This window comes from Burkholderia sp. PAMC 26561 (genome assembly GCF_001557535.2).
Lineage (GTDB): Bacteria > Pseudomonadota > Gammaproteobacteria > Burkholderiales > Burkholderiaceae > Caballeronia.
The window spans coordinates 519041-634383 of the sequence record NZ_CP014308.1 but is presented as its reverse complement, the minus strand read 5'-3'; the positions used below and the strand labels follow the sequence as shown (position 1 = coordinate 634383).

Annotated in this window: 100 protein-coding genes and 9 pseudogenes (1 of these 109 cut by a window edge); 50 read left to right on the top strand and 59 right to left on the bottom strand. The window is 55.3% G+C overall.

The genetic code is table 11. The annotated features are described in order from the left end of the window. The 7 genes from AXG89_RS25850 to AXG89_RS43330 all read left to right on the top strand — a co-directional run. Nucleotides 1–306 carry the final stretch of an ABC transporter ATP-binding protein gene (locus AXG89_RS25850; RefSeq protein ID WP_062173785.1) on the top strand. The gene continues 834 nt to the left of window position 1, outside the view, so only the last 306 of its 1140 coding nucleotides appear in the window; its start codon lies beyond the left edge, outside the window; the stop codon is at nucleotides 304–306. Nucleotides 307–400: 94 nt separating this feature from the next. Next, complete coding sequence (locus AXG89_RS25845; protein WP_062173783.1) at nucleotides 401–1666, top strand: ABC transporter substrate-binding protein; 1266 nt, start codon at nucleotides 401–403, stop codon at nucleotides 1664–1666. 64 nt (nucleotides 1667–1730) lie between these two features. Further along, nucleotides 1731–2636, top strand: a complete 906-nt coding sequence (locus AXG89_RS25840) for a carbohydrate ABC transporter permease (protein WP_062173781.1) — start codon at nucleotides 1731–1733, stop codon at nucleotides 2634–2636. A 16-nt stretch (nucleotides 2637–2652) separates the two neighbouring features. Then, complete coding sequence (locus AXG89_RS25835) at nucleotides 2653–3504, top strand: carbohydrate ABC transporter permease (RefSeq protein WP_062173779.1); 852 nt, start codon at nucleotides 2653–2655, stop codon at nucleotides 3502–3504. 34 nt (nucleotides 3505–3538) lie between these two features. Further along, nucleotides 3539–5512 carry a beta-galactosidase gene (locus AXG89_RS25830; RefSeq protein WP_062173777.1) on the top strand — a complete coding sequence of 658 codons (1974 nt, stop codon included), beginning with the start codon at nucleotides 3539–3541 and terminating at the stop codon, nucleotides 5510–5512. A gap of 92 nt (nucleotides 5513–5604) precedes the next feature. After that, a complete protein-coding gene (locus AXG89_RS25825; protein ID WP_236873510.1) occupies nucleotides 5605–7977 on the top strand; it encodes a beta-galactosidase in 2373 nt (790 codons plus the stop codon). Nucleotides 7978–8306: 329 nt separating this feature from the next. Further along, nucleotides 8307–8492, top strand: a complete 186-nt coding sequence (locus AXG89_RS43330) for a hypothetical protein (RefSeq protein WP_082771636.1) — start codon at nucleotides 8307–8309, stop codon at nucleotides 8490–8492. A gap of 117 nt (nucleotides 8493–8609) precedes the next feature. On the opposite strand, the gene AXG89_RS25815 is transcribed toward AXG89_RS43330, so the two are convergent. From AXG89_RS25815 to AXG89_RS25805, 3 genes are all read right to left on the bottom strand, one after another. Further along, a complete protein-coding gene (locus AXG89_RS25815; RefSeq protein WP_236873509.1) occupies nucleotides 8610–9134 on the bottom strand; it encodes a hypothetical protein in 525 nt (174 codons plus the stop codon). 799 nt (nucleotides 9135–9933) lie between these two features. Then, nucleotides 9934–10179, bottom strand: coding sequence for a hypothetical protein (locus AXG89_RS25810; RefSeq protein ID WP_062173773.1), 246 nt, complete (start codon nucleotides 10177–10179; stop codon nucleotides 9934–9936). A 69-nt stretch (nucleotides 10180–10248) separates the two neighbouring features. Beyond that, nucleotides 10249–11145 carry a hypothetical protein gene (locus AXG89_RS25805; protein ID WP_062174123.1) on the bottom strand — a complete coding sequence of 299 codons (897 nt, stop codon included), beginning with the start codon at nucleotides 11143–11145 and terminating at the stop codon, nucleotides 10249–10251. A 608-nt stretch (nucleotides 11146–11753) separates the two neighbouring features. Between AXG89_RS25805 and AXG89_RS25795 the strand changes: the two genes are divergently transcribed. Further along, nucleotides 11754–12194: an SET domain-containing protein gene (locus AXG89_RS25795; protein WP_062173771.1), complete on the top strand. Its 441-nt coding sequence runs from the start codon at nucleotides 11754–11756 to the stop codon at nucleotides 12192–12194. Here AXG89_RS25795 and AXG89_RS44840 read toward each other — a convergent pair. The 8 genes from AXG89_RS44840 to AXG89_RS44830 form a co-directional block, all read right to left on the bottom strand. Continuing rightward, nucleotides 12157–12396, bottom strand: a complete 240-nt coding sequence (locus AXG89_RS44840) for an EAL domain-containing protein (protein WP_373408597.1) — start codon at nucleotides 12394–12396, stop codon at nucleotides 12157–12159. The genes AXG89_RS25795 and AXG89_RS44840 overlap by 38 nt on opposite strands. Before the next feature lie 1400 nt (nucleotides 12397–13796). Further along, on the bottom strand, nucleotides 13797–14096 hold the full coding sequence (locus AXG89_RS25775; RefSeq protein ID WP_062173765.1) for a hypothetical protein: 300 nt from the start codon (nucleotides 14094–14096) through the stop codon (nucleotides 13797–13799). Then, nucleotides 14093–14467: a phage holin family protein gene (locus tag AXG89_RS25770; RefSeq protein ID WP_062173764.1), complete on the bottom strand. Its 375-nt coding sequence runs from the start codon at nucleotides 14465–14467 to the stop codon at nucleotides 14093–14095. Before AXG89_RS25770 ends, AXG89_RS25775 begins: the two co-directional genes overlap by 4 nt. A gap of 93 nt (nucleotides 14468–14560) precedes the next feature. Then, complete coding sequence (locus AXG89_RS25765; protein ID WP_062174121.1) at nucleotides 14561–14866, bottom strand: CsbD family protein; 306 nt, start codon at nucleotides 14864–14866, stop codon at nucleotides 14561–14563. Nucleotides 14867–14964: 98 nt separating this feature from the next. Next, a complete protein-coding gene (locus AXG89_RS25760; RefSeq protein WP_062173762.1) occupies nucleotides 14965–15888 on the bottom strand; it encodes a YsnF/AvaK domain-containing protein in 924 nt (307 codons plus the stop codon). A 76-nt stretch (nucleotides 15889–15964) separates the two neighbouring features. Beyond that, on the bottom strand, nucleotides 15965–16213 hold the full coding sequence (locus AXG89_RS25755) for a DUF2382 domain-containing protein (RefSeq protein ID WP_162916135.1): 249 nt from the start codon (nucleotides 16211–16213) through the stop codon (nucleotides 15965–15967). Then, nucleotides 16167–16445, bottom strand: coding sequence for a DUF2382 domain-containing protein (locus AXG89_RS44835; RefSeq protein WP_162916134.1), 279 nt, complete (start codon nucleotides 16443–16445; stop codon nucleotides 16167–16169). Before AXG89_RS44835 ends, AXG89_RS25755 begins: the two co-directional genes overlap by 47 nt. Nucleotides 16446–16899: 454 nt before the next feature. Then, nucleotides 16900–17226 carry a hypothetical protein gene (locus tag AXG89_RS44830; protein WP_442861755.1) on the bottom strand — a complete coding sequence of 109 codons (327 nt, stop codon included), beginning with the start codon at nucleotides 17224–17226 and terminating at the stop codon, nucleotides 16900–16902. A gap of 206 nt (nucleotides 17227–17432) precedes the next feature. On the opposite strand from AXG89_RS44830, the gene AXG89_RS25740 reads away from it, so the two are divergent. Then, nucleotides 17433–18020 (top strand): DUF1003 domain-containing protein, encoded by a 588-nt coding sequence (locus AXG89_RS25740; protein WP_162916133.1) that lies wholly within the window; start codon nucleotides 17433–17435, stop codon nucleotides 18018–18020. 1210 nt (nucleotides 18021–19230) lie between these two features. Here AXG89_RS25740 and AXG89_RS25730 read toward each other — a convergent pair. Next, complete coding sequence (locus AXG89_RS25730; protein WP_062173756.1) at nucleotides 19231–21354, bottom strand: hybrid sensor histidine kinase/response regulator; 2124 nt, start codon at nucleotides 21352–21354, stop codon at nucleotides 19231–19233. Between the two features lie 833 nt (nucleotides 21355–22187). Between AXG89_RS25730 and AXG89_RS25725 the strand changes: the two genes are divergently transcribed. From AXG89_RS25725 to AXG89_RS25720, 3 genes and pseudogenes are all read left to right on the top strand, one after another. Beyond that, on the top strand, nucleotides 22188–22676 hold the full coding sequence (locus tag AXG89_RS25725; protein WP_062173754.1) for an RsbRD N-terminal domain-containing protein: 489 nt from the start codon (nucleotides 22188–22190) through the stop codon (nucleotides 22674–22676). Then, nucleotides 22603–22776: pseudogene (locus AXG89_RS44825) on the top strand (sensor histidine kinase); the annotation flags it as partial. The gene AXG89_RS25725 and the pseudogene AXG89_RS44825, both read left to right, overlap by 74 nt. A gap of 24 nt (nucleotides 22777–22800) precedes the next feature. Then, nucleotides 22801–23313 carry a sensor histidine kinase gene (locus AXG89_RS25720; RefSeq protein WP_162916132.1) on the top strand — a complete coding sequence of 171 codons (513 nt, stop codon included), beginning with the start codon at nucleotides 22801–22803 and terminating at the stop codon, nucleotides 23311–23313. 58 nt (nucleotides 23314–23371) lie between these two features. Here the strand turns inward: AXG89_RS25720 and AXG89_RS44400 are convergent, their stop codons facing one another. From AXG89_RS44400 to AXG89_RS25705, 3 genes are all read right to left on the bottom strand, one after another. Further along, on the bottom strand, nucleotides 23372–23872 hold the full coding sequence (locus tag AXG89_RS44400; protein WP_306299791.1) for a sensor histidine kinase: 501 nt from the start codon (nucleotides 23870–23872) through the stop codon (nucleotides 23372–23374). A gap of 11 nt (nucleotides 23873–23883) precedes the next feature. Then, entirely contained in the window at nucleotides 23884–24507 is a 624-nt protein-coding gene (locus tag AXG89_RS44395) for a hypothetical protein (RefSeq protein WP_306299790.1), read from the bottom strand. A gap of 1026 nt (nucleotides 24508–25533) precedes the next feature. Continuing rightward, nucleotides 25534–26139, bottom strand: coding sequence for a chemotaxis protein CheB (locus AXG89_RS25705; protein ID WP_062173748.1), 606 nt, complete (start codon nucleotides 26137–26139; stop codon nucleotides 25534–25536). A 78-nt stretch (nucleotides 26140–26217) separates the two neighbouring features. Between AXG89_RS25705 and AXG89_RS25700 the strand changes: the two genes are divergently transcribed. The 3 genes from AXG89_RS25700 (at nucleotide 26218) to AXG89_RS25685 (ending at nucleotide 28777) form a co-directional block, all read left to right on the top strand. After that, entirely contained in the window at nucleotides 26218–26484 is a 267-nt protein-coding gene (locus tag AXG89_RS25700) for a hypothetical protein (protein WP_062173746.1), read from the top strand. 330 nt (nucleotides 26485–26814) lie between these two features. Beyond that, the gene (locus AXG89_RS25695) at nucleotides 26815–28158 is read left to right on the top strand and encodes a PQQ-dependent sugar dehydrogenase (protein ID WP_062173745.1); all 1344 of its coding nucleotides are present in this window, start codon (nucleotides 26815–26817) and stop codon (nucleotides 28156–28158) included. Between the two features lie 409 nt (nucleotides 28159–28567). Then, the gene (locus tag AXG89_RS25685) at nucleotides 28568–28777 is read left to right on the top strand and encodes a hypothetical protein (protein WP_236873508.1); all 210 of its coding nucleotides are present in this window, start codon (nucleotides 28568–28570) and stop codon (nucleotides 28775–28777) included. 5 nt (nucleotides 28778–28782) lie between these two features. Here the strand turns inward: AXG89_RS25685 and AXG89_RS25680 are convergent, their stop codons facing one another. The 5 genes from AXG89_RS25680 to AXG89_RS25665 all read right to left on the bottom strand — a co-directional run bounded on the left by AXG89_RS25680 (nucleotide 28783) and on the right by AXG89_RS25665 (nucleotide 36344). After that, nucleotides 28783–29676: a DUF748 domain-containing protein gene (locus tag AXG89_RS25680; RefSeq protein WP_062173741.1), complete on the bottom strand. Its 894-nt coding sequence runs from the start codon at nucleotides 29674–29676 to the stop codon at nucleotides 28783–28785. 413 nt (nucleotides 29677–30089) lie between these two features. Then, on the bottom strand, nucleotides 30090–30740 hold the full coding sequence (locus AXG89_RS25675) for an RNA polymerase sigma factor (RefSeq protein WP_062173740.1): 651 nt from the start codon (nucleotides 30738–30740) through the stop codon (nucleotides 30090–30092). Nucleotides 30741–30907: 167 nt separating this feature from the next. Continuing rightward, nucleotides 30908–31975 (bottom strand): hypothetical protein, encoded by a 1068-nt coding sequence (locus tag AXG89_RS25670; RefSeq protein WP_144029374.1) that lies wholly within the window; start codon nucleotides 31973–31975, stop codon nucleotides 30908–30910. Nucleotides 31976–32043: 68 nt separating this feature from the next. Next, nucleotides 32044–32556 (bottom strand): hypothetical protein, encoded by a 513-nt coding sequence (locus tag AXG89_RS42345; protein WP_144029373.1) that lies wholly within the window; start codon nucleotides 32554–32556, stop codon nucleotides 32044–32046. 662 nt (nucleotides 32557–33218) lie between these two features. Next, nucleotides 33219–36344 carry an acetoacetate--CoA ligase gene (locus AXG89_RS25665; RefSeq protein ID WP_236873507.1) on the bottom strand — a complete coding sequence of 1042 codons (3126 nt, stop codon included), beginning with the start codon at nucleotides 36342–36344 and terminating at the stop codon, nucleotides 33219–33221. A gap of 619 nt (nucleotides 36345–36963) precedes the next feature. On the opposite strand from AXG89_RS25665, the gene AXG89_RS25660 reads away from it, so the two are divergent. Then, nucleotides 36964–37248 (top strand): hypothetical protein, encoded by a 285-nt coding sequence (locus AXG89_RS25660; protein ID WP_062173733.1) that lies wholly within the window; start codon nucleotides 36964–36966, stop codon nucleotides 37246–37248. Nucleotides 37249–37366: 118 nt separating this feature from the next. Here AXG89_RS25660 and AXG89_RS25655 read toward each other — a convergent pair whose 3' ends face one another. Further along, the gene (locus AXG89_RS25655) at nucleotides 37367–38956 is read right to left on the bottom strand and encodes a hybrid sensor histidine kinase/response regulator (protein WP_162916131.1); all 1590 of its coding nucleotides are present in this window, start codon (nucleotides 38954–38956) and stop codon (nucleotides 37367–37369) included. A gap of 252 nt (nucleotides 38957–39208) precedes the next feature. Continuing rightward, a complete protein-coding gene (locus AXG89_RS25650) occupies nucleotides 39209–39712 on the bottom strand; it encodes a hypothetical protein (RefSeq protein WP_162916130.1) in 504 nt (167 codons plus the stop codon). A 747-nt stretch (nucleotides 39713–40459) separates the two neighbouring features. On the opposite strand from AXG89_RS25650, the gene AXG89_RS25645 reads away from it, so the two are divergent. Genes AXG89_RS25645 through AXG89_RS43305 form a run of 3 tightly spaced genes read left to right on the top strand, consistent with a single transcriptional unit; the run spans nucleotide 40460 to nucleotide 42724 of the window. Next, nucleotides 40460–40837 carry a hypothetical protein gene (locus AXG89_RS25645; protein WP_062173727.1) on the top strand — a complete coding sequence of 126 codons (378 nt, stop codon included), beginning with the start codon at nucleotides 40460–40462 and terminating at the stop codon, nucleotides 40835–40837. Continuing rightward, nucleotides 40830–41489, top strand: a complete 660-nt coding sequence (locus AXG89_RS43310) for a phage integrase family protein (protein WP_236873506.1) — start codon at nucleotides 40830–40832, stop codon at nucleotides 41487–41489. Before AXG89_RS25645 ends, AXG89_RS43310 begins: the two co-directional genes overlap by 8 nt. Before the next feature lie 20 nt (nucleotides 41490–41509). Then, entirely contained in the window at nucleotides 41510–42724 is a 1215-nt protein-coding gene (locus AXG89_RS43305; protein ID WP_236873505.1) for a tyrosine-type recombinase/integrase, read from the top strand. 398 nt (nucleotides 42725–43122) lie between these two features. Here the strand turns inward: AXG89_RS43305 and AXG89_RS44820 are convergent, their stop codons facing one another. Next, a complete protein-coding gene (locus tag AXG89_RS44820) occupies nucleotides 43123–43392 on the bottom strand; it encodes a DUF3471 domain-containing protein (RefSeq protein WP_442861761.1) in 270 nt (89 codons plus the stop codon). On the opposite strand from AXG89_RS44820, the gene AXG89_RS43300 reads away from it, so the two are divergent. Next, the gene (locus AXG89_RS43300; protein ID WP_062173725.1) at nucleotides 43300–43581 is read left to right on the top strand and encodes a hypothetical protein; all 282 of its coding nucleotides are present in this window, start codon (nucleotides 43300–43302) and stop codon (nucleotides 43579–43581) included. The genes AXG89_RS44820 and AXG89_RS43300 overlap by 93 nt on opposite strands. A 289-nt stretch (nucleotides 43582–43870) precedes the next feature. On the opposite strand, the gene AXG89_RS43295 is transcribed toward AXG89_RS43300, so the two are convergent. From AXG89_RS43295 to tnpA, 6 genes are all read right to left on the bottom strand, one after another. Further along, on the bottom strand, nucleotides 43871–44578 hold the full coding sequence (locus AXG89_RS43295; protein WP_062173724.1) for a serine hydrolase domain-containing protein: 708 nt from the start codon (nucleotides 44576–44578) through the stop codon (nucleotides 43871–43873). 296 nt (nucleotides 44579–44874) lie between these two features. Next, nucleotides 44875–45891 (bottom strand): serine hydrolase domain-containing protein, encoded by a 1017-nt coding sequence (locus AXG89_RS25625; protein ID WP_062173722.1) that lies wholly within the window; start codon nucleotides 45889–45891, stop codon nucleotides 44875–44877. A 130-nt stretch (nucleotides 45892–46021) separates the two neighbouring features. Continuing rightward, the gene (locus tag AXG89_RS25620; RefSeq protein ID WP_236873504.1) at nucleotides 46022–46435 is read right to left on the bottom strand and encodes a GNAT family N-acetyltransferase; all 414 of its coding nucleotides are present in this window, start codon (nucleotides 46433–46435) and stop codon (nucleotides 46022–46024) included. A gap of 655 nt (nucleotides 46436–47090) precedes the next feature. Beyond that, the gene (tnpC, locus tag AXG89_RS25615) at nucleotides 47091–48635 is read right to left on the bottom strand and encodes an IS66 family transposase (protein WP_062173720.1); all 1545 of its coding nucleotides are present in this window, start codon (nucleotides 48633–48635) and stop codon (nucleotides 47091–47093) included. Nucleotides 48636–48674: 39 nt separating this feature from the next. Further along, nucleotides 48675–49019: an IS66 family insertion sequence element accessory protein TnpB gene (tnpB, locus tag AXG89_RS25610; protein WP_062173719.1), complete on the bottom strand. Its 345-nt coding sequence runs from the start codon at nucleotides 49017–49019 to the stop codon at nucleotides 48675–48677. Next, on the bottom strand, nucleotides 49016–49423 hold the full coding sequence (gene tnpA / locus AXG89_RS44200; RefSeq protein ID WP_119024704.1) for an IS66-like element accessory protein TnpA: 408 nt from the start codon (nucleotides 49421–49423) through the stop codon (nucleotides 49016–49018). Before tnpA ends, tnpB begins: the two co-directional genes overlap by 4 nt. A 153-nt stretch (nucleotides 49424–49576) precedes the next feature. Between tnpA and AXG89_RS25600 the strand changes: the two genes are divergently transcribed. Beyond that, complete coding sequence (locus tag AXG89_RS25600) at nucleotides 49577–49963, top strand: hypothetical protein (protein ID WP_162916129.1); 387 nt, start codon at nucleotides 49577–49579, stop codon at nucleotides 49961–49963. A 1128-nt stretch (nucleotides 49964–51091) separates the two neighbouring features. Here AXG89_RS25600 and AXG89_RS25595 read toward each other — a convergent pair. From AXG89_RS25595 to AXG89_RS25570, 6 genes are all read right to left on the bottom strand, one after another. After that, a complete protein-coding gene (locus tag AXG89_RS25595; protein WP_062173715.1) occupies nucleotides 51092–51598 on the bottom strand; it encodes a GNAT family N-acetyltransferase in 507 nt (168 codons plus the stop codon). A 215-nt stretch (nucleotides 51599–51813) separates the two neighbouring features. Continuing rightward, nucleotides 51814–52212, bottom strand: coding sequence for a TIGR02594 family protein (locus AXG89_RS25590; protein WP_335671971.1), 399 nt, complete (start codon nucleotides 52210–52212; stop codon nucleotides 51814–51816). Continuing rightward, nucleotides 52163–52960, bottom strand: coding sequence for a M15 family metallopeptidase (locus AXG89_RS25585; protein WP_069638444.1), 798 nt, complete (start codon nucleotides 52958–52960; stop codon nucleotides 52163–52165). The genes AXG89_RS25590 and AXG89_RS25585 overlap by 50 nt, the downstream gene beginning before the upstream one ends. A 109-nt stretch (nucleotides 52961–53069) precedes the next feature. Beyond that, a complete protein-coding gene (locus tag AXG89_RS25580; RefSeq protein WP_062173713.1) occupies nucleotides 53070–54029 on the bottom strand; it encodes a tyrosine-type recombinase/integrase in 960 nt (319 codons plus the stop codon). Nucleotides 54030–54041: 12 nt separating this feature from the next. Continuing rightward, nucleotides 54042–54407 carry a hypothetical protein gene (locus AXG89_RS25575; protein WP_062173711.1) on the bottom strand — a complete coding sequence of 122 codons (366 nt, stop codon included), beginning with the start codon at nucleotides 54405–54407 and terminating at the stop codon, nucleotides 54042–54044. 68 nt (nucleotides 54408–54475) lie between these two features. After that, complete coding sequence (locus tag AXG89_RS25570) at nucleotides 54476–54763, bottom strand: hypothetical protein (protein ID WP_062173709.1); 288 nt, start codon at nucleotides 54761–54763, stop codon at nucleotides 54476–54478. A 115-nt stretch (nucleotides 54764–54878) separates the two neighbouring features. Here AXG89_RS25570 and AXG89_RS25565 point away from each other — a divergent pair, with 115 nt between their 5' ends. After that, the gene (locus AXG89_RS25565) at nucleotides 54879–55310 is read left to right on the top strand and encodes a response regulator (RefSeq protein ID WP_062173707.1); all 432 of its coding nucleotides are present in this window, start codon (nucleotides 54879–54881) and stop codon (nucleotides 55308–55310) included. 297 nt (nucleotides 55311–55607) lie between these two features. Further along, the gene (locus AXG89_RS25555; protein ID WP_062173703.1) at nucleotides 55608–55856 is read left to right on the top strand and encodes a hypothetical protein; all 249 of its coding nucleotides are present in this window, start codon (nucleotides 55608–55610) and stop codon (nucleotides 55854–55856) included. On the opposite strand, the gene AXG89_RS25550 is transcribed toward AXG89_RS25555, so the two are convergent. The 3 genes from AXG89_RS25550 to AXG89_RS25540 all read right to left on the bottom strand — a co-directional run bounded on the left by AXG89_RS25550 (nucleotide 55851) and on the right by AXG89_RS25540 (nucleotide 59820). Next, nucleotides 55851–56984, bottom strand: coding sequence for a sensor histidine kinase (locus tag AXG89_RS25550; protein ID WP_205583089.1), 1134 nt, complete (start codon nucleotides 56982–56984; stop codon nucleotides 55851–55853). The genes AXG89_RS25555 and AXG89_RS25550 overlap by 6 nt on opposite strands. A gap of 475 nt (nucleotides 56985–57459) precedes the next feature. Further along, nucleotides 57460–59004 carry a hybrid sensor histidine kinase/response regulator gene (locus tag AXG89_RS25545; RefSeq protein ID WP_062173700.1) on the bottom strand — a complete coding sequence of 515 codons (1545 nt, stop codon included), beginning with the start codon at nucleotides 59002–59004 and terminating at the stop codon, nucleotides 57460–57462. A 12-nt stretch (nucleotides 59005–59016) separates the two neighbouring features. Then, complete coding sequence (locus AXG89_RS25540) at nucleotides 59017–59820, bottom strand: alpha/beta fold hydrolase (RefSeq protein ID WP_062173698.1); 804 nt, start codon at nucleotides 59818–59820, stop codon at nucleotides 59017–59019. A 217-nt stretch (nucleotides 59821–60037) separates the two neighbouring features. Here AXG89_RS25540 and AXG89_RS25535 point away from each other — a divergent pair, with 217 nt between their 5' ends. Then, entirely contained in the window at nucleotides 60038–60472 is a 435-nt protein-coding gene (locus AXG89_RS25535; protein WP_062173696.1) for a response regulator, read from the top strand. Between the two features lie 598 nt (nucleotides 60473–61070). Here AXG89_RS25535 and AXG89_RS25525 read toward each other — a convergent pair. After that, nucleotides 61071–61301 carry a hypothetical protein gene (locus tag AXG89_RS25525; RefSeq protein WP_236873503.1) on the bottom strand — a complete coding sequence of 77 codons (231 nt, stop codon included), beginning with the start codon at nucleotides 61299–61301 and terminating at the stop codon, nucleotides 61071–61073. Between the two features lie 89 nt (nucleotides 61302–61390). Between AXG89_RS25525 and AXG89_RS25520 the strand changes: the two genes are divergently transcribed. From AXG89_RS25520 to AXG89_RS25510, 4 genes and pseudogenes are all read left to right on the top strand, one after another. After that, on the top strand, nucleotides 61391–61834 hold the full coding sequence (locus AXG89_RS25520; RefSeq protein ID WP_062173693.1) for a LexA family protein: 444 nt from the start codon (nucleotides 61391–61393) through the stop codon (nucleotides 61832–61834). Further along, nucleotides 61831–62340, top strand: coding sequence for a Y-family DNA polymerase (locus tag AXG89_RS44390; protein ID WP_335671970.1), 510 nt, complete (start codon nucleotides 61831–61833; stop codon nucleotides 62338–62340). The genes AXG89_RS25520 and AXG89_RS44390 overlap by 4 nt, the downstream gene beginning before the upstream one ends. Then, nucleotides 62310–63101, top strand: coding sequence for a DinB/UmuC family translesion DNA polymerase (locus tag AXG89_RS44385; RefSeq protein WP_335671969.1), 792 nt, complete (start codon nucleotides 62310–62312; stop codon nucleotides 63099–63101). The genes AXG89_RS44390 and AXG89_RS44385 overlap by 31 nt, the downstream gene beginning before the upstream one ends. Before the next feature lie 92 nt (nucleotides 63102–63193). Beyond that, nucleotides 63194–64149 (top strand): annotated as a pseudogene (locus AXG89_RS25510) (SOS response-associated peptidase family protein). Between the two features lie 123 nt (nucleotides 64150–64272). Here AXG89_RS25510 and AXG89_RS44195 read toward each other — a convergent pair. Next, entirely contained in the window at nucleotides 64273–64404 is a 132-nt protein-coding gene (locus AXG89_RS44195) for a hypothetical protein (protein WP_257792712.1), read from the bottom strand. Nucleotides 64405–65045: 641 nt separating this feature from the next. Between AXG89_RS44195 and AXG89_RS44815 the strand changes: the two are divergent. Continuing rightward, nucleotides 65046–65159 (top strand): annotated as a pseudogene (locus AXG89_RS44815) (H-NS family nucleoid-associated regulatory protein); the annotation flags it as partial. 293 nt (nucleotides 65160–65452) lie between these two features. Here AXG89_RS44815 and imuA read toward each other — a convergent pair. Further along, nucleotides 65453–66163 carry a translesion DNA synthesis-associated protein ImuA gene (imuA, locus tag AXG89_RS25500; protein WP_062173689.1) on the bottom strand — a complete coding sequence of 237 codons (711 nt, stop codon included), beginning with the start codon at nucleotides 66161–66163 and terminating at the stop codon, nucleotides 65453–65455. 283 nt (nucleotides 66164–66446) lie between these two features. Here imuA and AXG89_RS25495 point away from each other — a divergent pair, with 283 nt between their 5' ends. Then, complete coding sequence (locus AXG89_RS25495) at nucleotides 66447–66845, top strand: response regulator (RefSeq protein ID WP_062173687.1); 399 nt, start codon at nucleotides 66447–66449, stop codon at nucleotides 66843–66845. A 280-nt stretch (nucleotides 66846–67125) separates the two neighbouring features. On the opposite strand, the gene AXG89_RS25490 is transcribed toward AXG89_RS25495, so the two are convergent. Beyond that, on the bottom strand, nucleotides 67126–67374 hold the full coding sequence (locus AXG89_RS25490; RefSeq protein ID WP_062173685.1) for a hypothetical protein: 249 nt from the start codon (nucleotides 67372–67374) through the stop codon (nucleotides 67126–67128). 2 nt (nucleotides 67375–67376) lie between these two features. After that, nucleotides 67377–67508: pseudogene (locus tag AXG89_RS44810) on the bottom strand (DUF3717 domain-containing protein); the annotation flags it as partial. A 570-nt stretch (nucleotides 67509–68078) separates the two neighbouring features. On the opposite strand from AXG89_RS44810, the gene AXG89_RS25480 reads away from it, so the two are divergent. Then, nucleotides 68079–68375 (top strand): type II toxin-antitoxin system MqsR family toxin, encoded by a 297-nt coding sequence (locus AXG89_RS25480; protein ID WP_062173683.1) that lies wholly within the window; start codon nucleotides 68079–68081, stop codon nucleotides 68373–68375. Nucleotides 68376–68377: 2 nt separating this feature from the next. Further along, complete coding sequence (locus AXG89_RS25475) at nucleotides 68378–68779, top strand: type II toxin-antitoxin system MqsA family antitoxin (protein ID WP_062173681.1); 402 nt, start codon at nucleotides 68378–68380, stop codon at nucleotides 68777–68779. 27 nt (nucleotides 68780–68806) lie between these two features. Here AXG89_RS25475 and AXG89_RS25470 read toward each other — a convergent pair whose 3' ends face one another. Continuing rightward, the gene (locus tag AXG89_RS25470) at nucleotides 68807–69298 is read right to left on the bottom strand and encodes a hypothetical protein (RefSeq protein ID WP_062173679.1); all 492 of its coding nucleotides are present in this window, start codon (nucleotides 69296–69298) and stop codon (nucleotides 68807–68809) included. A gap of 734 nt (nucleotides 69299–70032) precedes the next feature. On the opposite strand from AXG89_RS25470, the gene AXG89_RS25465 reads away from it, so the two are divergent. Further along, nucleotides 70033–70956, top strand: a complete 924-nt coding sequence (locus AXG89_RS25465) for a DMT family transporter (protein WP_373408605.1) — start codon at nucleotides 70033–70035, stop codon at nucleotides 70954–70956. Nucleotides 70957–72339: 1383 nt separating this feature from the next. Here the strand turns inward: AXG89_RS25465 and AXG89_RS25450 are convergent. From AXG89_RS25450 to AXG89_RS44190, 8 genes are all read right to left on the bottom strand, one after another. After that, nucleotides 72340–73758 (bottom strand): inorganic phosphate transporter, encoded by a 1419-nt coding sequence (locus tag AXG89_RS25450; protein WP_062173676.1) that lies wholly within the window; start codon nucleotides 73756–73758, stop codon nucleotides 72340–72342. A 141-nt stretch (nucleotides 73759–73899) separates the two neighbouring features. After that, entirely contained in the window at nucleotides 73900–74163 is a 264-nt protein-coding gene (locus AXG89_RS25445; RefSeq protein WP_062174114.1) for a hypothetical protein, read from the bottom strand. Nucleotides 74164–74251: 88 nt separating this feature from the next. Then, the gene (locus AXG89_RS25440) at nucleotides 74252–76045 is read right to left on the bottom strand and encodes a phospholipase D-like domain-containing protein (RefSeq protein ID WP_062173674.1); all 1794 of its coding nucleotides are present in this window, start codon (nucleotides 76043–76045) and stop codon (nucleotides 74252–74254) included. A 172-nt stretch (nucleotides 76046–76217) separates the two neighbouring features. Next, entirely contained in the window at nucleotides 76218–76757 is a 540-nt protein-coding gene (locus AXG89_RS44380) for a GGDEF domain-containing protein (RefSeq protein ID WP_306299808.1), read from the bottom strand. A gap of 38 nt (nucleotides 76758–76795) precedes the next feature. Further along, entirely contained in the window at nucleotides 76796–78025 is a 1230-nt protein-coding gene (locus AXG89_RS25435) for an EAL domain-containing protein (RefSeq protein WP_306299807.1), read from the bottom strand. Between the two features lie 188 nt (nucleotides 78026–78213). After that, complete coding sequence (locus tag AXG89_RS25430; protein ID WP_082771623.1) at nucleotides 78214–79815, bottom strand: methyl-accepting chemotaxis protein; 1602 nt, start codon at nucleotides 79813–79815, stop codon at nucleotides 78214–78216. 104 nt (nucleotides 79816–79919) lie between these two features. After that, nucleotides 79920–80138 (bottom strand): hypothetical protein, encoded by a 219-nt coding sequence (locus AXG89_RS25425; protein ID WP_062173672.1) that lies wholly within the window; start codon nucleotides 80136–80138, stop codon nucleotides 79920–79922. Between the two features lie 108 nt (nucleotides 80139–80246). Further along, complete coding sequence (locus AXG89_RS44190; protein WP_256936025.1) at nucleotides 80247–80369, bottom strand: hypothetical protein; 123 nt, start codon at nucleotides 80367–80369, stop codon at nucleotides 80247–80249. A gap of 84 nt (nucleotides 80370–80453) precedes the next feature. Here AXG89_RS44190 and AXG89_RS44805 point away from each other — a divergent pair. Then, nucleotides 80454–82000, top strand: a pseudogene (locus AXG89_RS44805) (methyl-accepting chemotaxis protein). Between the two features lie 78 nt (nucleotides 82001–82078). Here the strand turns inward: AXG89_RS44805 and AXG89_RS25415 are convergent. Continuing rightward, entirely contained in the window at nucleotides 82079–82447 is a 369-nt protein-coding gene (locus AXG89_RS25415) for an NUDIX hydrolase (RefSeq protein WP_062173671.1), read from the bottom strand. 239 nt (nucleotides 82448–82686) lie between these two features. Between AXG89_RS25415 and AXG89_RS25410 the strand changes: the two genes are divergently transcribed. The 5 genes from AXG89_RS25410 to AXG89_RS25385 all read left to right on the top strand — a co-directional run bounded on the left by AXG89_RS25410 (nucleotide 82687) and on the right by AXG89_RS25385 (nucleotide 89613). Continuing rightward, a complete protein-coding gene (locus tag AXG89_RS25410; protein ID WP_162916127.1) occupies nucleotides 82687–83601 on the top strand; it encodes a CHAD domain-containing protein in 915 nt (304 codons plus the stop codon). 158 nt (nucleotides 83602–83759) lie between these two features. After that, complete coding sequence (locus tag AXG89_RS25405) at nucleotides 83760–84707, top strand: phosphodiester glycosidase family protein (RefSeq protein ID WP_062173667.1); 948 nt, start codon at nucleotides 83760–83762, stop codon at nucleotides 84705–84707. Nucleotides 84708–86199: 1492 nt separating this feature from the next. Beyond that, entirely contained in the window at nucleotides 86200–87801 is a 1602-nt protein-coding gene (locus AXG89_RS25395; RefSeq protein ID WP_069638443.1) for a recombinase family protein, read from the top strand. Continuing rightward, nucleotides 87761–88651 carry a ParB/RepB/Spo0J family partition protein gene (locus tag AXG89_RS25390; RefSeq protein WP_062173662.1) on the top strand — a complete coding sequence of 297 codons (891 nt, stop codon included), beginning with the start codon at nucleotides 87761–87763 and terminating at the stop codon, nucleotides 88649–88651. The genes AXG89_RS25395 and AXG89_RS25390 overlap by 41 nt, the downstream gene beginning before the upstream one ends. Further along, the gene (locus AXG89_RS25385) at nucleotides 88648–89613 is read left to right on the top strand and encodes a plasmid partitioning protein RepB C-terminal domain-containing protein (RefSeq protein WP_062173660.1); all 966 of its coding nucleotides are present in this window, start codon (nucleotides 88648–88650) and stop codon (nucleotides 89611–89613) included. The genes AXG89_RS25390 and AXG89_RS25385 overlap by 4 nt, the downstream gene beginning before the upstream one ends. 753 nt (nucleotides 89614–90366) lie before the next feature. Here the strand turns inward: AXG89_RS25385 and AXG89_RS25375 are convergent. Next, a pseudogene (locus AXG89_RS25375) lies at nucleotides 90367–90981 on the bottom strand (TOPRIM nucleotidyl transferase/hydrolase domain-containing protein); the annotation flags it as partial. 66 nt (nucleotides 90982–91047) lie between these two features. Here AXG89_RS25375 and AXG89_RS25370 point away from each other — a divergent pair. From AXG89_RS25370 to AXG89_RS25330, 8 genes and pseudogenes are all read left to right on the top strand, one after another. Next, a protein-coding gene (locus AXG89_RS25370) for an IS3 family transposase (RefSeq protein WP_236873502.1) occupies nucleotides 91048–92624 on the top strand; the annotation gives its coding sequence in 2 pieces (ribosomal slippage) (nucleotides 91048–91507 and nucleotides 91507–92624; 1578 coding nt in all). Between the two features lie 36 nt (nucleotides 92625–92660). Beyond that, a pseudogene (locus AXG89_RS25365) lies at nucleotides 92661–93374 on the top strand (IS630 family transposase); the annotation flags it as partial. Nucleotides 93375–94002: 628 nt separating this feature from the next. Continuing rightward, a complete protein-coding gene (locus tag AXG89_RS25355; protein ID WP_062173655.1) occupies nucleotides 94003–94443 on the top strand; it encodes an SET domain-containing protein in 441 nt (146 codons plus the stop codon). Between the two features lie 565 nt (nucleotides 94444–95008). After that, the gene (locus AXG89_RS25350) at nucleotides 95009–95227 is read left to right on the top strand and encodes a hypothetical protein (protein ID WP_062173653.1); all 219 of its coding nucleotides are present in this window, start codon (nucleotides 95009–95011) and stop codon (nucleotides 95225–95227) included. Nucleotides 95228–96059: 832 nt separating this feature from the next. Next, nucleotides 96060–97628: a methyl-accepting chemotaxis protein gene (locus tag AXG89_RS44270; RefSeq protein WP_162916126.1), complete on the top strand. Its 1569-nt coding sequence runs from the start codon at nucleotides 96060–96062 to the stop codon at nucleotides 97626–97628. A gap of 1851 nt (nucleotides 97629–99479) precedes the next feature. Beyond that, on the top strand, nucleotides 99480–100907 hold the full coding sequence (locus AXG89_RS25340) for an HD domain-containing phosphohydrolase (RefSeq protein ID WP_082771621.1): 1428 nt from the start codon (nucleotides 99480–99482) through the stop codon (nucleotides 100905–100907). 93 nt (nucleotides 100908–101000) lie between these two features. Next, nucleotides 101001–102815 carry a putative bifunctional diguanylate cyclase/phosphodiesterase gene (locus AXG89_RS25335; protein WP_062173647.1) on the top strand — a complete coding sequence of 605 codons (1815 nt, stop codon included), beginning with the start codon at nucleotides 101001–101003 and terminating at the stop codon, nucleotides 102813–102815. A gap of 162 nt (nucleotides 102816–102977) precedes the next feature. Next, nucleotides 102978–104852, top strand: coding sequence for an ATP-binding protein (locus AXG89_RS25330; protein WP_069638442.1), 1875 nt, complete (start codon nucleotides 102978–102980; stop codon nucleotides 104850–104852). A 372-nt stretch (nucleotides 104853–105224) separates the two neighbouring features. Here the strand turns inward: AXG89_RS25330 and AXG89_RS43270 are convergent. The 4 genes and pseudogenes from AXG89_RS43270 to AXG89_RS25310 form a co-directional block, all read right to left on the bottom strand. Continuing rightward, nucleotides 105225–105350, bottom strand: a pseudogene (locus tag AXG89_RS43270) (IS6 family transposase); the annotation flags it as partial. Between the two features lie 185 nt (nucleotides 105351–105535). Beyond that, nucleotides 105536–106924, bottom strand: a complete 1389-nt coding sequence (locus AXG89_RS25320; protein ID WP_062173644.1) for a sigma-54 dependent transcriptional regulator — start codon at nucleotides 106922–106924, stop codon at nucleotides 105536–105538. A gap of 157 nt (nucleotides 106925–107081) precedes the next feature. Further along, nucleotides 107082–108224, bottom strand: coding sequence for a sensor histidine kinase (locus AXG89_RS25315; RefSeq protein ID WP_179197489.1), 1143 nt, complete (start codon nucleotides 108222–108224; stop codon nucleotides 107082–107084). 402 nt (nucleotides 108225–108626) lie between these two features. Next, nucleotides 108627–111035, bottom strand: coding sequence for a PAS domain-containing hybrid sensor histidine kinase/response regulator (locus AXG89_RS25310; RefSeq protein ID WP_062173642.1), 2409 nt, complete (start codon nucleotides 111033–111035; stop codon nucleotides 108627–108629). A 2031-nt stretch (nucleotides 111036–113066) separates the two neighbouring features. Between AXG89_RS25310 and AXG89_RS44800 the strand changes: the two genes are divergently transcribed. After that, entirely contained in the window at nucleotides 113067–113393 is a 327-nt protein-coding gene (locus AXG89_RS44800) for a flagellar transcriptional regulator FlhD (RefSeq protein ID WP_062173640.1), read from the top strand. A gap of 30 nt (nucleotides 113394–113423) precedes the next feature. Further along, entirely contained in the window at nucleotides 113424–113645 is a 222-nt protein-coding gene (locus tag AXG89_RS25300) for a hypothetical protein (RefSeq protein ID WP_144029438.1), read from the top strand. Nucleotides 113646–113918: 273 nt separating this feature from the next. On the opposite strand, the pseudogene AXG89_RS25295 reads toward AXG89_RS25300, so the two are convergent. Next, nucleotides 113919–114101 (bottom strand): annotated as a pseudogene (locus AXG89_RS25295) (IS66 family transposase); the annotation flags it as partial. A 77-nt stretch (nucleotides 114102–114178) separates the two neighbouring features. On the opposite strand from AXG89_RS25295, the gene AXG89_RS25290 reads away from it, so the two are divergent. Continuing rightward, the gene (locus tag AXG89_RS25290) at nucleotides 114179–115198 is read left to right on the top strand and encodes an IS110 family transposase (RefSeq protein WP_062173634.1); all 1020 of its coding nucleotides are present in this window, start codon (nucleotides 114179–114181) and stop codon (nucleotides 115196–115198) included. Nucleotides 115199–115343: the final 145 nt, after the last annotated feature.

The window sequence follows — 115343 nt, the reverse complement described above, 5'->3', positions numbered from 1 at the left end:
AATGGCGAGCACCTGCGCCGCGGACAGGCTGTCACGCTCGGCGTGCGGCCCGAGCACCTGCGCCTTGAGGGAGATGACCCGTTTATCAACACTACCGCTGCGCTGACTGAGCGTCTCGGCGAACACAGCTACATTCACGCCGAGCATGCGAACGGCCTTTTAATTACAAAGGCACCAGGAGATACATCTGTGCGTGCGGGCGAGCGCATGGCCATTCACGTGCCGCCACAAGCATGCCATTTGTTTGACGCCGACGGTGTGGCGCTCGCGCGCGCGTTGCGCACCCCAGCTCTCATTGCAGCCTAAACGCAAACCAAGTTGTCAGCTATCCGCCATAGAGCGGGTTCACCTGCCGCGTGCATTCGCAACCGGCAAACAAAGTAGTCCAGGAGACAAAAAGATGATTGCAGACCGGATCGCAGCCCGTTTTCGTCGCTTTGCCGTTGCGTCGGCCGCAGCGACTGTCCTCGCAGGCCTTGCGCCCATAGCGTCGGTCGACGCTGCGACACTGACAGTTAACGTATCGGCACGGGGAAATCAGCGCTCGACATGGCAGGACGCTTTCGACAAATTCAAGAAAGCCAATCCCGATGTTGATCTTAAAGTGACCTACATCGCCGAGGAAGCATACAAGGTGCAGATGGGCGGTTGGCTCGCTACCGATCCCCCGGACGTGGTTTCATGGCACGACGGCGAACGCATGGCGTATTACGCACAACGTGGCCTGCTCGAAGATCTGACTCCGGACTGGAATAAAGGCGGGTGGTCCGAGCAGTACAAATCAGTCAAAGAGGCATCGACATACAAAGGTAAGCAATACGCAGCTCCCCTTGGTTACGATGCTTACGGGTTCTTCTATCGAAAGGACTTGTTCGAGAAGGCAGGCGTCAAAAGCGAGCCGAAAACCTGGGACGAGTTTCTCGATGCTTGCAAGAAGCTAAAAGCGAGCGGTGTAGCACCGATCGCCGTCGCCGCGCGCGACAGTTGGACCCTCGCCGCATGGTTTGACTACCTCGACCTACGCATCAACGGCAATGCGTTTCACCAGCAACTCATGGCGGGGGAGATCCCGTACACAGACGCGCGCGTGAAAAAAGTCTACACCGTCTGGAAGACGCTCATTGAGGACCACTACTTCATCGATAATGCGCTCGCCTTCGACCTGGACGCCATCGCGCCCTTCCTCGCCAATGGCAAGGCGTCCATGATGTTGATGGGCACCTTCTTCTCGGCGAGTGTTCCGGCTTCGGTCAAGTCGCAGACTGGATTCTTCCGCTTCCCCGTGATTGACACGAAAGTACCGATGGCGGAAGACGGTCCGGTCAACGTCTTATTGATTCCCGCTAAAGCCAAAAATAAGGCCGACGCACACAAGCTTTTAGCATTCATGGAGCAGCCCGAGATTAACGCCGGCCTCGCTCAGGGATGGGGGCAGTTACCGTCGAACAGTAAAGCGGCGGCGCCAGACGATGCGATCTCCCGCGTGGGCTTCCAAATCTTATCAAGCACGCTGGGTGGCATCGCACAATTTTATGACCGCGACATGACGAAAGAGATGGCTGACGAGGGCATGAAGGCGATGCAGCAGTTCTACAGCGATCCGTCGCAACTTGACAGCGTGCTCGGCCGGCTTGAACAGACCCGCAAGCGCATTTACAAGAAGTAGCTCTAAGCGCCGCGGGTGTCGTGACGATACTCGCGTTCGTTTTTATCTCCAGCGAGGCAAATCTATGTCTGCACCCATAGCCGCCCGGCTGCCGGCGCAACAGCGCCCCCGCACGTCCAGTACGCGGCGACGCCAGCACCGTGCCGCGTTCTTATTCTTGTTGCCTGGCTGCGTGTTGTTTAGCTTGTGCGTGATCTATCCGATTGTGAGCAGCATTTCGCTCAGTTTTTATAACTGGGACGGCATGACGCCGAAGAGTTTCGTCGGTTTCGACAACTACATTGAGCTGTTTCATTCAGACACGTTTTACACGGCGCTCAAAAACAACCTCATCTGGCTTGCGTTCTTTTTGCTCGCACCCCCGCTCGGGCTGATGTTCGCGCTGTACTTGAATCAACAGATGCGTGGGATGCGCCTCGTGAAATCGCTGTTCTTCGCGCCCTTTGTGCTTTCGGGCGTGGTGGTCGGGCTGGTGTTCAGTTGGTTTTACGATCCCGCCTTCGGGCTGTTGCGCTTGTTCGTAGGGCATGGAATTCCAGTGCTTGGCGACCCTCACACAGTCACCTTTGGCATCATCTTCGCCGCGCTTTGGCCGCAGACACCTTTTTGCATGGTGCTGTATTTGACGGGCCTTACGTCGATCAATCCTGAAGTCGTGGAGGCGGCCCGGATGGAGGGCGCGCGAGGATTGCGCCTCCTCTGGCACGTGATTTTGCCGCAGCTGCGCCCGGCTACATTCATGGCTGTGGTGTTGACCGTGATCGGTGCGCTGCGCAGTTTCGACCTGATTGCCGTGATGAGTGGCGGCGGTCCATTCGACAGTTCCACCGTACTTGCTTATTACATGTATGACCAAGCTATCAAGTACTACCGAGAAGGCTTTTCAGCCGCAATCGCTGTCGTGCTGTTCGCCATCATGCTTGTCTACATCGTGTTCCACCTACGCCGCATGCTGCGCGAAGAACGTTGATTAATGGAGTTACCCTATGTATCCACTTCCCGTCGAACGTTGGAAACCGATCAACCGCACGCTCTACAAGGTGTCGCTTCCGATCGCGCTCGTGATTTGGCTGCTGCCCATGCTTGCCGTGCTGGTGACGTCTATCCGTTCGAGCGAAGAGTTAACCCAGGGCGACTACTGGGGTTGGCCCAAGCACTTTGCACTATTCGAAAATTACGGGACAGCCCTGGCGCAGACCCCAATGCTGCATTACTTCGCAAATAGCGTGTTGATCACCGTGCCGTCGGTGATCGGCGCGATAGTGCTGGCCTCTATGGCAGGTTTTGCGCTTGCAACGTACCGCTTTCCTGGCAACACCGCGGTGCTATTCGCGTTCGTTGCTGGGAACTTTGTTCCTATTCAGATCCTGATGATCCCGGTGCGCGACATGGCGCTGAAAGCAGGCCTCTTCAACACGGTATGGGCCCTTGTAATTTTCCATGTCTCGTTCCAGACGGGCTTTTGCACGCTCTTCCTGCGTAACTTCATTAAGCAGTTGCCATTCGAGTTGATCGAGGCGGCACGTGTAGAAGGTGCGAGCGAGTGGACGGTGTACGCGCGCATTGTGCTGCCTTTGATCCGGCCCGCACTTGCTGCGCTTGGCATCCTGGTGTTCACATTCGTGTGGAACGACTACTTTTGGGCGTTGTGTCTCACGCAAGGTGATGAGGCCGCGCCGATTACGGTCGGGGTGGTCGCGCTCAAGGGTCAGTGGACTACAGCATGGAATCTTGTCGCCGCGGGCTCCGTGCTCGCTGCGCTGCCTTCGGTACTGATGTTCTTTGCAATGCAAAAGCACTTTGTTGCCGGGCTGACATTCGGTGCGAGCAAGGGTTAGAGGCCAGTTTTTTCAATTACCTGTGAGACTTTTTATGCAACTCGGAGTGTGCTACTACCCGGAACAATGGCCCCGCTCAATGTGGGCCGACGATGCAAAACGGATGGCCGAAATCGGCATCACTCATGTTCGGATCGCAGAATTCGCATGGAGCCGGATGGAGCCGAAACTAGGTGAGTACATATGGGCCTGGCTTGATGAAGCCGTCGAGACGCTTGCCGCAGCCGGCCTTAAAATTGTGCTCGGCACACCAACCGCATCACCGCCAAAATGGTTGATCGACGCGTATCCGGACGTCCTGCCGGTTCGTGCCGATGGTACAACCTGGAACTTCGGCTCGCGCCGTCATTACGACATCACAAGTGCAAGTTACCGGCGTGAATGCTTGCGCATTGTCACGGAGATGGCAGGACGTTATGGCAAGCATCCAGCAGTCGTCGCTTGGCAAACGGATAACGAACTCGGCTGTCACGAGACGGTGCCGAGCTATTCACGACAGGCGCTCACGCGCTTTCAGGCGTGGCTAGAACAACGCTATGTGCGCATTGAGAAATTGAACGAGGATTGGGGTAACGTGTTTTGGAGCATGGAATACCCGAGCTTCGGCGCGATCGGCTTACCAACCCTCACGCCGACTGATGCCAATCCTATTCACCTGCTCGATTTTCGCCGCTTTATGTCGGCCGAGGTAGCGAGCTTTCACCGGGAGCAGGTCGATGTGTTGCGGCGGCTCGCACCGACAGCGGATGTGCTGCACAATTTCATGGGTTTTTTTACTACGTTCGATCACTACGAGTTCGTCAAAGACAAAGCGATCGACGTGGCCGCCTGGGACAGCTACCCGATTGCGCGCACCGAATCAATCGGCTTGCCTGAAGAGCAGAAGGCGCTTTACGCTCGCACCTCACACCCCGATGTCTCGGCTTTTGACCATGATCGTTACCGCTCGATTGGCGGTGGACGATTCTGGATCATGGAGCAGCAGGCGGGACCGGTGAATTGGGCGCCGTGGAACCCTGTACCCGCGAAAGGCATGGTGCGGTTGTGGGCCCTTGAGGCGTTCGCTCATGGCGCGGAACTCGTGTCGTATTTCCGATGGCGGCAATGCCCCTATGCGCAGGAGCAGATGCATTCGGGCCTTAATTTGCCGAACAACGAGCTTTCCCCGGGCGGATTGGAAGTCCAGGAGGTGGCGCGCGAGATCGCGGCGTCTAGCGTACTGTCGCGCCTTGCTGCAACGACACCCGCGGACGTCGCATTGATCTTTGATTACGAAACGCAGTGGATATTTGAGATACAACGTCACGGCAAAACTTTCGACTATCAAATGTTGGCCTTCGACTACTACGAGGCACTGCGCGAAATGGGACTCGACGTCGACATCGTTTCGGCACAGGCAGACCTCTCGGCGTACCGCATGGTGGTCGTGCCGAGCATTGCCGTTATCGACGATGCGCTCATCGAGCAGATTGAACGCAGCTCCGCACAATGGGTGTTCGGTCCACGCAGCGGCTCGAAGACGCCGCAGTTCGCTATTCCTGCCAGTCTGGCGCCTGGTGTCTTGCAGCGCGTGCTACCCATGCAGGTACTTGAAGTTGAGTCGCTACGTGCGAGTCTCGCGCCTACAACGTCGATTGGCGCGACGAATGGCACTGCGGTGCATTGGCGCGAACATGTGAGGGCCAATTCGGACAGCGTAGTGGAAACACGTTTTGGTGACGAGTGGCCGGCAGTCATTGCGAAAGGACGGGTTCGCTACGTGGCCGGTTGGCTCTCCCACGCGCTGCATCGCGCCTTGCTGGAACAGGTGGCGAATACGGCGGGGCTACATGTCACCGTGCTGCCCGAGGGCGTGCGCATCCGTCGACGTGGACCCCTTACTTTTGCGTTCAATTTTGGCGCGAATACGGTGTTATCGCCAGCGCCGGAGGGAGCGCACTTCGTGCTCGGCACAAATCGCCTCGGCACCGGAGACGTGTGCGTTTGGGAAAGCGGGTCCGCAACGTGACTGCAAGCCGAGCACGACCTTCCCTGTGTGCGCCTGTTGATGCTTACTCGCTGCCGACGTCCTCCGACGTGCAAACGCTTTTTACGATAGACGTGAGTGCGCCAATCGATCCACCGCGCGCCGGGCTGCTTCGGCTGGGAACGAACCGGGCGCCGGGTGGTGCAACGATCGATATCAACAATCGGTACATTCTTCGTGACGGCAAGCCGTGGCTCCCCGTGATGGGCGAGTTTCACTATTCGCGGGTGCCCGAACATTTATGGGATGGCGCACTGGCGAAAATGAAGGCCGCAGGCATCGACATTGTCGCAAGCTATGTCGTCTGGAACCATCACGAGTCTGAGCCGGGCCGCTTCGACTGGCGCGGGCGACGTGATTTGCGGCGCTTTGTAGCGGCATGCGCGCGGCATGCCTTGCTGATGTTTGCACGCATTGGGCCATGGGCGCATGGAGAAGTGCGTTTTGGCGGGATACCGGGATGGGTTGTTGACCAAACGCCCACCCGATCAAACGACTCGCTCTATCTTGGGTTGGTTGAGCGTTTTTACCAGCAGATTGCGGAGCAGTTGCACGGTGAACTGTGGAAGGACGGCGGACCGGTAATCGGCGTACAGATCGAGAACGAGTACAACTTGACTGGCCCGGGGCAAGGTTCCGCACACATTGCCAAGCTAAAAAGCCTCGCGCTTGCTGCTGGACTCGATACACCGCTCTATACCGTAACGGGTTGGGACCAGGCGGTATTTCCACACGGCGAGGTGACTCCCGTCTTCGGCGGGTATCCCGATGTTCCCTGGGGCATTTCGCCAACTATGTCGGCTCCCAATGAGGTTTATGCTTTCCGATTCACGAGCCGCGTGGGCGGGGACCTGGGCGCGCAGACGCAAGGTGCAGGCGAAGGCGACGCCGACAAAGTCGTCAACGACACGCCGTTCCTTGGCGCTGAATACGGGGGAGGCGTGCCGACGATGTACCGGCGGCGCCCGGTTATCGATGCGGACGACATCGCTGCGATGCTGCCAGTTCAACTTGGGTCGGGGGTGAATCTCTACGGCTATTACATGTTTCACGGTGGTCGCAACCCGCCGGGTGAGCGTGAAGGCCAAGAGTCCACTGCAACTGGCGGATGGAACGATCTGCCAATCATTAACTATGACTTTCAGGCGCCATACGGCGCAAATGGCGAAGCACATCCGGTGCTCGGCAAGTTGCGTCCGATGCATGCGTTTTTGCATGAATGGGGCGAAATGCTCGCAACCTACGCAGTTCAAGCGCCCACTAAGCAGCCAAAAGGGGCCAATGACCTTGAGACACTACGGTTCTCGGCGCGCTCCGATGGCAAGCGCGGGTTCCTTTTTGTGAACAATCACGTGCGGCAGTACGCGATGCCGACTCAACAGGGCGTGCGCTTCTCGGTACGGCTGAAAAACCGCACAGTGTTATTACCGAGTTGCCGCGTCGACGTCAGATCGGGTGTCTACTTTGTATGGCCTGTCGCATTTCAGATGATCGACGCAGAGCTACGCTATGCGACCGCGCAGCCCATGACTCGCCTTGCCACACCGGAGGGCGATATTTTTGTGTTTAGGGCGGTCGAGGGAATTCCGGCTGAATTCGCTTTCGAGCCTGAGACGTTGCGCGAGTTGTTACCGGATTCGGAGTTGCGGCTTTTTGATGGCGCTCTAGTCGTGACCCTGATACCGGGTGCTCGCATCAAGGTCATCACGGCGCACGGTCACACCCTTACGTTGCTTCTTCTTTCAGCGCACGATGCCGAGCGCACATCTGTATTGCCTTTTCAAGGCATGCGGCGGCTCGTGCGAACAAACGCCGAAGCGTTCGTGTTGAACAATCAGATCGTGCTTCGCACGACGAATACGGCGCTGCAAGTCGACTTTTATCCGCCGCTACAGGTCATACCACCCGCAACGCTTCCGCTTACGCGTGAGGCAACTGGCGACGGGTTCGATAGTTACGCAGCGCAATTCAACTTGAGGTCGTTTGATGTTCAAACGATTGGGCTCCGGCAGGCGCAGAACGTGCCGCCAATAAAGAAGGGTGGCCCAGCGAACGCGAGTGTTGAACCTGCGCCCGAAGCTTTCGGCAGATCGGCGGCATGGCAGATCAATCTGCCCCGGAACGCGCTTGATGGCTTGAGCAACGTTTATTTGTCGATCCAGTATCGAGGTGACGTTGGACGCCTGTTCGCAGGCACTACGCTCATTGACGACCATTTCTTTAACGGATTGCCGTGGCGGATTTCGCTTTCAGATATTCCGAATGACGCGTTGTCCGTACCGCTCATGGTGACGATCCTGCCGCTGCGCACAGACGCGCCGATCTATCTCGACGCGCGTTACGATCCTCGTCCCGAGGCAAAACGTGAAGGAGCCTTACAAACGGTGGCACTTGACGACGTATGCCTTGAGCCGGAATACGAACTCCTTATCGGCTCACCTATATAGCGCTTGTCTTGCACTACCTGAGATGTTATGACCGGCAGGCGAACTCAGGAAGGGTGCCACGGCTGCAATGTCATCGACGGTCGCCGTGCGTCGCAGGGAAATCTCGCTTAGATATTCGTCTATCGTGCCATAAGTAGTACTTCGGTCGATTCGGCGCGAGTCGCAATTGTCGAACGAAGAAAAAGTTGACGAGTTATAAACGATGTATTGTCCCGGAAAGAATCGCGTTGACCGTGACCGTGTTCACCTATCCTGCCCTGGTCGTTGACCGCTTTGCAGCGGGTATTCTTCTTGCGACAATCAGGAAAACCTAACGAACGGAGGATGTTATGGCCACTAGCACACGCGACGCAGACCCGGGGCGACCGCCGACGGAAGTGTCCAAACCTGTCGGTGACGCCATTCCAAGTCCTGTGGAGCCCGGCCTAGATCAACCTCTGCCGCCAAAAGAGCGTGACGAAAATCCGAAGGGCGAGTTGGGGCCAATTCTTGGCGCTCCTCGTCAACCTGATTGAGACCTAAACCGATCCAGCGCATCAGCAGTAAGTCATTCGTCTCGCTAGCGCGGCCAACACGTTTAGTATGCGGCATGTCTAAAAGCACACTGCGTTCATTCAAAAGGAGACCATCCGCTATTTCGGGTTCGGGCGAACCAACGGCGAGGCGCTTTCGCCGGCCAAAAATTGACGCAACTGTTTTTCAGCTTCCACCACCCGGTGCATCGGCGCCTCACTCAATTGCTGGTCGTGCAGCGCAAGCACGCGTTCGATCACAGGCGCGTCTTGCTCGTGGATTGTCCACTTGGCACTTTTTTCAGCAATTGCTAGTGCATTTTCGAACGCCGCTTCTGCGTGCTCATAGCACTCAAACGGCACCTCACCGAACCCCATGCGTTGAAGGTAGTAGGCCATATAGACCGAACGGACCAACTCGTTGATTTGGTGCCGATTCGCGCGCTCACCACGACAGGCAGCTAGCGCAAGATGATGAGCGAGCGACAACTCCCGTGCTGATTGCGCCGACATCGGCAAAAGCGCGGACTTGCTCAGTGGCTTACGAATAACACTCGGGCGGGTGGATTTACGTTTTGTTCCGGCCATATGTGGATTGACAAGGTTTGGGAGAGATGCGGCAGCTTCAACCGACATGCAAATCATGGAATTTCGTCGAATTGCGGAACAGCGATCGGAGCTGCGTGACTGCGGTAGCGATTGACTAAACTTCCTACCGTCGTGGTCATGAGTGTCGGACGCTGGTCGCCGACATGCAGGCGCGGCTGGTCGTGAGCGGGCCAATATATTCCGGCCTGTCGTTCGTTATGATTACTCGTCCATTAGCTTAGGAACAGCGTCACGGTGCTGGCGTCGGCCAGTCAGAACCATCTCGGAGAGCCTTGGCACGACTGCCATGTGGTCGCGCCCCGACGCCAAGATAACGGCCGCAGCGGCATACTGGCGTATCGTGTTGGCGTCCATGGATGCTTGCAGTAGATAGAACGACCAAGAGTAGCATGTACGGATACACATCGCTCTAACACCTGTCGAGCTGATCACGCAGGACAGCACCCGCTAGTCTCTTACATCTCTGAAGGCTGATTACCGTTGGTAAACGAGAGTTTTAATGAACGTGAAGCCGAGGCGCTTAAAAGGATGGCGGAAGCTGCACGTGAGGTACAGGCAGCATCTGCTGCCATAGAAGCGCATCTCGCTAAACCGGGTGAACGACAAGCCTCTGCGCTTGAGCTTGCCCGGTTGACCGCCCCTGTTCAGGAGCTTGAAGATGCGCGGAGAACTTTAGCGGTTGTCATCGACGCAGCAAACGCGGCGCGACGTTAAAGCGAAGCTCAGCATTGCCGAGCGATACGACCGTCGGGATCGCGATCTTGAGCCGGAGAGCGAGACAAAGGTCGCTTTGAGGCGCAGGTTACGTTCCCGTCAGCTAACAGCACAAGCGCGACTAAAGCGTGCGGCGTTGACCTTGCTTCACCTCTGCGATGGCCTCTCTCAAAGCTTCGATACCCGCTTCCGTAAATGCGGTTACCGTGTTCGATTCCGCGCGATCTGGATCGAGTCTATCGACGATCTGTAGACGCCCGTCTTCCGGTTCCAGATTCATGAGCGTGATTTCTTCCAACCAGGCCTCCGGTTCGCCCAGCATCACGGCAACGCACGCAATCGTATAGATATATGCTGGAGCAGCCACTACGTTTTCCTCCTAAGCCGGGTGGCTCTAGGTTGCTAGGCGCTGCCGACGTCCGAGAAGCTTGCCAAGTCAGTCGACAGCGGATTGAAACGATTTGGAAGCTCGCTGTCTTGGTTCGCACCGCTTGGCGATCCGTTGCCAACCGTTATGAGCGCGAGCGGCGTCAAAAAGGACATCGAGGTATTCGTCATGGTTCACTCGGTCGTCGCTCGGCAACCCCCTATCGGCATGCTGCAAAATCAACGCCTTTCGATCACCACGACAATCGGCGGCCGAACTGATCCGGCTCCATGCCTCGCAGGCGTATGCAAACGTCTCCCGCATACGATAGTCAATGTCGAGGATGTAGTCGGTGCGAGCGCTTGCGGCCAGCCCACAAGCCACGCGTCTGGAGTTGTGAAAGACGTGCGCAGCCTCGTGGACGACGAAATCGGCAAATGGGTCGGTCTCGTCAAAGTAATCCATCGACACGTAGCACCTCGTTTCTTGGCTCAAGCCGACTATATTGCAGGGCTGTCCAGATAGCGTCGGGGCCTTAACGCTCTCCAAAAATATGTTGGCCACATCCCAAGCTGTAGAAAGCCACCGTTCAGCCATTAAGATTTTTTCCAGGTTAGCTCGGGTGACAAATACAACGTTATCTGAAAGCAGGCGAATGACGGTCGCGCGTTCACTCGGGTTGAAGAGACCATCCACCATAGGCTTGAGTTTTTCACTGTTCCATACGTAGAGGTCAACTGGGAGACGCGAGACAGACTCGAAGCCTCTCGAGCGCCGCATCGTCTCTGTTACAAGTGCACTTCGAAGACGCTGCGACGCACGTGTCGCTATATCAGCCAGGTTAGAACCCGGCCATCCTACGAAAAAACCGTCGTATTCGCCTGTCCGCAAATATCGTTCAACCTCGCTGTCTGTCCACTGAGGCGTGCCGATCTGCTCTAACTCTGCTGTTTTCGCTTCCAACATACCGTTTTGCCTCCCTGAATCGAGCATGCGATGTGTGGGTCCGTGCGTCGAAGCTTACCTCGTTGGCGAAAGCATGCTTTCCGGATTGATTCTCCGAAAACGCGGATCATCTGGCCGACGCGTGCCAACGCCTTAGACCGCAGGTGAACTTTAGATTTGGCACGATTCGGAGAAGAGGTGAGAGCTGACCACAACTGAGTGACTTACCTAACCAGAGTCGACGTATGTTCCGACATAACGCCCCTAATTGATGCTTCGGATTGGACCTTGTCCTTGAAGAATGAGCCTTTGCGAACTTGCGGGAACAATGCGTTAATCCTGAATCACTCAAAAAGGGATGCACCTAGCGCCACAAGATTTCGCCACTTCACCGCGGTGATCCGCGTCGTCCCGTCCCCGTGCACGGATCTGATCATGACCCGATTGCCCCTGGCACCACCCAATACCTCAGCCACACGGTCGTCATAACGAACCAGCGCCCCTCGAGCGGGCTGGCGTTTCAAATAATAGGTGCGTGGTCGCATGAGCCCCGTGCTGTAATCTCGTTCAGAACGGTATGATTTTGCATCGGAGGGCCATTCGTCAAGCACCATTTTCGGAGCAGGGGCATGCGCAGGTTTTACGTACGACGTTCAGCCATTCACGGGCGCGGGGTATTCGCGTCGGCGGTCATGGCGCGTGGCGACTATTTGCTCGAATACAAGGGCGAGGTACTGTCTGAACGCGAAGCAAATCGACGGTTTGCCCGATCAGAAGCGGAGGCGGGGCACACTTTCTTTTTCGGGATCGGCGATGGCCGCGTGATCGATGGTGCTGTTGCGGGCAACTCCGCGCGCTGGATTAATCACAGCTGCGCACCGAACTGCGAGGCCGAGCAGGACAACGATCGCGTATATATCCGTGCGATCAAAAAGATCAAAGTCGGCGACGAAATTTTCATCGATTATCGTCTGGATGCTGGAAGCCGACCCAGCAAAGCGCTGAAAGCGACCTACGCATGCCGATGCGGTGTTAAGAGGTGCCGTTCCACAATGCTGTATGTAAAGTGAATGGAGTTCGATGATCCACCGCAGTGCGGCAAAGTTCGGCAATCACCCATTCGCCGATCGGAACAATCAGGCCGGACTCCTCGGCAAGCGGGATGAATTCCGCCGGAGAGATCGGGCCGAGCGCTGGATCGAACCATCGAATCAGGGCTTCCACCGCCGCTACGTGACCTGTCAGGACGTTGACCTGAGGCTCGAAATACAGACAGAATTCGTGATCGCGAACGGCGCGTCGCAGATTTTGCGCTACTGACAGACGCTCTTCCGCGCGGGAACCTGTCGCATAGTCATAATGCCGGACCGTGTTGCGGCCGAGTGCTTGGCGCGTCGCTGAGCACGCGGAATTCTTGACCCGTTATCTGCGCTCAAAAAATGAATGCGGGGGACTCCTCTTCATGAGGCTGATTTCCATTACGCCGTCTCGCGTTAGCGGCTTTCGATAGGTTCGACCGTTACCCTTTGTCGGGCGCCGCCAGAAGCCGCTAGATTGGCGGTAGCCGCTTCGCCGGTTCGAAATTTTCCCCGGTTCGGGCGCAAAGCGGTCTTTCGACATACGCGCAGAGACGGTCGGCAATCGATGCCGCGCACATCGCCGAAATTGCTACGACCATGTCCACACCAACGCTACGCCTGATCAACCGTCAGGTACGAAACGACGTCGACTGGCTGCAAGCCGTCCTGGAGTAGGTGACACGACAGGACCCGAGGACGAGACACTCGATGCGATCAAACACCATAGCGAGATCCGCGATGCGGTCGCCCATGTTGCGAAATATCACGCCGGCACAGATTCATGGTATCAAGCTGTTGCTGACGTCAACGAGGCGAACAGTGACCATATGGCGACGAAGAGCGCAAGAGCAAGACAGATTTTCGTCAACATTCCGACCCACAAAGCCGGCATGACCTTGCTGTTCAGTTTGCCTACTTTGAAGCGGCACACGTAGCTGGGGTCCACGCGGTGAATGAAGATCCCGAAGCATATGTCCACGACACACTCCTGCGTTAATTAAAAAACAATATGCAGCTGCGTTAAATTTTTGTAGGGTGAAGTGCCGAGCTTAAGAGGAAAACCCGGCGACGCTACTCAATTTGCTTGTGTATTGCCCGGCTTCTGATTCGATTTGTTCATACCCGACGCTCCTGGCTTGGCTCCCGTGCCCGAGCCTTGCCCACCGCCTGTCGCGGTGTTTCCCGGCACTGAATTCGCATTGCTTCCGGACTGCCCAGGTGCACTCATTCCAACCCCGGACCCTCCAGCACCTCCGTTCCCGGCACCGCCACCACCCGTTCCGCTCCCAGCGCCCCCTCCGGCTCCCGCTCCGCCTCCGGAACCACCTGCTCCGGCTCCGCCGCCACCGCCCGCTTGAGCAAACGCACCGCTCGACAGCCCCAGGATAAGAACTGAAGCTGCGACCTTCTTCATGAACGAACTCATTGACGCCTCCGAATTTTTGTCCGCAGCAGTTGCCGCAGCAGCAAGATAAGCGCAAAGCCCGTGCCTTCCGCATCACCACAGTCAATGCGCGTTGCGCCGCTCAACTGTTGTCAACGCCTTGCTCGGCAGCCATAACCTCGACGTGAGTCAATTTGAACCACTATCGATTAGCGGCCGACGAGTGATCTTGCAGTGCTCGCGATCCACGGCGTCAGTCCTCTTCGCGCTGCGGTTCTGACCAAGTGCGCAGGTCCTAAAACCGCGGAAACAACTAACGCGGCGGCGATCAGTCCAGCATAGGGCGACTGCAAGAAAAGGGGGCCTTCCTGGATGGCAGGAGCCTGCACGCTGCGCCGCGAACTGGCGATCAGCGTGTTCACGTGGTTTGCAGCAATTAGTTCGGCGCGAGTCGCCGCCATGCGTGCAAGTATCGTCGTTTGAGAAGAATTGCTGTCAATCGAGCTCATTTCAATGCCTCCTTAATCGCTGCCACGTCGTCTTGTATTTCAGTTTGAAGTGTTTTGAAGGACTCGACAGGCTTCTGAGCACGCAAAACCAGAAACGCTACGATCGAGACGAGCAGCCAAAGCCCTGCGATGCCCCAAACAACGGCTAGAAAATACGAGGTTTGCCAAGCGGTAGCGATGACGGCAAAACAGAGAAACGACAGCGTGAAAAGGACGCCAACTGCAAGTGCCACCATCGCAATAAGTTCGCGCATCACTTTGGCTTTGGTCTGCGCCAACTCGACCAGGAAAAGCGCACCGTAATCGGCGACCCGAGCGCTACAAAATTGTCCAACGTTCCGCCAACGCGTGATTTTCGAATGGATTGACATCGATGTTTTCTGCCTTGAATTGCGTACCGAAGACCCGGTTTGATGAATCACCAGCGGTGCCGCGATGTGAGGCCGACCATCGCGGCCGCGTCGTCAGTAATTGTCGCTGCCGCGATACCGCGTTGGATATGGCTGCGTCGGTGTCGAATTTGCACTCGCCCACATTGCGCCGAGCAAAAAGCCCAGGCCGCCCACGATGGCGAGGGCGGTGAAGGGGCTTTCCGTCGTTTTGTCGCGCACGATGTCGGTCGTGTCCGCATAGAGCTGCTGTGCCTTACCGCTAAGTTCGCGCGCCTTGCCCGCGACCTGTGTGCCGGTGTCGCCCAGCACCCCGCCGGCTGCGTCCTGCACCTTACCGGCGATTTCTTGAACCGTTCCCTCTGCCTTGTTCGTATCCATTTTCTGCTCCATTTCTGGTTGATCGGCGAACGCACCAAAAACGGTGCGTTTGATAAAACTCCGGCGCCGCGCGCCATGCCAGCGCACGGGTGCCGTGATTACAACGGCTTGAGCGGGTCGACAGGCGCTGATCCGTCATTTGCCACAGCCGCTCCCGGCGTGGACTTCAAAGCACTCTTGTCACCGGGCACCCGCTCAACTTCCACTTCGTTGCCGCGCAGCGTTTCATTGATCGTTTCGGTGCGCTCTGACGATTCGCGTCCTACTACGACTTCTTCGATCACGTGCGCCGTCTTCGCCACGACCGCGTGCTCAGCCGTCTCACGGATTTCGATTGAGCCGCCTTGAAGATCAGCAGCGGTAGCGACTCTGTCCACTGGCCGCCGTTCGATTGTCGCGTGCTCCTCGCGCAGGTTGACGCTTTCTGTGACTGGGGTTTCTGTGACACGGGAATAAACGCGTACTCCGCCCGTTTGCACTTCCCGCTTACCTACATCAAGCGATTCGCGCACGACAGAAAACGCCTGACGATCCGCACTCACTTCGTCGTCTGTATAGGGTTGCGTGGTTGCGTCATAGCCGGCGTAGCCGGTACTTTTCCAATGCGCGACGCGCTCATCGATGTCGACGGCACCCGCTTCATGTAGGGTCGACCGAACCAGGACGACATGTGCTTCATCGACCACCGTCACCGTCAACAGCGCACCGCCCCGGCGAACAGCTTCCTTGTAGTGCCCAACTTCTTCTGGATGCTCGTCGCCGCCGAACATGTTGCCAAAAAAGTGTTCGATCTTGGCGATAACGCCCACACCTTCGCCATCGTTGGGGACCGTCCGATCGGATACGACCTGATGATCGGTAGCGCCAAGGGTCCCGGAACCCGAAGTGCCGGTCGTGTCACCAGCCAAGTTGCTCGCGTGAACTTCCATATCGCTACGGGCAATTCCCGATTGTTCGAGGCGGACAACCGCCTGATCTGCCTCATCGAATGAATTAAAAACACCTACAAGAACTTGTGACATGTTTTGCTCCAAAAAGAGTATTGAGACTAGGCGTGAATCGCCGATAGATGGGTTGATGCGTCAGCGGGTAAGTAATCTAAAGCGATTTCCGGCGTTGGGAGCCGAAGGAATCGGCGGGAGTTTCCGCGATCCATTCTCCGTCGGGACCTATCCGACGTTCGATAACCACATGCTGGCGCTGCACCTCCGCTTGATGCACGCTTTCCTGCGATGTGACGGTGCTCTTAACGTGTATCTCTTCTTTCAACATCAGCCTAAGTTCCGTCACCGGGACGTACTCAAAGACGGGAACGATCAGCGTATCGCCTTTCTTGACGAGGTTCAAACGTCGCATCGACAAACCGATACACCGGAACGCGGTCAACGTGAATCGACGTGCTTTGCAAAACCACTGGAACTTCCTTCAGCTCTTTATGCGTCACCGTTCGAACGCGAACCGAACCCGCCTCGCGTTCTTCGATTCGCACCGCCAAACGTTCCTCTGTAGCGCTTAACCGTCCAACCACTGCCTTGGTCACCGCGGGAGGCAAAACAGACGCGTATTCATCGTCGCGCATGTTCGTAGATGCGTTCGTATCATCCATAAAGCACCTCTGGGTGAAGCTTTGTGAGCACGAGGCTTACCGCGCTTGACGATTTGAGGGCTCCACACGACGCGTGCCAGTGCGCAAGGCGACATCGTCCGTAGCCGATCCGCCGGCGTCTTCAAACGGTGGTTGATGACGGAACCCAGCACCACCCGATGCGATCGCTATGATTGCGCCAACAACGAGCGCGGCGAACGAAAACCACGATGCGCGCGCCACACCGCGTGCGGCTGTATCCGCTGCTTGACGTGCATCCGCTTCGGCTTGCGGGCTTGATGCCTCGGCGGTGGCAGAGGCAATAGCGCTTTGGGCCTGTTGTTTGAGCGCACCCACGTCGACCCCGCTTGCAGCCCTCGGGCAGCGGCTGCGCCGACGGTTGCCGTCGTAGACGCGGCGCTACCTGCCGCGCTGACTGCGCTGCCGACTAACGAAGTAGCGCCGTATGCGAGAGCAATATCATCACGGCCCATGCCAACAAACCATGTAACCAACCCAGTACCGGGGCGCAGCGCCCTGCGAAATAAGGACCGACGAACACCGCGATCACCGTCATGATGATCATGTAGGCGCCGGACGCGAAGCCAAAACCATGCAACGGATTAGGTTGCGCCAAGGGTGATAGGATCGACGTGCCGATCGCAGCGCCCAAAACAGTCAGGATCAAATAGACGATTAATGACAAGATCACGCCGGCGATGACAGCGCCCCATGAAACGCGGGGGAGTCCATCTTGTGTGGTGAGTAAGCGCATGAATGTGTCTCTTAAATTATTGATGTGGCGGAACACCGGGTACCGACCTCGAGCAAGTCGCTGGAGTAATTGCAACGTACGTACCCGCCCGGCGTTTGTTCCCATGTTTAACGAAAATAAATACAGATAGATTTCATATGCCGAGAAAGCGGGCGAAGGGCTCCGATGCCCTCCCGCGCTGGAGGTGCAAAGAACTCCCCCCGGACTTGGCCACCACCACCACCCGAGAACGCCGCGCTGACATGACAACCGATACACGGCCCGACAACGGCACCATCAAGAATATTTCTGAAGCGATCCATGAAAATCTGGAGAAGGTGTCGCAGTTTGCTCAACGCGAAGACGCGAAGCGCACCGTTCTACAAAGAGCGATCGAGCGAGTCAGCGTGTTTTTCGGTGAGCCACGCTTTTTACTTACTTTTTTGTGCGCAAGCTTGGCTTGGATCATCAGCGATGTCTTTCTGCATCATATGGGCTATCGCTACTTCGACGAACCGCCGTTTTCTTTGTTGCAGGGCATTGTCACTTTCATCGGCGTCCTGATCACGATGGCGGTGCTCATTCGGCAAAATCGCTTGGCGCGTGTCGAAGAGGATCGCGCGCATCTCGAACTTCAAATCAATCTGCTGGCCGAACAGAAAACCACCAAGATCATCATGCTGCTTGAGGAGCTTCGACGCGATCTTCCTAACGTGCGTGATCGGCACGACCAACACGCTGAAACCCTGCAGGCGGCGACCAATCCGGATGCCGTTCTCGAAGCGATTGAGCAACGAAAGGAGCAACACGAATAAAGACGCGCTCACCGGTTGCAAACCGAGCGGCATATGAAAGATCCGCATCGTCGGCACCCGATGGTTGTTTCCGTCGATGCTAATCATGTCTGCGACGATCGCTGGGTGCCTCGTTTCGTCGCCAGGTCGTGTTGGCGGACCGCTTTGGCTGGTTGCGTTACCGAAGAACACATCCTCTTGTGCAGCCCATTTCGTATGCGATGCACCCGTCGAATGAGCCGCGAGGCCAAAGCGGCGATGCATCTTAAGCCTTAGGCGCACAGAGAAACAGCGAATCGCGCGGCCAGCGATATCGAATAAATAGTCGGCCGTATTCGCCCCACTGCGCGGCATTGGTTAGGATCGTCGTGCTAACACGTGAGTTCGCGAAGGAGCGTCTTTAATCGACTGTCGGTAGATGTGTTCCAGCACCACGCCTGGAGCAAAACCTGTCGAATTACTGCGACTCCCGGACGTTCGCGTACGAGCAGATCGACGGGTCGATTTCTACGAGCACCCACTGATCCATCGCACCGCGCTGATGGAGGTAAATCGACGCGTTAGCTTCAGACTGAAAACCCGGAAGGGGTGTGCGGCGCGCGGGCGAGCGACGGTACCAAGCTTTGAGTTATGCGGAGTGTTCCATAAGGTCAAGAACTTACGGAAGAGATTAGAAATCAAGTAAAACCAATTTTTCGAAAAACCAGCCCGTGTCCTGTGCTGGCTGGCGCGCTCTGCCTATCCGCGTGCGTCGTCAAGCCCGCTCAGCCGCCTCGTCCTGAACCTGTCGTTGAAGTTGTGCCCGCGGCCCCTGTCCCCCGGCTATCGCGGGATCGAAGGACATTACCGCTGGGAAGGCGATCACAGGCTCTGGATGCGAGGCCATTGGACACCGCTTTGAGCGATTCGCGAGCTGTAAGGCTACAGTGCGAGTTTGTTCGCGACGAAGGTGGCCTGTAACGAAGATCGTCTTCCACCAGCCCAACGGAACGTTCTTGGCTCAGCGGGAGATCCGCGCGGGATAGCCGAATCTGACACAACTTGAATGACCGCCTAGCGGATAATCGAATGATTGAAACGGCTTCCCCCCGTCGGGCTTTGCAAGCTGTAAGCCACGTATGCTCACTGCATCAGACAGCGAGCGGCCAAAAAGGGACCTTCAACATCCTGAGCGAGATCGCCACTTGGCCCATCCCAAGCGACAGCGAGGGCCTAGGATTCTAGTTCGGATTCACTCGTGGCTTTCTGCGACGAGCGTTTCGAGTTCGTCCAAGTCAAACGGCTTCGCCAAGATTTTCACCCCCGCATGCTGAGCACGGTCAATCTCGTCAGCATATCCTGTCATGAGCGCTATTTTCCGCGCTGGCCAAGTACTGCGTACATGCTCGGCAAGGTCGATGCCGTTCATCATTCCAGGCATCTGAATGTCCGATAAGATGAGGTCAAACGTCATCCCCCCGTTCAAAATCGCAACTGCGTCGTCTGCGGTCACTTCGTGCCTAACCGTGCATCCAAGCATTTCGAGAACCGCCAATACACCAGCCGCCACTTCGGCATTGTCTTCTACCAAGAGTACGGATGTGTCGCGCATAACCTTCTCGGTATCGGGCATATGAACGAGTGGTTGGGCCGATGATTTCGCGTGATGGCGCGGCAGGTACAATCTAACGGTAGTTCCTTTTCCGACGAGGCTCTCAATGCGTGCGGTACCACCCGCTTGTTCAGCAGCAGCAAGAACTTGCGCTAACCCAAGTCCGGTGCCCGCCGTTTGCGCCTTAGTCGTAAAAAGCGGCTCAAACGCACGGCGAAGCACATCAGCGTTCATTCCGACGCCGTTATCGGAACAGAATATCGAAACGTAATCTCCGTCCAGCGGCAGACTGTTATTAGCGGAGAGCTGCGAATTCTGGCATCGAACAATAAAGCGTCCGCCGTGGGGCATGGCATCTTTTGCGTTCACCGCGATGTTGACGATGGCCGACTCCAATTCGGTCTTATCGACGCAGACGTTCCAAATGTCGCGTGGAATGGAGAGGGTCAAATGAACCCGTCCGCCCAGCGCGGCAGCGATGAGGTTTTTTGCAGCCGGAAACCACGTCGACAGGGTCACAGTTTCGAGCTTGAGCGGCTGCTTCCGAGTTACGCTCATGAGTCGCCGAGCAAGAGGTTCTGCGCCCAGCGCGGCTCTTTCCACCGCACGAACCTCTTTCTCGATGTGAGTAAACCGCTTGCTCGTGGCCAAGGCGACGTTCGTTGACACGACCATAAGCAGATTATTGAAGTCGTGGGCGATGCCTGCAACCAAATTTCCGAGTGCGCCCATCCGCTGTAGCTGGCGCGCTGACGCTTCGGCCTGTTCTCGCCTGATGGCCTCAGCCTGCCAACTGTTCCAAGCTTTCTTCTCGGCTTCCAGTCGACGAAGTGAAAATCCCACAAGCAGCCAAATGCCTGCACAAGGCAGCGCGGTCAGGAGAAGGACGAAGATAAAATGCGCACGCCATTGGGATGTTATCGCTTGTGTTTCATAGCCACTGGCAACATAAAGTGGGTAGTCGCCAACGCGCCTGAATGCGACAACCCGCTCCAGGCCGTCGACGGACGACACTACCTGTAACTGACCGAATGGCGCATTGTGTTGCAGAGCCGTTGTTAGAGCCGAATCTGATGCCGTGCCTAGCGGCGTTGGCTTCGTATCGGGGTATTGGACCAAAACCCCGCCTTCTTGTCGATAAAGCGCGATGGTGACCGCTGCGTCGTCGTTCGCAAGTTCGTTGTAGAAGCTTTCAAAGTACTCTCTTTTTAGTGCGATTGAAACGATACCAAGAAACGTTCCGTCATAGCTCGAGCGTCCCATGTTGGTCGTAAACACGTCAGTTTTCGAAATTTTGCTGAGCACAGGCAACGAGAAGTAGGGCTCGGGCCTAATATTCCGCGCTGCGACGAAATCCTCCCTGTCCTCAATCGAAATAGAAGGTACGGGATAATGTTTGCTGCTCGCAAGAAGTGCCCCGTTCTTCCCAATAACTGAAATAGCGGCGACTTGGGCGAACGCACCCCCTATTGTTTCAAGCTGACGATGGATAACATCTTCGCTATCCTTAAGAGTCATGTCATCGCCTTCTCCCAACAGTTCCACTATCCGCGCTCCCATCTCGCGATTTAAGTCTACAACTTTCAAAGCCTGCTCGTCGGCAACACGGGAATTTCGGTCAACCAAATCGTTCGCGTCTGCGAAGCGACGGTGGTAATCGTAGTAGCCGTACGAAGTGACCAGGACTAATGGAACCACGGTCGATATCGCGAGCGCGGCATATAGAATTCGACGAGTAGCCAAGAAGCTACGTGAAGGCAGCATTGAGCCTTCTTCTCTTTGTGGAACTTGCAAGCCATCTCCGCAATTCAGTGGGTGAAATTGAAAGAGTTGCGTGTCCCAAGCTTATGTTTTTGATGTTCGAACCATTAGCATATATCTGTTCTCGGCCGAAACAATATAACAGGCGACCTTCGGTCCAACCGCGAATTTAATGACATTCTGCAAAGTAATTTAACACCCACGGGATCGAACCCAAAAGAAGTTCGGCGTGGGACGATTCAGCAAGGTGTTAGGGATTGGAAAGCAACGAAGGCATCTGGGCTTGCAAGGCGGCCGGAGCTGTCCGAATTCGTAACAGTCCTTGCGGTCATGTTGTGCAGTCTACCATTGGATAGTTTTCACTACGTGATGGCGAAGATGTTGGGGCATTGAAGACATGACTTCGTACCTTGGGCCCTGCGCCGCGACAATCATCCTGTCCGGTGTAACGGCAGTTATCTTGGCTGGTAGTGAGGAGTTGAAGGCGGCATAGCCGCCGGAGACGACGTTGTCTGAAACCCGCGTTACTGACCGAGCAACCGCCCGGCTTCGGTTGCATCGAGTACGGGCGTCTTGCTTTTTTAGTCAATTGTGTTAGCCGGAAGTGTACGCAAGGGCAAATAACCCGTAATCTCTAACGGACAAGTATGGGGGCCTTACAAATTAAGAGCGAGGACGGCGTACCCAAGACTTCCTGCCTCTTAGCTTCAAGTCCGCTGGACTACAACATAGCGTAACCTGCTGGTGCGCTCCATGCGTTCATAGCTAGTCATCACGTTCGCTGCACATACACGGCCTCGCCGTCTCGCAAACAGACCGCACCCGGAGGACTCAGCATGGTATTGGCCGAACTAATAGAACAGAAGGTCGACGACATTCTCGAAGACTGGTCCGAGTTCGCCCGTCGCCTAGGTGTTGCTCCGGAAAAGCTCTCTGATCAACAGCGCCGCAACTCCGCTCGTGAAATCTTGCTTCATATCGCTCATGATATGCGCACCGGTCAGAGTGCCGACGAGCAAATCGCAAAGTCGAAAGGCGAGGGGCTGGAGCACGCGCCCGAAATAGTTGATGTCGCAAAAACACACGCAGACGACCGTTTAGCCCATGGATTCACGCTCGAAGAATTGGTTTCGGAATATCGCGCGCTCAGGGCAACCGTGATTCGTCATTGGCAGGCACAACCGTATCGTGTCAATGAAGAAACGATCGATCAGATAGTTCGTTTCAACGAAGCTATTGATCAAGCGTTGACTGAGTCAATCGCGAAGTACTCGGCGTCGGCCAAATCGCCTGCGCGACCTTTTCAATGGCATTCTGGCACATGATCTGCGCTCCCCGCTCGGCGCAATACACAACTCGGCTCAATACCCGCTTCGAGATGAGGCGCTGGGCGCATCCTCAACGAAGGCCGCCGCTGCGGTGCTTCGTAGTGCCGATCGAATGAAGCACATGGTAGACGACTTGCTGGATTTTTCCCGTATCCGTTTAGGCGATATGCTGCCCATGACACCAACGACGGACGATCTACGGCGCATCAGTCACCAAGCGGTCGAAGAGGTCTGTGCGTCCTATCCATCTTTCCAAGTCGACGAACGATACGATGGCATCATGGTCGGCACGTGGGACGGGGCACGATTGGGCCAGTTGCTCACGAACCTGCTGGTGAATGCAGCACAGCACGGCACTGGGAGTGCTGTATTGACGGCACGTTGCGAGGAGCACGAAGTGGTAGTGTCCGTTTCGAACGGCGGCGAAATCCCCGCCGACAAAATCGACAAGATATTCGACCCACTTATTCGCTCGGCCAGCACGGCAAGGAAGGGCACCGCTGCTGGAGTCGGGCTTGGTTTGTATATCGCCAAAGCGATCGTGCAAACACATGGCGGCACACTCGAAGTCGAGTGCCGTGACGGATCGACAACGCTTGCCGTCAAGCTTCCTCGCCATTGTCTGTTGGGGTGATGCGGCAGTCGCCACCTTCCTGCAAATGCCATCCAGCCAGCGAAATAGACGGTAACGATTACGTCTTTGTTATTGCGTGCCGTGGAAGACAAATTGTGAAGATGCAGCCTACTCCCGGCACGTCCCGGACGCTCAACACCCCATCATTAAGCTCGACACTGCGTCGGGCAATTGACAGTCCCAGTCCTAGACCCGATCTGTCTTCACCATATTGCGTAAAAGGCATGAATAGTTTCACGGCTGCACCAGCTGGCAGACCACCTCCATGATCCGTGACGTCGATCAGGATCCGATCCGCGACGGCATAAGCATGAAGCGTCACGTCGGTATGTGGTTTGGTGAATTTGAAGGCATTTTGGAGAAGGTTGCTCACGGCAGAATACAGTAAGTCTCGATCGCCGCTAACCGCAAGGTTCGGAGCGACTGACGCTACCGAAAAACTGCACCCCCGGACCTGCGCGGCCAAGTTAGCAGCGACTCTCACTTCTTGAATAAATTCGTCGAGTGAGAAAAGCTTCCATTTTGCGCCCGCTTGCTCTGCGCTTTTTACCTCGGTCATCGAGTGGTCGATCAGACGTCCAAGGCCCTGTAGGCTCCGTTCCAGTACGGTGCCAGTTGCACCAAAGAGCGGAAGGCTTCCGGTTTTTGCCGCGGTAAATGCGAGCGTAGCCGTGTGAAGGAAATTCCGGAGTTCGTGGACGAACGACCCATGTCTTTCGGTCTCTCGGCCGCGTGTTGACCCGCAACAATGAAATCTCGTCGGTAGCTGAATTCTGTTACCGCATCCGCTATCGCATTATCGAGGCAGCGATTCAGTGTCCGAAATTCATCAATTGAAAATGGCGCATCCCGCTCCTGTGCCAAGTCGGTGATGGCCTGACAAAGATCTCCGTAGTCGTGCACAACCTGGTCAACCGTGAACCCAAGCTTCAGCAGCTCATGCCCATTTGAAGCCGCAGACCCGCCGATCGCTGAAAATGCTTGATTGCCATCAGCCGGGCCTGACACCAGTCGGCTTTCCAACGGGCTGTCGGTTTGCTCAATTTTCAGCTTCGTAATCAGCTGATCAAGGAACAAGGGGACACCGTTTTCTAACTGCTGCTCTGAGGCGTCACGAGCGGGTCGGCTTGCCACTTTCGCGCGACACCGCGCAATCAGATCATTACGATTATTTGACAGAAACGTATGCAGCACAGTGTCCCTCCTGAAATCGAGTTAAATAAAGCAAAATACAGGTGGCGGCTAAAAGAATATACCCCTTCATCTGTCCATCACGACCTTCGCAAAGATGCGGTTCGGGGAGGTTCGCCCCCGCCAACTGGACATAAGATCCCACTCAACAGCCGCTCTGAGCCGAGTCGGTACGCTGAAATAGCTGCCATGCAGGGTCGCCGCATTGACATTCATTGCTTCGCGCTATGATCATCTCCTGTTTGGGGGCGCGATGGACTTTCAATATTCACAGAGCGGCGGACACAATCTTACGTACGATGTGACGATCAGCGTTCGACCGGAGCGGCCTACCCTATTTGTATATGATGCGTGGGTGAAACGCGAAGGTGGTCTCCGAGGGGAAAGATCTTCTGGAAAGTGCTCCGCGCGACCGACCCGAATAAGGCCGCAGCCGAAGCTCGTAATCAGGCAACACGGCAAATAGACTCCTTTGATTGGAACGACGAGTAACCGGTGTGCATTTATCCGAAAATTCTGTTTTAACAACTTCGAAGTGCTAACGGGAGGCTAAATGGAGCCGTACAGCGGTTACGTGGTGTCGGCTCAGCCGCATGCAAACACAGATGGAACGTTCAGCGCTTATGGCGTTGTATCGCTCAGGCACAAAATTGTGACGTCGTCGGGAAGATTTGAGGTGTATACGACTGAGTCAGAGGCGGTCGAGGAAGCGCTCGCTTGGGCCAAGAAATGGATTGACGAGCACGGCTAAATACAGCACACAACCGTCGGCTGAACATAAATGTCCAGCGAGGTTTTGACGACTGACCTTTTTGGAGCGACATCTAAGTCTCTTGCAGGACGCGGCTGCGGATCGCCGCCATGAGAGGCATCAGTCGCCTGGGTGTCTCGCCTTGAGCCTGAATGACCGCTCGCGAGTTCTGAATATCAGTCAGTCTCAATGCTAAGGAAATTTGTATGTTGCCGAGCGGCGGATCTGCGCCTGCGCCATTATCAGCTATTCACCCGACTTTCAGCATCGTTGTTCGATCAACGATGAACCCGATGGCTTTGCCGAGGTAATAGGCCGTCCAAGACCTGTGCAATTTCGGTTGAGTTGCCCACGAAGGTGATCGGGCCATCAAAAGCAATCGCATTTTGCTGCATGCCTACGGGTTTGTTTTGAGGATCCAAGACCATCGTCAAGCCACCCGCCCGGTGTATCGCTGCAAGCCCGCGAGAGCCGTCGTCCAGCGATCCTGATAACACGATGCCCACTGTTCGCTTGCCGATGTTTTCGGCAATAGAATGAAACAGCGCATCTACCGTTCGGTTTCTTAACCTGTCGTTCGATCCATCGATCAGAAACGCGGACCTGTCGTCGAGCAGCGTCAAAGGCCGGTCAGGCATTCCGATGTAACAGACGTTAGGTACGAGAACCTGACCGTCGCGAGCAATCTCTACGTGTAAGTCTGGACAGCGATGAGCCAGAACCGCTCTCAGATCGCTGTGGTCGTCGCTTGACCGGTGAAGTACGACCATTAAAACAGCGTGCACGCCTTTCGGCCATGCGTTGAGCAACTCAATGATGTCGGAGAGACCTTCGCTGCCTGAAGCGCCGAGAGCGACGCAGTAAGGATCGTTGTCAGCATTCATTTGCGCTCCCGAGATCGGACAGCATTTGGGGTATTCTGACATATGGGATTGGGCGAACAATGCGGCTACGGAGCGACCATGATAGATCCGCGTCGTCTAAACGGAGATGATGATCTCTTCGTGCTTGTCCAGACCTTGCTCAATCGGGTAGAACGCGGCTCGATCATTGACATTCACGAGCTAGACCGAGAAATCAGAATCGTTATCGGATCGGCTGGCCTACTTTGCGGCACGGATCTGGTCTCCGCCAGTTCGGTCGATGTTGCAAGTTCTCTCCTTGTACTGGGTAACCGCGCAGGTGCATTGCGCAAGGTGAAGAACTTGTTGATTTTACGAGGGCGGTGAAATACAAAGTCTCTTGCTGAGTTCATTATCTGATTCGTTAACGGCGTTTTTAAGACGTGCCCTCCGTAGCGCCGCAACCCTTCAACGCCTATATTCCTGGTCCCGTGGGCAGTGCAGGAGTGCCTAGAAAGACCTTCTTTGAACCACAACGCGACTTTTCGCGCCGGTGCAACGGACGCGCAATGTCCGAATGGTCATCCCTAAGTACGTCGTCTCCATATCTGCCTCTCGTTTTTGTATTGGAGCGGCATGGAATCGAAACGAAATGCAAACGCAGTCGTCTAACGTCCATTCGGAAGCAAACTATGTCTTAGACCGGTCGTGGAAAACATGAATATTTGGAAGCTGAAGACGGCACTGACGTTGGCAGTGCTCGGGTGTCTGGCCGCTTGCAGTGCAACATCAACAACTCCAGAGGTTGCCGGGTATGGCGACGCGCCTGCCTTGCCTGAACCGACAAAGTCGCTCCTCACGACCGTCAACATTGCGCCCGCACGCGGCTTCGGCGCGGACGATCGTCCCGACGCAGTCGACGGTTTCGCGGTAAACGCATTCGCCCGTGATCTGGATCATCCTCGCTGGATATACGTGCTTCCAAACGGAGACGTTCTGGTCGCCGAAGCTGACGCGCCGGCTGTACATGACGAAACGGGTGGTCCGATCAAGCGCCTCGTGTCGTGGGTGAGGAAGCAGGTCATGAAGCGCGCAGGCGCAGGTGTGCCAAGTCCGAACAAGATTATTTTGCTGCGCGCAGTGAGCGGGGGCACCGCCGCCCAAACCCGGACAGTTCTGATCGAGGGGCTCAATTCGCCCTTCGGCATGGCTTTGATCGGGAACGACCTGTACGTAGCGGATACCGACGCACTGCTTCGCTTCCCCTATGTGCCTGGCGAAACGGTGATCACATCACCCGGCATGAAAGTCGCAGACCTGCCCGCTGGACCGATCGACCATCATTGGACGAAAAACATCATTGCCAGTGCGGACGGGACTCACCTCTTTATCGCCGTCGGATCAAACAGCAATGCAGCGGAAAACGGGATCGATGTCGAGGCGGATCGTGCTCGAATCCTCGACTTTGATGTCAAAGCAGGTAAAGCGCGTGTCTTTGCAACCGGCCTGCGCAATGCGAATGGTTTGTCATGGCAACCGCAAACAGGTGAGCTATGGGCCGCTGTTAACGAACGTGACGATCTCGGCAATGACCTGGTGCCGGACTACATGACGGCAATACACGAGGGGGCATTCTACGGATGGCCTTACAGTTACTATGGATCGCACGTCGATGCCCGTGTGAAGCCCCAACGTCCAGATTTGGTTGCGAAGGCGATCGTGCCCGACTATGCGCTCGGAAACCATACGGCGTCGCTTGGTTTGACTTTCTATGATGCGACGCTTTTCCCTCCGCACTATCGCGACGGCGCGTTTGTTGGCCAGCATGGGTCGTGGAACCGCAAGCCGCGCACCGGTTATAAGGTCGTCTTTGTGCCGTTCACCAACGGCAAACCCTCCGGCCCTCCTGAAGATTTTCTGACTGGCTTCTTGGATTCCAAGGGCGACGCCAAGGGGCGCCCAGTTGGCGTGGCTGTCGATGTTGACGGCGCTTTGCTCGTTGCTGACGATGTCGGGAATGCGATATGGCGTATCGTGCCGACAAAGGAGAACGCACCCTGATCTCTGGTCTGACGTTGTGACGTGCAGCCGGTCGCACACTCCGACTGGTAGGAAGCTATTTCGAGAACAAATTCCCCAATTTACGCCCAATGCCTTCTACGGCTTGAGTTGCCCCTTTTGCGATCCCGCCGGCACCTGAGGCGATCGCGCTAGGAAACCCTTTCAAAATCTCTTCGCCGAGACTCTGAGACAGTGAAAACCGGGGATCTTGAAGGTTGCCGTCCAGTTCAAATTTGAGTTTGATGATCCCAGTAGAATCTTTGAGTGCCGCGACGGCTGACTTCGCCGGCACAGACGCAATGGTGTCGCCCGCTTTTTCGGTTTGCGCCAGTTGCAGGTTTTTAAGAACTAGTCCACTGCGTCATTGACTTGGCACCCCGTCTATGTTCGAATTTAGGGCATGGGAAAAATGAATCTGACTGATACCGAACGTGCGCAATTACTTTCAGCGGCACGCAGCCGAACGGTGCGCGCGGCGGACGTGCGACATGCAAAACTGATCTTGATGCTCGAGGACGGTGAATCGCGCGACGGGATCATGAGCGCACTGGGCTGCGACTCACGTTTCATCGCACGTTGGTCGGGGCGCTTCCTCAACGAGCGACTGGCCGGCATGTAAACCAATCAAATGGAAATATGACGATCCTTCCCGTCGAATTCGCCCGGTGCCAAGTCAATGATGCAGTGGACTAGGGAGCCAGGGGCATGGATACGTCCGTTCTGAACGCTCCCATCCAATGCGAGATCGATCGTGCCGCTGCGCGCCTTTGCTGTGCTGCCGCCTTCCTTGATCAGATACGGGTCGAACAAGACGATATCGACGTTGTGCAGGTGTGTTTGTAATTTCGAGTCGCTGTTCGCAAAAGTTATCAAGCCCTTGCTCGACAATGTGCCTTCGTGCGCTGGGCCGCGCAAAGACCCGGTCAGTTCGATGGTCGTCGGCTCTGAAAGATCGGGAAGGCGCAAATGATGCGCTTCACCGCCCGCGTTTGTAATGACAATGCGATAGGGTGGTTTCCGAATTACCTCATCGACGAGTTCAACGGTGCCGTTGCGCAGCACGATGTGGTCGACCATCTTGTCCGCGTTCGCGCGCCTGGCCGCTGCCAGCGACTGCCCATCTGCTTCTCGCTCTTCGAGTGTGAAGCGCGGCAACACACGAATGCCACCGTTGCGGCCCCGGACAACTGACAGATAGTACCGGTCGACGAATACATATTCCGCGTGCACGCGAGGCGAAAAAAGCGTTCGCCAATCAAGTTTAAGTACGACGTTTTCGGCCCGGAACAAATCCTTGGTGGGCCACGCGCGTGGCCCACGTAACGCAATGCGCGTAAGAGTCACCGTGAAAAACCGCACCTCGATGTGCTCGGCGGAACCGTTCGGGCCGAGTAACTCGGCCACTTGGAGTTTGAGTTCGTGCACCACGAGCACCCAGCCGCCGACGCCCGCAAGCGCGATAACGGCTAGCAGAATACAAACACGGTGGGGCCATTGAACCGGTTTGAAGGTAGCCATGTGTTCTCCTTGACGCCTTCGGTGGCAGGCAGCCGTTCCACTTTACCGGATGGCTCCGAAGTGAATGGCTTGACGTAGGTGTTTCATAGTCGTCGACGACCTGATCGAAGGTGTCGGTCAAGTTAAGCGGGTGGGGGCTGTGCAGCGCGGCAAGGTCTCCGAACTTAGATCACGAAGCGGTAACGTTGATTGGCCCGCGATTTATGCGATTGTCCATCGATCGCTGATTTGTTCGGCTTTCAACTTTGCGTGTTATCGGACGCCATTCTCCAACTGCTCGGTCGTTGTGCCGTCTGCGTCGTGTGGCCATCTTGAGGCACCGTCCAAATGAGGCGCGGAATGGGTACGAGGACCGGATCGACCCCTAGCAAACTGAATAAGAAGGGTGCGACTACTCGCGGGGGTGCGCCTCTTTAGTCGCGAGGTCGGGACTCGAAGAACACTGTTCCCGGTTTGCCAACTGGCAGCGAGTAAGGTTGTTGAATCCCGAACGTCAGGTCGACCCTGAGCGTTTCAATCGCACGGCGAATCCATGCCTTTACAGTAGCAAGAGGCGCGTGCATTTCCTGCGCCACTTCTCTGTGACTTAGATCGTAGAAGTAAGCGAGTTCTAGCGCGCGCCGCTGGTTGGCTCCTAGGCTGTTCATGCAGACTGCCAAATGGGAAGTCCTTTGACCAGAAACCGCTAAATCATAGGGGTCAGCCATATCTGCTGCTAATACGTCTTCCAGGATGTCGTTCCACTCGATCTCTGGGCCCGCGAAGGATTGTCGGCGCCTCATATAATCAAGCGTGCGATTGCGAACGATGACCCGCATCCAAACCAAAGGTGGAGACCTACTATTGTTATATTCGGAAGCAAATCTCCAGATGTTGACGAACGCTTCCTGCAACGCCTCCTCTGCAAATTCGCTTCTTCTTGCAATACGTAGCGCTACGGTCAGCAAGCTCCGGGACGTCAGTTCATAAAGCGACCGAAGCGCCTCGTCGTCGCGAAGTGCAATCCTTTCTACGAGTAACACGAGTACCGCGGCGGCCGCGTCGTCAGCGATCTTGTTTGGCATTGGCTGTCCCCGAGAGGGGCGATAGCGATGTTTTAGCGCAAACACCCCGATTGATCCCCAAATACTCGGAGCGCAATACGTGTTCCCGCTCCTGTGCGGTTCGATATCCAGCCGTTACGCCGGGCATTCAGGATAAATTCGGCGACTTTCTCGTTCGCGTGGCGGCTCTAGGCAAACTGAAGCCTGTGGAGGCCGTAGTACACACCAAAGAAACAGACCATCAAACTCAAATAAATTCCCACTGTGGCACTCACATCCATAGGCAACGACGCGCCGCGAGCTGGGCGCAATCTCTGCTGCAACGGTGACACGCCGTGCAGCCCCGCCACGGCGAGAATGGCAATGATCGAAAGATCGCCGACCGCGTCGAGATGTCCGAATTCCGGGATAGCAATGGCGAAGATCGCCAATAAGATGCCTGCACCTGCGCGAAGTAGCCCGCAGCCAGTCGAGAGAAAGAATGCCGGCGTAAATTCAACAAATCCGGCGATCACTGTGACTACGGGCGCAGCGACGCCCACGGTGATACTAGGATGAGCGGTGAGGACCGAGATGGTCCATTGAGGGTAGACGAATTTTTCAATTGCAGTCCACATCAGGCTGATCGACAGGGATCCGCACAAGATGGGAACTCGCCAGCGAGTCGCGCCGGAAAGCTCAAAACTTGTCAGCGCGAGGTAACCCGCAATGCCGATGAAAAAAACATAGTCGACTAAATGGAAGAAGCCATAGTCCGCGATGCCCGCCCCATAGACGATGATGATGCCAAGCGCTGCCAGCACGCAGGTACGGCGCCACACCAAGGCTGCGGCAATCGAAAACTGGACCATGCTTATCCATGGCGCCCCGGAAACCAATTCGGGGGTCAAGATCGCTTCCCCACCTTGCGACCACGGCACAACAGCCCCTTTGTCCCACAAGCAGAGAAAGAACGCGCCCACTGCCACACGCATGAGTTTCTCTTCAAGCGACCTCGTCACGTGATACGTGCATGCGAGAGCGGGCCAGCGACGATCAAACCAGCTATCGATCCAAGTGCCCACGAAGAGCAAACCCGAAAATATTCCGAGATAGAGCGCGAACGCGGGTGTTAGCACCACACCAGGCGCGACGGGCGAGATAGATGCATCAGCGCTCGAACAAAACCATTTAACATGAGCGAACGCCACACTTGGCAGGATTGATACGAAGATCAGTAGGGCACAAATCCCTATGCGCAGCTTTCCATTGCTCACCCATCCTCCGTTGACGGAACACGTTCCGGCTCACCCTGCTCGTAGCGGAGGTAAGTAATTTTGTTTTACTAACGACGGTAGATATCGGAAAAATCATGGAAAGTGAGCCCTGCTTCGACCCGCGTTTTGTCTAGCAGTCTCTTGCGCCCTAAGTCTGAAGCGCGAGTCTGGGAAAATTTTTGTTCCGTATAACCCAAGGCTCGAAGCCGCTGCGCAATGAAAGGAGGAACCGAAGTTCTTACGCAGATTGCAACTGTGAAGAGCCAATCAAGCTCGAACTTGGTCAAATCATCGCGCATATACACTCCCACGCCGACAAGGCTGTGCGATGCCGACGTAACCTTCGCGTCAGAAGCGAGCGGCCAATTAGAGATGCGCAAGTCGAGGATGCATTTAGCTAGCAAAGGACTTACGCAAGTGGGGGCTGCGCGGATGCACTGTTGCGGGCCCGCCGAAACAATATTTTTCGGCCATCCATGCAATGCAATGTCGGCGAGGTCTTTTGCACTCAATCCGATTGCTCGTATAGGTTTTGAACTTTTGATTCGTGGAGTATCAGCATCCGCTTCTGCCGCAGCCATTCAATCTGGACGGTAACTGAGCCCGAGACGAAGTGTTGACGCGCGAGATGGTTGCGTAGCTTACGAAAAATGCACCGTCTTGTTCGGCATTGCAGTCGATGTTTAACCCTCAGTACATGAATTGCACAAAGACCTCTGACCTGAAACCACATGAGCAAGTCGAAGCATCAAAAAATTTGGCCAAGAACTTGATGAGCCGACAACTAACCCGATGACGCATTCGTCGTTGCGTTCTGTAGGGGCCGAAAAATGGAGACTGCTGAGGCAGGCGCGGTGATCTCGCAAGACAAAACACAGATTTTGATGGGACTCTTGGCACTACTGACCGGACTCAAGTCGATCAAGTAAGCGGCCATTTTCCTTACTTGTCGTCATCTGCTCTTCGATTGTTACCGCGTCGTGTCAATGCGGGTTGGTGAATCGGTGCTAGGGCGCGCATACACTCTGAACGCCACATAAAGCCCAACTTCTTCTGGACCTTGTTCAACCGCCGACGCGCCCAACTCCGTTCGTTGCCACCAGAACACCGAGACGCCGTGCCGCCCTGTTGTGCCCAACCGCATTCGCCAACCGCGCCGTTTCCTCACGGAACTTCTCCGTGTAGCGACGATCCGGAACTTGCTTTATTCAACTTCTCTGCTGGTCGTCGCTTCGAGGCAGGGTCAATCAGATGAAATCGCAGCTAACGAACCTAGCGCCATAGCCACTTCATGGACGTGAGGTGCGGACATCATCTCGGTGTGGCTCCCTTGCACGCGAATGATAGTCAAACCGCATGCCGCCACACGTCGCCAAACTGGCAAAGGGTCACCCCGGTCTTCGAACCGTTGCGCGCGCACGTAAATGATAGGTCCTCCGTTATACCGAAGGGGCCGGTACACGCTCATGGCTAGACGCATCGACTCGCGCACGCGCATGAGGACAGGCGGCACATCCAATCCTGCGACTGCTGGGTCCGTGCGACGCGCTGGGTGCCCTAGGCGAAGACGCACGCGATCGGCCGCAGCGGTCCATTTATCACGAAGATAGGCGATTTTTTGCGAGCTCGATAAGTCACGCAACGCGCCATATTGACGGCGTGCGTAACCTAACTGAAATTCAGCCCACGCAACCCACGGCAAGCGACGTTCGTGGACGTAGGTATCCAGCAGGCACAACAGTTCGATAAGCTCGCCGACGCGGTGAAGTTGCTGCGCGATCTCGATGGCGACGAGGCCACCCAACGAGTAACCCGCTAATGCATAGGGACCGGCTCGCTGCACACTACGCATCGCTTCTATGTACGTCGCCGCCATGTGTTCTATGCGTTGCTGCGGATTTTGCAGGCCGTCGAGCCCGAGCGCTTGCAGCCCGTAGACGGGGCGTGATGTATGTAGCGCCTGCGCAAGCGTCCAACAACCCATTACCGTCCCGGACGCACCGTGCACAATGAAAATCGGGTTACCCACTCCAGAGCGAAGCAGCACGAGGACCGGCGATAAGATTCCAGGCGAATCGGCTCTTAGCAGTGCGCCGAGCGCGGCAATAGTAGGTGCCGAGGAAAGCGTCGAAAGAGGCAGATCGTGGCCGGTCGTCTCTGCGAGGTCTGCCAGCATACTCACAGCCAACAGCGAATCGCCGCCGAGCTCAAAGAAATTGTCGTCGGTTGCGATCGGCGCAAAGCCGAAGACGCGCTCCCATACTGTTTGCAGATACGCTTCCACATTTTCAAGTGAGACACAACTGCTTGGCACGACAGGTTCTGTCTGATATTGATTTATAGCCTCTTTAATCGCCTGAAGGCAGTGCGGATTACGGAGCGCAGCTGCGTTCGTTACCGCCAAGCCGTTAATGGCCTCGCGCGCAGCGATCTCTGACAGCTTGCCGCTATGCGTGGTGGGCAATGCCGCGACTGCAAGGATGATATCAGGCACGTGCGCGATAGACGCACCGCGTGCTAGATTGGTTCGAATTTGTTTGCGCAATTCGCCGGTTAATACTTCCCCCTCGCGCAATGTGATCAACAGAACGATCCGCTGATCCGAGAAGCGGGAAGCAGAATCGTCGATCGGGCCATCGCGCCGCTCCACGTCCAACTGAACCGCCAGTGCTTCACGGATGGCGGTAATCTTGTCAAGCACGCGGTATATCTCGGCAGGACCCACATTGACGCCGCGGACGTTCAGCACGCCGTCGGTACGGCCATGTAGACGTGCGCCCCCCGCCGGCGTCATCTCGATGAAATCTCCCTGTGTCCACACCCCGGGGTTGGCCCCAAAATAAGCAGAGTGGAACCTAGCGCCCGATGGATCGTCGACGAATCCAAGGGGACGGGAGGGAAACGGATTGATGCAGACCAGTTGACCTACACCGTCTGCTTCGTGACCATTAGTCCACGACTGAACCCCTAGGGCGAGACTCTTCGATTGGGATTCCCCGGCAATTATTGGAAGGTTCGGGTTGCCTAGAACGAAGCATCCTAAAATATCGGTCCCACCTGAGATCGAACACAAGGGTAGTGATTTGACATTGTCTCGAACCCAGAAGAATTGCGAGTCATATAGGACCGCGCCCGTCGACAAGATGGTGCGCAAGTGGCTCAAGTCGAAGCGTTCAGAAGGAACAAGCCCCGCTTGCTCGCACATTTTTAAATAGGTGGGGCTGGTGCCGAAAACCGTTACTCGCAGATCGGCGACGAGACGCCACAGGATGTCCACCGTTGCGATGGAGCCGTCAAAAGTGATGACTTCAGTTCCCGACGCAAGTGCAGACAGTTGCCAGTTCCACATCATCCAGGCGCAGCTTGTATGAAAGTACATGCGCTCGCCGGCTCGGAGATCGCAATGAAGGCGGTGTTCCTTCAAATGTTCGAGTAGGGTGCCTCCCGCTCCATGGACGATGCATTTAGGCTTACCGGTCGTTCCCGACGAAAACAGGATGAAAAGCGGATGGTTAAACGCGAAACGTTTCCACACAAAAACCGAAGCGTCGACACGCTCCATCAGCGCACGGGCCGAAAAACTGGGTAAAGCCGTGTCAAGCAGTAAGCACTCGTCATCAAGGCCAATTACGCCAACCAGCGTTGGTAACTTTGCAGCGAGTTCGGTTAATTTCGTTGCGACAGGGACGCCGTTATCGAACGGTCGCGTTGCCGTATGGGCAATGAGCAGCCGAGGCGAGAGTTGTGAAAAACGCTCAAGGAGTGCCGGGCTGCCCATCTCCGTCGAGGACGTTGCGAGCGTGGCACCGATGGCAGCGACAGATAGCGCTGCGATTACGGCCATCACATCGTTGCGCATGACTGCGACCACGCAGTCGCCCTCTACTATGCCCAAGTCCGAAAGGGCCTGAGCAAGGCGGGCAACCCGATCTCTGAGTTCACCGCGTGTCAGGGCCCAACGCGTGCCGTCGGCAAAACAAGCGGTTACTGCGGGCTCGCCTGCGCTTGCGACGCTTAGATCGAGCAACTTATCGGCGTAGTTGAGCTTGAGATCTGGGAAGAAGTACGCAGTCTCGCATTCGTCACCTACGCATATAGCGGTCGTTCCCTCGATCATTTCGAATCCAGGCAACCAGTTTACAAAGCATTTCCAGAAGGCGCGGTAGTTTCGCACCGAAAAAGCGTGCAAGGATTCATAGTTGGGAAATGCAAGGCCTGTCTGTCGCGATAGTTCTGCGGTAAACGACGTCAATTGAGACTCGGAAATTGCTTCGTCTCTGCCATTAAAAACATTTGCTTGAGAAGTACTACTTACCGGATCAGTAGCCGGTGATTCACAAACCATAAGTACCTCCGTATAGAGATGCATCGTCCTTTATTTGCTCAAGGCGGTTTGTAATTTTTTGAGGACTTCGGGCGTGTCGTCTACTAACTTAACACCGTAATGTGGACACCAAAATAACCCGCAGGGGGGATTCTGTATGATAAAAGGCGTTTGTTGCGCGGCCCGCGCCTCTTCGTGAACGTTCCCCACGAAGGTTCGGATTTGACTTCTGGATATAAACAGTGATGATCGAAACGTCAGAAAAAATGCCGAATCGAATGAATTTTCAATGCGAAGGATTTATATTAATAATGGGGATTGGGTTTCTGCGCAAACGCTCTGAGCCAAAAAATAAGTGATCTGAAAGGAAAAAACTAACGTCTAACCGAATCGATGAGCGAGGAAAGCAAGTCGGCGCACGGGCAGCCAATCGGCACGTCGCCGTGAAATAAAAGCTAAACTTAGACATGCGTTTTTTTGGCAAGAGCTATCGCGGCGTTATCGAAAGATAAATGCTTATCAAACTTCCGATGTTGTCAGGCCGCGTCTTCTGTCACACTTTGCGTTGGCTTCGGGTAGGCGTTTACGTGTGACCGATTCGTGTTTTTGCGCGGGCATACTGTGTACATCTCTGATGTGTCGAACCTGTCCCGGGAGCGAAAAAATGTCCTATCTATGTGCTGAGATAAAGGCGTACGACGAATCACGCAAGATCATGACGGTGGCATTCGGAGAGCAGTGGCCATTAAAGCCGAGCAGTGCCACATTTGCGGAGGTGTCAATCGATGACTGCGATGCAATTGGCCACGAAGTCGGTGCAGGCGATACAGGACTGACGCCGGACGAGGCAAGTGTTCTCAAACTCTTGTTGGACGAATGCGGTGCGCTCGAAGACGTGCTCGCTCATCCAGAGCATTTAGTAGGACGTGTTTGCAAGCTTGACGAGTGACTTTGCAACTATGCACAACAGCTCGGTGCCGAATCAGTTTTTACTATCGATGATCGAGCGATTCTTCATGCCGTTTTGCAACGCATTTTGGTTTTAACGGTCGCCTCGCGGTACACGTTCATCCCGTGGAAGGGCGGCCCTTTGCTTGCGACAACGCTGCAAGCGATTCATCGAGCGCTTTCAAGTCAACCGGTTTAGTAAAGTGGGCATCAAAGCCGGCTCGAAATGCTCTTTCCCGATCCATTTCGCTCGCATAGCCAGTCACTGCGACAAACGCGGTACGGGACATCGAATTCAATCCGATGAGTTGCTTAACAAGCTCATAGCCGTCTGTGTCAGGCAGCCCAATATCGCTGATGACCACATCAGGCTGGTTCTCAATCATCATTGCCAAGGCGTCTTGCGCCCGATAGGCGATTCTGACGGAATGCCCAGATAGCTTGTAATAAAGGCCGAGAGCGTCTGCTGTATCAATGTTGTCTTCGACGATAACAATGTCCAGCGGCGATAGCGGACCGCCTAGTTGTGGGGTCGAAGGGCATATTGGCGCGTTTGCTGCCACGAGCGTGAGGATAAAGTCGCTACCTTGGTCACGGCCACCACTTTCTGCGCGAAGCGATCCGCCATGCCATTCAGCAAGTCGCCGTGAAAGCGCAAGACCTAATCCCATGCCACCTTTTGCGCGATCAAGCGGTTGCTTACTCTGGCCGAAGACTTCGAAAATCTCATCCATCTCTTCGGCGATAATCCCAACACCTGAGTCCCGAACACGAACTTCTACTCTCTCACCGGTCCTCTGGACAGCAAGGTCGATTTTTCCGCCTTTTGGCGTGTATTTCGCGGCGTTGTTCAACAAATTGGAAATGAGTAAGGGGCACTGCGTCCAGTCTGCGGCCACCCAGAGGTCGTCAGCGATCGAGCATGTGAATTGATGTTGCCCGTCGAGAATAAAGCTGTGACTCATCTCGACCGCCTGGTCGACCAACCTTTTAACCGAAATTGGCTCGAGTTTAAGCTCGACGGCGCCAAACGACACAAGTGAGGCCGAGAGCATGTGATCGACGATTTCGCTCATGTACCTGACCTGGCGATCAATGAGCGTTCTGGCCCACACACGTTGCTCAAGCGAAGCATGAATTTGTTGAAGTACCGTAACCGCAGTCAAGATCGGCGCCAACGGTGCTCTCAACTCATGGGCGAGCATAGCGAGGAACTGATCTCGATTAAGTTGCGCGTGGTCAGCGTGATCTCGAAGAATGCGGATTTCACGCTGTGCTTGGATGGCCTGTAGATGTTTGACTACTTGGTGCGCGAACTTGCGCAGAGTCTTGATATCGCGCTCTTTGATCGGCCGAGCTCGTGTATCCGTCACGCATAGCGTACCGAGGGGCAGCCCTCCAGGTAGCCGCAAGACTATACCTACGTAGAAGCGCACCTGACGCTCGTCGGTTACATTGGGGTGGCCGAGAAAATCTGGGTGAATTGACGCGTCCGAGATTGTGAGCACGTCTTCAGACTCAATCGCAATCGCGCATAGGCACTCGCTGTTTGGTCGTTTTTCGCGCAACGCGCCCCAAGCAGCTTTACACCACGTATGTGCGTCGTCGATAAAATTGATTAGCGCTACAGGGGCCCGCAGCGCGGACGCGGCAAGTTCGGCAAGCGCGTCGAAGTGATCTTCCGCGGGGCCGCTAAGGATTCCGAGCAACCTAAGCTGCGAGAGCCGACCTGTGTCGGAAACTACGTTGGCAGTCGGCATGGGGATGCGGCATGTGGAAGTGAATCTTTAGCCCAGCAACGGGCATTCCCAAGGGTCCGCAAAACGATGTGCACCCGGCTTGATCGTCTGATAAGTAGCGTAAATAACAGGTGGCGTGATTTCGAACCGCTTCGCCATGCGTACACGGCTTCGATGCCGAATGTAAGTGCAGTGCCGGGTTAATCGCATTCGGAGCGCTGATCATTTTCCGCTTTGTACGAGTTTTTCTAGTCGAGCGGTGGCCTTTAATAAAACTTCTAACCGTATCTCGCGTAACTGGCGATCGTGCTCATTCACAATAATCGTGAGATCTTCCAAAGCCTTGGCGGTAAGAACAAAATTTTGGTGAGGGGTTGGACTTCCTAGAATCTGATAGAGCGCTACCTCAGCGTCATCGGTTATCTGTTCCTTGATTAGCGAGAATCCATCTTCGCCTAAAAAGCTTGTAAGCAGGGTCACTTCCAATAAACACTGCATCGCTGCCAAATCCGCTTGCCCTTGAAGGGTTCGTTCAAGTGCAAGTCGAAACCGCAGCGAGAGCCTGTCTGCCGAGACGTGGTCGAGCGGCAAATGCAGCTTTTTGTTATTTCTCTCAAGGTGGGGAAAAACCTTCGCATGAACCGATCTCTTTTTCTCGAGCATTAGATAATTTATAAAAAGGATATCGATAGTTGGAAGACTACTCTTATAAATATTTTGCTTCAACCGCTCTGCGCTTTCAGCGTGTTTTTAGTTCGACGCATTTGGAAGTTTCACTGCTGCGACCGCTTGCTCGGGAAAGTGCCACTTCTTATGGGCCACATTGTGTTAGCACTTTTCGCTGGAAAATCCTACCATACGACCATCTGTCGGATGCGTTCCTAAACAAGCCGTGCAACGCTTTCTACAAGCTTGCGATGTAAGACCCGACGGCTTCAGTAAAATTTGAGTTTTTTATTATCGTTCTAGTTTTATCTCAGCGGCCCAGTTTAAAAAATATTGTGCATAGGCTGTTTTTATCGCTGACATCGAGATAAAGAAAAGCGATTAAATGAAACGGTAAATTTCGATAACTTTTAATGTTTAGGATTAAATATGGGAGTTCATTACGATCTTTTTATAATCGAATTATTGTCGATATAGTAATTGAACCGTAGAATATCTAAGTGTTGCCTTGATATTAAATAGTAATATCAAGCAATCTATTAAGATAACCAAGCCTTCTAACTTGTATTTCGGGATTGCATTTCGGGCGCCAAAATAGGGTATTTTCCGCTCACGCCACTTCGCAAGTTCAGATTTTCAAGATCCAGCCGCCGCCCGAAGGCCCGCCCAGTCACGCCATGCCGCTCAATCCGGAGACCGCACGCATCGTCCTGCGGATGAACGACGCGATTTCCGCTTTCCGGGCAGGGGAGGTGTCTGGCCTGCCCGCACTCGATTCGGCAAGTCGGCTGATGGGCGCCCCGGCCGATGACGCGGTGGCAAGCGCTGCCACGCGGCAGGGGCGAGCGGAGTCGTATCCCGCAACGCCCCGATCGGGTTGAACTCGCGATCCTCACCGCGCTCGCTGACATCTATGGCTCTCAGATCCTGAGCAATGCGTCGCTCGGCTATGCGTTACGCCTGGTCGCGCGCCATGGGGGCGTCGAACTGGTTCAGCGCGTGTTATGGGGCGAGTCAGCCGCTGACCTGCAGCTCGCGACAATGTTGGGGGCCGTGCGGGTGTCGTTCGAAGAGGTGGTGATCGCCTTTAGCGATGAGCTTCTCGCGCAAGCTCATGACGTGCTGGCGGGATTTAGACCGCGGCCACCGGGCGGACCTAAATCAGGGCAGGGCGATCGTGGCTGAAAATCTCATGCTCACCTACGGCTACACCGCAAAGGATCTCGCAGCGGTGCGCGCGTACGTGCAGCGCGTCGCGCCCTCAATCATCGCGCGGACCTACTACGACAGCGATGAGGATAGTTTTGCGGCCACTCCCTCGGCGATGGACCGGCACCTTCGCGCCATGCTCGATGGTCCCGTCGACGTGGCGATCGAGCATGGATCGCCGGCGCTCGCGGAACACCTGCGCTCGTCGATCAGGAAGCACGGCGAGCCGAAGCTCACTGCGGTGACGTTCCGGATGGTGACGGAAGCCGCGTCGCCGGCAGCGAGCCACGCTATCGGCCGCTGGTTCCGACCGCGCATTGCGTCGCGCTTGAAGGTGGAGGGAATCGCGACGGTGGGTGAACTGGTCGCGTTCTGCAACCGGCGCGGCGGAAGTTGGTGGCGTTCGGTCCCGCGCATCGGCGCCGGGCGCGCGGCCGTCGTCATTGCCTGGCTGCGCCGGCACGAAATGCAACTCCGAATACGCGTGGACGCTGACGTTGACACGCGCGATCCGCTGGTCGCCGATGGAGTTGTCCAGGTGGGCCGGCCGAACCGGTTCCGATCAATGGCGTTGGGGAAGGGCAGTCGGAAGAATCTCAAAAGAGGTCGGCGGATTGGCTCACCCTAGCGCCGCTCGAGCGTTTGGCGGTGCCCAACGCATTGTCCGGTGCCGCCGGTGAAAACCGTTCAATTGCCTTCTGTTATATCCAAGCCCGTCACGACCTTGAGGTAGTGCGTGCCTATCTGAACAAGTATCGCGATCAGCCGAAAACGTTGCGGGCTTACACCAAGGAAGTCGAGCGGTTCCTGCTGTGGTCAGTGGTCGCGCGGGGCAAGGCGTTGAGTTCACTGGTGGTCGACGGCTGCGAGGCGTACGAGGATTTCCTGAAAAATCCGGATCCGCGCTTTGTCGGCGAACGGTTCAGTCGCAACTCGCCGCGCTGGCGGCCATTCGCTTCCGAAAATCTGTCGCCCGAGTCGCAGCGGTATGCGGTGCGCGCACTCCTTGCCGCGTTCACCTGGCTCGTGAATGTCCGCTATCTTGCGGGTAATCCGTGGAAGGCGGTCAACGATTCAAAGATCGTGCAACGCGAGACGGCCATGCATATCCATCGTGCGCTCCCGGCTGACCTGTGGCGGCGTCTGCGCAACGAGCTCGATAAACGCTCCGATGTGGACGACGATATCAAGCGCGCCAGGCAGTGGCGCGTCGTGCGCGCAGCGCTCTTGTTGATGGGCGACTCTGGCCTGCGCCGGGAGGAAGCTGCGGATGCGCAGCGCGGCAAACTTCGAGTGTCCGTAAACGGCTCACTCGAACGCCCGGTGTGGGAACTAACGGTGATCGGTAAGCGAAACAAGGAGCGGACGGTGCCAGTCAGCATTGCGACGCTCGAGGCGCTGAAAGCGCATTGGTCGGATCGGGGGCGCGATTTCATGGCGCCAACGGATCTCCTCAACTCATCCGCACCGTTGTTGTCGCCGGTCGCGATCCCCCGCACGCCTGCGTCACATGTCAAACATCATCAGCGCAGCAGCGAGGGCGAGAAGGGTTATTCGGCGGACGGCATTAACCGCTCGATCTCGCGCATGTTGACGATCATTGTCGAGACCATGGATGATCTGAGCCTGGACGAACGCGTGATCCTGGGGGCGGTCAACGCGCACGCGATGCGGCAAACCTTTGGCACCCAGTCGGTGGCCGACGAAGTGCCGGTTGATGTCGTGCAGAAGGTCTTGGGTCACGCATCGCTGCAAACGACGTCGATCTACGTGCAGGCCGAAAAGAAGCGGGTGCTCGAGGAGGTAGCTGGGTACTATGCGCGACGTGCCAACGCTTCGACGTCCGGCGAGCGCGGCAACTGAGCGTGACGACCTGGCCTCGCGGCGCATGATCGTGAATTCCCATCGATATCGCACCCGCTTCGAATGTCCCACATCGACCCACTTGAGACAGTGGAAGTGCTCGGCAACGGTCATTCGTGAAACAAAACGAGAACGCAGGCTTCCTGTGTGGAAGATGTTGATTTTCTAGCCGTCGTAATGCCCTCCGATAGCCCATCCACACCCCAAGGTTGATGGCTATCGTATATGGCTCGCCGAGCGCAACGCGGACATTCGACCGCGATGTCAATCGTCGCAGCCTACGTGGGATCTGATAAGTATCGCGGAAGAACGGCGGGCGCGGCGCTTGCCGTAGTTGCGCCACCGAAAACGTTCAAGAGGTTTTATCGCGACTGCGGAGCCGCACATTGTATAGAGGCTCAGTGTGAAGACTCGGCCGCTCTTCTAAACAATATGTCTGATCCATCTATAAACGTTTCTAACCGGTCAAGTCGCCCATCAGGACCTGTCAGAAAGTTGACCGACCAGCGTCCCACAATCGGGTCAAACCTCGAATCGAAGCGATCATAGTGGAAATGCATGAGTGGAAGTCGCCAATGTCGAAAGCGAAACTGAAGCTCATCGCCATCCAGCTCAATGACGATGTCTCCGTAGGCATCGTGCTGAAACCGACCAACATAGTCGCCCAGCTGATGCGACGTATGAGTGGCATTGACTCGCCCCTCATTCGCGGACTCGATCGTTTGTTCAATCCTCATCGATTCCGCACCTATGGCTTCGGAAAGCCGATCCGCCCATGGCGATGTTGGCAAATCAAGAAGCTGCTCGAACACGCCGTAGCTGATCGCCTGCTCCAACCCACGACAATGGTCACCTAGTACTAGAACGCAAACGCCTACCTTGTGCCGTGGAAGATACGATACCTCGGAGCAGTAGCCTTCTTTGGCACCAGAATGGCTAACCATCAGATGACCATGAAACCCAACCAAATACCTCCCTAGACCTTCCGTCGCTCCGGACAGCGCCCAAGACGTTCGATGGTTTAAGGATCGAAATTTATGGGCAAATGCCGGCTGTAACGTGGCGTCAAGTACCGCCTCAGGAATTATTGAGTTTCCTTCAAACTGACCTCCATTCATTATTGCGCTCAGCCAATGCGACATCTCTTCAATGTTGGAGATTAGCCCCCCGCAGGCGAAGCTGTCGAATAAGTCGTGCGTAACCCGTAGCAGGCGCCCGGACGTCTGGTCCTTTGCATAAGGAATGGCGAAATTTGAACTTCCCAGCATTTCGTTGTAAGAAAAAGTCGAGGCGTGCATGGAGCGGCTCTAGCAACTTCTTGCGAACAAAATCGGAATATTCCATGCCGCTTAGAAGCTCAATTACGTAACCAACCGCTTCATATAGGATGTTGTTGTAGTTGAAGATTGTTCTCATCGGGGCAATCGCTTTTAAGTATCTAACTTTCTCAAAAAGCGCTTTTGAAGACAGCCCGGACCTGTGCCGAATCATATCGGCTGCTTCAAGTCCAGTGCGATGCGAAAGCATGTCGCGAAGAGTAACGGCCGCGTCGAGCTCCCTACTACTGAACCGCAACTGTGGAACAAAGTCACGGATAGGATCGTCGTAAGTCAGCTGACCCTGTTCCACCAAAAGTCCAGCAGCGATGGATGTAAAAAGCTTCGTGTTGGATGCAATTGGTACAAGCGTACTCCGTGTCATCGGAAGATGAGACTCGCAGTCGCGAAGACCGTACTCAGTGGAAAATACCAAGCGATCGTCGCGGACAATTCCTACTGCAACGCCCACCGCTTCAAAATCAGCCGAAACACGCTGGACATATTGTTCAATGTTGGAGAACAGATCTTCTTTCATATTGCCTTTACGCGTTATGGGCTGAAATTCCGCGACTTTTTGCAAAATCGCTTTGCCTATCGTGCTCTTTGGCGCCCGTCGGCTTTTTGTGACAGGCTCTGCCGCCGAAGGTCCGCTTCTGTCCGAACTTAGGCACGTGTCACCGGCGAAACGACCTGCCACCATACATCAGCCTTCAGCGCTGGTGACCGCACGTGGCGCCAGGCTCTCTTGGCGCCGACTCCAAGACAGCATGAGTTAAAATTAGCTTCTTAACCAGCAATCCACCAATTCGCTTTCTGAAAACCGATCTCGCGTCACAATTTTTGCGTGCCGAGCAACGCTCCAAGCACTTTTTCAATCGCTTGAATCAAAGCAGGCCGGAACATCCGGTCTGTTATAAAACCTGATATGGAGATACCCGGGTCAGGCGCGTAATAGACGGCGGTCCCCCAGAAACCAAGGTGGGAGAATACTTCGTGACCGTCTATAGCGCCAGCAGAAACTCCTCCCCGGTAACCTTCGGAACCCTCGTGAGGACCAGCCCGAAGCATCTCGCACAAAGCTCGCGGCGATTCGAATATGCCACCTTCAAACAGGTTTTGCATAAACGTTGCCAGATCACGTGCAGACATCATCAAGCCGCCCCCGCCGTACAAGTCCATCGTGGCGTGGAGTTGGGTGACATCAATCCCATCCATAAATTGCCGCGCAGCTCGGTTGGCTTTCAATGGCCGGGCCTCAACCATTTCCCACCATGTCGAGTCCATATGACGGTCGTGGAAGCCCATCTCGCGTCGAACAACTTGAGCAAGCGGTTCTCCCGTAACTTGCTCAATAATGTCGCCCAGAAGAATGTAGCCGGTATCCGAGTATAGGTACTGAGCGCCCGCTTTACCTTGCGGGGGTGGCCTCGCGACAGCAAGGCGGACCTGCTCTTCACGCGTCCACTGGTGCTCAGGATTTGCAAGGACGGTCTTGATGTAATCATCGTCGGCATGGTCGCAAAGCCCAGCGCTGTGATTTAAAAGATGAAAGACTGTGATCGATTCTGTATCGTAACCTCGAGTGGTCAATAGGGTATTCAAGAGCGGCGTACATAACGAATGAATGGGCGCATCGAGTTCGATCCTCTTTTGCTCCCATAGTCGATATACAGTGGCCGCAACAAGTGTCTTGGTGTTGCTGGCAATTCGGAAGGGCGTGTCGCAGGTTAAAGGCTCTGCGAGACCTAGGTCTGCCCAGCCCGACGCTGCGCCCCACGGCCGAGCAACGGCCTTTCCCGTAACGAAAAATGCAGTATCCGCCCCGGTTGCCGCGAAAACCGACGCTATTTTTCAGGACTCAATGCCGCTCCCGTTCGGTATGTTAATTCGCGGTGGTCTTTTCGTACAGCGACCAGACATAGCCACCGGGACCGGGTTCTTGCCACAGTCCTACCCGGATAAAACCAAGCGACTCATACTAGGCGCATAGCTTTTCGTTGTGAGCCGGACAGTCGAGCCGGACATAGCGCCGGTTCAAGCCCCGCACGTTGCTGGCGCAGCAGTCAAGCATGAACCCGCCGAGTCCACGCCCGTGGAAGCCTTTGCGCACACCCAGCCCGTGCACATAAGCTGCGATCGGCTTCTGCGGCCCCCAGCGCTGATCATCGTCCAGATCGAGCGAAAACGTGCCTGCCGGAGTGCCGTCCAGCTCAACGATGTACACTTCTTTTTGAGCGACGGTGCTTCGCATCCATTGCTCGGAAACACCGTCTCCTTCCTTGCCCCACGCGTAGTCTCGGTGCGCTATCTTCCATGTGTGTGCATCATTGCGGATCTGTGTTAGCACCGAGACATCTTCTGCCGTTGCCCGGCGGATGCTCCTCAAGTCCATCGCTCATATCTCCGTTGAACATTCTTTGTGAATGAAATACGAAAGACTGACGCAAATTCGCCTCGGATTGTCACCGATTCGGGTACAGATGTCGAATGACTGCAATTGGCCGGTCTCTGCCTGACGGCGAATGGCGCTACCCGACCCACAAGGGACACTTGCTCATTTCTAAACCGGTCACTCCGATGTCAAATGCGAGATTCGACGCAAGTGCATGTTGCGTTCTTTTAGTTCTAACGGCCTGCACAACACTCTTAATCTCGATACGGTGAGTTCAGGACCCTTATTGTGCTAATCGAGTAATCTCAGCTGAATTTGCTTATAAAACCGAGAAGAAGAGGTGGATTTAGGCAGCATGAAAAGCTGCCCATCTTGTCGGTCGGCAGGATAACCGTCAGAGGCGCAGTGATATCCAAGTGACTCTCAGCATCGTGATTCGCGAATTGCACTACTTTTTACAAAAAATACCGCCGAACTTGTGATTGAACCGGTTAACAGCGCAAAAAAACGTAAAGTTTTTGAGTAACCTGTCGTTATGCAAAACTAGGCAATTCTCCTTGACGATAACCATGAAGACACGACTCATCGTAGCTGCCCTGCTGGTTGTAGGGTAAGCGTCTCGTGAGGGCCCTTCAGATTTTCGTAGACGAGCGGATCAGTTTGATGCCGGTGGGAACGAGGGCAGAAGTCTGGCGATGTTCCAAGGCAGTAGTTCGTCGATGACGTTGATTTTGTGGTCTGCGATGCGGGTCAGCACGTAGTCAAGATAAGCACGTGGATTGATGCCATTGAGCTTGCACGAGCCGAGCAATGAATACATCGCCGCGGCCCGTTCTCCTCCACTGTCGGAGCCGGCGAACATGTAGTTGCGCCTGCCGAGCGCCACACAACGCAATGCATTTTCCGCAAGTACATTGCTGATTTCTGCCTGTCCATCGTCGCAGAACAACGTGAGCGCATCCCAGCGGTTCAAAGAGTAGTTCATCGCTTCGACCAGCGGTGCTTTCGCCCAAAGCGTGGCAAGTTTTTCTCGCATCAACTTTTCGAGAGTCACGAGCAGCGGCTTGCTCTTTTCCTGGCGCACGCGCAATCGTTCATCTGCAGGCTTGCCGCGGATCTGAGCCTCAATACCGTATAGCTCGCCGATCCTGTCAAGCAATTGCGTGGTGGTTTCCGACGGCGTTTTCTCATGGACGTCAAAGACATACCGCCGAGCATGATCCCAACAAGCGGCCGGATGGATTTTCCCATCGAGGTACAGATCAGCATAGCCCGCATACGCGTCCGCCTGAAGGATGCCCTCAAATTTAGCAAGATGAGTTTGTGGGTGGATGCCTTTGCGGTCCGGTGAGTAAGCGAACCAGACGGCGGCCGGTTCTATGGAAGCCGAACGGCGGTCATCGCGAACGTAGACCCAGAGCCGACCCGTGCGGGTTTTCTTGTTGCCCGGCGCGAGCACCGGGATCGGTGTGTCATCCGCGTGGATCTTGGTGGCCGCCATAACATAGGCGCGCAGCGCTTCGGTCAGCGGCCTGCAGAGTTCTTCGCACTGTCCAACCCAGCGCGCTGTGGTGGCGCGATCAAGGCGTACGCCTTCGCGCGCAGCGATCCCCGTTTGGCGATACAAGGGAATGTGGTCGGCGTACTTCGAGACCAGGATGTCAGCGAGCAAGCTCGGATGCGCCATGCTGCGCTCGATCGGCAGCCCCGGCATCGGCGGCTGTTCGATGTGACCGCAACTGGGGCAGGCCATCTTGCGTCGAATCGTGCGGATTACCTTAAACATAGCGGTGACGCGCGCCAACTGCTCGGACACGTCTTCGCCAAGCGCGCGCATGGCGCTGCCGCACTTGGGGCATGTCGGATCGGGTTCGAGCACGCGATCTTCGCGTGGCAGATGGGGTGGCAGAGCTTCCTTGGGCGCCTGCACGGAGATGCCCGAACTTGGAGATCGCGCGCGCGCCCGGCGAACGTCGGCGGCGCCTTGCCCAGTTGCCAGATCCTCTAGCTGTGTCTCGAGTTGATCCAACTGCCGATCCAACTGCTCGGATTTACGGCCGAAGTGCATCCGTTTGAGCTTGTCGATCTGAACCTTCAGGCGTTCAATCTCGCGATCCCGATCGGCAATTGATGCGAGGGCCTCGCTTAGCAAGGCTTGCAGGGTGACAACATCATCGGGGAGATCGGCGTCGCTCGGCATACGCCGCAGTTTACGAGTATCCCGTGCGGTTTACAACCGCTACGCCATCAATAATGCCGCTGTGCGACGAGGCTGGCGCCAATCGATCCCTTCGAGGACCATGGATAGCTGGGCGCTCGTCAAATGGATCTTGCCGCCATCAGCCTGTGGCCAGATGAAACGGCCATTTGTGAGGCGCTTCGCGAGCAGCCAGACCCCGTCATCAGTCGCCCATAGAATCTTGATCAAATCGCCACGGCGCCCACGAAAGATGAACACGTCGCCGCTCAGCGGATTCTCACCGAGCGCTGTCTGCACCTTGGCAGCTAACCCCGGGAATCCAGAGCGCATGTCGGTGATACCTGCTGCAATCCACACTCGCGTACCCGCCGGCAGGCCGATCACGATCTCAGACTCGCCAGCACAGCTCGAAGCGTCTCGACATCAACCGCGCCATCCACTTTGACCATTGCACGGCCAATTCGTACTTCGATCGTGCCGCCCGGTGATGTCGCCTTCGCCTTATCCGGTTCGATCAACGCCTCCGGCGCAACCACGCTCGCTACGTCTGTCACCACGCTCACGGGAATAAGCCCGCTAACCTTGCCCTGCTGTTTAACTCTATGTTCTCGTCGCCATCTGAACAGCAGATTAGCGTTCAACCCGTTCTCACGAGCAAGACTTGAAACCGACACACCGGGCTCACAGGCCGCATCGACCATTCGGCGCCGAAACTCCGGACTATGATTCGGGCAGCCCTTACGACTGCCCGAGTGCGATTTTTCTAATGTCAAAGTAGTTCCCACCATTCAAGTAGTGGGAACCACTTTGGCGTCTCATGGTAGCAAGATCAAGTGCGGCCCTCGCGCGACGCTTACGTTGTAGGCTTACTTTCTGGCTGTTTGGCGACGGTCCCAAACGTTGACTCTCAACGCTCGGTCAGTGTCCAGACGCGGATACAGGTGGCAAATAGTATTCAGCATCCGAAGATTGAAGCCGACGGTGTTTTAGTTAGCCCGTGGATCCGCGCTGCAATGATGTCGGCGTTTGCAATGCGGGCTGAACACCTCGGTCTTCGTATTGATCCGAATGGCGTGCCTGTTACGATCCATATTACGAGCGTACGTTCACGTTCAGATGGTGCGCGGATGGCGTTCAATTTTTTCGATGGTGCCGATTACGTTTCGGGAACCGTCAATGTTGGTGACGCAACTTTCAATGTCGGCGAGAATACATGGCTGTACTGGGCACCAACGGGTTTTCGGAGTATCCGAGAGGTTGCAGAGGCGGTTGGAAAGCAAGTTGCAAACGGTGTCGCGCTCGTTGCCGGTGAGCCAATAGAAGATTAGGTCTTTGCGTCACGCGACCGTTTCATGTCGAAAACGTCTCCGCTTTTTAGCATTCAAATAGTAGCTCGCGATATGCGGCCCCGTTTGGACTTGACAATCCGTACAGTACCTCAAAGCATAACCCGTCGTTACGGCACGCCTCCGCGAACCCCGAATTCGGAGGAAATCGATCTGGTCTCGGTGATGACGAGGAAACTTTCGCTTGACGGAAGCACGTGCTTGCCGTCAAGCAATTGTATTCGTACCCTTCGTCCCCAACAGGTTGTAATATCTGCCCGATGGGAACTTTTGTTTCGCCAGGAAGCTCAAGTCTTACGGATTCTTCTAACTAGTAACAACGATGCTGAAGTACATCGCGCAGCTAGGTTAGCCCCTGACAATTTCTGGTCTCACAAGTAACCGATAGTTGACGATGCTGCACGTCATGCCAAGCGTCCGCAACTGGAAGGCAATGGCCCTTCTCCTCGTTTTCGCTGGGGTGATGTGAAGGGTTATCGCCTTGTGGCGGTATCGAAGAGCTTCTCCCAGCCGACATCTTCAATATCTAGAAGCATTGCGATAGAGGCACGGACTTCGTTCATACGCCTCTCGACATCCAGGTGCGACGAAAACTCGCGCGCACCCAATTGCATTGTCTGAACCTCAATAACTCCGGATAAATCGTCAGGACCAAGTTCTAAGAATGCCTTTCCGCCTGACCATCGGGAGCGGACCCAACGGACTGCCTCGATGCTGATAAGGGTGGCCGAACTCGTGCATCAACAATCCATCTTTCGGTTTTCATTGATCGAGGAGTGCCAGAGAAGACACATACTTCCCTCGATAAAAGACCCAGCAAGCCCAACACGCCATAGAGGGCTGCGGCGATTGTTGTGCCAGTGCCGGACAAGATTTGATGCCGTCGTAACTCAGCAATAAGCAAAAACCCCAGCAGAAACAGGCAAACCTTCGACATCATCGTTCCTGTTGTGCGTTCCACAGTAACCAACTTCTATTCCATCTCTCGTATGAGTTATCAAGGGCTGGTATTTTCAGCAAGCGTTTAGTTGCAGTCAGATTGTCGACGATCCTCATCGTACAGTCGAGCGACCGCTCGTGGCCGAACCCAGTCTAGCGCGACGCGGCAAGCTAGACCACTTGTTTGCACATATGCTCCTCGTCATAGAAACGATCTCCGACCTTCATGGCGCGAGGCTCTAAGCCAAACGACTGAAAGCCGTGCGACGTATAAAGCCTCTTTGCGGGCAGATTCTCCGCATTGACAGAAAGCATCAGTTGGACAGCGTCCCACTGTTCGGCCGCGTGCGCTGTCGCTGCCGACAAAAGCGTTTGTGCGATTTTTCGTCCACGGTATGACGGGTTGACAAACACGCCCCAGATTGTCGCTTTGTGATTCACCTGACGCAGCGGTTCACGACGCACGCCCGTGATACCGATCAGCACCTTGCTCTCAAACGCTCCGAACACCGCCTGTGTCGGCGTCGAACGAATGCGAGCGGCAACCTCCTCAATCGAACGTGCTAGTTCCTCCTCGCGGGTAGGCCATATGGCGGTGGGGGCGTTATCGACGGCAAGAAGACGCAATGCTTTGAATTGCTCTGCATCGTCGGAATCTAATAGGCGGACAGTGACCATACGATATGAGATGAACCAAAGAGCGCTCACCGTACTCGATATCAACCACGCCGCGCAAGTTTAGACGGTCAGGCGTGTCGCCATCCCGCATAAGTCAAGTTGTCGACGATACAAGCGAGGAGGACGACAGGCTGCTGTTAGCCGGGCTGTGCCTATCGTCAGTCGCTGGCACATGGCCACTAACAGCCCCACGGTACACCTCCAGGCCAACCTCGCTACGAAGAGTTCGCGGCGTTGGGCCACCGGTAAGCAAGGATACGACCTTTGGAATACGCGAGCTCCCTCACTTCACCGCGCTGATTTCCGCCAAGCAGATATATGTGGTTCTCGTCGTGCCGGAGATAGAAACCTACATGCCCTTTCCAACTGAGCGGGTCATCTCGGGTGAGAACAACGAGGCAACCGTACGCAGGGCTGGTAATAGAGATGCCCCAGTTCAACCACGAGCGCGCTACAGCCGACCCGGTACCGACAAACCCCGCCTGAAATAGACACCAATTGATGAACGATGAGCACCAAGAGATCTTGTCATCGTACCCAAGGAGGTTCGTGTAACTGTTGTATTCAACGATACGTGGATTGCATTTTCCTACCGGAAACCGCTTCGTCCCCATCTCTCCAATGGCGATCGGCATCCAGGTCGGTGTCACTGGTCGAGCGGTACTCATTCTGCTGTTCCTGATAGCGGTAAAGGTCTGAGGCTACCGCGTCTTCTTCGACAGGACCATAAAGAGCTTGGGCCTGCTGCGTTACTACGGCCCAGTAACGATCGCCGTATGACCAATGCCACCACTCCGATGGATAGTTCACGAAGCCCGCTATCTCCATCGCCTTCGCCAAAATCCTACGGTTCGCTTTCGCTGTTTGCGGGATAAAAGTGCACGCGGTGTAGCAAGCGCCGGACGATTCCGTATCCATGGCATTCAAGACGCTGCCCATCTCTACGTGACCCCCACCGATTTGTTGCAGCGTAAGATCAACGGCCGCACCGGTAGGGTGGCCAGCGACATCAGGTGGCGCAACATAGCGGCTCGCAATGTCCAATACCTCATCGTCACTAATCCCAGGATAGGAGCCGCGCACCTTGGCAACATAACGTTGGAAAGATGCTCGTTGCTGTGAGAGTGGACGATAAGCTTCGGTAATTAGTAACTGAAGTCCATTTGGGAGCGCCTGATTAGCAACAAGCAACCGCTTGGCGACTGTCTTTCGAGCGTAAAGAAAGAATTCACTTCGACTTGAAATTAAGGTGCGGTTGAGATCGACCGAAATTTTGTCGGAAAACACTGCGAGATCAACGAATGACTCGCCATTCTCGGCGACCTCAATATTCCGGATGCGTGTATCAGCCAAAGTAAGCATCCGTGTGTTCCAGTGTCCATGTGCACATATTGTCAGCAATTTAGGCGCGATTGTCGAATGACCGATTCTGGCCGCTTTAAGACGGCCTTATTGATGCACTACGGCATAACTACACGCGAATCCGCTCGATTTCGTCGAGGGTAATGTTGTCGTGACGCCGGTCATAGAGCTGGGTGGTACGGGTCGACGCGTGGTTTGCCATCGCCGCTGCGTTCTCCAGCGTGCCGCCGTTTTTCAGATAGGCGGTGATGCCCGTCGCGCGAAACGTGTGGTTGCCAATCTTCGTGTTGATGCCGACCGTAAGCGCTCTGCGCGTCACCATCGCATACGCATTCGCCTGGGGCAGGGCAGTGGTGCTCAGGCGCCCAGTCCCGCGCTGGATCGTGCGAAACAGCGGCCCCTTACCCTCGGCGCCAATCCCGGTGCCGTCGATGTACGCATCCAGATACGCTTCAAGCGTGTGGTGACAAGGCATCTCGTGCTGCTTGCCGCCTTTCTCGCGCAAGCGCACCCATAACCGTTTGTTCTGCGTGTACACGTCGTCCACGCGCATCGCGAGCGCTGCACCCACCCGTGCGAACGAAAACACCATCAGCCCAATCAACGCCCGATCCCTGAGGCCAATGGGTGTGCTGACATCGATGCTATCAAGCAGCTGCCGGGCTTCGCTCGCATCGAGCACAGGGGTCTTGCCCTTGCGAGCTGTATGAGTCGGCCCACGCACGGACGCCGCAGGGTTATGCGGCACGACCTGGCCAGTGACGAGCCAGTCAAACAGGTGGCGGATTGCCGCCAGGTGCTGCTTGACGGTCGGCGCCGACAGCATCTGCGTCTGCAGTTCAATCCAGGCCGCCACGTGCAGCGGCTGCACGTCAGTGATCGAGCTCACGCCGGTCTGCGCGCACCAGGCGAAAAACTCGCCCACCGCATGCGCATAGGCTCGCCGTGTATTTGGGTTGCGAATGTTGGAGGCGAAGAATTCTAGAAAGCGCACACCGGCGCGTTCGCCGGCGCGGGTCATCAGCGCCGGCAGCGGCGCGGACGAGCGGACAAGGAGCGCCTCAGTCATGCTGATCCCTGGTTACAAGGTTTTTTGGAACGCGGCGAATTGCTCGATGAGCCTTTGCATATCGGCGGCTGAATTGGCTTTGATTTGGACGTGCGCACCAATGAGTTCAATTTGCCGGCCGGCTCGCCCGCGGATCCACGCGGCCAGCGCAGCCCCGAGGATCTCGAGCGCGCCCGGGCTCACGGGCACATTAAATTCCACCACGGCCTGCACGTGCGCGTTGTCCATCGACAAGCGGGGACGTACAAGTTGGCCGCCCTGCGCGCACAAAATGCCCAAGAATTGCTGGAGCTCGCGGCTATATTGACTCTCGGGTCCGCCAAAAGGATCGTCTTCAACGGACGAACGCATGACGAACTGAACTGCATCAGGTTTCATCAGCTGGTCCTTCTAAAAATCCACTTATTTGGTCTGCGTTACGCATGCCAACGATCCGGAAGCCACGCTCAATGCAGCGTGCGCGTGCCGCGATCAGTGTCACGAACAGTGGCCTGCAGAAGAATGTTGGCGCGACATTCGGCCTTGATCGCATCCGCCGCTTCCTCGACGAGCCGGTTGCCGCGAAAGCGCGCGACCTTGGCATCGATAGTGTCGTCGATGTGCCGGATGGCGGCATCGACACTGGCCGGGTCGTCCGGATCGAATCCGGCAGTGATGACTTCATCCTCCAGCGCCTTAAGTCCTTCGGCGGCTTCTTCGAGGATGCGCGTCATCTCGTCTGACAGGGTGGCCATGGGCAGCTCCGCTATATGTGATAAGAGACATTATCATATATAGATGGAGCGGTAAGGCTTCAACAAAACCTTGGCAGGCACGTGCGGTGCTGCAAACGTGCGCAAGGAGTCTCCCATGCACTTATCGTCGAACAAATCACGCGCTGGTCCTTGGACCCAACGCCGCATTAAGCTTGGCAAGGGCACCTTGCGCGTTCTGGTTGTCGACGACAATCAAAACGCCGCTGAAGCGCTCGCGACCTACCTGGCGTTTGAGAAGATCGACTGTCAGACGGCGTTCGGAGGCGCACAGGCAATTTCGGTAGGCGTCGCATGGAGTCCGCATGTGATCCTCATGGATATCTCCATGCCCGACTGCAACGGCTTCCAGGCCGCGCTCGCTTTGCGGCAGGATGCTCGCACCCGTGAAATTACGATCATTGCCTTTACCGCGTTGGATGAAGCGGAAGTGCTTCGCCATCTGACTGACCATGAATTTGACGGCTATTTCCAGAAAGGTCAGTCGCCGACTCATCTGCTCGCGCTGATCTCGAACTTCGCCACTTAGTAAGCTAGGTACATCCATCGATGAAATTTTTGTCGCACCACATTTCGGCGAAATTGCGGGCATAGCCGACCGCTTTTAACTCAGTCGCAAACGCTGGGGAACAACTCGTCTCGTGCAAGGTTTCCGGTTCTCGGCTCGATGACACTCGCGAAATCGCCGCGCGACCAACGAAGTTTGTGCCGATCTGTTCGACAATGCATTCGATATTGAAGTCTCGGTAGACGAACTGCATACGCCTCCTTCGTGTAACCTCAGCATGCAGGTCCGGTTTTCGGGGATGGTGAGTTAGGAACCTCAATGAACCAACACCTCACCGACGATGATGCGTTCGTGCTGGCGTCCTGTATGTCCCACCAACTGGTGGCGGGGGCAACGATCTCTCCCCACGAAATTCAAATTCTGATCGAGCATCTGGATCAGGTCGGCGGGCTCAACCCGGCCGAGAAGACGACAGTTTTTCTCGCGCGTGAGGATTTGTTTTTTGGGCGTTACCGCGAGGCGGCAACGCGCATTAGCGAGTTGTTGCTGATTCCTCGACGCTTATAGAACCGGCATTGCATACCGGGGAAGGTCGATCGTGAAAATGCACCCAACGCCCGGTTTGTCCAGAGCGGTGAGCGTGCCGCCATAGGATTCGACATTTCGTCGGGCGATCGATAGGCCCAGTCCCAAGCCGCTCTTGTCGGTCGAGTGCTGCTTGAACGGTTGAAACAACAAGGCAACGCTTCCTGGCGGCAACCCCCCACAGTGGTCTTCTACGTTAATTAAAATACGGTCCGCAACAGCATGGACCCGCAACATTACTTCGCTATGGGCATACGTAAATTTGAATGCGTTTTGCAGCAGGTTGCCCAGCGCGGCATATAACAGATCCCGATCACCCTTAACGGCAAGCTGGGGCTCGACATGGGACACCGAGAACTTGCATCCTCTCACGCGCGCTGCGAGTTCCGCCGCATGCCGCACCTCGACAATAAACTCCGCTATCGAAAACACGTCCGCAGAAACTGGATTCCCCGTCTTTTCTCGAACCTCATTCAGTGAACGATCAATGAGGTCGCGCAATCCCGTCAAGCTTCGTTTTAACAGCGTCCCCGTCGCGCCTGAGAGCGTTAAATTTCCCGCATGGGCAGCATCAAAAGCGAGCGAGGCGGTGTTGAGATAATTCCTGAGCTCGTGGGCGAAGAAGCCCGCCTGCTCGTTGGCTTCCAGGGTTTGCCTTTCAGCAGCAATATTATCGCGTTGGTAACCAAATTCGGTGACTGCGTCGGCAATAGCGTTGTCCAGGCAACGGTTGAGCGTCCTGAACTCATCCACTTCAAAGGGAGCATCGCGCTCGTAGGCGAGGTCGGTGATGGCTTGGCAAAGGTCGCCGTAGTCATGCACCACTTGGCTTACATTAAACCCGAGGTCAAGCAGGGCTCGACCATGCAGTGCCGCAGACGTACCCATTTCTGAGGTTACGCCGCCGCCTGCTGGTCCAGAAATCGTGCGGCTATCCAGCGGTTCCGTCGTCTGCTCCACGCGCAGCGTTCTAATAAGCTGGTCTAAAAACAGCGGTACGCCATTTTTAATTTGCTCGACCGTCGCTTCACGCGCCGGTCTCAACGCCACTTTCGCTCGACACCGGGTAATGAGCTCAGCGCGGTTATTGAACAAAAAATCGTGCATCATCGGCAACACCCCACTTTTCTGCGGCTGTTCGGCCTAAGGCCGGTCTTCTGGCAAAAAAGGTGCGCTGCGGGCGCTGGGCGGCGCAGGCGTAGTGCGCGTTCCGTTATCAAAAAGCTGATGGGAAATGAACGCGCATCTGCTCAGTATGAGGCTTTTCGTCTAGCCTAATTTTAACAAGGGTCCCACTTACGATCGGAACAGCGCAATCGCTGGCGATCGGGGCTTGCCGATCACATATGATCCCAACGTCGGCGTTGACATAACGCCTGATCTCGTAATGCGTCGCGACTGGCGGAAGTCGACCCCACAACCGTCATTGAACCCTGCGCCGCGTCAAGGGACGCAATCGAGGATATGCTTTCGTTCACTGTTTTAAGATGGTGAACAAATTCGCGCCCAAAGCGGACGGCACGATCCCGACGGACATCACGATCAGCTAGACTCGGATTTAGATCCACTGATGTCAGCCACGCTTTCAGGCTCGATCGAGGATAGCCAACAGCTCTAGGTAATCGACCGGTTTCGTGAGATGCAGATCAAAACCCGCAGCTTCGGCGTTTATCTTGTCTTGCGGCTGGCCCCAGCCCGTCAGCGCGATCAACAAGACCTCACGCCCTTCGGGACGTTGGCGGATCTGCTCCGCCAGTTCGTACCCGTTGAGATCTGGCAAGCCAATGTCCAACAGGATGGCGTCTGCGGGCGACTCAAGCAGCAGCTTTAATCCAGTTGCCCCATTGTGTGCTGTTCGGACCTCGTGGCCGTCGGTATCGAGCAGCATCGCAAGACTCAGCGCTGCATCTTCGCTATCGTCAATGATCAGCACCCGCCTGTTTTTACGACCGGGGGGATCGGAGGTTGCGCCAGGCTGCGACGCATCATGCCGAGAAACTGATCTCGGCAGGCGAACGACGAATTCGCTTCCTTGCCCAATTCCTTTGCTCGAAGCGGTGACCGTACCGCCATGCCGCTCGATGAGGGACTCGACCAATGACAATCCGATACCCAAACCACCTTGAGAGCGCGAAAGCCCGGGTTCCAGCTGCGCAAATATTCCGAAGATCGTCGGCAGATGCTCAGGCGACATGCCGATTCCGTTATCGCGTACCGTCACAATCGCTACGTCACCGTCTCGGGCGACGCTGACTTCGATAGCGCCACCAGTCGGCGTGTACTTCGCTGCATTGTTCACCAGGTTCTGAAACACCTGGATTAGCCGCACAGGATCTGCGTCAAGCATGATGGGCTCGGCTGGCAGCGTCAACTTCAGGGTATGTGCCGACGCATCGATGAGGACGCGCGAACCCTCGATCGACTGCCGTATGACGTCGCCCAGATCCATACTCTGTCGCCGCAGTTCGAGCTTGCCTTCAACCACCCTCGATACTTCCATCAGGTCATCGACGAGCCGTGCGATCTGACCGACTTGTCGTTCAAGCACGCCACGCGACCAAAGCACTTGAGGATCGACTAAATCCTTGTTCCGGAGCAGCTCTACGACTGCTTGGATCGGCGCCAACGGATTGCGTAACTCGTGGGCGAGCGTCGCGAGAAATTCATCTTTGCGGCGATTGATCAGTTGCAGCGCCTTTTCAGCCTGCTTTTTAGCCTCAAGTGCCTCTTCCGCCCTCAAACGCGTGGATAAAAGTTCCTGCTCGTATTTATCCCGGTCGGTGACGATCACAAAAGCGAAGTCGTCGTACTGCGCATCGCCATCGCCTCGGCGCAAGACGTTAATTAGCATGGGCACCTTGTGGCCGGCGCTGTGGCGAATGTCAAGCTTTACTTCCGCCACTGAGCGCTGCATTAGCAGCAACGGTGCCCAATGCGTTTGATGGAAGACTTTACCGCCGATGGTCAGCAAATCCTGAATGCGGCGTCGACCTACGAGCTCCGTCGCTGCAAATCCGCACCAACTGCAAAACGTCGCATTGGCACGGACAATGGTGCCGTCGATCCGGGTGGTGACGAGACCGCAGGGTGCGTGTTCGTATGCTTGCTCGAACGAATTAAGCGTCTGCATCAGGTCGCCTGTTCACAAGCCGAGGCCTGCCAGAAAGGCTTCGGTTGCATCTTTGCTTGGACCCGGAGCACTTAGGTGTGGGCAGTGGCCGACGTTCTGAACCACGCTCAGGCTGCTGCCGACGATCCGCTCGTGCATATATTGCCCGACGCCCACAGGCGCAAGCAGATCGTCGTCTGATTGTATTATCAGCGTAGGCGTAGTCACTTTCGACAACTCCGCACGGTGATCGGCAAGGAACGTCACGCGTGCAAAATGCTTGGCGATTTCAGGGTTTGTGCGACAAAAGCTGTTGGTCAGTTCTTCGCCCATCTCGGGGCCGTTCGAGGCCCCCATGATGGCAGGTGCCATCGTGCTCGACCAGCCCAAGTAGTTGCTTTCCAGTGTTTGCAGCAGTTCGTCGATGTCAGCGCGTGCGAAGCCGCCGACATATTCGCCGTCGTTGATAAACGAGGGCGAAGGCCCGATCATGACGTTAGCTGCGAACTTGTCCGGCATCTCGATCGCAGCGAGCATGCCGATCATTGCGCTGACCGAGTGTCCAACGTAAATCACCGGGCCAGTTGCGAATTCCTCGACGATCTCCAGCACGTCTGATGCGTAACCGTGAAGAGACCCGTACTTGGCACGGTTGTAGGCTGCGAGGTCGGAATCGCCGCCGCCCACGAGGTCAAACAAAATGACCTGATATCGGGCAGCGAAGCTCGGTGCAAAAAGGCGCCACATATTTTGGTCGCAGCCAAATCCATGCGCGAAAACAATCGTAGAGGGCCCGTCGCCCTTGACGTGTACGTTGTTGCGAGATTGGATGCTCATCGATGGACCTCAGGACTGTGCTCTATTGTTTCACATTAACAGGCCGTGATTTTTACCGGGCCGTAATTTGATGGAATTGCTGAAAGCAGCTGCCGAATTGCTCGTCAATCGTCTCCGTATCTTGCTGCTGGCCTCGAGTAGATATCCTCACTGGGGTTCCTGGGTCTCCAAATTGCTGAAACTACGTATGAAACGTAACGTCTGCTGGAGATGTTGTATGAACTGGGAAACCGCACGAAACCACATATGGACCGAGCGCCGAGTAAGCGCTGCAGGCTCGCGCCTTCGTGTGCTAGTGGTAGACGACAATCAAAACGCGGCGGATGCATTGGCGATGTATTTGCATCTGGAGGTCCTCGATATCCGGACCGCCTACGGAGGACGGCAGGCGGTTGATGTAGCCATAACGTGGACGCCGCATCTCATCTTGATGGATATTTCGACGCCGGGATGCACGGGTTTCGAAGCGGCTTTAGTGATTCGCCGAGATACAAAAACGAGTCATATCGCGATCGTTGCCTTTACTGCGTTGGACGAGACCGAAGTGCGACGTCATCTCATGGACCACGAGTTTGATGCCTATTGCCAAAAAGGTCAGCCGCCCAGCGAACTCGTTGCATTGCTAAAACAGCTGACGGTAGATCCCACCTGACGCTGCTAGGGACGTTTTTAGTCGAGTTTAAGTACGTCGCGACGCGTGCTGCAACGCATATCGACCTGAGAAAACCCTTCATGGGCTCACCGTAGCGATGTGCCATGCCGTCGGCATGCAACTTAGTGGAATTGCTTACGCCGTTCAGTGAGCAATATGCACGCTGCTACGGGCGCTGCGCGATCGCGTCCGCGCAAATGGCCAAGACGCGCTGAACCATGGTGCTTGATAGATTCAACGCCATATCTCCCGTGAACAATGCTTGAACGTGTGCCTGCCGGATCACGACCTTGGCTTTGAACAGGTCGCGTCTCGCGAGTCGTAGTGCGAGTTGCCCCAGGTTGACTCGCTCAAGCCACGGCATCTTTACAGCGTTTCGTCTGAGCCAGAGCCGGCAACTCTCGACCACGTGGTCGACCCGCCATTCACTAGTCAAGCTATGCGACGCTGCCGCGGTCACGACCAGGAAGCACAACAATTCTGCGCGCCGTTCATTCTCTACAAAACATGCAACTCCTCGTCTAGCGTTTTCTGTTGGCCTTGCATCGCTTGGGTCATGCGCTGACTGCACCTGATCGCGGTGCCAATGCAACTTCCGTCACACCCGTCGCAATAGTGACGATCGCGCACGTCCTCCCTTCCACACGTTGTAGTGGTCGCTTGGCGGCGTTCCGACCGTGCGCCCGTTTTCACGTGCGTAAAACGTCGGCTCGCCGCTCTTCCCGCGAGACACCGCTTCGTCCACCGAGTCGCCAAAGGCCGCTCGCAGCTCCGCTACAAAGGCCGCCATCTTCGGCATAGGATGCGTTCGCCGAACAAGCATATCCATAACAGCCTCCGTAATCGACAAAAAAGGGGCAATTCAGCGTTTCAAAACCCGTTATAGAATACTGTACATCCATACAGTGTTGTCTGTCCATGAGCCGCCCGATCCCTATCACCGCCGACGCCGCAGGCTCATTTCTCATCGAAGTGCTGGCGAAGGTGCCGGCGGGATTTCCCAGTCCTGCGCAGGACCATACGCAAAAGCGCATCGATCTTAATGACGTGCTGGTGCTCAATCCGATCGCAACTTTTCTGTTCCAAGTCGAAGGCGATTCGATGATCGATGCCAGGATCTTTGACGGCGACCGGCTCATCGTTGACCGTTCAATCGAGCCGGTGCATGGTCGAGTGGTCCTTGCCTGCGTCGATGATGAGTTCACGGTCAAGCGCTTGTACAAACGCTCGGGTGTCATTCGTCTGCATGCCGCGAACCCGCTCTATCCCCCGATCACGTTCGTCGAAGGGCAGGAGATGAGCGTATGGGGTGTGGTCACGTGGAATTTGCGTCAGCTTTTGCATCCGCAGAAACGTCGATGACCACCTTTGCCCTGATCGACGGCAATAATTTTTACGTGTCATGCGAGCGGTGTTTCAAGCCGTCACTCGTTGGAAAACCTGTTGTCGTGCTCAGCAACAACGACGGGTGCGCGGTCGCGAGATCGCAGGAAGCGAAAGACCTGAAAGTGGGAATGGGGCAGCCGTATTTCCAGATTCGCGACCTCGAGCGCACCAACGGACTTATCGCACTCAGCTCAAATTACGCGCTGTATGCCGATCTCAGCGACCGCATGATGTCAGTGATCGGCCAGTATTCGCCCGTCCAAGAGATCTATTCGATCGATGAATGTTTTCTCGACCTGGGCGGATTTCGCTGTGACCTGACGACCTATGGCCCTCAGATACGCGCCCAGGTGCTGCAGTGGATCGGCATTCCCACGTGCATCGGCATCGGTCCCACAAAGACGCTCGCGAAAATGGCGAACCACATCGCGAAGAAGAATGTGGGGCGCCTATGGCATGGGTATGTGATATCGGAATACTGACGGCAGAAGAGCGCGACAACATCTTTGCGAGCGTGGACGTTGGCGAGGTCTGGGGCGTCGGTCGCAAGATCGGCGCGCGTCTGCATGAGATGGGTGTCGAAACGGTGCTGCAATTCAAACGCGTGAGTCCTTCGTTCATCCGAAAGCAGTTTTCCGTAGTGCTCGAGCGGACTTTGCTCGAGCTCAATGGCATCGCGTGCTATGGGTTTGAAGATGCGGGGCAGCCGCAAAAGCAAGTGCTTTGCTCGCGCAGCTTCGGTCATGTCGTCTATACACTCGATGAGCTGACGCAGGCCGTCACGCAATTTGTCGCGACAGCGGCCGAGCGATTGCGTCGGCAAGCGTTGCACGCCAATCAGGTCCAGGTTTTCATTCGCACAAGTCCGTTCAAACGCGACGACCCGCAATACAGCCGCGCCATCAATGTCCCGCTCGTTTCACCCACGTCGGACACGTTGACGTTGGTCGACTTGGCGTTGTTCGGACTGCGTCAGATCTATCGGGAGGGTTTCCGGTATGCGAAGGCCGGGGTGCTGCTTCACGAATTGCAATCGATCTCAATTGAGCAAGGCGAGCTCTTCGGTCGCGATGCCAGTCGGCAAGCGAAGATGATGGTTGCACTTGATGCGATCAACGACAAGTACGGACGTGGGACATTGAAGGTCGGCGCGGTTGAGCAGCGCAGAACATGGCACATGAATCAGGACAGGCGCAGTCCCGCGTACACGTCTGACTGGGCAGCACTTCCCATTGTGCGATAGGACTGGTCGGTGGAGAAGGGTGATCACCTCTTCGACCAGCGCTGGTCACGCGGGTATCATGGTTCACGAACAGGAGATGGAGAGCATTCGTCATGTGTTACTCGGCTCAGATCACCGCGGACTATCGCAAATACGTGCACGTCTATGGCGCGGACATTGACATCGATGAATTCTTTCGACTGTTTTGGGACCGCCGAAGTGGCAGCAAATCGAAAATTCCCAAGGGAATGGAAGTGCCTTTCCTGCTGCCGCAAACGATGCAGAAGCGCGTATCAAAGAAGCAATCGTCGAGTTTTCAGCTGATCAAATGACGAAGCTCGAAGAGGACTTGTTTAAACAACGCACACGCTTGGCCGACGCCGAGCGTACGCTGCTGACAAAGACCACCAAAGCGGCGACCGAAAGCCAGCGGATTGCGATCGACAAGATCGCTTGGATCCGCGGCAAGCTGGAGGACATCAACCGCACCGAACTGAAGGATCGTGACTCACGGATCTTTCCTGGGCAATACGCGCCGGTGATGGTTGTCGAAAATGGTCAGCTTGTGGTGAAGCCAATGCGTTATCAATGTCGTCCCGCCGGCAAGCCGGCGTTCTACGACACCAAGTACCCCGGAACGTACAACGCGAGACGAGACAACCTCGAAGGGTTCTGGAAGGGGCTCTTCGGATACACACATGGCGTGATGCTAGTGAGCGCGTTTTATGAAAACGTACCGCGTCACCGTGTCGAGGCTCGTGAGTTGGCTGAAGGCGAGAAAGAAGAAAACCTTGTGCTCGAGTTCAAGCCCAATCCGCCGCGGACATGCTGATCGCTTGCCTTGGTCGAAGTGGACAGGCAAAGGTGAGCCGGATCTGTTGTCGTTTGCGGCCGTCACCGACGATCCCCCTGCGGAAATCGCCCTTGCTGGCCACGACCGCTGTATCGTCCCGATCAAGCCTGAGAACATAAACGCCTGGCTCAATCCGGACCCGGCTAACCTGCGGCTCAGTACGCCATTCTCGACGATCGTCATCAGCCGTATTACGAGTATCGGCTTGCAGCTTGAGCCGAGGAGAACCGCGAATACGTTCGGTGAGCGTAGACGCATAGATCGCCACTCGAACCTCCATTCAGAAGGCCGACTAGGTTCACCGAGTGAAGTTAACAGCAGCGTGGCTGCGGGATACGTTCAAGAGCGAGCACGTCTGATTGCTTCCACTGCCGTCGCGCTGGCGAGGTCCGCGTAGAGTTCGGCCCACTTGCCAAGGAGCGATGAATCGTCGGTGAGGAACAGGGGGTGTTCAGCCCATACACTGACCATGGTCCCTTCCAACCCAGTTCGAAAATACGAAGTCTTCGTCGTCACTCACGCCCGAATCGACCAGGTCGACGAAGGACGCGAGGTTGTACAATAGACTTCGGCGGCTCGATGTCAAAGAGCGCCGCAAGTACAGATGTCGCCCGCTTGGACGCAGCTTCTCGGCTGCCGGCCATCAGGAAGACGATGCGTTCCTCGTTACTGTTGGGCTTACCGTATATCACACGGTATAGGGATGTCCTGCACCGATTGCTCAATTGCGTGCTCATTTAATTTTGTCCTGACCTAACATCGGATTGTCCAAGGGTCGACTGCGCTTTGTCGTAACACGGCCTAGTCAACGTACAATCGGTTCAGAGCGGCGCGCGATAACCGTTTTGCCGTATCTCGTTTTGGAACGGCCGGAGCCATGATCGGTCGAACTCACATTACTAATCATAGAAGAAAACACGACCCACATGACGGACACTGGATACCGCGCCCTGCTTGCGCAACGTGAAGCACTGGAAAAGCAGATTGAAGAACTGAGAAACGCCGAGCGCGGTGACGCGATCGAATGGATCCGCGAGCAAATGGCCCTATACGAAGTCAAGCCCGAAGAGCTCGAGCCACGCAGTAGCCGCGGCCCGCGGAAGCAATCGAAGCCTGTCGCTGCGAAATATCGTGATCCCGCATCGGGCGCGACCTGGAGCGGTCGTGGAAAGCCGCCTCGCTGGATCGCGGGCCAGGATCGCGACAAATTCGCTATCACTGACTGACCTTCGCCACGATATCGAATCCACGATGTTGACCACACAATTTGTGGACAGCGTTGTGGACAACATCACTTGAAAGCCCATAAGTCGTTGTAGTTCCAACATTTATCGAACCCGCCTCGATGTGCGTCATGGGCCCCCTTCAGTCGACCAATGCAGGCTGAACTGAACCTCCAACACGAGCCGCTCGATATCTTCGTTGCCTCGGTATTTTTTCCAGAGCGAACGAAGTTCCTTTAGGCTTAGTGGTGCGAACTTAGGGAGGGTTTTGGGCATCGCATCGATCTCGGTACGAACTATTCGGTGATCGCGGCGTGCTCGAGCGCAGGCGTGGGCAGTTCGACCGTGCGCCGCTGGACGCGACGATGCTCGCTGATCAAATTGGGCGACGGAGAGAGTTTGACCATGATCGGCGTCGGCGCCGCGGGGCCTTTCCGCTTGATCAGTTCGACGGCGATGCCTTCAGCGACGCCTCGAACAGCAAGTCTAAGCGGCGCAGGCGACGAGTCCTGGGCACGCGCCAGCGGCCGCATGACGACGAACAGCATCTCGGAGCTTTGTGCGGCCAGCAGCAGGCGCCTGAGCGACTCGGCGCGGATATGTTGCTGCCAGAGCACGAGGGCGCCGCAGCTGCCTGCTCTCAGGATCTGTTCCGCGCCCCACAGCGCATCGGACGATTTAGCAGCCTTAAGCCACATGAGCTTGCTCGGATCTATGCCCATAAAGGCGTAGCCATGCGCATTCGGAATCTGCTGCGGGGCGATCAGTGCAATCGGGCGCTTATCCGATAACGCCGCCATGGCGGGACCCAGCAGGCGCATTTCGCCGATCCCCGGCTGCTGTAAAAGCAGCTCGGTCATGGTTCCCAGCGGCCAGCCGCCGCCAGGCAGCTCGGCTGATAGTGCGGCGTAACTCGTGTCCACAGTCCGCTCATGGGCGCGCGCCAATTGCGTCCCTCGCCAAAGGCTTGGGTGGATCGATTCGATATGGTTCGGTAAAGCGCTCATGCAAAATACTGTACATATATACAGCTTTTATAGCTACTGGCAAAAATTAGGTCCAAATCAGATTTAAGGCTAAAGGCGCCTTTCTCCTATTCCACACCGATATTTGCCTGCAAGTTTTCAGGGGTATTTGCCTCTAGCTGCGCCAAGGTGATCAGCGGAACGCGACGGGCGTCATGCTGAGCTTAAGCCATTGGTTATGCAGAAGAATCGGTTAAGGTCTGAAGCGCGTTTGGCATTCTTTTTGCGTGTAAATGCGTCCGCTTTCAAAGACCAAGGAGACCACATGCAAATTCTCATACTTGATGATGACCGCGATCTCGCCGCCAGTCTTGCAGCGCTTGCTGAAAAGCTTGGACACGCTGTCACGGTCGCGCACGATTGTGAAACAGCGCGCGCTCTCGCTTACTCACGTCCGTTTGATTTCATTTTGGCGGATGTCGAGCTGCCCGATGGTGACGGCAGAGTGGCGTGTGAGAGCCTCCGTAGCGAAGGAGCTTCACAAGACGCATATATGATTGCCATTACAGGCCGGGCCGATCTAGGGGACGACGATTTTGCCGCATTCGATGGGTATCTTCATAAGCCCATTACCTTCGATTTACTGGTGCGGGTTCTGCAAGAGTGGCAAACAGCAGCAGGTTTGTCTCCTACAGCGCCCGGGGCAGCAGAGGGTTTGATTTAGCCGCAGCGTTGCGCTGCAACCTTCTGAAGATGGAGATCGAGGAGATTAGCGAGGCGGAGCCACTGAAAGTGGCCTGCTATCTTGGTTTGGTGGTGGGCCGAGCCGATCCGTGGCAGATGCATGGCGCGACGTGCTTGGTTGGAAGACCTTCCCCGAAACAAAACGAAATCGATCGACGCGCCGTGTGGCTATGGAGCAGTGTGTTTGAACTTGCTGTCGACGCTTCGCTCAAGAATGATAATACCCGACAGCATCTCCAGATACTCATCCAACTGAACTCTCATTCGCTGGCAAATTCTTGTCCTACCAAGCGATGAAAATCGCGGGCGGCGGTCCCTAGGATCGCCTTACACATGGCCTGAAATGATCCGACCGAATGCTTTTGTGAGACCGTTCGGACAGTCGCTATGTCAATCGTGTCGTACAGAACCACACCGTTCGAATCGACGAGGGAGAAATCAAATTGCCAGTGGTCAATATCACTGTCGTTGCCGACGCTTGGATAGGCACGATTGAGTACTGCCCGCATCTTTAGTGCCCTGACGATTGTGCTGCCTGCGTAAAACCCACCTCTACGGCATGAAGTTGTTCTGCGGTGAACGTACCTGCGGAAACCGATGACTCATGGTGGTAGATCATTAGTCCGTAGACATCGGCTAAGACTCGCGCACTTGCGCAGAGCGCGGCATCTTCCCCGGTCGCATCGTGAACACGCCAATAGTTTTCGCTGCTTCGACCTGCTCAATCGTATAAACAGTCATAAGGCACACCGTCGATCTTCATAATTACTGTATGGATGTACAGTACATTATCGAAAAATTCGGGACCTGCATAGGTCGCAGTGAAAATATGATGACGGGTGCAATCGGGCGCGCCTAGGAACCAATTGCCGGTGTATTGAAGGCACGCATCGCAGAAGTTGTATCAGCAGCGGTTTCCCCGAAGCCACCGTTCTGCTCGCCGCGATAAGGAAGAACAAGGCCGCAGCGACCGCCCGGCTTCGCCTTGCCGGTACCAGCTGGCTTCCGAAGGGCTGACAAAGCTAGAAGCATCGGAAAGAACTGCAAATGAGAACCGGATCAAGGAACGGGCATATATGAAGGATTACGAATTCCGTATTGATCCCGTTAGTAGCGTAGTCAACAAGAAAGCACCGGACGCGATTCAGTAGCGTATTACCTTAATGCCGACTGCCCTACTTGCCAAAATTAGCCTATTAGGTTAATGTACTGCATGGACAAGAATACGCCCCATTGCAAGCTATCCATCGTCAAACAACTCGTAGAGGCGGATCAGGTTCGTACCACGCGGTCGGCGCGTGAAGGCGCAGCAGCATTAGGTTTTGATTTTGATGAAATGCGGGCCGTGGTTATCGCACTGACGACCAAAGATTTTTTTAAGAGCATGACAACATATGATGATCACAAGGTATGGCAGGACGTGTATCGGCCCGTGACGAGCGCCGGGCCGGTGTACCTCAAGTTGACCGTCATCGACGATGTGCTGATCGTATCGTTCAAGGAGTTATGAGCATGAAATGCCCGTCTTGTGGTGCGGCTAAGCTGGTGCATGAGACTCGCGACCTACCGTATGTGTACAAGGGTCAAACGTTATCCCTTGAGCAGGTGACCGGTGACTTTTGTCCGGCGTGCGACGAGGCAGTTCTCGACGCTGCGGAGTCGCGGCGCACGATGGCGCTGATGAAGGAATTCAACGTGAAGGTGAATTCTGAGCTTGCCGATCCTGCGTTTATCTTGAGCGTGCGAAAGAAGCTGAATCTTGACCAGCGCGAAGCAGGAGAGATTTTCGGCGGTGGCACGAATGCATTTTCTCGCTATGAAACCGGGAAAACAAAACCACCCGTTGCATTGGTGAAGCTGTTGAAGGTGCTGTATCACCACCCCGAATTATTGCAAGAGGTAAGGGCCGCATAGGTTGGTAAATCAGTTTGGCCGCCCAAGTTACTTAGCATCGAGTTTATCGTAAGGCGTCGGATGAAAAAGCCTGTCACGCGCTTTCCGGCGCTGTTGTTTTTGTTCTGCCGATAGTGAGCGCGATTGAGCCGGTGTCAATTCGGCAGTAAGCCAATCGTTCGGCAAGTGTATCGACTCCCCACGCTTCACCAACTCCCCCCGTTGCAAAACCGATTTTTCCAAGGACTGATCGCGCAACGGCGCATTTTCTAACATAGCCGTTGAGGATAGGCCGTGTGCTGACGGCCTATCTTTCTTTTCGGCTTGTTCTTTACGAACTCGCATCAGCAATACATTGAATGTGTTTTGTTTAATGTCGAGTCCCAATCTCGCCAGTTCGTCTCGCGCCTGAGCGCGGGTTACGCCTGCCTCTAAAGCAATCTCGATTCCCTCGAATGCATCTCGAAATCTCGAGGAAATCGGCCGCTCGGTTTTGGCGGCGAAGGCAGCGAAGTGATCGCGAAAAGCAGCATCATTCATGGTCGAGTGCGAGATTGAGTCTGAGCTGTACTCTACCTGACTCTGACTTGTACCGGAAACAAAACTATCTGTGTTTGAGCTGTATTTGATCTGAGTTTGATATGTACCTCTAGAGTGAATTTTGAGTTGGCTGGAGGCACGATGCATGTGTAAACAAAAAATGCTTCGCACTTTTTCTTTACACATGGTGCCCAAAGGGAGAACCCTTTGGAAACCCCGACGGCTACGCCGTCAAGAGCGCGCCCACTGGTCGCTGGAATGGGTCCATTTCTGTTCTGCAGAAGGGCAGCGGACGGCGAGACGGCTTCACGATTGCGATCGTGAACGATCATATCTAAGGCATCTGATTCAAGGAGAATGGGCAATTTTCCCCGACCGCATCAGGCTCTGTTCGGCCATAAGCGGTCGGTCGCCGCCGGCGTCCAATTGAGTGATAATTGGCGCGATTATCCTGTATCACCGGTCCTAGGAGACTTATGGGCGCGAAAACCAAAATCTTGATTGTGATATCGGTGATGGTCTTCCTGAGTTGCATAGCTATCGGTGTTTCGAAATTCAAATGGCAAGGAATCGACTTGGGTCATGCATCTCGTGGTTCGATTTCTGGCGCGCACGCGCCCTAAGGTCCGGCGTACCTTTCTATCGGCGTCGAAGATCTGAAGGCGGAGGCCGGCCAACTTCGGACACTCGACCTGATAACATAAATCGTTGACAATTAGGCTTCGTAATCGTGGATGAACAGCAACCATGAGGCTCAGGTGCCCCTTATTTCGGTAGTGGGAAATCAAGCAACTCCTCTTCGCAGCATCTGCTTGATACTTGTTTCGATGTTTTGCTTCGCGGTAGTTGACGCACTTGGAAAGTCCGTTGCCTTGCAGTATCCGGCGAACGAAGTGACGTTCTTCCGGATGCTTTTTGGATTCATCCCCGCGATCGCCGTGTGCTTGCGTGGCCGTACGATATCTGACCGGCTGCAGAATATGGATGTACGGGGCCAGATCGTTAGGTCCTTGACTCTGCTTGGCGCATCGGCGTGTTTCTTCGCTGCCTTGCCTTATGTACCGTTGAGTGAGGCCGTGGCAATCGTCTATTCAGAAACTTTACTTGTTATTGTCCTTGCTCCGGCCTTGCTGAACGAAAAATTAAAACGTCGCGATGCCATCGCTGCGCTGGCCGGATTCGTAGGCGTTTTGTTGGTAGTTCGTCCAAGCGGGTCGAATACTAATTGGATTGGGCCGGTGCTTCTGATTGCCGCTGCGATTTTCGGCGCGTTGTCGATTATTCAGATCAAGAGAATCCGATCGACCGATGACTCGGGAACGACTGTCCTGTTTTTTACGATTGTTGGCACTGTAATCACGGGTGCATCGTTGCTACTCGCATGGCGCACGCCGACGATCGATGCCCTAAGTCTTATGGCCCTGCTTGGTGCCTTTGCCACCGCAGGCCAGCTTCTTATGACCATGGCCTTTCGTCAAGCCGATGCCGCGGCCTTGGCGCCGTATAACTACACGAGCATCGTGTGGGCAGCGCTCTTTGGCTACGTCATTTGGGGCGAAACAATAGGTACCGTGTCTTTGGTGGGAATCACGATGATTGTTGGAAGTTCGATAGCCGTCGCTCTACGAGGTCGGGAAGCCGAGGGACCTATGGTCTAAGGGGGAACGAGGGTTTCAGTAAGCTTCTGCGCTGCATAAGACGCAGTTCGGCCAAGGCCGGTCACCGAAGGGCTGCTCCGGAATCCGCGACAATTAGGCACAAATCGCACAGGGAGCATTAGGGATGTTGAGCGTTCAATGCAGGTGTGCAGATTTTCGAGATCGAGCTGATTTGTTCAAACGCCACGCTGCACCGTCACAGGGTCGAAGGGCGGAACGCTGATATCCCAGGCTTTCAGTTGCCGACATGGAAAAGCGTGCTTGAACGTGAATACGAACCATGGGGGTCAGTGCACCTCGTCGTCGACACCGCTAAGGTTTCGGTCGAGCAAGCCGTGGAAGCAATCATGCAGCGCCTGTCACCGGCGCCTCCCGAGAGCCGAATGGTTTAGTGTTTGCCACGTCGAGCAAGGAGATTTTGCAGAAGGTAGCGTTCGGCCAACAGCAGCCCTTCTCGGTACTCGCCTTGGTCATCGGCAACTTGATTTGTGCGGACAGGCGAACGGGTTCCATCGGGCAAGCTTTTGATTTGGATGAAAGATGATCGAAAATTATCGACTCCGACTCATGTTTGAGTGGGGTGGCGGCTGTATTTGGGCTGGAGATGACGCAGCCCGCGACAAGTACGCAGTAGGCCCGATTGAGGACTCGCTGCCGCTAGCTGACGCGACACGGAAAAAACTTGCCGACATGACTTATGGCACGACCTGTCGCTCAACTGGGAATATCCTCCAGACCCGGGACCATGGAATGCGCACGAGTACGAGCGCTTTGAAGCGATAGCGTTCGCAATGCGTGACCATCTTCGATCAGAGTTCCAAGACGGCTTCTTCATCGAGTATGTGCGGTTAGGCTTCTTTGAGGGGCGCACCGAACGTCCGTAGGTCGAGTTGCCCGTTGAAGGGTTATCTCGCGGCCGGCGAATGACCGCTTCAAAGAAATGCCACCGTCCCTTGTCGGTCGACTTCGGTCCCTCACTTTGTTCGCCCTCAGCATCAGTTGAGCGCTAGGCGCGATGCTTAGGCGTTGCGTCACCAGCCCAAGCGCCGTAAGGGTCGGCAACTAGTCATCGGCGCGGCTGGTAGTCGTCGATGCGCCAGTCAAGATTAATTCATTTGCCTGCTTACGCGTACTGCTTTGCTTAGCAACATGAGATCCGCCCGGAGTGTTTGGCGCATTCCGAATGGAGAGAGATTTCAACATTTAGTAGCGCCCGTACCATTGCGGCCGATTGACAGCAATTTGCGGATGCCGCTTTGTGCCATGATAGGTCGAGAACATTTTATAGTGACGTGACAACCGCGCGATAATGCATCACACACCAGTTGCTTGGATGATGTGGCGCTTACGTTTCAAGCCGGCACACCTTGATTCATTGCTTTGTCAAAAGCGCGGGTTGGCCAGCACATAGAACAGTCCGGCCGACAGCAGCATGGTCACTGGCAGCGTAACGATCCACGTCAGCGCGATTCGCAACAGCATGTTCCCTTGCACGCCCTGGCCACCGGCGACCATCGTTCCTGCGATCCCAGACGTTACGATGTGCGTCGTACTCACAGGCAGTCCTGTGAAGCCCGCTGTCCCAATCAGCACCGAGCCTACGAGTTCGGCGCTGAGACCTTGGCCTGGTGTCATGTGTTGCCGCCCAAGGCGTTCACCAAGCGTGCGGACTACACGTTTATATCCAACCATCGTTCCGATACCCAAGCAAAGCGCGCTGAGCATGCGGACCCAGAGTGGCGCATATTCTACCGGCAGGCTCATTTCTTTAAGCAGTGTCCCGGCAAGTTTTTTATCATCGGATGAGGCGTCTTTTACTTCCCCAACGTGTTTCATCTGAGAGGTGACGTCATAGATATACCCGCGCAACTGTGCCCGCGTCGCACGCTCATCGTTCGGCGGCGTTGCTTCTGACTTGAGTTGGGACGCTTGCCGGTCAAGCTCCGGCCCCGCATTCTGCAGAGCTTGCGCAGATTTCAGCGCATCCTGCTTTACGTCGTCTCCATATTTTTGAATCAACGGTATCGCTTCGACAGCATGCTGGTGCAGTTGCTGCAACTGGTCAATGGCTTGCGGATTTAATGCATACGTCGCGGGCAGCAGTCCGATTATTGTCAGCATGATCAAGCCGATACTTTTTTGTCCGTCATTGGTGCCATGCGAAAAACTGACCGACGTGCAGGTCAGGATCAACATTGCGCGCAGCCACAGGACTGGCGGCTTGCCTTGTTCCGGCGCTTCGAACAGGTGGCCCTTGCGCACGATCAGTCGAAGCAGGCCGTAAAGTGCGCCGGCCAAAAAGAAGCCGAGCACCGGCGAGATGGCGAGCCCCTCCAGCACCGTGACGATCTGCTTCCAGTCGACGCCCTGCGACAAGCTGCGCGATTTGAGCAGCGCATCGGCCGCCGCTACGCCGATCAACGCGCCGATGATGCAGTGCGAACTGCTATTGGGGATGCCGAAGGCCCACGTCAGGATGTTCCAGAAGAGCGCTGAGGCGAAAATGGACACAAGCATCGGGACCGCAGGCGCGCCGTCGGGCGGTGTCAGTACGTCGGGCGGCAGGATTTCGACTAGCGCATACGCCACTGCAATGCCGCCGACCAGTACGCCCACGAAGTTCATCAGGCCGGACCAGATCACGGCAGGAACGGGCTTCAGGGATTGCGTATAAATGACGGTCGCAACGGCGTTGGATGCATCATGGAAACCATTAGTCGCCTCGAATGCGAGGACCATGACAAAGCATGCGACGAGCATGCCAATGACAATGCCGGAGGACGGCATGAAGTGAACGAGCATCTACGCTCCGGTTGGATCCAGGGAGGAGTCGCGGATGCCGGCTGTGAAGCGCGTGAATGCGAATCGCCCGATGCTAAAGGTCCACGATGAACCTTTTAAGGCAGCAGGAGATAGAAATCAGGAATAGGCGACAGCGGCTGCTCAGACGTCGAGCGTTCGAAGTGCGATCCGCTCGCCAGCGTCAGCGCTAGAGCATTTCTCGATGCTTAGCGAGATGCGCTTTCTACCGAGTTCAAACGCAAGTGCGAGCTGAGAGCGTGTAGTGTCAGCGGCGCCTAGCTGCTCGCGCAGGACTTCGGCCGGTATGGAGAAGGCGCGGTATCCCCAGCCAAAGGCGTAAGCTGAAAACCAGACCGAAGCATCCGGCAAGACGACCGGCTTGGATATCGTAGGCAATGCTTTCATGCAAAACTCCTGATCCGCGTCGCGGTCATGCATCATCGCACCTGGGGCCGGCGAAAGCTGTGCGCCATGCCACCAAGTCGCGGCAAACTCATTTCTTTACTGCGGCTACCGGCGCAGCAAGCGCAGCGCGTGCCTTTGACTCAGCACTTCCTGTTACGTAATACTTATCCGCCCATTTCCGCGTTGGCTGTAAAGCCAGGTTAGTCTTCTTGCCAGGATTCTTATTTTCTATGGCCAGCGCGCGGGCACGATAGTGTTCGTACAGCCGTAGAAATTCCGCTATATAGATGCCAGCTATTCGCCTGTCTCTGATTTCGAGTAAATTTTCGTCGTTTTTATGCTCCGAATTGTTGCTCATGTTCGCCGAGCCTGTGAACACCACAGGCTCGGCACCTTCTGCATCGATGACCACGAACTTGTGGTGGATGATGACAGGCGGGTAAGGCGGTCGCTTGTCGCCCGGGAACAATTGAACCTCGACATCGAAACCCTCCGGCACGGTTGCACTTGAAAAACACTTGCCGTCAACCACATCGCGATTGTCTTTAGTCCGATGATAGAGCTCGATAGCTGCAAGTTCTGAAGTGCTCAGATGCCCACCGTCAGCTTGTTTGTTTTCCGCCGTCTGCGCCGCGTGTTCGGATATCGCGTTGACCAAGCCGAACATCATCAAGCCTTTGTCTCCCGCCTTGAAGCAAGCGTTGAGTAGTGACTCATCGGTAGGCGAAAATAAGCAGAAGAGAACGGAGTCTTGGGCTTTCGATATCGCATCAACGATGGCATCGATCTGCGTGTGTTCGGCGGTGGGTTCTGGCGAGAATGAGACACGGATCAGTGCGTCCCCAATTGCGACCGGGTCTGTCCAGCCATGCGGTAATCTTGCCGTCGCTGTGATCGACGGGTCGGACGAGATGGCGGCGGCACGATTGCTATACAGTTGTGCAAGTTCGTTGGAATCGAATGAGTGAAGCAGATTTGCTTGCTGAGTGATGCCTTCCGTAGTGAAATTGGCAGAGCCGGTGAGCAGCCGCAACGGTGCATGCGAGCCGCTATGGGCATCGGTTACGATGAACTTGTCATGCATGATGTTCGTCGCCCGGCGCGGATACAACGTGGCAAGCGGTCCAAGTTCCTCGACCGCTTGTTGATTCGGCGACGCCGTAGCTGGATGAGAGTTTGCTTCGGCGCCAGCATCGCCGTGTGCGTCGTACACAACAGCTAGGGAAGCAGGTCCATGGGCTTTGGCAAACTCAACGAACTTGGGGATGACCCAGAGTTCATCGGTCAGGTGATAGACCGCCGAGGCCGCGTGCGCGGCGCGGTCAAAGACAAAGTCGAAACTGTCTTGAAGGTCGTTTGCAAGCCAAGTGCGAAGTTCCCGCGCTTGGGTAGCCGGTGGGGCTTTCCTCGGGTCAAGGCCCATCGCTGACAGTTTGCGGGAAAATGCTTGGGAACTAAGGACTGCGCGGTTGAACCACGTACCGATGCCATTTTCTACATGCGCGGGAAGCTTCACTTGCAGCGTGCTGCCGTCGGCCTCGGACAGCCTCGGTGCGCGTGAGTGTCCAACCACGGGGTAGGCAGTGTAGGTGAATGTCTGCCCGCGATCTGGTCCATCGATCTTTGCATCCCACCACATGAATTTTTGAATCGGCGCGACGTTTGATGGTGCGTCGGGCTTGCCAGCAGGAACAGGACCGTCGAATGTTAGCCGATTGGGGAGCCAGCTTTCAGCCTCGCGAGTCTTGCCGTCCGTCGACCAGAAGCCCGGTGATCGTTTGATCGCAAAACCCAGAAACTCGGGATTCGACTTCCCTTCGATCCAATCGAATGCGAGCAGTACGAGCGTTGGCGACAAATATGCGCGAAGATTGATAGCCATGATCTCTCCTTGTAGGACAAGAAGATTTTATGGAGGCTGTGTGACAACTTTTATCGGATGCTAGCTAAGCGAGGGTCTTCGATTCCACACAGCAGGGCCGGATGGGCGAGACATTGCTTTTAGCTCCACAAGTCGGTATCCACAATGACCACTCACAGTCATCGCCTAAGTACTAGGCGAGATTCAAAGCCTCCATAAGGTCAAGCTTGACAAAGCCGACGCTGTCTTTCTTGGCCAAGCGCTTTACTGCTGACGCGGCGGAACTCAGCTCGGCGGCGCTGCGAACAGCAAATGAAGGAACGGAAATCGCGCCGACGGACAAGCGCACAAAACCAAAAAATGCGTGACGTCCCGAGCGGTCTTCGCCACCTATACCACCCGCGGTTTGGTCCTCTGCCGAGTAGAAATCAGTGACTGAAAGATTGAACAGCTGGATGGCGTGGCGAAGCCTGATTTCCCAGTCACCACTCTGAAAAAGCGCCAGGAAATCGTCTCCGCCAATGTGGCCCAGAAAGTCTCGCGTGGGCTCGCACGCTGACGCAAGCGTCGTCGCTGCCAGCTTGAGCAATTCGTCGCCTTGCCAGTATCCGTATCGGTCGTTGAACGGCTTGAAATAATCGAGGTCGGCGTAGCACGCAACGAACGTCGCACCACCGGCAATCAGCCTTTCGATATGAGCGCCGAGCGGGAGGTTGCCGGGAAGAAAGGTCAATGGGTTGGCGTGCCTAGCCGACTCCAGACGAAGCTCAGTTACCGCACGGACAACCTGATGCCGGGCACGAGTCCAAGGTAACGATCTTCTTCGATCACAATGAAGCCATCAGATAGGATGTGTTGCTCGTCGCCAGTCAATAGTCGCGCTACCTGATCAATGCTCGCCGTACGCTCGAGCACAACCGGCTCGCGATTCGCGAATTGCATACATGGGCGTCTTCCGAACAATTCCCGATGGTAAGGCAACGCATATTGATCCATGAACGATCGCCGATTGATCAAACCAACCGGTTTTCCGGCGTCGAGCACTGGAAGCGCGTGAAGGGCGGGATGCATGTTGAACAACTGGACAACATCGTCGTTGTGCGAGCGAACGGTCACCGGAGGCGCGTCGACTAGCACAGAGTCGAGAAAGCTGTGCACGTTACTCGCGCGATTATCGGAGCGCGTTTGCCCCGGATAGACGGCTATTTGTTGTGAATTGAGTGTACTTGAAGCGCCTCGCGGGATCTCAAGGGCTGGCTTGGCCGAAGGGCGTCCGAGCAAAAATCCCTGACCGTATGTTATGCCGAGATCGCGAACAATCCGAAGATCGGAGTCATGTTCGATACCCTCCGCGATCAGTTGCGAACCGCTTGCCCGAGCAAAAGCGACCATAGATTTCACCGCTTCGAACTTTAATGCGTCATGGGCAATTCCATGAATAAAATACCGGTCCACTTTAACGAACTGAGGCGCGAGATGGACCCACAGGCTCATCGATGCATTCGCGACGCCATAGTCGTCAAGTGCAACTTTATAGCCGGCCCCACGCACTGCCTCCATGATTTCCCCGAACTGTTGCAGGCTTGCGATTTCACTTTGCTCGGTCACTTCGACGACTAGAGGGTGCGCGACTGCATCCATTAGGTTCGAAACCAGCCGATCTTGGTGCGATGATAGGAGCGACTGAATCGCGGGCGCACTGTAATTGACGAACAGCAAGTTGTTTCTCGGAGCGGTTGCATAGGCGGTGATCCCGAGATGCGCCGCAACGTGTTCTAGTTCTATGGAAATGCCTTCCCGTAGGGCCTGCGAGAAAAGCGAATGCGGTTGCTCAAAGGGGGTTCCGGCAGGGCCGCGCAACAGCGCTTCATGGCCAATGACAGCGCCGTCCGAGAGTCTGACGATAGGTTGGTAATAGGCTGATAGTTGCTGCGAGGCGATCAGTTGGCCTACACCCGATGTATGAGCAATCCCTTGCGGGAGTAGTTGCGGTGAGAGCATGTGCGAGAGTCAAGTGTGCGGTTTGAAGTCTTGTGCTGATTCGACGAATCGCCCACTTGAGTCGCACGTTTTAAGAATGTCTGGGCTGAGCCGTTCTGCAACTACGATGGCGCCCCAGCGTCATACCGAAAAATCGTGACAGTATTGTGAAGAGCATTGAATGCTTGCGGTTTTATACATTGTGGGGATCATGCCTCCATGTACCTTCCCACGAGCGCACCGTGTTCTCTTGGCATCGAGACTCGTCGAACCGGTGCTGACTCGTCGCGCAACTTGAATACCGACACGGCATCGCGCAGTGAATTTGCCTGCTCCGCGAGAGCATGTGCGGCCGCTGAAGCCTGCTCTACCAGTGCGGCGTTCTGCTGCGTCACTTCGTCCATCTGAGTGACGGCAGTGTTGACCTGTTCGATTCCTGTGCTCTGCTCCTGCGAAGCCGTGGAAATCTCGCCGACAATATTCGTTACGCGCTGCACCGATTCCACGATATCCACGATGATCTGCCCCGCGCCGCTGACCAGCGCCGAACCGGCACTCACGCGGTCGGTCGATTGCGCGATCAGGCCCTTGATCTCTTTTGCAGCGGTGGCGCTGCGCTGTGCCAGTGTCCGCACCTCGGCGGCGACGACCGCGAATCCGCGGCCTTGTTCGCCGGCGCGAGCCGCCTCGACCGCCGCGTTGAGAGCGAGAATGTTTGTCTGAAAAGCGATCCCATCGATCACCGCGATGATTTCAGTGACCTTGTTCGAGCTGTCGGCAATACCGTGCATCGTCTGGATCACATCGTCCATCACGTTGCCGCCGCGTGACGCTGTGCTCGACGCTTTGTCGGCAAGCGCGGATGCGTTGCGCGCATTCTCGGCGTTAAGACGCACGGTAGCGGTCAGTTCTTCCATGCTGGCCGCCGTCTCCTCAAGCGAAGCCGCCTGCTCCTCGGTGCGCGATGACAGGCTGAGGTTACCCGCTGCAATCTCAGCGCTGGCAACAGCGACGCCCTCGGCATTACTGCGCACCTTGGAAACCACGTGCGAGAGGCTCGACTGCATGTCCTTCAATGCGTTGAGCAGTTGTGCAATCTCGTCCTTGCCGCTCGAATCAAACTCAAGCGAAAGATCGCCGGTCGCGACCGCACGCGCGCAGCCGAGAGCGCGACCAAGTGGACGCGAAACCGAACGGCTGAACAAAACCCCGCCGATCATTGCCAGCGCGAGCACGGCGAGCATGAGCGATATGCTGGTTTCGGTGGCGTGACGGGCGTTGATGGCGGCCGTGGCGGCGACTTGCGCACTGTCCGCCGAGATCTTTTTCGCGGCCTGTTCGAGTAATGCTGCCGGTTCCCGGTCTACGCCCGCCACCGCCTTGTCGCCCGCTGACGGTTCGAAGCCGGAAGCCTTAAATGCTTCAAATCCCTTTCGGTAACCCTCGCCCATGGACACATGAGCGGCCGCGAATTTTTCAATCAGATCGCGACTGGCGCCTTCGGGCAGCGTTGTCTTCAATTCGGCTGCGAGTGTGTCGACGGTTTTCTCACGGGTTTGAAATGCGCTCCAGTATTGATCGAGTTTGACCGGATCCTTTCCGCGCAAGAGTGTGTCTTTCCACTCCTGCACTTGCAGCTTGAATGCGACGAGCGTCGCCGAGACCATTCGTTCGTTGGCGACGTTTTGCTGCACCGTGGTGCTGTAGGCATCGATAGACTGGTTGAGAGCAAAAATGCCGTAGATCGCGCCACTGAACATCAAAAGAAGTGCGGCGGCAAAGGCAAGGGGAATTTTCAGACTGAGTTTCATGAAGGCTCGCGAAGGGGAGGCCGCGATACGTTGCGCGGCTGACCACGGCTTAACGGCAGCAAGGAACAGATCTGTAGCGACAAGAAGCTGGATATACGGAAGCTTCAGGGTCTTGAGGTTTTGACTTGCTGAAACCAGACGTCCATATCTTTTAGCAGCGTGATGTAGTCGGCAATGTCTTCGATAAGCGCCAACTGCGAAGCTGCCGCGTTCGCTTCGTCCCACAGACGCTCGAACTTCCCAAGCGCGGTTGCGACCGGAATTGTTTCGACGGAGATCAAGGTGAAGTCGCCGCGAATCTCACGAGGTGTTCTGTGTTTCACAAAAGCGCTCGGCGATGGGTTGCATGGAGCGATGCCTTGAACGGCATCGCTTTGAGTGTGTCTGCTGGTTTGTTCGACGACAGCGAATGTGCTTCGGCAGCCGAAACATTACCCGGAGACCACCCGCAAAATTTTGCCATAAGTGCGCTCGATGTTGGTGCGCACGATCATGAAAGCTTCATTAAACATTCGCTGAATAAGGTCGTTATCACGGGCGAACGGCGCGGGCATTCCATGCGCCAAAAGAACCCATGCGGTTACCGTCTGCAATCGACAGTTCGGATTGCCCGAACAAAGCTTATACCCCGGAATCAGATGCGCACACTTTCGATCAAGGCCCGATTATCCATCGTCACTTTTGCGGTTGCCGCCGTTCTCGTAGCCGTGGGCGGCGTTGGCCTTTTTGGAGTCGCTCAAAGCAATGGAGCGCTCCGCGACATCTACGAAGGCCGAGCGAAGGCGCTTCAAAACATCTCGACTATCGACGAGCTTGTTTCGGAAACGCACTTTGCCATAAGCGATGCAGTGCTGGATCCGTCGGCGCAAAAAACTCAGACCGTCACGCAGGCCACGGGGAAGAGCGTCGGAAGAATCGATGTTTTGCTCGACGAATACTTGCGTGGACTTCATGACACATCCGAGCAGAAGCTTGCAACGCACTTCATGGCTGACTGGCGGTCGCTGCGCGACGAGGGATTTGTGCCCACGACCAAGCTTCTGCAAGCAAACAATTTATCCGAAGCGCAGTGGGTCGTGACGCAGCAAATTGAGCCGACAATCAAATTGGTGAAATCTGAAGGGTCCGAACTTCGGCAGCTGCAACTCGTGGCATCGCAGCAGGCATATGAACATGCAAGAAACGTGAGCAGACTCGTGCAATGGCTCGTCGCGGCGTGCATTGCAGCGGGTGTCGGGCTGGTCGGTCTGCTTTGCGTATCGATGGCTCGTGTGCTTTTCGCTCAGCTTGGCGGAGAACCGTCGACGGCAGCTGCCGTTGCACATCGGATTGCGGGAGGCGATCTGTCGGTCGTCGTTCCAGTCAAATCAAACGATACATCGAGCATGATGCACGCAATGAGCTTGATGCAAACGCGGCTCGCTTCGATGATCGGTGGAATCCAGCATACCGCCGACACCATTGCGAGCACGACCTCGCACATCACGGCGGGCAACACCGCGTTGTCCAGCCGGACCGAAGAGCACGTGGCGGGTATCGAACAAACGTCGGCGAGCATGGAGCAGCTTGCATCGACCGTGAAAGCAAATGCCGACCACGCCGAGCAAGCACGCACGCTTGCAATGTCGCCACGAACAAGGCGCGCGATGGAGACAGGGCAGTTGCGGACGCGGTCGAGCGCATGGGCAGTCTTGCCAGGCGCTCGGCGCAGATTCGCGAGATCACGTCGGTCATAGAGGGCATTGCGTTCCAGACCAATCTGCTTGCGTTGAACGCGGCGGTGGAAGCGGCGCGTGCAGGTGCGCAAGGCCGGGGATTTGCCGTCGTTGCACAAGAGGTCAGGGCACTTGCCGAACGCAGTTCGAATGCCGCAAAGGAAATCGCCACATTGATAAACGGCGTTACGAGCGAGGTCGATTCGAGTGGCGCCACCGTCCAGGTTGCTGGCCGCATTATTGTGGAGCTGCTCAGCTCTGTAACGGGCGTTGCTGAACTCGTCGATGCCATCGCCACTGCCTCGCGGGAGCAAAGCGCGGGAATAGACCAGATAAACACCGCGGTGACCATGATGGACCGCATGACTCAGCAGAACGCGTCACTCGTTCAGGATGGCGCGACGACTGCGACCGAACTGGAAGCGCAGACCGAGCAACTGCGCAGCGCCGTGCAGGCGTTCACGGTCTAAGGTCGGGACATTGTTCGGCAGTCCAATGCCAATGCGCAGAGAAAGCTCTGCGCTCGATATTTGCGTCGTCTTGCGCAGCTATTTCTTTCGCCGCTGACCGATGAGTTTGACGATGTCGGTGGTCGGCGCGCTGGTCAAGAGGCGGGGAATATCTTCGAAATGGACCCAGCGACATCGCGTTATTTCATTGCTCGGGCGAGCTTTGGCACGCTGTGAGATTTCGCAAGAGAAAACGTGATGATGCTTTTGCTTGCCTCTGACGTCGAAAAGACGCTTCGCTGACTTGGCAGAAAGCCGCGTCTCTTCTTTGAGTTCCCGACGTGCAGCGTCCGAGAGAAGTTCGCCGTGTTTCAGAATCCCACCGGGCAGTGCCCATCTTGATTGACGACGTGCTACCAGGAGGATTCGCTTGCCTCTCAGACAGATCACGGTGGCGCGTTTCTTCAAGTTGAACTCCAAGTTTTCTTTTTTGGTCCGTCAAGGCGCCGGCATTGCAGCACTGCACAGTCGACGCTTGCTACGATCCATCCTAATGCAAAAACACAGATGCCTAGAGAAGTCTTATCAGGGAGGCAGCCCTCACACGACAGCCTTGAACGATTTCATCAAACTGTCATCGAATTTAGGTTTAGGGGGGAACCACTGTTGTAACGTCCAAGACAAATTTTTCGTACGACGAGGCCGCAATGGTAGACATGGACGCTGACTGGCCTTTGCCACGGCCAATAAATCTCCTTGAGAAACATCGACGCTGGGTCGAATCATCGTTATCAAATACAGCGTCAATCGCAAGCACCTTTTCGTCCCTAGCCACACCTGTGGTTGCTGAGGCGGTGCGGCAGGCGCAAGAACTGAATACGAATTGCGATGCTGAGGGATTCCACCAGCTTCGCGTCGCTTTTAGAAAACTGAGGGCCTTGTACTGGGCGTATTCGCCCTACCTTGGTAAAGAGGTGACTGCGCAAGCCACCGAGGAATTCAAGCGCCTTGCTGCTGTAGCGGGCGCAACGCGGGACTGGGATGTCGCAGAAGATCTTCTGAAGGCCGCCCAAGTATCACGCGCATCTTTAGGGCTGCTTGTGGCCGCTGCTCGAGAGAAGCGCGCTGAAGCCGTAGCGCGTAGTCAGACGCTCATAAAGAGCGAGGAAATTGAGGTATTTCTGAACGACGTGTTAGATCGCGCGCAGAAGACCTTAGATGCAAACGGCAATGATCTTCCCATCAGTGAATTTGCCCGAAATCGCGTTCGTCATGCGCAGCGAACGTTGAGGAAACGCAGTAGGGGTGCATCCCGTGACGACCCTGTTCAAGAGGAATCGTTGCACGACGTGCGAAAGGCAGGGAAGAAGCTTAGGTATCTGCTTGAGTTTTTTGGACCTGTCATCAAGGGTGGATATGGTCGAACGATGCAGGAGTTGACGTCGATGCAAAACAAACTCGGACAGTTCAACGACATTGCCGCAAGCGAGACATTGATCCGGGGCACCTCATTCAACGATATTCCGCCGGAAGTCGTCCAGGAGTCGCTGGAGTGGCTGGCAAAGCGCAAGTGCCGCCGGATGCGGACGGCATCACAGCGTGTTCGAGCCATCTCAAGGTAGATCTGGCGCGAGTAAGTCGAAACTTTTCTGACTTCGCGCGCCTACGGCGATCGAAAGCCGAACGAAAAGAAAGTCTCACGTAGCGGTCACGTTACAACGGTAACGTGCCGCACGAAACAGGGACCTTTTGATCGTAAACGGCAACGGAGACTAACGACATGATGCGTGTTCTTTCCACGACCTCGGCAACGCTCAAGACGCTTGTTATCGCTGGTTTAATAAGCTTCGCAACGGCAAGCGCCCATGCGGAGGTTCCGGACCCCACCACTCAGATTACGCAAAGCGGCTTTTCGCCTTTGTATCTCGGCGTCGATATGGAGACGGCAACCGTCCCCTCAAATCCAGCAACGGCCGGTGGCAAGCCGACGATAAGTCGAGCAAGCGTGGTGCGCATTGACCTGCGTGCACCGGGCGTGAGCGTCGAAACAACTGAGCATAGCGGTCCACTCATGACGACGTCGGAAACGATTTCGCAATTTGTCGCGCGCACCGATGTCCGGCTTGCTATCAACGCTAACTTCTTCGCGCCGTGCTGCGCCACGACGCCAGAACCAAAGACAATTATTGGTCTACTCGTGTCGCACGGACAGGTCGTCAGCCCACTAACCAATGATCCGACACAGAGCGAAGCGGTACTTGCAATCACCCGGCAGGGTCGCGCGTATATTGCCGAGGCGCCAGCGATTTCTCCGCAAGACCTGAAGCTCATCGATACGGCGGTTGCCGGCTCTGCAATTCTTTTGAAAAACCGCCAGGATATCAGCGCTCAAAGTCCCAACGAAGGCGATCCGCTTAATCCTAATCCACGAACGCTGGTCGGACTGTCGCACCAAGGACGTTATCTTTATTTTGTCGTTATTGACGGTCGAATCGCGGGCTATTCAACAGGCACAACCAATGCCCAATCGGCGCAGTTGATGATGGCGATTGGTGCTGATGACGCGATCAATCTCGATGGCGGCGGATCGACGGAACTGGTACGCGCTGACGAGGCAGGGACGGCGTTTATTGTCGATACTCCAAGCGGCGGTGCAGAGCGACTCGACGCATCGGCGATTGGCGTACATGCTTTTAGGTTACCAAAGCTGCCAGACTTGCCGTTCTGATACGGAGCAACGATCGGTAACGTTAGCAGACCGCTTGAACTTGACACAAAAATGAATGCATAAGTCCTAGACGCAGCAAGCATGTTGACCAACGACCCGGCAGGGCATCAGAGAATGGCTTCTTGGGTGCGGGAAGTTCCCTCTGAACCGCGCCATTTGAAGGGCCGAGCTTCGTCCGAAAGCTGTCATTTGTCAGATGAGGTGGCGAACGACAGAGGCGGCCGACTTTTACCCGACGTAAACCGGACAATTACAGCATAGCCCTACCAAACATCGTCGGACCGGGTCCGGCCAGTAGCTGCCGGCCACACGTGTCGTCGCTCGGACATTCCAACGTCCGCCTCACTCCGTGACCGGTCATCCAATCGTATATGACTCACGCTCCGTCTTTGGCTGAAACGCTCGACCGCGGAAAGGTTTCTGGATGGTGACTATCGCGATAGTGGCGGATGAAGGTGATCCTGATCCTACCCACCAGCCGTATTAGTTGTTTTTCAGACAGATCTTCGTCGAAGGCGGTCGCGCGACGCTTGAAGTTCGCCCAGAAGCCGGGGCTCTCCAGTCGAAAGCCTCAGAGCATCCGTTGTTCCCATGTCATCGTCGGCTATCGCTCCATCTCTGAGGCCGCTCGCTAAGAATTGGCAGTCGGAGCGGACGATTCAATTTCTGATCAGTATTGTTGCGCAGGTTGTAGTAGCCCAGGAGGCGTCTAGTCGTTAATATTACGATCGAACCCTTTGTGAGAAAGGAATGCGAGCTTCAATTCGGGTGAGTCTCCAACTATGAATAAATCGCATCACCTACTGCCGGATATGGAAGCTCATCTTCTTTGTTATGTGGTAGTGAGCGCTTTGACGTCGCACGCTCTAACCGACAATTGGAGTGTCGAACATTCGGTCGAGTCTATTCGTATTTGGCTGACAAGGAATCGGCAGTCAGCGAATTGGCTTCAACGTGTGTGTCTTGGACAGTTCGCATTTAAGCTTGCTCGCGAGCAGATCGCTGCGAGAAGACGGATTGCTCACCGTGATATTGCAACGCTTTTCACTCATGAAATGATGCCGAACTATCGAAATCCGAAAGTTCGGCAGATCTGGCAACTTTGCCGCAATGCGCTCAACGAAAGAAATAGACTTCGGGATTTCTCGGCGAGGACCGGTGACCATGACTCTGATCCGCACGCGGTCTAACTTGGCGGCCTGGCGACAATTCCATTGGCTGCTGACATGAACTACCGCAACACTGCCACAGCGTCTTGAGTTCTACGACTGGGTACATACCGGGAAGTCTGCAAAGAAAGTTTTTGCGAGACCGTTCCGACTTCGCGCTCGTTGCATTTTTTCGATTTGATGCTTGACTAGCACGCCCTGGCGCTCCTCTCCTCCAAGCTGAACGTCAGTTACAAAAACGCCTCGGATCAGAGCGACCCGTACGCGGAGCTTGCATTATTCGCAGCATCAGCTATCACACTAGCTTGATCGGGAGGTGTGGTATGCGACCCGCGACCCATATGCGCCCCCGACCGGACACATCGTCGACTGCGGTTCAGTACGTGCGTATGTCCACGGACCTGCAACGCGACTCGCCCACCAACCAAAAGGAGGTACTTGCGCGGTACGCCACAATACACGGCATTCATATCGCAGCAACATACGAGGACTATGGCAAGAGCGGGCTCTCGATGAGAAATCGTCCCGCGTTAGCTCGCCTCTTACAAGATGTACTCGATGAGAAGCGCATCTTCAGTGTGCTCTTGGTGTACGACGTATCGCGCTGGGGGCGCTTTCAAGATGTGGATGAAAGCGCGCACTATGAGTATGTGTGTCGACGTGCCGGCGTGCGTGTTGTTTATTGTGCCGAACCGTTCGAGAATGACAACAGCGCATCTTCGAACATCATGAAGACGCTTAAGCGCGCAATGGCTGGCGAGTACAGCCGCGAGCTCTCGTTGAAAGTGTTTTTGGGGCAGTGCCGCGGCACGCGCGAGGGATTCAGGCAAGGTGCCGCCGCGGGCTATGCACTTCAACGGGTGCTTGTCGATTTCAACGGCAATGTGAAAGGGCCGTTGCACAACGGGGAACGGAAAAACCTTCAGAGCGACCATGTCGTGATCGTGCCAGGTCCTGCACACGAAGTTGCATTGGTGCGACGCGTCTACGAATGGTTCCTGACGGAAAACTTGAGTCCAACCCGTATTGCTAAAAGGCTAAACGATTTCGGTCTTCGGACCGACTTAAATCGCCGATGGCTCAAGGATGCGGTCACTCGTCTGCTGACGAGCGAAAAGTATGCGGGCAACAACGTTTATAACCGAACTTCGGTGAGGCTACACACACCGAGAGTGAAGAATCCGCCGGAGCAATGGGTGCGAGCGGTGGGCGTATTCGAGCCGGTCGTCGATCGCGCGACATTCGATGCTGTGCAACTGCGCCTCGATAGCCGAACGCATTTGATGCCAGACGACGATCTTCTTGTCAAACTCGTGGCGCTGCATGAAAAAATCGGCAAGGTAACAGCCAAGGCCATTACCGCCGACCGTTCGCTCCCAGGAGTCCAGACCTACAGGAAACGGTTTGGCAGCTTGACTGAAGTTTATCGAACGATCGGCTTTGACAATGGGCACGACTATGGGTTTTTACGCGTTCTACGGGCGGCAAAAATTCTCCACAGCCGACTGTCCGATACTGTCATAGCAACGCTGAGGGACGCAGGCCATGAGGTGCATCATTCACTGGACAAAACCCTGCTTTGCGTCGACAACGAGATTCGGATAAGGCTTAACGTTCGCCCGGCGACGCGCACCCTCTACAAGCCGGTGCGATGGATCATCAAATGGCCTGAACTCCATCCGCCGGTCGACATCCTGGTGCTCGCCCGTGTTGACCGATTCGCCGTGAATTTTATCGATTTTTTCGTACTGCCCAGGGGCAGCTTGGGACCGCAGAAGCAGACTGAGCTGACGGAGAAGCCTAACCCTCAACTTGAAATGTTTCGTTATTCTGATTTAAAAATCTTGCTCGAACTTACGGCTCGAGTTTCTTTGGAGGTTTTTCGTGAACCCGGAAACGCGGCAAATAATTACCGTCCCGATTGACAGCATTACGATTCTCAATCCGCGAGCTCGAAGCAAGGTCAAGCACCAGGAAATCATAGACAGCATTGCGGCTGTCGGATTGAAGCGACCCATTACGGTCAGCTTGCGTTCAACCGACGACGGGTACAGCACGTACAACCTCGTGTGTGGGCAGGGACGTATTGAGGCGCTCCGGCTGCTTGGTTATTTGGAGGCGCCAGCGTTTATCGTTGAAGGCGATGAACAAGGATGCCTGGTGCGCAGCCTTGTAGAAAATGTCGCGAGACGCAATCACTCGGCTGCCGAACTTCTCGCCGCCGTTCAGACGCTACGCCAAGCGGGGTGTTCAGACAAAGATCTCGCAATCAAGGTCGGCGTTTCGGTGAATTACCTTCAGGACTTGCTCGTGCTTGTCGAGTCCGGGGAAGAGCGCCTGCTGGCAGCGGTTGAGAACGGTACGATCCCGCTGCGGCTTGCCATTCACATCTCAAAAGCCTCGGATTTGGACGTGCAACGCGCGTTAGCCGATGCCTATGCCGATGGGACGCTCAAGGGTCGGCAGATCGTAGTGGTGCAGCGCCTTGTTCAGCGCCGGGCCTGCGCCGGTCCCGGACGATCCAAGCACGGGTCTAGCTCGGTTGAGTCTAAAGCACTGACGCCTGAACGCCTACGAAGAATGTATATCAAGGAGGCCGGGAAGCAACGGCTGCTTGTTAAGAAAGCTGAACTTGTTCAAACGCGTCTGTTATTCATTGTCGCAGCTTTAAAGGATCTCCTCTCGAACAGGGATTTCGTTGCGCTTCTCGCTAGCAAGGGGCTAACGACGATTCCGCGCGCATTGCAGGAACGGCTCGGTCGGGAGATGTCATGAACCCATATCAAAACCCGACCGGCGTTGGGGTTAAAACGGCGTTCGCGTGCAGTGCCGTGACACTTAAGCTTAAGTCCCTTCGAATCGCCAAGCCGTTGCCGCAGCAGGCATTGGTCAGTAGGAAGTTTTTTCAGGTACTCGCTTCTATCGCCGCCGTCGGCTTGGTTGAACCGGTCGTCGTCACGGCAGCGGGCGAGCCGTCTAATTTGTATAGAGTTCTCGATGGCCGGCTTCGGCTTGAAGCCTTACGGCGACTCGATATGGAAGAAGCACTTTGCCTCATCACGACTGATGACGAGGCGTACACCTACAACAAGCACGTCAGTCATCTTTCTCAGGCTCAAGATGCCCGGATGATTGCGAAAGCGCTCGCACACGGCGTGTCACGTGAGCACCTTGCAACCGTTCTGGGTATTGGACCGGGGACAGTGCGCCAGAAGCAAATGTTGTTGACTGGGATCTGTCGAGAAGCACAAGCGCTTCTTGCCGATAAGACTTGTCCAGGTGCCACTTTTGCGGCGCTTAAGGCGATGCGTCCGACCCGTCAGATTGAAGCCGCGGAACTGATGTGCGGGCAGGGCAACTTCGCATCCTCCTTTGCGAAAGCAATCTTGGCAGCGACGCCCCCCGAATTGCTTGAGCTGCATCGCCCCGGGAAACGAAAAGTCACGAATGATCTATCCGCGCAACTTGCGCGACTCGAAAAAGAGCTCGCCATCCTCCAAGCTCAGGTCAGCGTTACCGAAGAAGGATATGGAATCGATCATCTTCATCTTTCAGTGGCTACGAGCTACATTGCAAGCCTCATGCGGGAGGAAGCAGTGTCGTCTTGGTTAACACGGGTTTATCCCGAATATTCGGTTCACTTCCAATCGGTCGTGAACGAAGTCGAAGTGACAAACGGGCCGCGGAAAGCGGTCAAGTTACCGTTTCTACGCATGCACGCAACGGATGTGGTGTGACTAATCCCAGAAATAGGTCGGATAGGCAACAGTTGCGCCCGTCGCAGCGGTGGCGAATGGCAAACCGAACGGGGTCCGATACTTCGATTTACTGGTGTGCCCGCCTTCGCAGTGACATGTACCTGTAGGAGTAAAATTGCTATTGTCGGAGGATGACTGTCCGTGAGCATGATGTCATCGAATCGCAGGCGTTCCAACACCGATCATCAGCTTGAAAAAACAGATAGACGCCATTGAGCCAGCTGGCAACTCACGATGATCGCGAAATTTCGGCGCCTTCAACGGCGAAGGACTGGTAGGGGTCGCCGCATTTGGACGCGAAAACCTTCGATAGTTAAGCCACAAAGCCTTCGTATGGGGCGTTTATGGAGCGCCCGATATGAGAGGGTAAGGCATTAGCAGAATGCTTATTGCGAAAGCGCTGGATTTCGCGCGATCTGTGCCGGGCGTCACACAGGCAAACGTAGCGGCCAACGCGAGAAGTACGGCCGCGATCAAGATCAACATGCCGCTAGGATTCCGGGAGTTCCGGTTGGAGCGAAACTTTTTGAAGATTAGGGAGACATGTATGACGAGGTTCATATGTCACTGCAGTTCGCGGGCTAGGCCGCGTATCGGAACGGTCGCAGCAGGCGGGGACCGGCCATGAAGCGTCATTCGCCCGCACCGTTGCTCGGACATTCAGATGTCGGATCCACCCAGCAAGCGGCCATTCAATTCGCGATTGTGAAGGCAGATGATTTCATCCAATGTCTACGCCCCTCCCGCCTTCATGAGAATCTGCTTGAGCATCTCTGGAACGGCTCCTTGCGCCTCAAGCGTCGCGGTCCGGTAGGCATACTGATTCTTTGCGAGCAGGACTCCGGCAGCGGCCTCAATCGCCGCACACGACGTGACCCACTCCGTCCAGTTGGACTCTAGGTAGGTCTCAAGGTGGTCGCTCAGGGTCGCGACACGATCGCCGACCTGTTCTGATGGGAAATCAACCTCGGTCTCACCGAGGTACTTCAACAGCCGCCGGTTCTCTGTCGAAAACTTCGTGCGCTCGCCATCTATAGCGGTCTGATTTTTACCCGCAGCGTTGGCCCGCACCTCGAAGGCGCTGTCTCCGTCGAAGAGTACGTAGGTCGGAATCCCGAGGCAGGTAAGGATGGCATGAGCAAGTGGGATTCCACCCTTGCCCCCACCCGGAACAATCGACAGTCCTTGGGATTCGAGACGCCCCACCGCGTCCCGATCGCCGATGCCGTAGAACACGGCCGCCTCTGTATCGCCCTCGACCAGCAGCACATGCGCTGCGAACAATGCGACCGAGAGGCGATTCGTGACGACGCCATCGAGTTGACGGCTAACCTGGTCAGCATCTACCCCCCTGCGTCACACTAGATGTCGCCTCTGAATTTTCTTAATCCGAAGAACTCAGAGGTGCAGGTTGTGAATGCCAAACAGACGTATTCTGTCGAATTCAGGGAGCAGGCGCTGGCAAAGGTCCTGCAACGCGGCAACCGGTCCGTAGGAACGGTTGCCGCGGAACTGAACATGAACGTATTAACTTTGAGGAAGTGGATCCGCGTGTCTAACGCCGCAAACCGCAACCCGGGGCCAGTCGATGCACGACGCCCGGAAGATTGGTCCTTGGAAGAGCGCCTGCTGGCATTGCAGCAGAGCCATGGACTGAGCGACGAGGCACTAAGCGCGTGGTGCCGTGAACGTGGCTTGTTTGTTCATCATCTGGACCAGTGGCGCGCCCAGTTTTGCTCGGCCGGCACCGCGAGCAGCGCACGTGCAAACGCTCCAGAACTGCGCGAGCTGAAACAGGCCAATGCGCAGCTGCAGCGCGAATTGAAACGCAAGGAAAAGGCTTTAGCGGAGGCGGCCGCGTTGCTGATACTTTCAAAAAAGTACCAGGCGCTGTTCGGGGACGAGGACGAATGAGCTCCCCCGAAGAGCGTGCGACATTGCAGGAGCTGATCGGCAAGGCGACTACAGCCGGGGCTCGTCAGGCACGCGCATGTGCTGTGCTCGGGCTAAGCGCGCGCACCGTGCAGCGCTGGCAAGGCGGCGGTCCTGAAGCAGTGGATGGGCGCGCCTTACGCCATCATGATGCTGTTCACAAGCTGTCGACCGATGAGCGCGCTGAACTGCTGGCGGTGGCCAACTCTGTCGAATTCGCTCATCTGCCACCGAGCCAAATCGTCCCTCGATTGGCCGACCAGGGCCGCTACATCGCCTCAGAATCGACGTTCTACCGGGTGCTGCGTGAAGAGAAACAGCTTGCTCATCGGCGCAGTGAACAACCAGCGCGCGCCCGCAGCAAGCCTCGCGCAGTTTGTGCCGACGAGCCCAATCAATTGTTCAGCTGGGATATCACTTACCTGCCGACGACAGTTCGCGGGCAGTATTTCTATCTCTATCTGTTCATGGACGTATTCAGTCGGATGGTCGTCGGCTGGCAGGTCTACGCTGAAGAGAGCAGCGCCCAGGCCAGCGAGCTTCTGAAGGACCTATGTGCACGTGAAGCGATCAAACCGGGTCAGGTGATTTTGCATTCGGATAACGGCGGCCCAATGAAGGGTGCCACGATGCTCGCCACCCTGCAGGCTCTGGGTGTCATGCCGTCATTGAGTCGACCGGGCGTGAGCAACGACAACCCGTTCTCGGAATCGTTGTTCAAAACACTGAAGTATCGGCCGGCCTATCCTCTGCAGGCGTTCGACACTCTATTTGCCGCGCGCGCTTGGGTCACCGTGTTGGTGCGCTGGTATAACCACGAACATCGTCACAGCGCGATCCGTTTCGTCACGCCTGCCCAACGGCACGCCAACCTCGACCAGCAGATCCTCGATCGCCGCGCGATGCTCTACGAGGCGGCAAAGCAGCGCAACCCGCTACGATGGAAAGGCCCCACTCGAAACTGGAAGCGCGTAAAAACGGTCCATCTGAATCCCGATCAGATAGACAACTTCGAACCCATCAAACGCGACCACCGACAGGAGCAAAAAGCCGCCTAAATCTAATCGTTGAGGCGACATCTAGCTTGAAATCTACCGAGTTCGGTGGCCCGGTATCTGTCGCTATTCGGCGTACAGCCCCATCGTTCAAAGAGCTTCAAGCTGTCTACCGATCCGTACTTTGTTGAGAAGGTGCGCGACATTGTCGGGCTATACCTAAGCCCTCCGACCCATGCACTCGTGCTGTGCGTCGATGAGAAGACCCAGTGTCAGGCACTGGAGCGTACGCAGCCCGTGCTGCCGATGGGGTTAGGCTATCTCGAAGGGGTAACGCATGACTACATCCGGCACGGGACGACGACCCTATTCGCTGCGCTCAATACGGCAACGGGAGAAGTCATCACCCAATGCAAGTCACGCCATAGGCATCAGGAGTTTCTGGCCTTTCTGAATCACGTCGACCAGGCTGTGCCGACTGATCTCGAGATTCATCTGGTGGTCGACAACTATGCGACGCACAAGCATCCGAAGGTCAAGGCCTGGTTAGCCAAACATCCGCGGTACCGCATGCATTTCACACCCACCTATTCGAGCTGGCTCAATCAGGTGGAGCGCTGGTTTGGACTGGTTACACAACAGGCGATTCGGCGCGGGTCATTCAGAAACGTGCGCCAACTGATTACCAGTATCGAGCGCTATGTTCAGCAGTACAACCAGCACAAGCGAGCGTTTGTGTGGACTGCAACAGCCGATTCCATTCTCAAGAAAGTGGCGAAACTATGTAAAGTTATTTCTGGGACAGAACACTAGCTCTGCTGTCTTCGCTTCCAACATACCGTTTTGCCTCCCTGAATCGAGCATGCGATGTGTGAGTCCGTGCATCGAAGCGTACCTTGTTGGCAACAACATACCCTGCGGATTGATTCCCCGAAAACGCGGTTCATCTGGCCGACGCGTGCTAACGCTTGAGACCGTAGGTGAACTTTAGATATGGCACGACTCGGAGAAGAGGCGAGAGACCATAGCTGAGTGACTTACCTAGCCGAAGTCGACGTATGTTCCGACATAATGCCCCTAATCGATGCTTCGGAAAGGACCTTGCCCATGATGAACGAGCCTTTGCGAACTTGCGGGACCATAAGTTAAACCCGGGTCACTCAAAAAGGGATGCGCCCAGCGCCGCAAGATTTCGCCACTTCACCGCGGTGATCCGCGTCGTCCCGTCCCCGTGCACGGATCTAATCATGACCCGATTGCCCCTGGCACCACCCAATACCTCAGCCACACGGTCGTCATAACGAACCAGCGTACCTCGAGCGGGCTGGCGTTTCAAATAATAGGTGCGTGTTCGCATGAGCCTCGTGCTGTGATCCCGTTTGGAACGGTATGATTTTGCATCGGAGGGACATTCGTCAAGCATCATTTTCGGAGCAGGGGCATGCGCAGGTTTTACGTACGACGTTCAGCCATTCACGGGCGCGGGGTATTCGCCTCGGCGGTCATGGCGCGTGGCGACTATTTGCTTGAATACAAAGGCGAGGTACTGTCTGAACGCGAAGCAAATCGACGGTTTGCCCGATCAGAAGCGGAGGCGGGGCACACTTTCTTTTTCGGGATCGGCGATGGCCGCGTGATCGACGGTGCTGTTGCCGGCAACTCCGCGCGCTGGATTAATCACAGCTGCGCACCGAACTGCGAGGCCGAGCAGGACAACGATCGCGTCTATATCCGTGCGATCAAAAAGATCGAAGTCGGCGACGAAATTTTCATCGATTATCGTCTGGATGCTGGAAGCCGACCCAGCAAAGCGCTAAAAGCGACCTACGCATGCCGATGCGGTGCGAAGAAGTGCCGTTCCACAATGCTGTATGTAAAGTGAATAGAGTTCGATGCGAGGGATTTAAGCTTCGCGCATCTGCGACAGCCGTTTCCTGGATTGTTGTGAAATTGCCTGCGCAAGCTGGTGGAGAGAATATCGGTTTCTTACGTCAGGTTTCCTGCACGCAATTGCGGCTCGTCTGGAAAAGCTTGCGGCCTTTCGTGAGCAGCGCTATCGGTTTATACCCGTTTCACCGCCAGCAGTCACCCTCGTCATTTTGCATCAGCTGCTCATTGGCTTCTTACGGATTTGACACGAACGTCGCCACGTCCGTTGAGAATTCGTCGTCTCACGGGTCAATGACGAATTCTTGCTTCTGCTGACTTTATTTCAATTCAATATTCGAGTCTCCTTGGTCGAATGGTATCTGTCGCGCAAAGGGGGGGCAAAACAGCTCATCGCGCCAGCGCCTGCGCTCGCCAACAGCTCCGAATGATCTTGGGTTGCTAAAGACTAAAGTTTTCCCAGTCTTGGCCGATGTAAAGGGAGTGCGGGCGCTGTCATCACGAGGCCGCCGAGGCAGGAGTAGTAGGTTGAAGACCAACAAAAAATAAGAGAGAGCGGTATGACCGACAAAGCCACGGACGCGCTTCCTGCGGATCGCGATCTGTTTATGGAAGCACGTGCTTTCGCCCTATCTATCGTGGCGATACGACGCGCACGGGGAAAGGCGAACCCAGCCGATTTCGTGGTTGGCACACCGGAATGGAAGGCGGTCGTCGAAGAGTTTGCGGCCGACATACTTCGTTTGCCGACTGACACCTATAGACAGTCTGCACGCTAACGCGGATCAGACCCCAAGGATGAATCGTAGTCGCGCGCCCCGGCATGCGGATCAGGTGCCAAGGTCGTCGACCGACGCGCGGATTATCTTTGCTCAATTCTCCGACATGCCCGGTGCTTTCCGCTTGAAAAATCCAATGTAAGCGAGCCATCGCAACTGGCCGAGACGGCGCTCAATTTTTGCAGAGGGGCGGCCCGGCTGCACGATTGGCTTAGGGCACAACACGAGCCATCTCCGCACCCGTGAAAGCAAAGAAAAAGGCTGCACTGCATGGCTGGCGCGCCCTTGAACATGGTTCCGATAAAACGGACTCTATCAGCAGTATGGGGAGGGTCCTATCCGTCCGGCAACCGGTGCGCCTGAGCAACCGCTCGCATATGTCATCCGCCGAATAGTGCGACGTCCTAAGCGGCTCCCAGAATCTAATACCTCATCACCGCGTGCCCCTAGTCTAGGCTCGGGAATTTTAAGCGCAAGCTCGAATGTGACGGGAGCTGAGAGCGGCGGCAACCCAATGGTCGGACAGAGCACATATGGACAGACTTGTATAAATATTACTGCACTCTCCCTCGTTGATCTGAGTCAACAAATTAAGCTTTTTCATGCACTTGACCTTATCTTTCGAAATGTTGCTGCGCTAAAGGTTTGATAGGCCGTTAACACGTTTGCAGGGACGTGCAAGATGACAGATGATGTTGCCGCCAAATTGCGGCACCTCCGTGTCGAGCGTCATCGCATATATCCAAGTTTATTCCTTCGCCGTTACGCAAGTTTTAGCCAGACAAGTCCACATCCAGCAGCTCGCGTCCCATCATTATTAATGGTTTATAAAATGAAAAATTTTTCGATTCGAACGCGTCTCGCCGTGACGATGGTGTTTCTTGGGTTATTGCTTTCTTTAGCAACCGGATTCGGCCTGTACGGCATGGGAACAATCAACGCGTCTGCGCAGGATGTCAGCCACAACAGCCTCCCGTCCGTGAACGCTCTCGGCAAAGCCGAGGTCATGATGGCTCGCGCCCGGCTGGTGCTGGATCGAATCGCCCTGGATCCTGCCGCGCCGAATATCGCAAGTCTGCAGCACCGAGCACAGAGCTTTCTTGATGATTCGGATGGTATGTATAAGCAGTACGATGTGCTCGCTCGCGGCGCAGATGAAGACAAACTAGCAGAGGCTGCAAAGCTGTCTCGAACCCAACTGCGCAAGGTAGTCGAGTCCTTCAACACTGCCGCCGCGAGCGGCGACCAAGCCGCGATCCGTCATATCGCGATGGAGACGTTGCCGGCTGCGTACAACGTCATGGCGGATGCTTCGACTAAGCTTAAAGATTTCCAGATCACAGACGCTAGTGAACAAGGCGTTGTAAACGTTGACACCTATCGCAAGCAACAAGTGATTGGCGTTCTCGTGCTGGTAATTGGAATCACGGGAGCGTTTGCTGGCTGGTTTTATTTGAAGCGGGCAATCATGCGGCCGCTTGGAGAAGCCCTTGATCATTTCCAGCACATCTCTGATGGCGACCTGACGCGCACGATTGTAGTTCGCGCAAATGATGAGATGGGACAATTGCTGCGCGGCGTCGCCGCCATGCAAGAGAAACTGGCGGTGACGGTCGGAAGCGTGCGCATCAGCAGCGAATCAATTGCGAGCGCATCTAAGCAGATCGCTGCGGGCAATACCGACCTCTCCGCCCGTACTGAAGAGCAAGCCGCATCGCTTGAGGAGACCGCAGCAAGCATGGAGGAGCTCACGTCTACCGTCAAACAGAATTCGGACAATGCCCGGCAGGCAAGTGGGCTCGCCGACAACGCTCGAAGTGTTGCCCAGCAGGGCAGCGACGTTGTCAAGCAGGTAGTCGAGACGATGGCGGGAATCGATGAAAGCTCCGGGAAGATAGCCGATATCATCGGCATCATTGAAGGGATCGCATTTCAGACTAATATTCTCGCGCTCAATGCCGCTGTGGAAGCTGCTCGCGCAGGTGAGCAGGGTAGGGGGTTTGCCGTGGTGGCATCGGAGGTACGAAGCCTCGCCCAGCGATCGTCGACAGCGGCTAAGGAGATTAAAGGCTTAATAGAAGCGTCCGGCGACCGGGTGCAAACGGGCAACGCGCTCGTTGCACGCGCCGGTGACACGATGGATAAGCTGGGTACGGCGATTCAGCGAGTAAATGACATCATGGGCGAGATCGCGTCTGCCTCCCAAGAGCAAAGCCGAGGTATCGAACAGGTGAACCAAGCCATCACGCAGATGGACGAGGTCACTCAGCAAAATGCGGCTCTGGTCGAGCAGGCAGCGGCGGCGGCGGGTTCCCTTGAGGACCAAGCGGAGCAACTACGTGAAACGGTTGCGATCTTTCGAACTGGCACCAATGGTGCTTTGTTGTCGACAACGCTATAAATGTTGGTCGCGAAACCTTCCAAGGTGAGCCTGATTGATGCATTTCAAAAGGTCGAATCGTGACTTGATCCAATTTTAGGTCTCTCAGTGTTTGCCTGTTTTGCCCTCGGCAGATGCTTTTCCAAACCTCGTACGAGCGGGGTTTTTTTCGTTTGTCGAAATAGCGAAAGATATCGTCCTTGAGTAACGCAGCAAGAACCGCCCGGGCGCAACATAGCCGGGACAGAGGTGCAACCAACGACTGCCCGAACTCAATTCAACTTAACCATGAAACGGTATGCCGCAGCGCCGCCGCGATTGATCCAGCGATCGAACACTTCAGTCCCGGAAGCCGAAATCAACGGCAGTCTCGGAGCGATTCATCGTGTTGCAATACGCGTTGACTGCAATACAAGCGAGACAGATTTTGTCCGCGTATGTGGCATATTCTGCCTACGCTCGACGACTTTGATTGGTCATATTCTATGGTCCGCAGGGGAGCGCATAACTTCCATTTCGTAAGGGGGGTGCGGCGAGTTCCGGTTCGCCACGGAACGTGACAAGTGCGTGGCGCTGTGCGACAGCGAGAAGGATGTAGTTTTAGGGGCGGCGCAGATAACAAAAAGCCCGCCGAGAAAGCGGGCACAAGGGACACTGTTCGTGTCGCGCCGTGAGACGCGACCACATGGTTATGCGTTTAACTATTATTCTCTACTTACAGGGATCTGCGGCTCAACGGCACCGATTTTCCCAATGGTGGTGAACACGGACTTTGTGGCACTCGCGATGATGGTGATACGGAGCCGCAAACGCCGGCGCAACTGAGACAAGCGCTACGGCAGCAGCGGCGAGGGAAAGGATTAGCTTTTTCATGTAACGTCCTAATGGGTTCGGTTTTCGGTCACCGCGGTGATAGACGTGTTAACGACAGCCAATGTTGCCCCTGAACCCAGAGACGTAAAAAAAGCCCGGCATGGGGAGAGCGACCGGTTCGTCATATTCCTATCGGCCGAAAAAGATATAGCGTTGCCATTCATACGTCCTAAGCTGGGCTGATCAAGGTCTGGAATGGTGTTGTATATCGCTATTTCGGGATTTAACAAGCTGCTTTACGAAGCAAATATTTACAACATTAACCCAACCGTTTAGCCGGTAGCTATCCAAATCAGTGATTGGTATATATTTCGCAGGAACTTAATACCGAGAAAATATAAAATTGTAATTCGCAGATTAAATGTGATGGACTCGCCGAAAATGGGTTCATACTGCGTATGCCTTGTTGAGTTTGCCCAACCGCTGGTTGGGTTTGCCCAACCGAAATCAACTCTTCTCTCAGGTGCTGACGGTTCTTCGGCGTCAGCGTCTTTTGCCGTTAGCTGCTGTGGCCGGCTTTTTTATTTGTACTTCTCGGCCCAACGCCGCGTGCACCCGTACCCGCATAATTTCGATGCATTAATCCGCGTATTCGGATTCGGTACGTTTCGTTGGTCGTGTTTTTCATTTGTCACCTACGAATGTAAAAAGTTTTAGTTATTTTGTTGGCTTCATTGTATCCACTGAGCGCGAAAAACCCGCCCAGTTTCTTACGAGCGCGATGGTGACCGCTCCCATCTACAGCGTTGTTCGCAGAAGAGGCTAGGCTTGGCCGTTGTCGGCGGGGGATGTTGCATGTCGCCGGCGCATTCATTTATTCAGACTGCAAGCAATTGAGTTATGGCGTAGGAACCTACCCATTGCGCAGATGCGATTAATCAGGTTTCCCGTTCGGTCCGGAACACTGTCGCATGCCTCGGACAATCACGTTTTGATCGACGCATGAGCGGGAATCGCCGCTAGATGTGCGACCCTAGGACAATAAAAGTGTGGAACACCATGACGAATCCGACAGTAATGCTTGACGTCCCGGTCGTGGATAACGCGCCTCCTAAGCAGGATGCTGACCGGGGCCCCGCAGAATCGATGGAAGACAACGACGCGGCCTCAATCCCTGTTGTGCTACTCGTCGACGACGAGCCGAGTGTGTTGTCGGCCCTTAGACGTTTGCTCAGGCCCGCCCGATATCACGTGGTCACAGCGGAAAGCGGCGCGGCTGCGTTGAGTCTGCTCGCAACAACCAACGTTGATCTAATCATTTCGGACATGCGAATGCCCTATATGAGCGGGGCAGAGTTGCTGGCGCATTCGCGGGCGCTCTATCCGGATACGATGCGCATTCTATTGACCGGTTACTCGGAGATTGAATCGGTCGTCCGTGCAATCAACGAAGGGGGGGTCTATCGTTATCTTAGCAAACCATGGGACGACCAAGACCTGCTGCTGACGGTAGCCCAAGCACTGGAGCAACGCAGGCTTGTCAAAGAAACCGAGCGGCTTACTAAGTTGGCGCACCGACAGAATGACGAACTGCGGTGTTTAAACGCCGGACTCGAGACGCAAGTTCTTGCTCGCACGGAGGAGATCCATCAAACGTTCATGTTCCTTGAAGACGCGCATCGCGATCTCAAACGGAACTTCTCAACGATGGTGCAGGTCTGCGCGAGCATGATTGAACTGCGCTGCGGTGTGCTCGGAGGCCAATCGCTGCGTATTGGTGAAGCAGGGCGGCGCTTGGCACTTTCGTTCGACATGAGCGACTTGGAGGCACAAGATCTGTTCTTTGCCGGCCTGCTGCATGGCATCGGCAAATTGTCGTTGCCAGACGAATTGCTGCACAAATCGCTTGATCGTCAGTCTCCGGAAGAGATTCAGTTTTTCTATCAGCATCCGCTGCGCGCGCAAATGGTGTTGACACCAGTCGCCCAGCTGGACCGCGTCGCTCACATCATCCGCCACCAGTACGAGCGCTTCAACGGTCGAGGCACGCCAGACAATTTATCTGGCGCCGATATTCCGTTCGGTTCGCGGATTCTTGCAGTCGCCCGCGACTTCGAAGGCTTGCGCAGCGGGGGCATCGTGAAGCAACCCGCTTCGGTCGAACAAGCCATCACCATGCTCAAGTCGCAGTCTGGCACGCGCTACGACCCTCTCATCGTCGATCGCTTTGTAGCGTTGATGAAGGACCCCTCTGCGTTGAGCACGGACACGCCGGTCGAGCAAATCGGCGTAACCGACCTTCGAGAAGGCATGCGACTCGCCGATGACCTGCATACCGGTCGAGGCGTTCTGCTGCTGGCGAAAGACGGTGACTTGTCGACTCATCAAATAGCACAGGTAAGGCGCTTCCAAGAACAGGAAGGGACGCCGTTCACAATTAAGGTCTATTTGGCTACGCCGATCAAGCCGGAAGCCGCGCGCCAGTAGATGCGCCGCCATAACGCTTTGATTTTTTCGGATTGTAACGGTCGGGCATGATTGAAGAGCGACAGCAATGAATCAGATCGATGCGAGACATCCATGAACATCACCGATAGCAGCCGGGTGCACGCGGGAGAATTTCAGGAACCAAGCCTCACCCGCGAGCAAATGATCCGCGAATTGACTGTCCAGCAGGACCGTCTGAAAGTGATATTAGAAAATATTCCGCAGGGAATTTGCTTCGTGGACGAGGAAGGCAACCTAGCCGCTTGCAACCGAACTTTCTTAAATTTGGTTGGACTCGCGGCCGATGCGTTTGAACACGGCAAACCTTATGTCGATGTCCTGTCCGATTCTCCGGCATTAAGGGATCAAATGGGATCCAATGAGCAGCCTTATGCTGCTGACTATTTTTCGATGGTCTCATTGAAGACTCGGGCCACTGCGGAGCAGCGATGGTTCGACCATCGCGTCATGTTGATTGTGCATCAGCCTTTGTCGACAGGCGGTTCCATAGAAACATTCGATGATATTACGGAGTCGCGCCGGGCCGACGCGCGCATTGCGCATGTGGCGACCCACGACGCATTGACTGATCTGCCGAACCGGGACCTGCTGCGACGGCAAATTGAAGAGGCGTTGTCGCACGAAATTCCGGACGGTTGTGCGCTAATGTATATCGATCTGGATCGTTTCAAGAACGTGAACGACACGCTTGGGCACGAGATCGGTGACGTGCTTTTGCAACGGGTCGCGGAACGGATTTCGCAGCACGCGTCGAACTGTGTTGTTGTTGCAAGAATAGGCGGTGATGAATTTGCGGTGCTGATCAGACAGGATGTTGAACACGGACACGTTTCGATGTTTGCGGAGCGGCTGATTTGCGGTCTCAGCGACTCTTACACCATTCGAGGACACAACGTCGTAATCGGCGCAAGCATTGGCATTGCGATCGCACCCGAGGACGGCGCCAATTGGGCCGAGTTGGCGAAGCACGCGGACCTCGCGCTGTACGACGCGAAGTCGGCTGGCCGCGGATGTTATCGTTTCTTTGACGTCGCGATGGAGCGCTCTGTGCAGGCGGAAAGAGCCCTCTCGCTTGAATTGCAGCAGGCAATCGGCAGGCACGAATTCGAACTTTGCTATCAGCCTCTCGTCAATCTGCATCCCCAACGCATTAATGGCTTCGAAGCACTGTTGCGTTGGCGCAATCCAAAGCGGGGTATCGTCAATCCTGGAGAATTCGTGCCGCTGGCCGAGGAACTAGGACTTATCGCACCCATTGGCGAGTGGGTACTGCGGCATGCCTGCTGGCGGGCGACACGGTGGCCGGAGCCACTTCGCGTATCGGTGAATTTGTCTGTGGCCCAATTCCGAGCCAATGGACTTGTTGACGCCGTCGCGTCGGCGTTAAGGGAGTCTGGGCTCGCGCCGCATCGGCTCGAACTTGAGATCACTGAGTCGATGATGCTGGACGATACGCAGGCCGTGCTGTCTGTGCTTCATCGGCTGCGACGCATGGGTGTCAGTATCGCAATGGATGACTTCGGCACGGGCTACTCGTCGTTGAGCTATCTGAAGATGTTTCCGTTTGATCGCGTAAAGATCGACCAGTCGTTTACGAGGGGCATTGGTCAGCGTCCGGAAGCCGAGGCAGTCATTTGGGCCGTGATGGGCATTTGCAAAAGTCTTGGAATCGACAGCACAGCCGAAGGAGTAGAGACGAACGCGCAACTTGAATTCTTGTCCAGTGCCGGCTGCAACGAAGCTCAGGGGTACTTGTTCAGCCGCCCGCGGCCCGAACAAGAAATTGAACGGTTCCTTGCTGCGTGGGAACTCGACGAGTCAAGCCGTGCAGCGTTGCTTCCAGAGCGAGATACGGTTCAGGGGATCGCGCAAGAAGATGTGTCGTGACCCAAATGCTATCCGCCGCATGATCGGCCGGAATCTGAATTTCCGACTTAAAAATCTCTGATGTGGTGAGAACCGCATCAGAAAGCCCCCTCATCTGGAATAAGCAGATGGCGGACCCTCTGGTTCATACAAGTAATACCTCTTTCACCCTTCTGGATCGCTATGTGGATCGACAAATGTATGCGTGCCACCGAGCTTTCCGGCGTGTTCGACGTCGTGCGGGCGCTAGCCGCAACCCGCCAACCAAATGAGTTATTCGATACTCTTATTCGGGCGTTGATGAACAATTCGAGCGCGAGCAAGGGGTGTTTGCTGCTGGCGGAAGGTAGTGCGTTGCGGTTAGCCGCGCATGGCGAAAGAGGGGATCAGTGTGTGAATGTTCGCACAAGCTTTCAAGACGCTTCTTGTCTAGCGCTACCGGAAACCATTCTCGCCAGCGTACAGCGAGGGTACGTTGAAGTGATACTCGCCGACGCGGCGCAGCCCAATTCTTTCTCAAACGATTTTTATTTCGTCGAGAGACATGTCAGATCTGTCGCATGCATACCTTTGATCGCGCACAGCCAGTTTCTAGGACTCGTCTATCTCGAGGACGATCTTCATACGGACGCGTTCCCCGACGAGCGCGTGATGTTCCTGAGTTTCCTCGTCGAACAGGCAGCCATTTCGTTGGAACACGCCCGCCACTGTGAAAATCTGATAAAGGAAAACAAGCGGCTTAGCTTATTACAAAGCGATTTGGCCTTTCAACGCAATCTTTTGCGGACGCTGGCGGAAACTTTCCCTCACCGTATCTATGCGAAGGATGCGCAGACACGTTTCATCTTTGGCAATATGGCCGTGGCGCAAGGTATGGGAGTCACTAGTCCAGACGAGCTGCTCGGAAAGACCGACTTCGGTTTTTATTCAGAGGAGTCCGCAATTCGTTATTACCAAGATGAGATGACGATAATGGAGTCTGGCCGGCCACTGATGAATCACGAAGAAGAAACAAATTATTTGCTAACCGGCGATATGGCGTGGATGCTGACTACGAAGGTGCCGCTGCGCGACGACGACGGAAAGGTGATTGGCATAGTCGGTGTTAATTGCGACATCACAGAGCGCAAGCAAATCGAGATGGAGCTTGTATCGCGTAACGCCGAACTGGTCGCACTCAACATCAAACTTTCTCAGGCGCAGGCTCAACTTCTGCAATCCGAAAAGTTGGCTTCTATCGGCCAGCTTGCCGCCGGGGTCGCGCATGAAATAAACAATCCAATCGGCTTTATCTTATCCAACTTCGCCACTCTTGATGGCTATGTTAAGGATTTGTTGGCCCTGTTGGATGCGTATGCACAAGCGGAAGCTTTTATCGAATCGAAGGCAATGACGGAAAATCTGAATTTGCAAAAGGAGATTGTCGATTTGCCGTATCTGAAGGACGACATACCGGTCTTGGTGACACAAACCAAAGAAGGGATTACGCGGGTTAGAAATATCGTACAAGCACTTACTGCGTTCTCTCGCGTAAGTGAGAATTCGGAATGGCAATTTGCAGATCTGCATCACGGCATCGACGCGACTTTAAACATCGTCAACAGCGAGATCAAATACAAAGCAGACGTGATCAAGGACTTTGGTCAGATACCAGAGATCGAGTGCCTCCCGTCCGAGATCGACCAGGTGATCATGAACCTGCTCGTGAATGCAGCGCAAGCGATTGGAGAAAGACGAGGCGTCATCACTATCCGTACTCGCCTAGAGGAGGAGATCGTGTTGATTGTAATTTCGGACACGGGTTGTGGCATTGCGGAGGAAAACCTCTTGCGCATTTTTGACCCGTTCTACACAACGAAACCGGTGGGCAAAGGAACCGGGCTCGGATTGTCGCTGGCGTACGGCATCGTGCAAAAACACAATGGAACGTTAGAGGCCGAAAGCAAGGTCGGGACGGGAACGACTTTTCGGCTCACGCTGCCGGTTAGGCATCGCCACGTTGAGAAAGCGAGCGGGACGCGGACGCACTTTGTCAGCGCGTTGGCGGCAACGCAATAGGCTTGCGCGTACACATGTGATTCAGTAGGCGTTGCCCTCGTTCGTTGACGGACCACCGGTCATGGACGCAAACAGCGTCAAAGGCTCTGGACGAAAGCCTCACTCGTCACGCCTCGGCGCGTGTTCCATAACGACCCCAGCGGGAGCCGTTGCTACTAGCAACCTATGAGTCGCGAGCAGTCGATACAACGTTACGCGAGAAGTTCCGAGTTGCTTTGCCGCATCGCGAGGACGGCCCCGATGACGCTGTCAAACGCAATCTCAAGTTGATACAGCTTTGGACTGAACACTGGGACTCGACCAGGCAAGGGTCGGAAAGGGCATTGTCGAGTTCCGAAGAGTGAGACGGCACGAGGGCAGGTGTGACGACTATCACGAAGCGATCGACGGATTTTGGGCGAGTTCTGCGAATTCGCGCCATGCAACGAATTGGATTGCCAGTTGTTTGCGATAAAGTGAAGCGCGCAGCAAATGCCGCTTGAGCGCGAAATACGCTTTTCGCTTTCTGATCAGTCGTCACATCTGCCGTCGCGCCGTCTCACCGCGTTAATTTGACAATGCCTTAAAAACTGCTTTTGCGCCTCAGGTATGACACATCGCCATTGCAGCGTTTGGATCTGCGTTCATTGGTAGTTCGGTCACTCGTCTCAAGCGCAAACGGCGTTGGTGCCCCGTTAGGAGTTTTAATCATCCGGCCTCGACGCGGCCTCTGTCACACCCTCAGGACGGGTCGGTGCCACCCGCAGCTCGTGAGCGTTAAGCAATCGATATAGCGTCACGCGAGAAATTCCAAGTTCCTTCGCGGCGTCGCCGAGACGTCCCCGATGACGCAGCAACGCGAGTTCGATAGCTTGGCGTTCCGCCGCTTCGCGCGCACGTGCGAGCGACATCGGCGCGCTCTCGACATGTTCGGCTAGTTCAAGATCCACCGCGCGTATCTGTCGTCCTTCCGACATAACGATCGCGCGGCGCACGCGGTTAATCAACTCTCGTACGTTGCCTGGCCAGCCGTAGACGTGAATCGCGGCGATTGCATCGGGCGCAAATCCAAGCACTCGGCGGCTGGCTTCGTTTTTAAAACGCGCGAGCATGTGGTTGGCAAGTAACTCGATATCCTTACCCCGCTCGCGCAACGGCGGTTCATTGATCTGCAGGACGCACAACCGGTGGAACAGGTCCGCCCGAAAACGACCATCGATCATGGCCGTCTGCATTTGCACGTGTGTTGCGGATATGATGCGTACATCTACAGGAGTAGGGGCGTGGCCACCGAGGCGCTCGACGGTGCGGTCTTGCAGGAAACGCAACAGACTCGCCTGGCTTTCGAGGGGTAGGTCGCCGATCTCGTCAAGGAACAGTGTGCCGCCGTCCGCGGCCTCCACCCGACCGATCTTACGCTGATTGGCACCCGTGAACGCACCGCGCTCATACCCAAACAATTCCGATTGGAGGAGGTGAGTCGGGATAGCACCGCAGTTGATCGCGATGAAGGGACGGTCGCGCCGCATCGAAGAGGCGTGAATGGCGAGCGCAGTCAATTCCTTGCCGGTTCCCGACTCCCCAGAGATGAATACAGCAGCGTCGCTCATCGCGACTTTTTTAATAGAACCGAACAGTGTAAGCATTGCGTCGCACGACCCAATCATGAGGCCCTCTGAGTGTTTGTTGGGCTGATCCTTCCATGCGTGCTCGTGCAATGAGGCCATGCCGTAGGCATGGCCGATGGCGTTGATGATTTGATCGTTCGATACCGGCAACGTGATATATGCAAAGAAATAGTCACGGATCAGCCGAAGTACGTTTGCATCTTCAATGTCAGTCGGACGACATATGCCCACCCATCCAATTCGCGAATGGGATAGCAACCCGCGAAGCGCCGAAAAATCCAGCGGGCGCTGACACGCTGAGAAGTCAAACAGCCCCGCCGACGCGCTGCCGAATCGGCGCGCGCTTTCAAAATTGTCGTCTTGCAGGATCGTCTCAACCCGCCACGCTCGATCCTCAAGGAGTGTTCGCAGAGACGCCCCGACATTTTCGCCAACGTAGTAAAGGGTTCTTACGTGCTCATTCATCGTTGTCTCTTTATTTCACGCTTATTTTTAGGGAAACGCTACAAACGGCCGATTAAACTGTACGACTGACGCCTACGCTTGATAACAGGTCTTGAACCCGTGCGCGATTCCGGCGATTTGATCGTGTTCGTGGCGTGTGTCAAGGCGAAAGACAGTGTCACTTGGGGGGCGATGGCCCGTCGTAAAAGGGAAGGCTAATCGTAAAGGCACAGCCTTTCCCGGGCATGTCCCGCGCGGTAAGGCTCCCGCCGTTCAGTTCCACGTTTCTACGAGCAACGGCGAGGCCCAGACCAAGGCCGGTTTTGTCGATGGTGCTTTGCGTAAAGGGCAGAAAGATTCCATCGATATCGCCTTTAGGAAGGCCGCCGCAGTGATCAACGACATCGATCAAGATACGGCCTGCGGCCGTATGGACATTCAAAAAGACCGCCGTGTGCGCACGGGTAAATTTGAAAGCGTTTTGCACCAGACTGCCGAGAGCGGCGTACAGCAGGTCTCGGTCGCCCCTTGCGTTGAGGGCTGGGCTAACCGCCGTAACAAGAAGGGAGCATCCGCGTACCTGAGCAGCCAATTCCGCAGCGAATCTGATTTCCTCGATTAGCTCGGCGACGGAAAACACCTCCCCAACAGGAGCGCCTCCAGCCGTCGAACGAGTCTCTGCCAACGCTTGGTCAATCAAATCGCGGAGTTCAAACAAGCCGTGTTCCAGGACCGAGCCGGTTGGGCCCTTAAGACTAAGATTACTTGCCTTTGCTGCCGCGAAAGCAAGCATTGCGGTCCCAAGACGGTTTCGTAAATCCTGCGCCAAATATTCAATCTTTTCGTTCATCTCAAGCGCAGTATCGTGCGCCGAGATAAAGTCGCGCTGGGTTGTGTACTCCACAACAGCGCTTGCTATTGCACTGTCGAGACAGCGGTTGAGCGTTCTAAACTCATCGACCTCAAAGCTAGCATTACGTTCATACGCGAGATCCGTGATCGCCTGGCATAAGTCACCATAGTTATGCACGACCTGATCGATTGAAAATCCGAGGAGCAGAAGTTCGCGACCATGCTTCGCAGCTGTTCGGTCTACCTCGTCGAGAGTTTGCTCGCTTGCTGGCAGACCCGGCGTTCCGCTGTGGGCCAAGGGATCGCTCGTCTGTTCGATTCTGAGCGTCTGAATCAATTGATCGAGAAATAACGGAACACCGTTTTGCAATTGCTCCTCTGTTGTCGCGCGGCCGGGCCGCACCGCAACTTTTTTTCTGCACCGCTCAATCAGCGCTTTGTGGTTATCCAACAAAAAGTCGTGCATCATCGCGACACCTTAAGCGTAGTGGGGCAGCATTGTCGGTTTAGAGACTGGTCTTGCGCGCCGGCGCCAACAACGCCGGTGGCGAGCGAGAAACGTGGGTTGTCTGGAACCGTATAGTCCGGGTTGATGCGAAGCCGCTTGAGAGTAAACCGCCCCGGTTAGAGCAAGCTGCGATGCGTGGGCCGAGCTGTTATCCAACTATTTATCAGAAGACGCAATACACAGCTAAGTCAAGGAAGTCGGTGCGCTGGTCAAGCAGTGTATAGAATTGACCGATCGCTGCGCTTCACCGGCGGCACACGGTAAGCCACGTTGTGAAGTTAAAAAATGGGCAGTCGAGCTCAGTCAAATGACAGTCGCACTTCACATGCGCTTTGCCACGCGTAGCTCTCTTGTTCCAACTCTTTATGCGTGCCGCTCCGTTGTAAGTGACGAGAGGCCTTTTGCAGCCATGTCTAAAATTGTTTCTATCTTCGAAAAGTCGACGGGCTTGACCAGATGATGGTTAAAGCCTGCTTTCAACGCGAGCTGTCGATCCGACTCTTGCCCATAACCCGTTATAGCTACCAGCACGACGCTTTTTAGCTGCTCCTGCAGCCGCATCCATGTCGCCACTTCATATCCGGTTACTCCCGGCAATCCGATGTCCAGCAAGACAACCTCAGGTCGGAACTCTTCGGCAGCGCGTATTGCGGCATGCCCATCATGAACTGTACGCACAGTGTGTCCCGACAACTCCACAATAAGTGCAAGACTGTCCGCAGTATCCGCGTTGTCGTCCACAACTAGCACCCGCAAGGAGTGCGCTGGAATCCCGGTGGTCTCCCTGGGAACCAGGGATGGTTTGGGAGTGGGCGAATGCACAACGGGTAGCCGTACAACAAACTCGCTACCTTGACCCGGAGTACTGAACACTTCTACGCCGCCTCCGTGGAGTTCGACCATTTGATGCACGAGCGCCAAACCGACGCCCAATCCCCCTCGCGAGCGGGCAAGCGAGCGCTCTGCTTGGGCAAACAAATCGAAGATGCGTGGCAACAATTCTGGGGCGATGCCAACGCCCGTATCACGGAGTCTTATTACACATTCTTCTTGATCCTGCTCGACCGTCAGCCAGATACGGCCTCCTTCGTCGGTGTATTTTGCCGCGTTCGTCAACAGATTGACGACTACCTGCTCCAGTCGTGCGGGGTCAGCGTGCAGCCATATCGGATTCTGTGATCGCGATACTAAAAGCGAATGTCCGCGCTGCTCCATAAGCGGACGCGTGGTTTCGACCGCATGTTCAATAATGTCGTTTGCTGCGACTGTTTCGTTTCGCAACAGCACCCTGCCACTAGTGATGCGCGAGACATCCATCAGATCGTCAACCAGATGCGTCAGTTGAACGACTTGGCGCTGGATGATGATGCATGCTTTCTGCTGAATGGGGTCATCGGATTCGTGCATGCGCAACAGGTGCACTGCATTTGCTATCGGGGCGAGTGGATTGCGCAATTCATGGCTTAGCATCGCCAAGAACTCGTCTTTGCGCAAATGCAGGTCCGATAACGCCTCGGCCTGCTCGCGCATGGTTTTCTGCATCCCGGAACGCTCGCTGATGTCCCGGATATTGCACTGGGCGACCGCTCGCTGACCGACTAAATACACATTGCTGATGAATTCAACTTCAGCGCTTATACCTTTCTTCGTTTCGAGGGGAAGATGATCGTAACGCACGTAACCGCGCTTTTGTAGCTCTCGATAAACCGCTTGACTCGACGCCTTGTCTCCGAAAAATCCGATTTCCCAGAGCTCTTTACCTAAAAGCTCTTCGCGTGAATAGCCAACCAACTCTGTCAGGAACGGATTAGCGTCTATAATCTCAAGCGTGAGTGCGTCTAGAATGAGAATCCCATCCTTTGCGCTTTGAAACAACCGCCGGTAACTGAGTTCAGAGGCCTTCAGAGCAGCGTCAGCACGTCGACGTTCCGTAATGTCCTCAATTGTCAACACAATCAAGTTCGACTCGTTATTACTGGCCTCCAAGAATTGAGCATTCAGCAGCATGACTCTCTTTCCGACTGTTCGTAAAACCACAGTTTCTAGACAGCATCCGGCTACCGGTAGCCGGCGTGAGATAACGGCGTTGAGCATTGTCCTCACGCGAGCGACGTCCCAGCGGCCGCCGTCCACGACGTAGATAAGTTGGCCTTCAACTTTGTCTTTCGCAATGTCGAAAGTACGATAGAACGACATGCTTGCCGTCTTGATTCGGAACTCGGAATCGAGAACAACAAAGGGATCGCTTATTGTCGCGATAATGTCATCAGGGTAACGCAGCTCGGAGGAAAGGCGCTCACGTTGGTCATTTTGAGCCGTTGCATCTCGAAAGATTACTAGACTTCCAGCGATTTTTGCTTTCGCATGCCAAAAGGGCAAGATGGCATGTTCGACAGGCAATTTACTGTGGTCTTTTGGAATCAGAAGAGCTAAACGGGATGTTCGCGGCGCAGCTCCAGCGCGCAATCCGCGTGAGATGCCACAATCGTTGGAACTGTCAGGGCCTTCCGTAACGAGCCTCAACACCCTGCGTAACGGTTTTCCCAAAGCATTGCCTCGCGTCCACTGCGTTAGCCGCGCTGCCTCCGCGTTGAGAAAGGTTATTTTCCCGAGCGCATCCGTGACAATGACAGCATCGCCAACAACACAGCTCATGGCCGAAAGCCATTTGCGTTGCCTGCGGACTGCAAAATTGTCGAGAGAGACGGTCATTTCGGCTCCGTTATTTTTCTGTGTCTGATCTTCATCACGAAACCGGCGCTGCAAGGCCATTTGCAATATCTCTCAGATGCAGGGTTCGAGAAACCTATAGAAATAAGGGACCAGCACTCAAGGCCGACTCTTCGCTGCGGGTATTTTTAACTAAAGGAACCCTTAACGTTGAAATGGTTTTGAGTGTAATCAAAGTTCTACCGTGGCTCTATTCTGCGCTGGAGCCAAAACCGGTATTAATCAGAACAATTGCCATTTGTCGGGTATTGCGGATGTTTCGCCTTGCCGATCTCGTGCGGGTTTCAGATTACCTCATATTTTGGCGGACGAACAAATATTTGACGCTACAGAAGCTTTCTCAAGTTGGGGTGAAACAATGTTTTGTTCGCGGACTGAATGTCGTGGGGGCCAGGGTTATGTTTCACCCGCTGTCGAGCGCCCGTTAATGAGACCACGATGCATCTGGCTAAACCGACGGCGCCACTTTTACAGTGTGTCTGCCAAAAAGGAAATAAGCATGTCAACAACCAGGGAGCGGGCATTTGTTCGGAACGGTGGTGAGCCCATCCCTGGGCAAGTGCAGCAACACAACCGATCCTCTGGACGGTTATATACCGTGACCCTGCTATCTCCGCTGAGACCTCTTGCTAGGCCAGAATAGTCAGCTTCTTGTCGGTCGCTTTCTCTCTACGCGAGTCTTCGTCAATAGCGTTATAGCCTGGGCGCATCCAACATTCTCGCAAGCGCGTAAAACGTGCCATAGGAGGGCGATTTCGTCATGTTTGACCATGTGCGCCGCGCTGATCGATGCCGCATCCACCTTCGGGCCTTTTTTCGATCCCTTTGGTCTGCTTATCGGATTCTTAAATTGATCCTTCCATCGCAACGCAGTAATGCTATTTACCTTGACGCCCTAAGCTTCGCCGCTTGGTTAATGTGTTCGATCTGTCTTGTCGAAAACACGGAGATGCGAGTAAGCATAAAATTGATCGCCAAGCTATGGCGTTACGCCGGTAGATGAGATGATGTACCAAGCTCGCTCAGCGCAAGAAATGCTAAGAGTGATGCGCAAAATGGTGTTCGAGGCCTAAAGGAGAGCAGTGGTCAGACGTATCCAATTGACGGCGTAAAGTGCAATGGGATGTTCCGGCCGGCTAATGCAGTCTGCATCAAGTCGTACTCCGTTTCCGATGTATTCATAAGCAATAGTATGTATCTGATTTTCCCTCGTTCCGAAAGAAATGGTGTTTCAACAAAGCGCTGATGCGACATTATTTACGTACCCTCCAGTGTATAAGTTCAATGCAGCTCTATTCCAAAAAATTCACTCCCGCGGCCCGAACCGACCGGCGCATTGTCACCTATACAGAACCCCTGCGTGCGCTGGTTGTTGGCGACAACATAAATATGGCGGAAGCACTCCCCTTTGTTCGCTCGATCCGATGACGTGCCGGATTGCGCTGGGCGGCGCCCGGGCGATTGAAATAGCAACGCTTGCGTCCGTGAAGTGATGGCATTCGGACATTTCGATGCCTGAGCCGGACGGGCTTGAGGACTGCGTACGCATAAGGAAATTTGCGAACAGGCAACATCGTGATCAGCGCTTTCACCGCACTCGACGAGGCGGACTTCCGCCGGCAATCCGGCTAAGCTTCGTTTTACAGCGTCCCCGTCGCACCTGAGAGCGTTAGGTTTCCGGGTAAAGGGCCTCGAAAGCAAGCGAGGTGAGTCGAGATAATTTTTAAGCTCGTGGGCGAAGAAGCCGGCTTGCTCATTGGCTGCTACTGTTTGTTTTCCTGCAGTGTCGCGCTGGTAACCGATTCAGTGACCGCGTCCGCAATCGCATTGTCCAGGCGCTGGTTGAGCGTTCTGAACTTATAGACCGCAAAAGGTGCGTCTCGCTCGTAGGCATGATCAGTGATGGCTTGGCAAAGGTCGCCGTAGTCTGCACCACTTGACCCACATCAAAGCGGAGGTCGAGTAACGCTTTACCATGTAATGCAGCGGATGTTCCGATTTCCGACGCTTGAGAGATGCAATAAATACTGAAAAGTATCACGTAAGGTTGATGGCTAATCTGAGGGCAAGGCAATGAACACCACAAATGATTCCGCTGATTCAATTCGGGAAATCAACCTCTCGTACGTTCTGCTCGCGCAGAAAATGCTGCGTTTGGACCGGGCTAGAAGCGAGGCTCGACTCGGGGTGACAGGACGAGTGGCGGACATTCTTGTTGACTTGACAATGCCTCAGACCATGTTGCTCTCTACAGCGCCTCACCTGCTTTGCGCTTTTCGGTTCAATGAACAGTCCATATTATCGTCGCTGTTTCGTGCGGGTGAGCAAATCAAAGTTACGCCTGAGGAGTCAAAGCTGGCGTTTGCCTCTGTAACCCGAAGGGCAGCGTTATCTGTGTGAATAGTTTCGAATGATGTCGAGCGCCAACGCGTGGATGTGATGGATGACGAGTTGCTGTTGTTTGGTGATGCCGAGGTGAGCGTGGGCGCAGCCGTTAATGCTCAAACCGTCATCTCGATTCGCGATGCGCAGAGAAAAAGCTTACCGCGAGAGCTTCCGGTTGATTCGGTTGAGTGGGAAGCGGCCGCGCTCGAGTTCGCTAAAGATACGGATCGGGTGTCAACAGGCGAGAGCAATCAATCCTATTGTTGAACCTAGTAGCCGGTAGCCTGGGGCGTGCAATAGAGGCGCAGAGATCCGGCGTATCGTCTGCGGGCGACCGCAGCGACTAATGCACACGAGCATAAAGCGGATATGGCCAACGCTAACATCGCCACGATACAATCTGTGAACGCCGCAAGAATCGGCGGGAAGACGCGCCGATAAATTTGCGGTACTTGCTAAGCGTACCGCCCGGTATCGGCCGTGAAAGGACGTTTAATCCCTTTCCTCAGCGTAACCCGGAGGAAGAGCGTTTCGATTGTCGCGTGCCTCAACGGCAAACAGCTGGCCGATCAGCCGAATGAATTCACTTACCGGATGATTGCCGCCGCGCTGTTCCTTCGGGAGGTCCTCTTCGGCCTCAATCAGGTAACGTCGAGCGTGCGCCCAGCATCCGAGGTGCGCCAGTTGGTTTGTTCGGGCGATTTTGTTGTACGGCTCGTAGCCAATGGAATGAGCGCCTCCCACCCATCGTCGAATAGGAAGATCATGGAGGCTTCCAAAGCCAACTTGGAGAAACGAAAATGACGCTCATGCCTGTTGGGATTGATATTGCCAAGAATGTGATGCAACTGCACTACATTGACCAGGAGACGGGCGAGATTGTGAACAAGCCCGTCAAACGCGCGCAGTTGCTGGAGTACTTTGCAAATCGGGCGCCGTGCCTGATCGGAATGGAAGCTTGCGGCGGAGCTCACCACTGGGCGAGAGAGCTCTCGAAGATAGGGCATCAGGTGAAATTGCTACCGGCCGAGTTCGTAAAGGCATTCAACATTCGCAACAAGAATGACGCAGCCGATGCACGGGCGATCTGGTTTGCAGTACAACAGCCCAGCAAACCCGTTGCTATCAAAACCGAGATACAACAGGCTATGCTGGCCTTGCACCGTGCTCGGCAGCAACTGGTCGAATTCCGCACGATGCAGATAAATGGATTGCGCGGCATGCTGGCCGAGTTTGGTGAGGTCATGGGGCGAAAGCGTGCCGGAATGGTAAGTGCAATATCTGACGTGTTGGAGCGGGTTGCCGAGCGGCTTCCCGCCGTGCTCATCGATACCTTGCGCGAGCAGTGGAATCGGATACGAGAACTGGATGAGGCAATAGGAGGGATCGAGCGGCGCATGCGCGAGTGGAAAAAGGATGATCGCGCAGTAAAAGCCATAAGCGAAATTCCCGGCGTCGGATTGCTGACGGCGACAGCCACGGTTGCGATGATGGGCGACGCCAAGGCGTTCAAATCTGGCCGAGAATTTGCTGCGTGGATTGGGCTAGTGCCGAAGCAGACCGGTTCGGGAGGAAAGACAAAGCTGCACGGAATCAGCAAGCGCGGGGACGCTTATTTAAGAACGCTTTTAATCCACGGCGCGCGTAGCGTCGTGACTAACGCCAAAGACCCCGGGACATGGGTTCAGCAATTAAGGAAGGGCCGGTCTTGGAACGTAGTGATTGTCGCATTAGCGAACAAGATGGCCCGAACAATCTGGGCAGTGCTGGCTCGCGACCGTCCGTATCAAAAAGGATATGTGAGTGCCAAACCGGCATGATCATAATCCTGTCGAAGAACACAGTTTGCAGAAGATAACGTCGAAAGGTTGCGCAGTGATCGAGTGTGATGACAAAACAGGTTGGACCGAGACTCACGAAACCTGAATGAGCGACTGAGCGTTAAGCTCGCGTAGCCAGTGAGGT

What these genes read in the sequence shown, in the direction of transcription:
- AXG89_RS25720 (WP_162916132.1), top strand. Translation starts at nt 22,801, where the DNA reads ATGGTAGACGACTTGCTGGATTTTTCCCGTATCCGTTTAGGCGATATG.
- AXG89_RS25665 (WP_236873507.1), bottom strand. Translation starts at nt 36,344, where the DNA reads ATGCATCTCTATACGGAGGTACTTATGGTTTGTGAATCACCGGCTACT.
- AXG89_RS25520 (WP_062173693.1), top strand. Translation starts at nt 61,391, where the DNA reads ATGAGCCGCCCGATCCCTATCACCGCCGACGCCGCAGGCTCATTTCTC.
- AXG89_RS25595 (WP_062173715.1), bottom strand. Translation starts at nt 51,598, where the DNA reads ATGGTCACTGTCCGCCTATTAGATTCCGACGATGCAGAGCAATTCAAA.
- AXG89_RS25585 (WP_069638444.1), bottom strand. Translation starts at nt 52,960, where the DNA reads ATGCTTACTTTGGCTGATACACGCATCCGGAATATTGAGGTCGCCGAG.
- AXG89_RS25550 (WP_205583089.1), bottom strand. Translation starts at nt 56,984, where the DNA reads ATGATGCACGATTTTTTGTTCAATAACCGCGCTGAGCTCATTACCCGG.
- AXG89_RS25815 (WP_236873509.1), bottom strand. Translation starts at nt 9,134, where the DNA reads ATGATTTGCATGTCGGTTGAAGCTGCCGCATCTCTCCCAAACCTTGTC.
- AXG89_RS25310 (WP_062173642.1), bottom strand. Translation starts at nt 111,035, where the DNA reads ATGGCCTTGCAGCGCCGGTTTCGTGATGAAGATCAGACACAGAAAAAT.
- AXG89_RS25830 (WP_062173777.1), top strand. Translation starts at nt 3,539, where the DNA reads ATGCAACTCGGAGTGTGCTACTACCCGGAACAATGGCCCCGCTCAATG.
- AXG89_RS25770 (WP_062173764.1), bottom strand. Translation starts at nt 14,467, where the DNA reads ATGTCAATCCATTCGAAAATCACGCGTTGGCGGAACGTTGGACAATTT.
- AXG89_RS44385 (WP_335671969.1), top strand. Translation starts at nt 62,310, where the DNA reads ATGGCATGGGTATGTGATATCGGAATACTGACGGCAGAAGAGCGCGAC.
- AXG89_RS25445 (WP_062174114.1), bottom strand. Translation starts at nt 74,163, where the DNA reads ATGAAAGCATTGCCTACGATATCCAAGCCGGTCGTCTTGCCGGATGCT.
- AXG89_RS25315 (WP_179197489.1), bottom strand. Translation starts at nt 108,224, where the DNA reads ATGATGCACGACTTTTTGTTGGATAACCACAAAGCGCTGATTGAGCGG.
- AXG89_RS25405 (WP_062173667.1), top strand. Translation starts at nt 83,760, where the DNA reads ATGATGCGTGTTCTTTCCACGACCTCGGCAACGCTCAAGACGCTTGTT.
- tnpC (WP_062173720.1), bottom strand. Translation starts at nt 48,635, where the DNA reads ATGCCGAGCGACGCCGATCTCCCCGATGATGTTGTCACCCTGCAAGCC.
- AXG89_RS25775 (WP_062173765.1), bottom strand. Translation starts at nt 14,096, where the DNA reads ATGAGCTCGATTGACAGCAATTCTTCTCAAACGACGATACTTGCACGC.
- AXG89_RS25330 (WP_069638442.1), top strand. Translation starts at nt 102,978, where the DNA reads ATGTGGATCGACAAATGTATGCGTGCCACCGAGCTTTCCGGCGTGTTC.
- AXG89_RS44800 (WP_062173640.1), top strand. Translation starts at nt 113,067, where the DNA reads ATGAACACCACAAATGATTCCGCTGATTCAATTCGGGAAATCAACCTC.
- AXG89_RS25495 (WP_062173687.1), top strand. Translation starts at nt 66,447, where the DNA reads ATGCAAATTCTCATACTTGATGATGACCGCGATCTCGCCGCCAGTCTT.
- AXG89_RS25290 (WP_062173634.1), top strand. Translation starts at nt 114,179, where the DNA reads ATGACGCTCATGCCTGTTGGGATTGATATTGCCAAGAATGTGATGCAA.
- AXG89_RS25355 (WP_062173655.1), top strand. Translation starts at nt 94,003, where the DNA reads ATGCGCAGGTTTTACGTACGACGTTCAGCCATTCACGGGCGCGGGGTA.
- AXG89_RS44830 (WP_442861755.1), bottom strand. Translation starts at nt 17,226, where the DNA reads ATGCGCTTACTCACCACACAAGATGGACTCCCCCGCGTTTCATGGGGC.
- AXG89_RS25580 (WP_062173713.1), bottom strand. Translation starts at nt 54,029, where the DNA reads ATGACTGAGGCGCTCCTTGTCCGCTCGTCCGCGCCGCTGCCGGCGCTG.
- AXG89_RS44270 (WP_162916126.1), top strand. Translation starts at nt 96,060, where the DNA reads ATGAAAAATTTTTCGATTCGAACGCGTCTCGCCGTGACGATGGTGTTT.
- AXG89_RS25795 (WP_062173771.1), top strand. Translation starts at nt 11,754, where the DNA reads ATGCGCAGGTTTTACGTACGACGTTCAGCCATTCACGGGCGCGGGGTA.
- AXG89_RS25835 (WP_062173779.1), top strand. Translation starts at nt 2,653, where the DNA reads ATGTATCCACTTCCCGTCGAACGTTGGAAACCGATCAACCGCACGCTC.
- AXG89_RS25555 (WP_062173703.1), top strand. Translation starts at nt 55,608, where the DNA reads ATGAACCAACACCTCACCGACGATGATGCGTTCGTGCTGGCGTCCTGT.
- AXG89_RS25440 (WP_062173674.1), bottom strand. Translation starts at nt 76,045, where the DNA reads ATGGCTATCAATCTTCGCGCATATTTGTCGCCAACGCTCGTACTGCTC.
- AXG89_RS43330 (WP_082771636.1), top strand. Translation starts at nt 8,307, where the DNA reads ATGGCCACTAGCACACGCGACGCAGACCCGGGGCGACCGCCGACGGAA.
- AXG89_RS25535 (WP_062173696.1), top strand. Translation starts at nt 60,038, where the DNA reads ATGAACTGGGAAACCGCACGAAACCACATATGGACCGAGCGCCGAGTA.
- AXG89_RS25435 (WP_306299807.1), bottom strand. Translation starts at nt 78,025, where the DNA reads ATGCTCTCACCGCAACTACTCCCGCAAGGGATTGCTCATACATCGGGT.
- AXG89_RS25590 (WP_335671971.1), bottom strand. Translation starts at nt 52,212, where the DNA reads ATGGGGACGAAGCGGTTTCCGGTAGGAAAATGCAATCCACGTATCGTT.
- AXG89_RS25660 (WP_062173733.1), top strand. Translation starts at nt 36,964, where the DNA reads ATGTCCTATCTATGTGCTGAGATAAAGGCGTACGACGAATCACGCAAG.
- AXG89_RS25395 (WP_069638443.1), top strand. Translation starts at nt 86,200, where the DNA reads ATGCGACCCGCGACCCATATGCGCCCCCGACCGGACACATCGTCGACT.
- AXG89_RS25340 (WP_082771621.1), top strand. Translation starts at nt 99,480, where the DNA reads ATGACGAATCCGACAGTAATGCTTGACGTCCCGGTCGTGGATAACGCG.
- AXG89_RS25525 (WP_236873503.1), bottom strand. Translation starts at nt 61,301, where the DNA reads ATGGATATGCTTGTTCGGCGAACGCATCCTATGCCGAAGATGGCGGCC.
- AXG89_RS25765 (WP_062174121.1), bottom strand. Translation starts at nt 14,866, where the DNA reads ATGGATACGAACAAGGCAGAGGGAACGGTTCAAGAAATCGCCGGTAAG.
- AXG89_RS25680 (WP_062173741.1), bottom strand. Translation starts at nt 29,676, where the DNA reads ATGGCTACCTTCAAACCGGTTCAATGGCCCCACCGTGTTTGTATTCTG.
- AXG89_RS25490 (WP_062173685.1), bottom strand. Translation starts at nt 67,374, where the DNA reads ATGCGGGCAGTACTCAATCGTGCCTATCCAAGCGTCGGCAACGACAGT.
- AXG89_RS25470 (WP_062173679.1), bottom strand. Translation starts at nt 69,298, where the DNA reads ATGAATGATGCTGCTTTTCGCGATCACTTCGCTGCCTTCGCCGCCAAA.
- AXG89_RS42345 (WP_144029373.1), bottom strand. Translation starts at nt 32,556, where the DNA reads ATGGCTGCGGCAGAAGCGGATGCTGATACTCCACGAATCAAAAGTTCA.
- AXG89_RS25465 (WP_373408605.1), top strand. Translation starts at nt 70,033, where the DNA reads ATGAACAGCAACCATGAGGCTCAGGTGCCCCTTATTTCGGTAGTGGGA.
- AXG89_RS25350 (WP_062173653.1), top strand. Translation starts at nt 95,009, where the DNA reads ATGACCGACAAAGCCACGGACGCGCTTCCTGCGGATCGCGATCTGTTT.
- AXG89_RS25540 (WP_062173698.1), bottom strand. Translation starts at nt 59,820, where the DNA reads ATGAGCATCCAATCTCGCAACAACGTACACGTCAAGGGCGACGGGCCC.
- AXG89_RS44400 (WP_306299791.1), bottom strand. Translation starts at nt 23,872, where the DNA reads ATGACCGAGGTAAAAAGCGCAGAGCAAGCGGGCGCAAAATGGAAGCTT.
- AXG89_RS25725 (WP_062173754.1), top strand. Translation starts at nt 22,188, where the DNA reads ATGGTATTGGCCGAACTAATAGAACAGAAGGTCGACGACATTCTCGAA.
- AXG89_RS25805 (WP_062174123.1), bottom strand. Translation starts at nt 11,145, where the DNA reads ATGTTGGAAGCGAAAACAGCAGAGTTAGAGCAGATCGGCACGCCTCAG.
- AXG89_RS25705 (WP_062173748.1), bottom strand. Translation starts at nt 26,139, where the DNA reads ATGAATGCTGACAACGATCCTTACTGCGTCGCTCTCGGCGCTTCAGGC.
- AXG89_RS25645 (WP_062173727.1), top strand. Translation starts at nt 40,460, where the DNA reads ATGACGCGGTGGCAAGCGCTGCCACGCGGCAGGGGCGAGCGGAGTCGT.
- AXG89_RS25320 (WP_062173644.1), bottom strand. Translation starts at nt 106,924, where the DNA reads ATGAATGAGCACGTAAGAACCCTTTACTACGTTGGCGAAAATGTCGGG.
- AXG89_RS25410 (WP_162916127.1), top strand. Translation starts at nt 82,687, where the DNA reads ATGGTAGACATGGACGCTGACTGGCCTTTGCCACGGCCAATAAATCTC.
- AXG89_RS25845 (WP_062173783.1), top strand. Translation starts at nt 401, where the DNA reads ATGATTGCAGACCGGATCGCAGCCCGTTTTCGTCGCTTTGCCGTTGCG.
- AXG89_RS25335 (WP_062173647.1), top strand. Translation starts at nt 101,001, where the DNA reads ATGAACATCACCGATAGCAGCCGGGTGCACGCGGGAGAATTTCAGGAA.
- AXG89_RS25385 (WP_062173660.1), top strand. Translation starts at nt 88,648, where the DNA reads ATGAACCCATATCAAAACCCGACCGGCGTTGGGGTTAAAACGGCGTTC.
- AXG89_RS25840 (WP_062173781.1), top strand. Translation starts at nt 1,731, where the DNA reads ATGTCTGCACCCATAGCCGCCCGGCTGCCGGCGCAACAGCGCCCCCGC.
- AXG89_RS25475 (WP_062173681.1), top strand. Translation starts at nt 68,378, where the DNA reads ATGAAATGCCCGTCTTGTGGTGCGGCTAAGCTGGTGCATGAGACTCGC.
- AXG89_RS43295 (WP_062173724.1), bottom strand. Translation starts at nt 44,578, where the DNA reads ATGAAAGAAGATCTGTTCTCCAACATTGAACAATATGTCCAGCGTGTT.
- AXG89_RS25675 (WP_062173740.1), bottom strand. Translation starts at nt 30,740, where the DNA reads ATGCCAAACAAGATCGCTGACGACGCGGCCGCCGCGGTACTCGTGTTA.
- AXG89_RS25450 (WP_062173676.1), bottom strand. Translation starts at nt 73,758, where the DNA reads ATGCTCGTTCACTTCATGCCGTCCTCCGGCATTGTCATTGGCATGCTC.
- AXG89_RS25575 (WP_062173711.1), bottom strand. Translation starts at nt 54,407, where the DNA reads ATGAAACCTGATGCAGTTCAGTTCGTCATGCGTTCGTCCGTTGAAGAC.
- AXG89_RS25565 (WP_062173707.1), top strand. Translation starts at nt 54,879, where the DNA reads ATGCACTTATCGTCGAACAAATCACGCGCTGGTCCTTGGACCCAACGC.
- AXG89_RS44190 (WP_256936025.1), bottom strand. Translation starts at nt 80,369, where the DNA reads ATGCCCGCGCCGTTCGCCCGTGATAACGACCTTATTCAGCGAATGTTT.
- AXG89_RS43300 (WP_062173725.1), top strand. Translation starts at nt 43,300, where the DNA reads ATGTCGAAAGCGAAACTGAAGCTCATCGCCATCCAGCTCAATGACGAT.
- AXG89_RS25430 (WP_082771623.1), bottom strand. Translation starts at nt 79,815, where the DNA reads ATGAAACTCAGTCTGAAAATTCCCCTTGCCTTTGCCGCCGCACTTCTT.
- AXG89_RS44390 (WP_335671970.1), top strand. Translation starts at nt 61,831, where the DNA reads ATGACCACCTTTGCCCTGATCGACGGCAATAATTTTTACGTGTCATGC.
- AXG89_RS25760 (WP_062173762.1), bottom strand. Translation starts at nt 15,888, where the DNA reads ATGTCACAAGTTCTTGTAGGTGTTTTTAATTCATTCGATGAGGCAGAT.
- AXG89_RS25480 (WP_062173683.1), top strand. Translation starts at nt 68,079, where the DNA reads ATGGACAAGAATACGCCCCATTGCAAGCTATCCATCGTCAAACAACTC.
- tnpA (WP_119024704.1), bottom strand. Translation starts at nt 49,423, where the DNA reads ATGGTGGGAACTACTTTGACATTAGAAAAATCGCACTCGGGCAGTCGT.
- AXG89_RS25685 (WP_236873508.1), top strand. Translation starts at nt 28,568, where the DNA reads ATGAATCTGACTGATACCGAACGTGCGCAATTACTTTCAGCGGCACGC.
- AXG89_RS25545 (WP_062173700.1), bottom strand. Translation starts at nt 59,004, where the DNA reads ATGCAGACGCTTAATTCGTTCGAGCAAGCATACGAACACGCACCCTGC.
- AXG89_RS25695 (WP_062173745.1), top strand. Translation starts at nt 26,815, where the DNA reads ATGAATATTTGGAAGCTGAAGACGGCACTGACGTTGGCAGTGCTCGGG.
- AXG89_RS44835 (WP_162916134.1), bottom strand. Translation starts at nt 16,445, where the DNA reads ATGCGCGACGATGAATACGCGTCTGTTTTGCCTCCCGCGGTGACCAAG.
- imuA (WP_062173689.1), bottom strand. Translation starts at nt 66,163, where the DNA reads ATGAGCGCTTTACCGAACCATATCGAATCGATCCACCCAAGCCTTTGG.
- AXG89_RS25620 (WP_236873504.1), bottom strand. Translation starts at nt 46,435, where the DNA reads ATGGACTTGAGGAGCATCCGCCGGGCAACGGCAGAAGATGTCTCGGTG.
- AXG89_RS44195 (WP_257792712.1), bottom strand. Translation starts at nt 64,404, where the DNA reads ATGGTCAGTGTATGGGCTGAACACCCCCTGTTCCTCACCGACGATTCA.
- AXG89_RS25570 (WP_062173709.1), bottom strand. Translation starts at nt 54,763, where the DNA reads ATGGCCACCCTGTCAGACGAGATGACGCGCATCCTCGAAGAAGCCGCC.
- AXG89_RS25730 (WP_062173756.1), bottom strand. Translation starts at nt 21,354, where the DNA reads ATGCTGCCTTCACGTAGCTTCTTGGCTACTCGTCGAATTCTATATGCC.
- AXG89_RS25700 (WP_062173746.1), top strand. Translation starts at nt 26,218, where the DNA reads ATGATAGATCCGCGTCGTCTAAACGGAGATGATGATCTCTTCGTGCTT.